This window comes from Psychrobacillus sp. FSL K6-4046 (assembly GCF_038624605.1).
Taxonomy (GTDB): Bacteria; Bacillota; Bacilli; order Bacillales_A; family Planococcaceae; genus Psychrobacillus.
The window spans coordinates 1,672,097-1,787,439 of the sequence record NZ_CP152020.1 but is presented as its reverse complement, the minus strand read 5'-3'; the positions used below and the strand labels follow the sequence as shown (position 1 = coordinate 1,787,439).

Genomic DNA, 115,343 nt, shown 5'->3' with positions numbered 1-115,343 from the left:
TTGCTGCTCCCTGTGGCCCCATAACCGCAATTTCGGCATTTGGCCAAGCAAAAACTAGATCTGCCCCGATAGATTTAGAGTTAAGCGCCACATATGCTCCACCATATGCTTTACGTAAAATAACAGTCATCTTTGGAACTGTAGCTTCCGAATAAGCGAATAAAATCTTTGCACCGTGTCGTATAATACCACCATGCTCTTGTTTTATCCCTGGGAAGAAGCCAGTCACATCTTCAAACGTGATTAAGGGAATATTGAAGGAATCACAGAAGCGAATGAACCTAGCTGCCTTATCAGACGAGTCGATATCGAGTCCACCAGCCATAACTTTCGGTTGGTTACAGATTAATCCTACAACCTCTCCTTTAATACGAGCCAAGCCTACTACTATATTCTTTGCAAACTCTTTATGAACCTCCATAAATGAATCCTTGTCAACGACCTGATCGATTACCTTACGAATATCATATGGACGAATTGCCTCAAAAGGTACGATGTCTGCTAAATCTGGGCGGTCATCATCTTCTTCTAATGGCTCTAGAACTGGTGGTTTTTCCTCAAAGCTTTGTGGAAGGTAGCTCAATAGCTGTCTTACACTTTGTAAAACTTCTTCTTCTGTTTTACCGCGGAAGTGTGCATTACCACTAATCGTATTATGTACTTTAGAACCTCCAAGATCTTCTGAAGATATCTTCTCTCCTGTAACTGTTTCAATTACCTTAGGTCCTGTAATAAACATTTGGCTTGTTTCATCTGTCATAAACACAAAGTCTGTAATAGCTGGGGAGTAAACCGCTCCACCCGCACAAGGTCCGAGAATTACAGATATTTGTGGAATAACACCGGAGTAGATAGCATTACGGTAGAAAATTTGTCCATATCCATCTAAAGAAACAACGCCTTCTTGAATACGTGCACCGCCTGAATCATTTAAACCTATAAACGGAGCACCGTTTTTAGCAGCCAAGTCCATCACGTTGGAAATTTTAAGTGCGTGCATCTCTCCTAGAGCCCCGCCGAAAACAGTAAAGTCTTGTGAAAATAGGTATATAGCTCGACCATTTACTTTTCCGTATCCTGTAACAACACCATCTCCTGGCCCCTCTTGCTTGTCCATGCCAAAGTCAACCGTACGATGTTTTATAAATGGATTCAACTCAACAAAAGATCCTTCATCTACTAGCAGTTCAATTCTTTCTCTAGCAGTCAGCTTCCCTTTTTCATGCTGTTTTTCTATTCTTTCGTCTCCTCCACCTAATTCCACTTTACGTTTACGGTCATATAGATCATTAATTTTTTCGTAGATATCCATTAGTTATTTCGCTCCCCTTGATTTATCGCATAGTTCATATAAAACTCCACCAGAAGATTTAGGGTGAATGAAAGCAACCTCAGCCCCTCCTGCCCCAATTTTAGGAGTCTCTTGTATTAAACGAACTCCCTTTTCCTTTAACTCATCTAGTCGCTCCTGAATGTTTTTCACTCCGAATGCGACATGATGAATTCCTTCACCCTTTTTTTCGATGAAGGCGTGAATGGTACTAGTCTCATCAATTGGTTCCAGTAACTCTAGTTTGACATTTCCGCTGTCGATAAAAGCTACTCTTACTTTTTCGGATTCTACTTCCTCAATATGTATAAGTTTCAAGCCTAAAATTTCAGTATAGTATGGTAAAGAGTTTTCTAAGCTTTTTACAGCAATTCCGATATGGTCTACCTTTTCCATTGTTTGCACATCCTCTATTGTTTGACTATTCACTATACTATTGTACATATATTACAAAAAAAAATCTCTACCTCTTGTGCATTTTTTCAATTTTGATAAAATAGGAGTACAAGCAAAAGGAGAGAATTTAATGCGCAATCAAACATTTCGTAAGATTATTGTATATCTCATGATATTTGTCATGGTAATGTCCACATTATTGTTCGGTCTAAGCTTCGTATTATAGGAAATAAATGAATGTAAAAACAGCGGGTAGCAATTTATGCTTCCGCTGTTTTTTTGTAGACTATACTTCCTCGCAATACTCTTCGAATAAACCTTGAAGATGTGTAATGACTGAGGTTGGGGCATGCCCTTCAATTTCATGACGACCTATTTCTGCTACTACTTGTCCATCTTTTAACATTACAAATGATGGGGATGAAGGCAAATGATCATCTCCGAACATATTACGGGCTTGTTGTGTAGCTAATTTGTCTTGACCAGCAAATACAGTGACTAAATGATCAGGACGTTTGTCATAATGCACAGCATTTGCAGCTGCAGGACGAGCGATGCCGCCAGCACATCCACAAACAGAGTTGATCATTACTAGAGTTGTACCTTTTCTAGCGAAAGCAGCTTCTACTTCTTCCGGAGTAGTTAATTGTTCATAGCCACTGTTTTCCATTTCACTACGCGCTTGTATAATCATATCGTTCATTAATAAGTTAAAATCCATATTCATTTGACAGCTCTCCTTTTTCAATTCAAACTAAGTTTATCAGATTATTTATATGAATTCGAGGAAAATAACTCCTGAATAGCATCAGAAACAGTGATTTTTTCTTCTCTTACTTGTTGTTCTAACTGTTTCATCGTCTGCTTTCTTTCAATTGAGGCAAAAAAGTCATCATACAATCGATCTACAATCATTGATTTAAACCAATCAATCGTTTGTTCTTTTCTTCTCTTTTGCCAAAAATGCTGGTAATTCATTTTTTCCTCGAAGCTCTTAATTGTCGCCCACACCTTATCTAGACCTCGGTCATGTAAGGAGGAAACCGCAAGCGCTGGGGTTGTCCAATTGGGAGCAGAGGGAGCCAGAAAATGTAATATTTGTTTATATTCAGCTACCGTTTTTTTGGCTAAGGCTTCATTAGCGCCATCTGCCTTGTTGACGACGATTGCGTCTGCTAGCTCCATAATACCTTTTTTCATTCCTTGTAATTCATCACCTGCACCCGTCAAGGCAAGAAGTAAGAAAAAGTCTACCATTCCCCTAACGATAGTCTCACTTTGACCGACTCCTACTGTTTCTACTAATATGACGTCATATCCAGCAGCCTCACATAGCAGCATGGTCTCCCTAGACTTTTTATGCACGCCTCCCAGTGTACCTGCAGAAGGTGACGGACGTATAAAAGCGTTTGGATGCTTTGCCAGCTCTTCCATCCTAGTCTTATCCCCTAATATGCTTCCGCCGGTTAGGGATGAACTTGGATCAATTGCCAGTACGGCTACTTTATGACCGGAATTACATAGCATTTTTCCAAAGGCCTCAATGAACGTACTTTTTCCTACTCCAGGCACCCCAGTTATGCCTATGCGAATACTATTACCAGTGTGAGGTAACAATCGTTTCAGAAGCTGTTGACCTATCGTTTGTTGCTCAGAGGTAGTGCTTTCAATAAAAGTAATCGCTTTGGCCAAATGAAGTCGAGAGCCCTGTTTAATCTCATCACTATACGCTTTAGTATCTATAGAAAGAGTAGTCTTCTTTGAAAACTTTTTAACCGAAGACCTACCCATACCGTCGTGCTGAGATGTTACACCGCTCTTGACATGTAAAGAAGAGGTTACCTTTTCCTCATCTGCCATTATCCTTCCACTTCCTCGTAGCCAAGTCGCTTATAAATTTCCTCGATAACTTTTTGAGCTGCGACCGGAATAACAGTACCAGGACCAAATATAGCAGAAGCTCCATTTTCGCGTAAGAAAGCATAATCCTGTGCTGGAATAACACCACCAACAACGATTAAAATATCCTCACGACCAAGTTTCGCAAGTTCTTCTTTCAATGCTGGTACAAGGGTCATGTGTCCCGCTGCAAGCGAGCTAACTCCAATTACATGGACATCATTTTCAACTGCCTGCTGAGCTGTTTCTGCAGGAGTTTGGAATAGTGGACTAATATCAACGTCAAAGCCTAAGTCAGCAAATGCAGTAGCAATTACTTTTGCGCCACGGTCATGTCCATCCTGGCCCATTTTTGCGATTAAAATTCGAGGTCGTCTACCCTCGTTTTCTTTAAAATCCTCTGCCATTTGCTTCACAGAATCAATTTCTTCTGCGTCACTAAAATTAGCACTATATACTCCACTCACTGAGCGAATCACCGCCTTATGTCTACCTGCCACAACCTCTATCGCATCTGATATTTCCCCAATAGTCGCTCTTTGGCGAGCGGCATTTACTGCTGCAGCTAGAAGATTTTCATTACCCGTTTTAGCAGCCTCAGTTAATGCTGATAAGGCTACTTGAACAGCTTTTTCATCTCTATTAGCCTTAACACGTTCCAAGCGTTCCATTTGTTTTTGACGAACAACTGTATTATCAATATTTAAGATGTCGATGGCATCCTCTTGCTCAAGACGGTATTTGTTCACCCCAATGATAATCTCTTTTGAAGAATCTATTTGGGCTTGTTTTTTAGCAGCGGCTTCCTCGATTTTCATCTTTGGTAACCCTGTTTCAATCGCTTTCGCCATTCCGCCTAATTCTTCAATTTCTTCTATTAAAGTCCAAGCCTTCTCCATCAATTCATTTGTTAACGTTTCTACATAATAAGAACCGCCCCATGGATCAATTACCTTTGTCATGTTTGTTTCTTCCTGTAAGAAAAGCTGTGTATTCCTTGCAATTCTAGCGGAAAAGTCTGTTGGAAGTGCAATCGCTTCATCTAAAGCGTTTGTATGCAGGGATTGAGTGTGTCCCATTGCTGCTGCATTTGCCTCTACAAGAGTACGAGTCACGTTGTTAAAAGGATCTTGCTCTGTTAAGCTCCACCCAGAAGTTTGCGAGTGAGTTCGTAGAGCTAGAGACTTAGGGTTTTTAGGGTCAAAGCTCTTCATCATCTGAGCCCAAATTCTTCGTGCCGCTCTCATTTTTGCTACTTCCATGAAATAGTTCATACCAATTGCCCAGAAGAACGACAGTCGAGGAGCAAATGAGTCTATTTCAATCCCTGCGTTTATGCCTGTACGTACGTATTCTAATCCATCAGCAAGTGTATAGGCCAACTCGATGTCAGCTGTTGCTCCTGCCTCCTGCATATGGTAGCCGGAAATAGAAATGGAATTAAACTTTGGCATGTGCTGCGCTGTATATGCAAAAATGTCAGCAATTATTTTCATAGACATTTCCGGTGTATAAATATACGTGTTACGTACCATATATTCTTTTAAAATATCATTTTGGATCGTTCCTGCAAGCTGTTCCGGTGTAACACCTTGCTCTTCTGCTGTAACAATGTAAAATGCCATAATAGGTAATACTGCGCCGTTCATGGTCATGGAAACAGACATTTGATCTAACGGTATACCATCAAAAAGGATTTTCATGTCCTCCACCGAGTCAATTGCAACACCTGCTTTGCCGACGTCGCCTGTTACTCGCTCATGATCAGAATCATATCCTCTATGAGTTGCCAAATCGAAAGCTACAGACAGACCTTTTTGACCCATTGCTAGATTTCTTCTATAAAATGCATTACTTTCTTCCGCTGTAGAAAACCCTGCATATTGTCGAACAGTCCAAGGCTTCGACACATACATCGTTGGATAAGGTCCACGTGTATTGGGAGCTATTCCTGGCAGATCATTTATATGGTTTACATTCTTTAAATCTTCCGTCATGTATTGTGATTTAAGTTCGATTCCCTCATTAGACATAAAGGAACCATGTTGACTGTCTACTTTATTTCCAGCTTTTTTTAATACTTCTTCTATAGAAACAGCTTCATAATTAGGCGTTGTCATGTGAACCCTCCTTCTGAGCTAGTGCCAGTAATTCTTTTCCTTTTATAAGAAGAGACTGTCCTGCATAAATAGAACCAGAGAGCCCTGCTTCTAACCAATCCTCATACTCCTCGAACTTCCCTGCTACATCTAATGGCACGGAAAGCTTTTCATTCAATAGAGCAGGTACTAGTCCAGCTGTTTGGTCATCATTACCTACAAAAACAGCATATTGAATATTGTCATTCTCGATCCACTGCTGTAAATCAAATGGCTTTAAATTGGCTTCTGCAAGGACGGGAGTAATTCCGATCGCATTCAAAAAGCCATTAACATAGTCCAGTCTAGGCTTATACTCCTTTAGAACACCATAAGGAAGTATGGCAGTCTTAAGTGGAGTCTGTTTAAAAGCTTTTCGTAGGTCTTCAAAAGGTTCTGCTAAACGTTTATAGTCCGTATGTTTAACCGGATTTTCTATTACATCAACGGGGTTAGCATAATTATTCGTACCGATTAGAGATTTTTTTCGAGATGACACTGCCTTTAACTGTAGCTCCCATTTCTCTTGAGCTCGTTGAAGTAGCATACTTTCTCTCGATTCTGGGGAGCTATCTTTCATAAGCTCAATAAAATATGCCCAAGCCTTCTCAACAAGCTGTTTAGTCAATGACTCAATATAGAAAGAGCCTCCAGCTGCATCGATTACACGTTGAATATGTGTTTCTTCCTTTAGTACAAGTTGCATATTGCGAGCAATACGGTTAGAAGTTGCAGTTGTGCCAGTTAAATAATTATATGGATATGCACTTACAAAATCTGCACCACCCAATACGCAAGACAATGTACTGTTACCAGCACGCAATAAGTTTACTGTTTCATCAAGTGCTGAGAAAGACCGGAGAGAGGTTTCTGCATATACCGGTATAGCCTTCGCATTTTCTTTACCAAATGCTTCTCCAAACGCCTTCCAAAGTATTCTAAAAGCTCTCAGCTTTGCAATTTCCATAAAGAAATTAGTGTCTACTGAAAATTGTACAAAAGCATTTTCTTCTACTTTCTCGATACCATGAAGATGCACAAATGTATCCGCTTGCACTAATACGCTCGCTAATTCGCTAATTGCATCCCCACCAGCCTTATGTAACTTGGAGCCATCTAAATGTAATGTACGAGCTCCTTTAAACTCTTCTTCTGCTCCTATTATAGAACCATTTAAATAATCAAAGTGCTTTAAGAAACTTGGATCATTTTTTACATCAAGTAACACCTCATAATGTTGGAAAAGCTCCTTCAACTCCTGAAGCTGTGAATCATTCCACTTGTGGTCAATCTTTACTTTATAATTAATGACATTATTTCCTTTGGAAAGGCTTTCGTTCAGATTAGATAGAATTTCCTCTGATGTTAACCCTACTGATTGCTGTGCAACCTTCCAGCTTGCTGATTCTTTACTTTCTCTTACAGTTTTAGTTTGTTCATCGGGGATATTTTCCAAATCCGCTAATGTGTAAAGCGGTTTCAATATAATATCTTCTAACGTCTTAGTTTCTAAAGATTCTAACGATTTACCTTTTAATGATTTTACTGCAGCCTGCTCCCATTCCGTAAAGCTTGCTTCATTAAATTTGGTTTGCTTCATGTCGTTTATAGTCATATGAACGCTTTCGCTTCCCCCTTATATAATTATTGTTATATATCTATTCTACATGAGTGATTCAAGGTAATAAAGTGATTTAATGACTTATCAGTATATTAAGGATAATTTCCTAAACAGTCCGATTCTCTTCTGTGTATCAGCGATCGAACATATAATTTGAAAATAAAACAATAATTGAATCCATTTTTCTCTATTCTTATAATTATTGGCAATGTTAAAGGCTAGGGTTGATTTATGATGTGTTCTAAATCGGCAAGTAGAATTGATTTTTCGCACCAGCCGGACGCTTTCCTCGGGGTGAGCGATAAGCCATCACCCATCGCTTTCGCGCGTGGTTGTGATGTCTTATCTGTCTCACTCATCCCGTAGGAGTCGCCGTCTGGTGCTCCAATCAATAAATGGAGAACGGCTTTAATTTCAAAAATTATTTATGAATAGTCATTTAAATTGTACAGTCGGAATAAAAGAAATGTTTAGTTAAAATCAACCAATAACTTTAACAAAGCGTTAATAAATTATATCTGTCTATGTAAAAAGGTATATCACATTTTTAATTATGGATTTAACTCAAATTAATGTAAAACTTTAAAACGAAAGAGGTCAAAAATGACAGTAATCTTTTTAGGCTTTATTTTATTTCTTAGCCTTTCAATAGGATTTATAGCTGCTTATATGGTGTATGGGATACTTCACCAAAAATATGAAAAAATATTCGGGTTGTTATGTGGATTATTATTAATTGGTTTACTGGTATTTGAAATTGTTCCAGAAGCTCTCGAGTCCTTTGAAAAGCTAGGGTTGTTTTTAGGATTCATTAGCGGTTACTACTTGTATAGCTTAATAATTCCACATCGACACGCTACAAACAATGAAACACGTACAATAAGTCCTCTGATTATTGGACTATTTTTACATACGATTCCCTTAAGTCTGACCATTGGCTCGTTACTTCATAATGATTCGTTCCCTTTATCCATCACTATTTCTACAGTACTGCATCATATTCCAGAAGGATTTGCTCTTACAACACTTTTTCTGCTTTATAAGAAGAAAATCATAGGCTTAATGATTTGTTTTATTTCTCTCTCCATTTGTTTTATTTCTTTCATTTGGATTGGGGAACACCTGATTGTCTCAACTAGAATCCAAGGGATTTTTATGGGGGTTTCTATTTACCTTATTGGTACAATCAGCTTAAAAGAATTTATTGTTCCTTTTTTTAGAGGCAACTGAAAATCATAATAAATTAAAAATACATGTGACTTTCGTCAAGTAACCATCGTAACTGGACTTGTATTAGTAGGGTGTAATCCAGTTAAAACAACTGATAATAACGAAAAAGATATACATGAAGTCTCAGATAGTACCAGCACACTTAGTGAATTTTCCTCTGTAATTACACCCGGCTCAGAACAGAATGTAGATGGCCCTCCTCATTATGAAGCAAAAAACAAAGGAGAGCTATCTATTCAGGATGCAAAAAATGCTTATGAAATGTGTGCAAGAGCGCTGACCGACTATTATAAGGCGATATGGAATGGTACGGATATTGAATTGAATGCTTTTATGAATAATGAAAACCTTGTACATTATACACAAAAGAAGATACAATCCCAATTTGACTTGTATTTCACGATTAAGCTTGCAGATGACTTTGTACAAAGTGTGGGTATTGCCACTCGTGATGTAGATTGGGAAGTGGAGTATACGAACAATGAGGATGGAGGTTTTCTCTATTTACACTTACCTGCAGAAATCAATTATAATCAAGGTAGCTTTGGTGAAGCCACTGAATTTCTAGTGCGTAATGAAAATGATCAGCTGGTCATTGTTGATTGGTATACAGGTGGGAAGGATACTTATGATTTTATGGTTCGAGGAGAAAACGAAACGATTGACAACCCAACTATTTGGAATAATAGTCAATGGGTGAAGGAGATAAATAGTAATCAGCTTAATTTCTCAGGCTCAACTCGATAATTACATACAGCTAACTTGTAATACACAATTAAATTTAATGCTGGCTGCTACTAATAAAATTTATGAACAGCTGTAAAAAAGAAAATAAGAGTTTACAGTTCAATTAGCTACTCATCTAAACTGTTCCTGTAGAAGGTAATAAGAAGGACTAGTACTGGTTCTGTGGCAACTTCCGATATTTATTTAGTGTGGGTCTTGCTCTTCGGGAATGGTACTAAATACTAAGCTTTTATCATTTCTGACTGTCACATAATTTTCAAGCTGATGGACCCATCCGTCTTCTCCTTTTACACCTCTTCCAGCTAATATAAAGCTATCTGGATTTATGCTCTTAACGGAGAATTCTAATCTATATACGTCTTCCGAAGCTTCATTTGTATAGCTTAACTCTAGATCGTCTAAAGTAAATTCGGTTACCATGTCATCATTTTTCAAATTCTCCGTTGCTGTATCCGTAATTCGTTCTCTTAGCTCATCTTCTGCTGAACCTCCCCTTAAAAAGAAAAACCAAAAAGGAACAGCCATAACTAAAAGAAAACAAAGAATCAAAAAAGATAATTTAAGCATTAAAATTTTTTGATATGGTGTAGTTGAGATTAGCTTCACGGCTAGCTCCCCCTTTCATAAAAGTAAACGTAATTTACATAAATAACATCGATAATCCTGGTGAGGCAATAACTCTAGTAGTCTGAATCTTAAACCCCAGAATCCCACTTTTCCTATTTTAATGACCCTCCATAGGTGTAGTACTGAATACTAGTGTCTCGTTATCCTTGACCGTTACATAATTCACTTTTTCATTGATCCAACCACTTTCGCCCTTAACCCCTCCTCCTGTCAGTATAAAATTTGTTGGATCTGTAGGTTTAATGGAGAAAGTTATTATATATACCTCTTCTGACTCTTTGTTTTTATGACTTAGCTTAATCTTGTCAATTGTGAACTCCGAAATAGTGGGATCTTCCTTCAGCAGAGAACTTGCAGCAATATGGATATTTTCAGTTAAATCTCCCGAGACATTAGTGCTGTTGCTACTTTTAAGTAACCAAACGATGCTAAGAACAATTGCAAAAATAAGTAGTATTAAAAATATATTTTTCCCATTCTTAGAGGAAGGTGATTTAGAAATTAGTTTCACCTTTAACACTTCCTTATCTACAAAAATCGTATACTTATCTTTATATATACGATTAACTTCTAGAAAACATTCGCCACCTCCCTCACTGTTAATACAAAGGAAAAATTATTAGAATTTCGGCATGTCGATTGCGGTATGACTAATTTTTCTACGTATAGAAAAGTATTAGTCTACATATGAAGACGCGATCTTTACTATAATCACCAAAAAACCCCGAGAGATGTGACTCACGAGGAAATTCAGTAATATGATGAAACTCTTTAGGAAACGTTTCCTATTGTTAGATTCACTATTATGAAAGAGAATCCCTTTTACCAAAAGCCATGCCATCTTACTTCTACATTCCTTGCCTGCCTTTTTAAATCTACGTCCCTCATTTTACAGCTCCTGCCGTTAGCCCTTCCATAAACTGCTTCGATGCAAGGAGAAAAAGAACCATCATAGGCAATGAAGCTAATGTTAGCCCTGCAAACAAAGACCCCCAGTCGGCTGAATGCTCCCCAAAAAGAGAAAGCATACCAACAGGAATCGTCATTTTTGCCTTTTCAGTTATAAATATGAGCGGGAAGAAAAAGTCATTCCAAGCAGCTATAAAGTTTATTATGACAACTGTTCCTATAGCAGGTCGCATAAGTGGAAGAAGCACATGCCAAAGGGTACGAAGATTCCCAGCCCCATCCATCCTTGCCGCCTCCTCAAGTTCCATCGGTAACGTCTTGAAAAAGCCTGTTAAAATAAGCATTGTAATAGGGGCACCAGTAGCTATATTCATAAGTATTAAAGACCATAAAGAATTGATGAGGCCTAGATCACGCATCAAGATAAATAACGGAACTATCCCAAGCTTTATCGGAATCATCATACCTAGCAAAAACACAAAGAAAATGGCACTATTCCAGCTAAAGTTAAATCGAGCAATATAAAATGCAGCCAAAGAACAAAATAACACGACTAGAACTACAGAAGTAACGCTCACCATGACACTATTATAAAAATATTGGTCAAATGGAATCTTATTTAATAACGTTCTGTACGTATCTAGACTAAAGCTTGTAGGTAATCCTAAGGGATCCTTGAATATCTCCGAACTAGATTTAAAAGAAGACATAAACATTAAAAAAATTGGATATAAGCTGACGGTAGCAACTCCGAACATGACAATATAATAAAATGGCCTGGTCCAAATAGTATTTTTCTCCATACTTTTCACCTCTTACATTTGTACTTCTTTTTTATTCATAAGCTTTAGGAAGATCATTGTACATATTAATATGAAGAAAAATAAAACAGTCGCAAGTGCGGAGCCAAGTCCAATTGCCGTTGAGCTAGAAGCAGTGGAGCTACCAAAGGCAAGTCGATAAAAAAATACTGCCATTGTATCTGTTGAGTAATATGGTTCTCCCATCGAGCCTTGCATAGCATAAACGAGCTCAAATGCTTCGAACGATTGAATAAAGGTCAAAACCGTCATAATCAATATAGATGGAATCATTAATGGGATGTATATCTTTCGTAACATGGAAACTCCCTTTGCTCCATCCAGTCTTGCAGCTTCGATGAGTTCACCTGGAATGCTTTGGAAACCAGCTAAAAATATTAGTACACCAAACCCCAAGCCGAACCAACAGTTCACAAGGATAATGGAAATTAGAGCTGTTTCTGGCTCACCCAACCATGCTCTTTGTAGATCTTCTAAACCAAGCTTTCCTAAAATAAGATTGAGTGTACCAAAGTTAGGATTTAAGATTAGCTTCCACAAGAAACCAACTACAATAACTGATAATAACCGCGGTAAGAAAAAAGCTACTTTGAAAAATTCAGCACCTTTTACTTTTTTATAGACTATAAAAGCTAAAAGAAAAGCAAGGCCATTTATGACAACCATTTGTATGCAAAAGTAAAGGACATTATGGGAAAAAGCATTCCTAAACATGGACCCATAAGGCTCTGTAGTAAAGAGAGTGACAAAATTATCCAAACCAACAAAGGCATCTCTTGTGAATCCTTTAAAGGAGAAGAAGCTATATGATAATGCTGCTAGTATAGGATAGAGTACAAACATCCCATAAATGATTAATATAGGGACGGGGAAAAGGTGGATCGTCCACCCCTTCCCCTTCTTTGAACGCTTTACTGGAGCTGTTTCTTCTGACATATTTCACAGCCTCCTTACTTATTTATTGAAAGGGGGAAAACCACGATTCAGCACTTTTTTGCACCTTATCGGCTACTTCCTCTGGTGTAACCTCGCCAAGATACATTCCTTGTAATTCTGTTTCTAGGACAGTTTTTGTAGTAGGATCTCCACCTGTAAAATTTATAACCCAATAATACGGGGTTGAACTTGTTTCCACCGCTTTACTTAGCTCACTAAGAAGCTCATCTTCTGAACTGATCCCAGGAATTGCACTAATCATATTAAATTCTTTCACAAAAAGCTCTCCAAATTCCTTTGTTGTTAAAAACTGAAGAAACACCTTAGCTGCTTCTTTGTTTTTAGAATTTGCATTTATCGCAAATGAACCGTCAACCCACGAAGTTACTGTTTGATTTCCTTGCTTAGACGGCATTGCGAAATACCCATAATCTAAGTCTCCGTTTAAATCGTTAACTACGGGAATTTCCCAGCTCCCAAGTGGGAACATCGCTGCCTGCTCCATAGCAAACATCGTGCGAATATCATCCATTCCTAGCCCCTCAGAGTTTTTCGGGAAGTATTTCTTTAAATCATTCATTACTTGAATGGACTCTTTAAATGCCGAATCAGTAAAATCCGTTTCCCCTTTGATCAGCTTTTCTGCAAAGGTATTTCCATCAACAACCCCTGCTCCAACTATTCCATGGGTTAACGACAATAGCCAACCTTCTTTAGTTCCCATTGCAATAGGCGTAACTCCGGCTTCTAATAGCTTCTCATTCACTTCTATAAACTCATCCCACGTTGTAGGGATTTCAATTCCATGGTCTGCGAATATCTTTTTATTGTAGAAGAATTGAGTGGAGCTAATATTCAGGGGAACCCCGTATTGCTCTCCGTCAGCTCCTCGAGATGCAGCTAGAAATTCATCGGAATACTGGCCTAACCCTTCTAAATCACTAATCGGCTCTACAAATCCAGCATCCACTAGCTTTAATCCTGCACCATAAGGTCTTAAATGAAAAATGTCAGGGCCCTCTCCTGCTTGTAGTGCAGTATTTAATACTGTATTGTATTCTGTATTTTTAGTCGGGTTAAATTCTACCTGTATTTCCGGGTGTGTTTCGTTAAAAAGTGCGATTACTTTTTCATATTTCGAAACATCCTCTGTTCTCCAGCTTCCAATGGTTAAGTTTACTGTTTCCTTATCTCCTGATGTGGCAACTTTGTCTCCATCTCCCTGTGAGCCAGTTGTGGACGAACTATTTTCCTTATCATCTGAACAAGCACCTATAATGAAGGTAACCAACATAATCAAAAAAATTGTAAGACCATTTTTAATCCAACTTTTCATAATTAGTACTCTCCTTTTTTATAAACGTCTCGTAAACGCTTTCATGGATCTCCAGTCTAAACTCTTTTTTTGGAACATCCCTCCCGTAATGTATTGCATTGGTTAACAGCACCACAAATAGTTTTTCTTTTGGATCTATCCATATAGATGTTCCAGTAAATCCTGTATGTCCAAATGAGCCAATGGACCAGTCTGTACTGATTGTAACTTCAGTATCTTTACCATTCCATACTTCAAAGCCTAGACCCCTGTGTTCAAAAAATTTTTGATGACAGTCTTGTAACCAGGCAGGATTAAATACAGTTTGATCAGATGGATGTAACCAGTAATGCACGTATTGAACAAGGTCATCCAAACACGAGAATAATCCTGCACTTCCTGATACCCCATTTAACATATATGCTTTTTCATCGTGTACTACTCCTTGGACATAGCTCCCATTCATATATTCAGTTGATGCTATAAGACTTCTAACCTCTTCTTTAGGATTAAATGTCGTATTTTTCATCCCCATTGGTATGAGAACTTCCCTCTCTACAAATTGATCGAAAGTCTCTCCCGACACTTCCTCAATAATTTTCCCTAACAAAATCATTCCTAAATCGCTATAAACTACAGTTTTTCCTGGCTCAAAAATTGGATTGACACTAAGTATCTCCTCTAAAACATCTCGATTCTCTCCTCTTTTTACTGGTGGGGATAAATCTGCAGGTAGACCACTATTATGATAAAGAAGGTGTTCAATATTAATATTTGGATATTGGAATTGTGGAATATACTTTTGAACAGAATCCTTTAGAGATACCTGTTTTTTATCTAGCAGAACGAGAGTGGCTGGTAATGTTGCAACTACTTTGGTTAATGATGCGATATCAAAAACAGTTTCCAAAGTGATTTCCTTTACTTCACCAGTATTTGTAACAAATGAGCCAAAGCTGTCCCTATATAGCACTACATTGCCTTGCTGAACATGAATGACGCCTCCAGGTATTTTCTTAGCTACCAAGTATTCATTTATAATATTCCTAAGCATAATTCCCTCCTCCATTAAATTTAATTTTCTGATAATTATTAATTACAGTATATAAAATATCATTCTAAGAAACAATCGAATTTTTAAAATACTATTTTAAGTTGCTTGCATTGCAGAACGCGTCAGCCAGATATAGAAATGAGCAGCTTTCAAATTTAAAAAAGCGAGCAACTGGACCAGTTAACGTCCGCTTACTCGCTTTAAATACTTTTAAGGACTCATAAACAAATTTCAAACGGGAGAAAAATAGATTAAACAACTACCGTTAGCTTCCTCATGAATAAACCAGTGTATAATAAACCGATCCCAATCATAAGGATAATTCCAATATATACAGACATCATGGTCGGTACTAAAAATGCCCCGATAATAATCGTGGAGCGAGCGATTAAGTCTGCTCCGCTAAATGAGAAGTTAGAAAATGCGGAGTAAGATCCCCTTTTGTCTGCGGGTATCATATTTGCTTGCTCGGCATTTCTTACAGGTGAATATATCAACTCACCAACCGTAGCAATTAAATTAAAGAATATAAGTATATACCATGTATTGGCAGATGTTATCGTTATGTATCCAATACTATATAATGCTAACCCCACTAGCAATACACGCTTATTGCTGAAACGATCCGTTATTTTGTTGATAAAAAAAGTCAAACAAACGACTAAAAGCATGTTTTCTATATTAAGTAAACTTAGCATTCTAACTCCGGCAAGCTCGAAATCTCCTATTTGGACCGACTGAAAAGTTTCCGCTAGCCTTACACCTATATAGCTGTTTAAAGAAAACTCGGCAGCAAAAATGAACATGGATCCAACGACTACCTGGACGAACGGTTTATCTTGAAAGGCAATTTTATAATTATGTATGAGATCAATAAAAACGTTTTTGTGCTGCTTTTCTAAAAGCTTATTATGTCCATCCACCAACCAAATTTTATATGCGATTGGAAGGCATAAAGAGGTAAAAGAGAGTAACATAAACAATTCAATCTGATGGTTTAAATATAGTAATCCCCCTAATGCAGCCCCTATAGCCATTGACAAATTGGTAAGCCAGTAATCCAGCGCATATACTTCTTTTCGATTATCAGGAGAAGTAGAATCGATGATGATTGCATGCATTGCAGGCCTCCCTAAACTGCTTGTAATAATATATAGCGTATAAGCGATTGCAAACATCCAAATGATATTAGATTTAGGTAGCAAGCTAAGGGTCATGCAAACGAACATACACCCACTTAAGAGAGATGTAATTACTAATAAACCCTTTCTTGGTAAGCGGTCAGAAATATATCCTCCAATTAGACTGATAAAAAAACTTACACATACTGTACCTATTAAAAATAAACCAGCCCAGACCTTACTCATCTCTTGAGCAAAGAACAATGCCATAAAAGGCATAACAGCAGATGAAACTGCCCTATTAAAAAAAGATGTAATCAATCGGACCTTAATATTTTGTGGGTAGTTTTTCCATTTCATGTTGTACTCCTCCTCTGTATTTAGTATATTAAACTAGACTTTTTAATATAAAAATGGACAAATAGGCAAAAGTTGTCCACTTATAGAGGTGTATGACATGGATCGCTCATTATTAACCCTTTGGAACACTGTTCCCTCTGGCAATATAAAGCAGGAAGAAATTGCAACTATAATAGGCTTCAGCACTAAGCAAACAAAGCGATATTTACAAAGATGGTCTTCAGAAGGATGGATAAAATTTATTTCTGGTAAAGGTAGAGGGAATTCCTCCCAGTTAACGTGGTTAAAAAATGTAGAGGCTTGTTTCGAGGAGCAAGTCATGCAGATTTTAGAACATGAAAGTGCAGAAATAAGTAGCAAATACTTAATGTTTGACTGGTCGACAGAATGTCGACAAAGACTAATGAAAAAATTCCAAAACAAACTTGGCTTTGAACAACAAATAAACGATAAGCTTATTGTTCCAAGGAAAAATCCTTTTCTCACACTTCATCCACTGAAAGCAGCAGACTCACATAGCGCTAATATTGTTGCTACAGTATACAATCGTCTAGTTTCTGTTGATGAAAGCGGAATAGTATCTCCAGAGCTTAGTCATAGCTGGGATATGACAGACTCGAAGCTTCGTCTTTACTTAAAAAAAGATATTGCTTTTCATGACGGATCCATTCTCACTGCAGAAGATGTTGTAAATTGCCTTCGGAAACTTAAAGATGATCCGCAATTTCGTTTGCTCTGCGAGCCAATTAAACAAATAGAGGCAATTACTCCCCTGATAGTTGATATTACATATCCTGCAGGTTGTAGCTACTGCTTGCAGCTTCTAGGAAGCATGAATGCCAGTATTTATAAGGAGCATTTAGACTTTGTTTATGGGACAGGCTGCTACTATGTAGAGGAAAATGGTCCATCCATTACTACATTAGTCGCATTTAAAGACTTTTACGGTGAAAGACCTCTTTTAGATACAATAGAGTTTGTTCAAGTTCCGGAGGATTTCGAAAATGTATATCGCACGTCCTCCAATCAGCAAACCTATTTTCCCATTGAAAGTGACTCAGGCTTTGGGGTAGTTTTGATTAGTCCTCAATTAGATATAGACCAAAGACACTATCTTCATTATATTATTTCGAAATACCGGCACGAGATAAATACGGCGGATGATAGACTTTTACCTAATGAAGAAGGATGCTTAATTGGAATAAGTACACCGTATGAATTACATAACATACCTCGACCGAAGTTCAAGAAACCTATTATATTAAAACTAGTAAAATACACTAACAAATCTTCACACTGGTTAAAAGAAATACTTACTAAGAATGGCATTCCCGTTGATATTATTACAGTTTCCTTTAAAGACAATCTATTAAATAGGGAATTAAACCCTAAAACTGACTTATATATACATGGAGAAATCTTTGAGATGAATCAAAATTATTCTTTTTTTCATTTTCTTATGAATGGCTATTCCCCATTAGCCACTGTATTAAAAGGACAAAAGAAATACCAAAACAAATTAAAGGAATACGCCATTACTCCATTTGAAGAATGGACAGCTCTTAATAAAGAAATAGACCGTATGCTAATAGAAGATTCGTTGGTTTGTCCTTTATATTATTCAAAACGGCATATCCCTTTTTCTGCTGACTTAATGAACATTAAGATCAAGCATTTTGGTTTTGTGGATTATTCTAAACTATGGGTAAAGCCTAATATTCCATTAGATTAAGGAATGATGTTTTATACTTTATAAAAAAAACTGAAGACAACTTTTAGTTTGTCTTCAGTCAATAATTAACGTCTTTTCATTAAACGAATCGCTTGTATGGATAGTCGCACTAATAACACGGCACACAGAAATAGTCCTACAAAGGCAGCAGCATTTAAATAGACTGCATAAACAGCATCAATGAATTGAGCAATAGCTAGTAGTGAGGAAGAGATAATTCCAAAAGTGATTCCAACTAGTAATAATATAAAACGAGAAAATAGATTGGTTACGAATTCAGCATTATTTTTGTCGGAAAAGATATCATGGTGTAATATTATTTTTCCACTTTCCACTTTTTGAACTAGCTTATCGACTCGTCTTGGAATTTTTCGTAAAGCAGGAATCATTAAGGCGAATTCTTCCTCTAGTCGCTCTTTTGTAGCACCTGGATCTCTGAAAGGTTTCTTAAAGAGAGAACTCAAGTAATGTGAAGAATATTCCTTAGCTTCTGTAAAAATATCAAAATTTGGTTGAACTAAATGTAAAGTGCCCTCTAGTGTAACAATAGAACGTAAAGCTATACCAACCGAAGGATAAAAAGATAGTCCAAAATCTCTAACAACTTTAAAGAAGGCTTGAATTAGTTCTTCTGTTGGTATTTGTTCCACATACGATATGCGAAGAAGGATTTGCGAAAGCGCCTGTTCCATTTTGACCCTATCGATATGCTCGTGATCTTCTACAAGTAAAGTAATCGCATCATAAAGCATGTCGGCATCATTATGTTGAATCCCCATTAAAAATATCTTCATACCTTCTTGTTGGGGCTCTGCCAATCTACCAACAGCACCAAAGTCTAGCAATATTGGCGTTCCATCTGCTTTATCGATGAATATGTTCCCTGGGTGAGGGTCGGCATGGAATATCCCTGAATTTAATATTTGATCAAAAAAGGAATATAAAACTGTGCGAGCAAATTGCTCTCGATCGATGTTCAGTGATTGAAACAAAGAATCTCCATTTGCAACACTTTGACCGTACGCATGGTCAAAAACGATGATACAGTCATTACTAAGCTCAGCATAAACATGAGGAATCTTAACTTCGTATTTACTCTCCTCTAGCGCTTTTTTAATTTGTAAAACATTTCTTTTTTCAATTTCGAAATTTACTTCTTCCTTCAAATTTTGTGCAAATCCTAAGGCTAGTTCACATAGGCCGAGTCGCGCAGCCCAAGATGATTTATCTGTTAGCCATCGAACAAACTCTAGCAATATATTTAAATCATCTCTTATCATACTTTTAACATCAGGTCGCAAAAGCTTAACAACAACCTGTTGGTTATTATCCTTTAAGATTGCTTTATGTACTTGACCAATTGATGCAGAAGCTACTGGAATCATGTCAAAATAAGAGAACATAACCTCCATTTTATACGGCAAAGACTTTTCAAGTATAGATTTTACTTCTGATTCCTTCAAAGGTTCTACGTTTTGCTGTAGCTTTTCTAACTCTTTAATAAATACCGGAGAAAATAGATCTCGACGAGTGGAAAGCACCTGACCAAATTTAATAAATATTCCACCAGCCTGCTCCAACGTATTCCGAAAAGCAATAGCCATTTCATGATCATTATTTCTGTACCTTGAGTATTTCATTGCTCTTGAAATACCATTTTTCACAGCAATTTGGATGACTTGTCGCATCCTTTTTTGCCCTCTCCATTGATTTCTTATCCTCAAAAGAAACGGCCTAGGTTTTATTCCACTTTCTTTTCGCTCTCCTGAATCCATTGGACTAAATAGCTCAAAGAACAAATATAACAGCATGGATATTAATAGCATGCTACCAATCCATATAATAGTACTCACATCCATAAATGAATAAGCAAAGTTCTCCGAAAAAACATCAACGCTCTGTAAATATGAATACCAGTAAACAAATAGCGTAAATACTAAGCTTATAAATACAGAAAGCACTCTTTTCATAAAATTTATTTGTGAACCCATTAATTTGCCACTCACATAATAAATAAATAAAGAAATTAAGATTATTTGTCCAATTAATTTTACATATATCAAAAAAGTCCCCCCTATTCTTTTCTTTCTATTTTAGTTATACATTCCCCTTTTCTACTTATTATTAATCTTATTATTGATTAAATTTTTAATAGAGAATAACAGTACAACTCAATTATTTATATGAATTCAATAAATAAAAGAGAAATTTTTTATCTTTTTTTTGAGTAAACCCTTAATTGACAATCAAAAAAACTCTCAATACATTTCCTATATATTTTCCACTAAAAATTTCGGTTGATATAAGCTGCATTAACTAAATATCGCATTTCTTCAATGGTATTTTTTTACTATTTTCAAAGATGGAAGTTTCACTTAAATTAGCGTGGGTAATTTTTAGAATGTAATCAGTAAAACTTAAGGAGGTTTTTATCTTATGTTTTTTAACAAAAAAGAATTAAGTTTCCATGCGGTACCAGATAAGCCAGATCCAGTATTGGCAAAACATTTACAAGAAATTATTGGTGGTCAATTTGGAGAAATGAGTGTTGCCATGCAATACCTCTTCCAAGGATGGAATACTAGAGGAAATGAAAGATATAAAGATTTGCTAATGGATACAGGTACGGAAGAGCTGGGGCATATTGAAATGATTGCTACAATGGTAGCTAGATTATTAGAAGGTGCACCAGTTACAGAGCAAGAAAAAGGCGCTGCAAATCCACTTATCGGTGCGATAATGGGTGGGATGAGCCCTAAGGATGTATTAGTAGAAGGTATGAATCCTCAGCACGCAATTGTATCAGGATTAGGTGCAATGCCAGTTAACTCAGTAGGAGTTCCTTGGAATGCAGGCTATATCGTTGCGAGTGGTAATTTGTTAGCAGATATGCGTCATAATGTAATGGCAGAGTCTCAAGGACGTTTACAAGTTGCTCGTCTTTACGGTATGACAGATGATAAGGGAGTTAAGGATATGCTTTCCTTCCTGTTAGCTCGAGACACAATGCACCAAAATCAATGGCTCGCAGCTATTAAAGATTTAGAAGCAACTGAAGGTGGAGTTATTTGTCCAACAACTGTACCACCAGAATGGGAAGCAACTGAATTCTCTCATACGCTTTATAATCATTCAGAAGGTGAAGACAGTGCAGAATTACCATGGTTAAAAGGAAATGCTCCGGATGGACATCCTTTCTCGTATGATCAAGGAAAGGCTTTCGGTGAAAAACCAGTCTTAAGTCCTGCTCCTCCTTCCTTACACAATACATTGCCAGCTGAAGACTTGAAATAATCATAAACAGACTATAAACAAACATGGTACATCCAAGCTTGTTTATAGTCTGTTTTTATTAGTTTATACTCGGCCTATTCTTTTCCACACTGGACACAGCGGTAGTCTGAGTCCCAATCGCCATACATAATTAGCTCTTTTTTCAAACCACAGGTTACACATTCATTAAAAAATATCTGTAGTAATATACCTGACTCTGCTAAGGGCACCCATTCGTTTACATACAGTTTTTTTGTCATTCCATAATCAATTAATATTAAATTGCCTTTATCATTTAATCCATAATTTCCGCTATCCAAAAAATCTAAACCATCTAACTTTGAGTCAATAAGAAGAATTTCATTCTTCAGGTCATCCGTTAAACGACTATCATGGATAAGATCAATTTCATACGAACACCCATTTTCCAATGGTAGAGATTTAAAATAAGGTTGTATAAGTATTTGTTTATCTAAATACGTTACCCTTGCTACGTGTTCTGCCAAGCCCTCTTTCTCCAAGAATTCATACATATATTGCTCGTTAACCCCTTGTTTATATCCTATTGGATGTAGAAATCTTTTAATCACTATATCATTATATTTATATACATTGCGAGTAGAACCAATACCGATAAAATTTTCTTCCACACAGAGCTCTATGTATATATCTTTAATTTTCATCTATTCTACCTGCCCTTAAGGATAGTAAAGTGTTTACTTCTTCTTTAATATACTCTTTAAATGCTCCTAATCTTTCCGTCTGAAATTGTAAATCAGAACTCTCCCCTATATACATATCTATCGCAAGATTCACTAGCAACCTATGCTTTTTAGGTAAATATGTTGCTCCCCACTTACCAGCCTCCATTTTAGAGAAAATAGTACCATCCGTTAAATAATGGTATACTCTTAACATATTTAGTATGCAATAAACTGGTTTTTTCTCTATGTTACTCAAACAGTCCTTATAGTCTCCCAAAATTGAATCGATATAATCGGTCATAGGAATATTCGGGAATACAACCTCTATAGATTCACCTCTAAGACATATACCTTTGTAGTTAATGATCGTGATATGAGAAGCCAAATCTGCATCCCTATTCTCATCTATAAGCCATTGCTTTCTATTTTCCTCGTATCTTTCTCTCCAGTACTCACTATAATGATAATCATAGGCTGATGGATACTCCCATTTTTCCAGCTGGCTTCTATTCATGAAACTAATTTCTATTGGGAAAGGTTTTTTTGACGATTTTAAGAAAAACTCGGTTAATGTTAATTTTTCGTGTAATAATAAGGCTTTTTCTGTTACTACCAATAAATCTATGTCACTACTTAACGGATTGAACCCTCCTAAAGCTAGAGATCCGTGTATATAAAAACCGACACTATTATCACCTATCACCGTTTGAATTTCGTCTATTACTTGTATGGTAAATTCTTTGACTTGATCTGTAGCATCATCCCACTTCATCGATTAGCTACCTCTTTCAATGGCATAAATTCCTCTGGTTTCAGTTCCTTTGCCTCTATTACTATGGCAGTTAAAAAAGTATCTGTCATCGTTTGGTGTCCCTCTCCCTTTTCCCAGAAAACCGCATCTCCAGCTCTTACTTGAATCTTCGTTTGTTCTTTACCGGTTACCCATCCTTCTCCATTAACAATTAATAATAGCTGGGGCCTAACGGCTTTATGAAATCCGATAACACCATTCTCCTCCAAATGCATACAGCCTATTACAGCCTCACTTCCTATTTTAGTTACTTTAGACATGATGAAATTCGAATTGTAATGATGGATTTTCTGTCCAACCTGTTGATCAAAACGGAATATTTTCATTTTGGCACTCCTCCATAACTACTTTTATTCCATTCTAAAGACAAATTTCCCTTCTTATTTAACATAATAAAACCCTTTGAAGTTTTGTAATACCTTCAAAGGGTTTATTAGACTTGATTCAATTCCATTTATTATAAACAAAATACATTAGTTCCTTTTAAGTAAATTCATTCAGGATATTTTTAAAAGTTCTTTGTCTCTTCTACCATGCAGTAGGTAATAAATAGGAATACAAACTAGTATCAAAAAGACCATGGAAAGAAAAATAGGACGATAACCGCTATAAGGTACTACGAAGCCTAATAGGAATGGACCTACTCCTAATCCAATATCATATAAAATGAAATAAGTGGATGTAGCAAGACCAAATCGATGTGGTGGAGTTACCTTCACTGCTACACTTTGAGCAATTGAATTAAAGTTACCATAACCGATCCCAATAAGTGCTGCTGCAAGTAAAAGCATCCACCCAGCAGTTGCCTGGCTGAATAAAAACATACCGATAGCAAACAAAACTAAACAAGGATACGTTACAATATTAGCTCCTCTAGTATCCATCAGCTTTCCTGTAAAAGGACGAGAAAAAATAACGACTATAGCATAAATTAAAAAGAAATAACTTGCTGCAGATACTAGATTTATCTCATCAGCATAGAAGGATAAAAAGGACATGACACCAGAATAGCTAAATCCGATTAATAATGCCACAAAAGAGATAGGCATAGCTCTAGGCTCTATAAATTTCGATATAAATGAGCTTTTTTCCATATCTTGATTTGGAAATTTAGGTAATGGCACTTCTATTTTTACAATCGCGTAGATGATTAAGCACACAACCGAAAGCACTACATTCATAGCAAAAATCCATTGGAACCCACCTTCCATTTTTAATAATAGAATACCTAGAAATGGCCCTATAGCTGTTGCTAATATGGCACTTAAACTGTAGTACCCTATTCCTTCTCCCTTACGAGTATTCGGTAAGATTTGAGCAATAATCGTGCCGGTGGCTGTTCCTGCAATACCAACAGCAATCCCTTGAAGTAGTCTATTAACAATAAGAAGTCCGATATTAAAAGTCGCAAAATATAAGGCAGATGTAATAGTAAAAAATAATAGTCCTATCCACAATGTTTTTTGGGTCCCAATATTCCCTATAACTCTACCTGCCCCTAATCTGCCTATTAAAGACCCTATTATGAAAATACTTGATACTAGACCTGCTGTGCTAGTAGTTGCTCCATATTCTGACTGAGCATAAGAAGCAATCGTAACGATTAATAAGTAAAACATTAAAGTAATTATAAAATTGATCAAGGAAATGAAAAGAAATTCCTTTGTCCATAATTTTTCTTTTATCACTGCCATCATCTTCCCTTTATATTAACAAGTAGCTTTTCTAATACTCGTTCTGTAATTTTTCTTTCTTCTTCCGTGATACCTTTTAATAAGTCCCTTTGAAAGGCTTCTACTATTAATTTAGCCTCCTTATATTTCAAAACACCTAGACTTGTTAAATGCATTACTTTTTGTCGCTTATCCTGACCTGTACCTATGTAGATTAGGTCTTGATCTACTAGCTTTTGAGCAATCGGAGTTACGGACGGCTTTTCTACTCTCCAATAAGCTGCTACATCCGTAAAGGTTGAAGGTCCCTCTTCTTGCAAAATACGTATCAGTCCCCACTGTATTTCTGTTAAGCCTAGAGGCATCAATAAATCATGCATTTTGCTACTATATGGTCGAGAAATCAATTTTAGAGTAGTAAAAAAAGGTTGCATTTCATTTCCTCCTTAATTAGTTAGTTAGGCTAACTAATTTTAAACGTTTAAAATTAGTTAGTTAGGCTAACTAATTTTAAACGTTTAAATTATGTTTGTAAAGAAAACATTTCTTGCCATTTACCATTCAAATAATTATATTTTTTATAAGGGGGGAGTATCTATGGAAATGAGGCTAGCAAACGAAAAAGATTGGGAGCAAATCAAGTATATTTATGAAGCAGGTATTTCTACTGGTAACGCAACCTTCGAGACGAGTGCCCCATCTTCATATGAACAATGGATTTCAAAAGCGGACAAGCTATGTACTTTCGTCATGCTACATAATAAAGCGGTAAAAGGCTGGTGCAGACTTAGCCCTGTTTCATACAGGGCTGTTTACGCAGGAGTTGGGGAAGTAGGTATTTACGTTCATCCAAAAGCAATCGGTCTAGGAATTGGAAATAAGTTACTTGGAAAATTGATCGCTAGTTCAGAAGAACAAGGCTATTGGATGCTACAGGCAAGTATATTTCCAGAAAACAAGGCTAGTATAGAACTTCACAAGAAAAACGGATTTAGAGTGGTGGGATATCGAGAGCGAATTGGAAAGCATAATGGAGAATGGAGAGATAACTTACTTTTAGAACGAAGAAGCAAGTTCACTGGTAACGATTAAACAGTTGCCCGAACAATATAGTAAGAGTTCGTTATAGGTAAGCCATTCGTCTCATGGAAACCAAAAATCTCCGTAATCTCTTTTAAGTTTTCATTTATAATTTTCTCTGTCACGATTGGATGCTGTCCAAAACATCTTTTATTTATGATATCCATAGGACTGTGTAGTATTTCTATATTGCTAACCGTTTCGATTTCCCATTTCTCAAAGTTCGCTGTCTTTAATCTTTCTTGTATAGCCTTCAATGTTGAATCTCTTGGTAACTTGGCTTGAAAGAGATTTGGAAATAAAATAGGCAGTTCCTTGTCCATATCATCACCAGGATGCAATCCGAGTACAGTTCCACCTTTTTTTATGGTTTTCGTCAAAGCAAGATATCCCGAAGTGGGCCCTTTCCGAATATATGCACAGTCAAATTCATCCTCTGAAAAGGGCAACTCTTTTTTCGTGCTACCTAGTACGAACGAGACATTCTCAGGCTTTTTTCTTTTTCCCTGTTCAATAAACAGGTTAGTTACATCAAATCCTACTATTTCTTTTGCAATAGGGCTACATTCGATAGCAAATTCTCCATGACCACAACCAACATCTAATACTATTTTAGACGCAATCATTTTTTTAACCTCCTCATCGAAAAGAATTTCTCCATTAGGTTTTAAAATAGTAGAATTCCATGAATAAGCATATTCTCCTTGTTGTTTCCCAAGCTGGTTGTACCATTCGAATGAATGAGGTTCGATCCATTCTGCTAACAGTGTTGGATTTAATAATGCCATAAAATACCCTCCCTATATTGTTCATTGTGCACATCTAAAACTCCAGGCTGCTTATAGTGATACTAAAAGTTGAGCTTACCTAAAGGGAAGTGACTCTATACTAAAAAAAGAAGCACTAATATTTAGCACTTCCTTTTAAACTGGTATAGTCAGAGTAAATGTCGTTCCTTTACCCTTCTTACTTTTTACTTCTACATTTCCTTTTAGCTTGGAGATTGTCCCATAAACCATCAGCATACCAAGACCAGTTCCTTCTTTTTTATTCGAGTAATAAGGCTTCCCTAACTGACTTATTTCTTCTGAAGACATCCCAATCCCTTGATCTTTAATGGTAATAACAAGGTGTTTTCCTAGTTGTACAGCTTGGACAAGAAGAATCCCCCCCTTGCCCTTCATCGCTTCAACACCATTCTTTATTAAGTTAATAATGCATTGTTTCATTTGATTGGAGTCAAATTTAATCTTCGCTGTGTTCTGAAACTCAAGAATGATTTCCACTTCGTTAAATTTAGCAAATGGCATCATAATATTTTTTACATATACGAGCTCCTCTTCCATAGTAGAGTGAACCATATGGACGGATTGTGGCTTAGCAAATGCTAAATAATCATTTAAAATACTTTCTGCTCTATTCAACTCTTTTAGAGAATATTCTATATAAACTTTGTCGTTTGGTGTAATATCCTTTGAAACACTTAACAATTGTAAAAAACCATTTGTTACGGTAAGTGGATTTCTTATTTCATGTGATACACATGCTGATAGCTCGCTCATCACATGCAATCGCTCAGAACGAAGAAAGTTATCTCGCTGTTTAATATTGGACAGAATCTTTTCAATCATAATCATATTAAATAGCATAATAACTGCATAAGTAATAATAACGTAACCAACAACATTCCAATATTCTAACGTCAGTGTTTCAAAATAGGTGGATAACGAAATTAAGTAAGTCAAACCGTTTACTAATACTACTATTATACCTGTAATTATTCTGTTTTTAGGAGCTAGGCTAATAAACTTTTTATGCACCAGTGGAATAATAATAAAAGCCAATGTTGAAAAAATAAACGACTGAAAAATTCCCTCTCCACCAACAAAGAAACGTACAATATTTAACGTAATGTATAAAGGGAACAGTTGCTTATAGCCGCCATATAAAGCCAGAGTAATAAACGGAATATATCTTAAATCTACTGTAAAACCTAATTCTAACCTTATTGGATAAATCATACACAAAAACATAGAAACAATAGAAGAAAATATATAATAAAATAAATTTTTTTTACCCTTATAGTTATCTATAAAGATAACAAATAGCAGAACAGGTAAAGTTATAAATAATATATTGATCAAAAATGTTTGCAGCAATGATGGTCCTCCTCGGAGCTTCTTCCATATACACAAATATAAATTATAGCATATATATTACCAAGTCTTTCATATTAAAATTTTGCTATTTTCAAATTGATTCAAGAATAAAGTTTAAAGTTAAAAATATGAGGTAGACATAAAGTAGGCCTAGAAAAAACTTTACCAACTATGAATGGAGGAATTTAAAATGAAGAAAAGAATATTCGCTTTACCAATAGTTTTAAGTTCAGCATTACTATTAGGAGCATGTGGTGATGGAGACGATGATATCAATGATATCGAAGTAGAGGATCCGACTTTTGAAGATGATGGACAAAATGATACAGGAATTGATTCTGAAAATGAAGGCGAAGTAGATACTCAAGATGATCAAGACAGTACTACAGGAACTGATGGTACTGATGACACTACCTCTACTGAAACTGAAGGTACTGAGACAGAAGATATTGAAAGTGATACAGAAGCTAACTAATACACATAAACCTCAAAGCATATATGCTTTGAGGTTTTTCAATTAGTCTACAGACTTAACCATCTTTGCTTCTTCGATAATAGAATGAATTATATCATGATCATCAATAACATAAGGAACTTCTTCAGGTTCCATCCAAATACGTGTGGTCGTTTCGTGTTTCCGCTGAAAGGTATGGCATTCTTCTATATCCAGCCGATAGAATAATTGATAACCAATTATAGGATACTTTCCATTTGGGTCAAAGTAAGGATTTTCTTCATGATTTACCTCAATAGCCCCTATATAAGTAGCTTTACCTTTTACAGAGCCCTCTTCGAAGACCTCTCGATGTAATGCTTCTTCTGGAGTTTCATTTCCTTCTATATGCCCTCCAGGTAGATTAAATCCCCTCTTTTTCACTTTAACTAATAATATTTTTCCTTCGTGAAAGCAGCATCCGTGTACACTTGTTACTGTGTCTTTGTTTCCTATTAATTTGGAACGCTGCCACTTTAACCTTACGGGATGTTGCCCCCATACGACTGTAGTTTGATGAGTCATCTATTTGCTCCTTTTTCCTTGCTGTCCCTGTGATTACTCTCTCTTGTACATAGCTTCATGTAAATTTTTCAATGTTTTTTTGATTTGATGCTGCGTATGTATATTTTGATCGAGATATGTTAAACGAAAATAAAGAGATTTTAAGAAGTTCATAACATTAGATCGATATTTGTAAAAGACTATGCGATTCTGTTCTTTTAATCTTGCTTCCAATAAACTCTCAAAGTTATGTACCCACTCTACAAGCATTTCCTCCGGTAAACCTTTTTCAATCATTGCTTCCACTGCAAAGATTAATCGTTCATCCTCATCGTCCTGGAGAACAGTATCCCTCCAAATACAAGCTTTTATAACGTTTAGCCATTCTTCAGCGTGTAATATGTCGTTGGAAGGATGACTAATAATAGATTCAAAGAGATCTGCGCCATGCGCAATACTATGAGCCCAGCCCTTCCCTTCTACATAACCTCTCACATCTTTTTCTGATTGTAAGTATGTTGTCGTTTTTTTATAGACTTCTTCTAATTGCTGCTTATCTAAAAATTCTTTTGTTTTATCCTTTTCTACAATCAAAGCAATGACTAGAGATGAGAAGGATCTAGTAAACACAGTATCCGTGTCCTGTTCACCTATGCCTTTAAATAAATATTCTTCTGATAAACAAATTTCTAGTATTTTTACCATAAGGGAATCTGACAATTTGTTATTTTCTATAAGCTGGTAAAAAGTAGAGTAAATTAAGCTATCTCTTAGCTCTCCATCCACTGAGCCTATATTAATAAGCATTTCTTTTATAACTTCCTCTAAATTATCCAAATCTCCTTTTTCATTTTGCCATTCTCTTAATATTGTTTTTAACTGCATTTTAATCCTCCTTAATTAACCATCTCTTTTTATTTCTAGATAAAGGAATTCATTTCCTTCTTTACTGCTATTTATTTTCCCAATTTAAAATAGTTGTATTTAAAATCTACAACTAAATAAAAGATTCAAAATTTTATGCGACTACTTAACAGCAATAGCTTTAGGTGGCATTAATTGCGCCCACACAGAAATGTGAGCGACAGGAGTCGAAATTTAATTAATGAGATAATCAGCACTTAATAGACTGAATATTTTATTAGTTTAGCGGAAATTTTGTTTTTGTGAATTTTTTTCCCAATTGTAAATTTGTACTAAATGATTAAAATTATAGATGTAGGAAAAATATGAAAAAGGAGTTGTACTATGAAAAAACCATTCGCTGCTCTATCGTTATCAGCTATGTTACTCGTCTCGACTTCCTTTACTAGTGCCTCTGCCAACAGCTACTCGTATCTTGATGAAATTTCATCCCTACAACCAGATGTCTCTACTGAAGAAATGATGGCCAGTGTTCAAGAAATTGCAAAAAACACTGGAGAAACGGAAGAACAGATTTTAGAACAAATCTATAAAGAGTTAAAAAACGATCAAGCTCAAGGATTGGCTGAAGCAAAGTCTAATCAAACTCAAGGCGCAAGTGGTGGAACAGTTAGTGTAGGAAACAGTACTAAAGGTAACTTCTACTACACCCCTTCTCAAACAGCCTATCTTGATCATGGTCATGTCGGACTTTATTATACTTCTACTACAATAGTAGAATCTGTTCCTTCTTCTGGTGTACGCACTATTTCTACCACTGCTAGAAAGGTAGATAGCTCGGGTGCTCTAGTTAAATCGGTGGGCACCACTTCAACTAATAGAAATAATGCTGCTAATTGGGCCTATTCACAAGTAGGCCAGAGTTATTCGTATAATTTTGCAACTAACAGATCTACTGGACATAACGGAGCCAAAAACTGTTCGAAGTTAATTTGGTCTGCATATAAATTAAACGGTAACTTAGATTTAGATGATGATGGTGGGCTTGGAGTATATCCTAGAGATGTGCGGGACGCGCCAGGTACAACCTTAGTAAGGAATATTTAACAGTCAAATGACAATAGGACAGTCGAAATACTGCCTATTGTCATTTTACTTTTAGGAGGGAATTTTATATGAAGAAAAATATAGTTTCTCTAATCGGAATCATTGGCCTAGGGGTTATTGTTTATTTCGCATACACATTCTTTTTCACACCTACACAAGCAAATAGCAGTTTACTTCTATCTAAAGCTGATATCGAAAAGGAAAATTTTCTACATAACAAGAAGGCAATTCTTTATCTGTCTACTACGGCTGATCAGGATATAGATGGGGAAGGATTTAGTTATGCTGTTTTCATTAATAAATCAGGTAAAGCTCAAGCATTAAAAATGGAGGGATTGGAGTTAGGCAGCACAGCAGTTTATGACAACAACGTTTTTTTAGAGGAAAAAGATATGGTTCGCCTAGTAGGAGAGGAATATAAGGAATTTCCAATGAAAACTGACCAGTACACAGGAGAACGCTCAGGTTATATTCAAGAGGAGGAAATATTCTTTAGCATTTATAACAGTGGATTTGCACAGGATGGAAAAGGATATCGTTCAGATGTTCGGTTTGGAAACGAGAAAAATTTTCAAACAGATAAAATTCCCTTTTACATCGCAGCCTCTGGTGTTGAAAGTGATAAAGTCAATATTCTTACTCAGGATGTAGATAAAAATGAGTTCCATTTAAAGGAAGTAACATTTGATACCTCCTTAGAGGTTGAAAATTTATCAAAAGTAGATACACCAAAGGATGAGTTTTTTAACGCATTAGCCCCTGTCTTATCAGATCAAACATATTATTATTTAATCTTGTCATCTGCCATAGATGACTTCAACGAGAAGACCAGTCTTTATCGAATCAATAAGGATACTCTTCAGCAGGAAACGTATGATTTCATCGAATATAAGGATATGAAGGATCTTGTGGCAACCATTCCATATAATTTTAAGAACTCTGCTTATATATATAATGACTTTCTGTACTTTATCAATGGCTTAGGGGAAGTTTACACCTTTGATACAAATACAGAAGATATCCAGCTAAAATTCTCTTTAGAAGATGCTAGTGAATCTAAAATAAGAAATAATGAAGAAATTTATTTTAAGGATGGTTCACTTTTTGTCCTAAGATATAGTGAAGATAAGAAAGAAAAATATTATTTAGAGGAATATGATTTAACCAATGGCAATCGTGTAAGTAGCCTTGATATAACTGGCTTATCCGAACTATTATCAAGCGTTCAAAGAAAAAGTATTTACTCTTATGATTTAAAGGTATTCGATACGGAATAAATTACAGCACTGTGCCAACACGCATCTTAGAAGTTCAAAAGCCCTGAAAATTTTACAAACAGTAAAATTTTCAGGGCTTTTTTACTACTTCATCATCGTTGTTCTCCGCTTCAGCGAACGCTTTCCTGGGGGCACGTTGCCTTAGCCTGTAGCCTCTCCCACGCGCTTATCACCTAGGAGTTACCGCTTTCCAAGTCTCACTCATCCCGTAGGAGTCGCCGTCTGGTGCTCCAATCAATAAATGGGAACAGCTTTAATGTATCGATAAGTGCTAATAAATTTATTTCCATAAACAAAGTTGAAAAGTGTCACCAACCCCAATTTCATCATCTATTTATGGTATTAATAGCGATTTGAACGTTCTTTTTTTATGTTTACAGTTACTATAAAAAAGAGTTGTTAGTCAAAATCAACCAATAACTTTAACAAAGCTTTTATAATAAAGTAGAGTTGATTTCCGCTTTCCGTGGGGTGATGGTTTTATTTGTCTCCACATTCATACTTAAATCGCCTCATGTAGCTACAATCCATGTAAAGAATTTTTTTGTGTTTGATTGGTAAATCGCTATTCAGCTAATGCCGTAATTGAAAATAGGATAATCGCTGAACATACACTTATTACAATTGTATTGACAGAAGTATCCTCGTTGTCTCTAACTTTATGCAAGATAGAAACTAGGTTTACACAAATAATTACAGCTAGTATTGGATTATATAAAACTCCTAATTGTGCAATTTGATACAAAATATCCTACTCCTTTCTTTTTGTTCTACTATTAAACTTAATTGAACTACATATGCCTATGATACGCTATTTATTAGAATTTATTTCCAAAAAATTCATTGATTGATGAAGCTTTATCAACTAAGAAAGCATCTTGATTACTAATGTAGCTTTCTAGCGCAAGTGACCCAGCGCTTGTATGCATAGAATCATTTGTTTCAATATTATCTTTAAGTAGAACAGGAATCCCATGTAATAACCCTCTCACGCCTTGTTTCTTTCTTTCTTTCATAGTGCAAAGCCTCTGCTATAAATAAAGCATGAGGATTTATCTCGATAATTACATTAAGATTAGGACCATTCTTATCAAACTTTGCAATTCTATCCATATAAAACATAACTAATTCTTATAAAGTTATGTCTTCTTTGAGTAAAGCAAAGTGCAGGTGTTCAACTGTTAACTCTTCTTTTAAAAAGGGGTTGAACTTTATACTCAATTTAAAAGTTCCCTTAGAAAGTAATGTTTGAGTAAATACTATAATTACGACATCATTTAGACTTCATAATTTACTCTAACTTTAACACTTATATTAACAGTACATTAAAAATTTTAGATATATAAAATATATTCCCCAAGAAGATTTAGCGGTTTCCTATAACACATTTTCATAACCAACCTTAAACTGGCTGGTTTCTGTTTTCTCTCTATATATTCTCTCAAAAAAACACCTTCATTTTTAAAATGAAGGTGGCTTCTTTACATCTGTTGTTCTTTTGTAGGTCCCATAACTCCGGGTACCTCTAATCCTGCTTGGCGAAGTAAAACGGTCATTTGACCACGATGATGTGTTTGATGATCTATGATTTTTCGTAATATTTGACCACGTGGAATAGAAGTGCCAAACGCAGGTACTTGCTCTACCAAATCTGCATCCGTTAGAGATGCTGCAGCCTCTTTAAAAGCATCTGCCATTGTTTCATAAGAAGAGACAATTGTGTCAACTGATCCAGGTACTTCCTTAGGGTTCCCAACAGATGGTAGGTCAATTTTTGCTAGCTTAGCTAGAAAAATGGGTGCTGTCGTTAAATGCCAAGCTAACCATCCTAGTGTATTATGGTTTTCTGCAATTGCTTGGTTCAGCTTATCATCTGTCATTGCTTTAAAAACGTTAACTGTACCATCAGCTGACATCGCCCATTCTTGTATAAAATCTTCTGTTTTACGATACATATGAATACCTCCTAGTTATATCTATTTTCATTTTAATTTATAAGCCGTCTTCTTCAAGTAAAAGGACTTACTAAAAATGAATTCAGATTCAAGATATAAATAAAGTATCATCATTTAACTTAGCTGGAATATGTATTTCCAACAGGTTATTTCTATTCTTCAAAAACCATTTTCCCATCTCGATACTTTGCATATGGGTCATCTTTTTCACCGATCAATAACTTTCCTTTAACAATGTAAGCAACTTCATTCCATTCACTTTTTTCTCCATCCTGCTCTACTTCAAGCTTGATATGGTGCCAGAATGAGTGCCCGTCTTCGTACTCGATCTCTACAATTTCAAAGTCTTTCAGTTTATACTTTTGTTCTTCCAAGAGATTGATTTTTTCTAAATATATAGCTTTTGCTTCCTGTTCGGATAAGTCAGTTTTACCAGCTAACTTACCCTCTTCTGTATCATATAAATGTAATTGTTTAAATGCTTTCTCATAATCCTCATCTATTATTGCTTGATAATAATTTTGAATAATATTTTCAGCTTTCTTTTCTTCTACGTAATTACACCCTGTTAACATCAGTATAAATAATAATAACAACAGAATTGAACCTGGTTTCTTCATATTAACCTCCCTATTTTAAGGAAATGGAAAAAACTACTATAAATTAATTATTTTTTTATTTAGCTATGTAAAAGTTATTGTTCTTTTGATTCCGACTTTACAATTGAAATGACTGCTCTAATAATTTTTAAAGTGTGTTGGAGTCATTTTACGGCTTTGTTTATAGGAGTGAATAAATAGAAATATGCAGCCGGTCTCCATTTATTGATTGGAGCGCCAGACGGCGACTCCAGTGGGATGAGTGAGACAGATAAGCCATCACAACCACGCGCGAAAGCGATGGGTGATGGCTTATCGCTCACCCCACGAAAAGCATCCGGTTGGCGCGAAAATCAAATCTACTTGCCGACTTAGAACACATCATAAATCAAACCTAGCCTTTAACATGGCCTTTTATTTTAACATAATATTCATATAAAAAAAGATGGAGACTGCCTTATATGAAATAAACCTTTCTTCTAGTGTATCTAAATTTTTTTAAACTTTGTTAAAATTAATGGTTGATTTTGACTAACAATTGTTTATTATAGTGACTTAGTGACTGTAAATATTATAAAAAGGACATTCAGATTACTATTAAAATTTTAAATAGATGACGAAATTGGGTTGGTGATAGTTTCGATGATAAAGCTGTTCCATTTATTGATTGGAGCGCCAGACGGCGACTCCTACGGGATGAGGGAGACAGATAAGACATCACAACCACGCGCGTAAGCGATGGGTGATGGCTTATCGCTCATCCCGAGGAAAGCGTCCGGCTGGCGCGGAAATCAATTCTACTCTCTGATTTAAGATTTCTTTGCACATAAATTAACCCAACCCTTTATCATATACATTTTTTAACTGTTTTTCCAGATAATCAATTTCCTCTTGAATTGTACTAGGATCTATTCTTGCAAATAGTGGTTGTATATTGCTTATGTTATCTACTTTTACTTTTATTGGCTTCCAATGAAATTCTTCTAATTTTAATATTTTTCGTACTTCCTCACTTGAGAAAGGAAGGAACGGTGATAATAGTTGAGCAACATTTCCAATGATATAAACGCAACTTGCCAGTGTATCCAGGCAGCTTTCCCTATCTTCCTTTACTTGTATCCACGGCTTTTGCACGTCAAAAAATCTATTCGCTTCACGAATATATGAAAAGATAGAATCTATTGCTAATTTAAAATGACCCCCTTCGATTAATTGACCAACCACACTGTATAAGTTTAAAGTGGATTCTTCTATTTCTGTATTTATTGCTCGATCAGGAATTGTTCCTTCAAAGGACTTTTCAATGAATTTTAATGTGCGATTGATAAAGTTTCCATATGCTCCGAGTAGCTCCCCATTATGGCTGTGAATAAATTCTCTCCACGAAAAATCAGAGTCTCTATTTTCGGGGGCATTGCTTGTTAGAAAGTATCTTAAGGAGTCAGGATGATATTTCTCTACAAAATAAGGAGCCCATACTGCCCATTTTTGACTAGTCGAAAATTTTCTCTTTTCCAACGTTAAATACTCGTTGGAAATGATATGAGTTGGAAGTGTTTCTTGACGAATACCTTTAAGTATCGCTGGCCATATAACAGTATGGAATGGGATGTTATCTTTACCATGTACATAATAGGAAATGGTTTGTTCATTCCAAAATTCTTTTTCATCCGTTTGGTTAAGAGTCGCCCATTCCTTACTCGCTGAGTAATAACCGGAAACAGCCTCTATCCATACATACACTTTCTTTTCCTCGTATCCTTCGATAGGTATACTTACCCCATTTGGCAGATCCCTTGAAGCCGCTCGATCTCGAAGGCCTTCATTTAAATATCGCTCGGTCAGGTGAACTGCATTTTCTCGCCACGCATGATTTGCTTTTGCAGACGTAAGATAATTCTCTAGCTGCTCCTGAAAGCTGCTTAGTTGAAAATATAAATGCTTTGTAGCTTTAACTGTCGGCTCATTTCCACATAGCTTGCAGCTTCTATTCGTTAAGTCCATAGGGTCTAAAATCAATGAGCAGGCATCACACTGGTCCCCTCTTGCGCGGCTTCCGCAATTTGGGCAACTCCCCTCCACATACCTGTCAGGTAAAAACTGATTATCTGACTCACAATAGATTTGCTCAATTTCCTTTTCGTAAATATAACCATTCTTCCATAGCTCTAAAAAGATTTGCCTAACCACTTTATGATGATGATCACTATCAGTTCGTGTATACATATCATAACTAAAGCCCAGACGATTAAAGGTTTCTTTAAACTCGTTATGATATCTATCCGCTATTTCTTTCGTTGTAACGCCTTCAGAATTAGCACGTATGGATATGGGAGTACCGTTACAGTCGCTACCAGAGACATACAATACTTCCTCTCCCTTTTGTCTATAATATCTCGCCAAAATGTCGCCTGGTAATAAGGCAGCAATGTGACCCAAATGTAAGGATCCATTAGCATATGGCCATGCCCCTCCGATAAAAATGTTCATTTTAATTCTCCCCTTTTCTTCATTAAGTTTTTTAGCCAATAAGTTTTAAATATCTTCAGCCAAAATAAAAAACCTCATCCATATCGAAATTTCGATAAGGACGAGGTTATCTCGTGGTACCACCTTAATACTCAAATGGTTCACACCATTTGACTCCATAAGTACATAGCAAAAAGCCTTTATACTTTGACATGGGTAACAAGTGCCAACTCTTGTCGTATCCTACTAGTTGTTTAACGTTCAGTACGAAGCTCCGAGATCATGTTCGAATGACTAGCTTGCCTCATTTCCACCACCAGAAGCTCTCTATATAACATCATCACTCTACTTTTCCTCTTCAACGCCTTTTTATATTATTAGAATTATACAAAATGTTCCACTCATAAATCAATATTTATTTTTTAGCAAGGAAAAATCTATCTATTTGAATAACTATAAATGGTACGAAAGCCAATCCATAGATCATCGCTAGTTGAGAGCGACTAATTGCGGCAACATCAAACAGCTCGAATATCAAAACTAGGTTCAAAAGAATGACACCAATTAGAAAAGCTATCCAAACAGTTATATTCGAAAACAATCCAATTTTAAATATGGACTCTTTTGATCGGCAATTGAAGCCATGAAATAATCGTGACAAGCATAAGGTTGCAAACGCCATAGTAGTCGCGACCATTGTATCGCCAGTCGCCAAACCTATTTGAAAGGCGATAATTGTTACTGCTGCGATGAGGAAGCCTTCCAATCCAACCTGTATAGCAAACTTCTTATTAAGAAGCGGTTCCTTAATGTCCCTTGGCTTTTCTTTCATTACTTTTTTATTGTGTGGCTCTAAACCAATTGCAATGGCAGGTAAACTATCCGTCAGCAAGTTTATAAATAATAGATGAACCGGTAAAAAGGGAGCAGGTAAAGCAAGAATGGTTGCATAAAGTACAACTAGGATAGCCCCAGTGTTACCAGATAGCAAAAACATAATGGAATTGGTAATGTTCGTGTAAATACTTCGCCCATTGGAAACTGCTTTGACTATGGTTGAAAAATTATCATCAGTCAAGATCATAGCAGAGGCATCCTTTGCAACTTCTGTACCTGTAATGCCCATTGCAACCCCTATGTCCGCTTGCTTCAATGCTGGACCATCATTTACACCGTCACCAGTCATCGCTACAACGTGACCTTTTTCTTGCCAAGCTTCTACTATACGAATTTTATGCTCAGGCGATACTCGTGCATATACAGAGACATTCTCGACTATGTCTTGTAATTCTATATCCGATAATTTTTCTATTTCCTTCCCTTCCATCACTTCATCAGGACCTTCTACTATCCCTATTTCTTTCGCTATAGCAGTGGCGGTAGTCTTATGATCTCCAGTAATCATAACAGGCTTAATACCTGCAGCAATACAATCTTCTACCGCTTGTTTAGTTTCTGGTCTTAAGGGATCCACCATAGCTACTAATCCAATGAACGTGAGATCCTGCTCCATTTCCATGTTTACTATCGGGGAATCTACTTCTTTATAAGCAAACGCAAGGATTCTTAGACCTTGGCTTGAAAAATGGTGGTTTGCTTGTTTTATCCTTTCGATTTGCCCAATGTTAATAGGTGAAATGCCTGTAGATGTTTCCATTCTTACTATTCGGGATAATAGCTCATCCACTGCTCCTTTTGTAATCATCATATATCGATTATTTATTCGATGAATCGTACTCATTAGCTTGCGATTAGAATCAAATGGCATTTCTCCTACACGGAAATATTGTTGGCGTACGTTCCCTTCATCAAAATTATACAGTTTACTCCAATTCAAAAGGGCAATTTCTGTTGGATCTCCAATTTCTTTTTCTTCAGTACTTATCGAATCATTACAAAGCAACGCCATGCTCATTAAATTTTTATGGAGTGCGTTGTTGATATTAGCTCTGTCAGCTTTTAGAGTTTGCTCATTTACGTACATATGCTGGACTGTCATTTTATTTTGTGTAAGCGTTCCAGTTTTGTCAGTGCAAATGACAGAGATACTCCCTAAACTTTCAGCTGCTCGTAATTTTCGAATAATAGCATTTTCTTTTGCCATTTTCTGTGTACCAAATGCAAGTACTATGGTGACGATTGAACTTAGTGCTTCCGGAATAGCAGCTACCGCTAAGGATACCGCAAACATGAAAGAATCTACTAGCTCTCGGCCTCTAAGAATGTCTAGTCCCAAAATAATTAGGCATATAATGATAATGCCAATAGCCAATCTCTTTCCAAAGTGATCCAAATTCATTTGTAAGGGGGTTTTCTTTTCTTTTGCATTTTGTAACAGATTAGCTATTTTGCCTATTTCAGTCGCCATACCAATGGACGTTACTATAGCTCGTCCTCTACCATTCGTAACAAAACTTCCTGAAAAGACCATATTACGCTTATCACCAATTGCTAGCTCCTCTTTATCAATTAAAGCTTCAATTTTGTCTATTGCTTCGGATTCACCTGTCAATGAACTCTCATTTACTTGTAATCTATAGCTTTCCATCATTCTTCCATCTGCACAAATATAATCTCCCACTTCTAAATAGAGAACGTCTCCCACCACTACCTCTCGGGATGGAATTTTTATAACTTCTCCATTCCTCAGCACCTTAGCTATAGGAGCGGCCATTTCTTTTAAGCTATCTAATGATTTTTCCGCTTTAATATGTTGTACCGTCCCTAAAACTGCATTTAATACAATTACTATTACAATAACTATTGAACTTTCTAATTCTCCTAAAAAAGCAGAAATAGCAGCAGCAACTATTAAAATGATGACTAGAAAATCATTAAACTGCTCTAAAAATACTTGTATGGCATTTTTCCTTTTACCTTCCTCTAATTCATTGAAGCCATTCTCTTTATGTCTTTGTCGTACTTCATAATCTGATAACCCTTGTTGAGTAACGTCAAACTCTTTCATCACTTCTTGAACTGATTTTTGGTAGTATGCTGTGATATTCATTAGATTCCCCCAAACTCATTAGTTAAAATAATTACATACCAATAAATCACTTAGATATGAATATATGTGTGAATTTAAGAGATTAGTACACAAAAAATTATAGATTTCAATTATGATGCGAGTTTACGAGATTTTAATGCATATAAAAACAGGAGAGGCTTTAGTAATTGCCGCTCCTGTCAAAGATTCTATCTTATTATTTTTGATTAGCCTGATTTGTAATTGGTATCTAGAAAACTATTCATAAATTCCTCTACAGATTTTTTAATATTCTCCTCCACAGGAACTTTTTCAAGTAATTCATCTTGCGTATATACAGTCCCTCCCTTAATAATACTATGAATTTCTTTTGTGCAACGTATGTCTTTTAAAGGATTTTTTTCTAGTACTACCATATCCGCAATTGTTCCTTCTTGAATGACTCCTATATCTTGTCTATTAAGAGCATCTGCTGCATTTATTGTAGCTGTCCTTATCGCATCTATTTCAGATAGACCATTTTTAACGAATAGCTCTAGCTCTCTGTGAAGCGCCATACCAGGAAATGTGAAAATACCAGCAGGAGTATCAGTACCAGCTACCACTAGGCCCCCTAAGTCAAAATAAGCTTTGGTAATAGCTTTGTTAAAGGTATGTTGCATTCCTAATATACTCAATGAACTTGTATTTTCAATAAAGCGTCTCCAATGCTGCATTAACACCGAATTCTCTTTAATTTTGTCCATTATCTTTTCTTCAGAATACCAGTAATTCCGCATTAAATTGGCTTGGTCATACAAAACCATTGTCGGACAAAGCACAACATTATATTCCACCAATACTTTACAAACATCTCTAATCTTTTTCTCATCAGGATTCTCCCAGTCAATATCCTTCCATACGTCTTCATTTGCTTGCATGGTCCATTCTGGGAAAAGATCTTTTAAAATACCTGAAGCATGCTCGTTCCATTTAATACCCATTTTAGCAGCATCCGTTGCAGTTACATCTACGGAATGTATTAAATCACAACTGACTTCTCTCTGATGTTTTTTTGCTTCATCGACGACTACTTCCATTATTTCTTTCGATAACCACCCATACACCTTAATGAAATCAGCACCAGCTTCAACCTGCCTTTTAACCTCTGCTCTAGCACTCTGTGCATCATTTACATTTATGTTCCATGGACTATTTTCACCCCACAACCCAGGTGGTCCATCGATAATTCTATCTGAGGAAATAACTCTTGGTGTTGGTGCACCGTCATTCGCATGTATTAGGTTTTCTAATTCACCAACATTTCCGCCCGTATTACGAACGGTTGTAACGCCCGCTGCAGTAAAAATAGGAGCATAATCCTTTTTCATATGTACGTGCATATCAATTAAACCTGGTATTACATACTTTCTTTTCAAATCATAAATAACCGCTTTTTTATGAATATTACCAATCTGCTTGTGGGCAGAAAAAATTCTAGTAATATAGCCATTTTGGATAAGAAGATGTGAATAAGTAATTTTCCCAGTAATTACATCTACTACATTAACATTTTTTAATAATAATACTGCATTCTCCATGGCGCTCTGTCCTTTTCTCCCAGGTATAGGTAAGATATAAAATAGTTGTGATAATTATCTTTGATTTTTTCTTATGTTTCAAAAGGTCTCATCTTTCTATTTCCCCGATTTCTCTCTTTTTCAAACACGGTGTTTGCTTCAGTTACAAAGACTCTTTTTTGTTTATAATCTCATTAATTTCATTAAATAGTTTGCTAATCAAATATTCTTTTTTAGAAGTTATGCATTAACTAACCTAGAAAGTTAATTGGATGAGCATAAGCTACTTTTATTATTCTATCTAGCTAGTTCTTATTCCTTTTAGATACAAAAATATAATTTTCTAGAAACTGATTCATTTCTATCATACGGAAAAAGTGTAAACAAAAATGCCTCTTGCAGTAACTATGCAAGAGGCACGCTCTATACTTTTAAATCCAGGTTACAGCTATTACACTTTTTGGGGAGGATCAGTACCATATTCCTCTACGTAAAACTTCCATTCCGTATAGAAATCTATTACTGATGCATAACGATTATTTCTATTCTTTTCCACTGCTTTCTTAGCGACCTGATATAATTCTCTCCCTGCTTCCCACGTATCATAGGAACGGTCAAGAGCTCCACCAACTAAAGCGAATGCCATGGCTCCCATATTGAAAACATTGGATTGACCATCAATTTCGGATGCAATGGTAAACTCTTCTGGTGACATAAACCTGGAAGAGCCCCAAAGCCTTCCTACTTGGTTATAAAACGGTTTTACTTGGTATAGATCCACGTCACATATTTTAGTTATATTTTGTTTAAAGTCATATAAGATGCTTCCATCGTAAAAGTCTATCGCTACATAATTATTTTTTTCTACATGAACGTGAAATTCAAAAATAGTTGAAAGAGATTGTAAGCGTAATTCAAGTGGAAGTTTTTTAAATCTCTGACAAGCAGAATTTAGTTCAACATTTTTTTGTATATTTAATCCATCAAACCATTCGAATACTAGTACAAACCCTTCCCGGAGCTCTAAATGATCCACTAGTTTAACTAGGTAAGGATGTTCTAACTCTTTATACACATCCTTTGCATTTTTGAGTTTTTTAATGGCTTCTTTAGGATCTCCCGCATAGTTTATAGTTTGAGCACCAGCATATTTTATAAACCTTTTCACATTCCCCTTCTGTACACCAAATGAGATATTACCTGAATCTTGCCGATCAAAGACACAAAAAACCTCTCCAAAATCGTTCAGCCATTTAAAATCATGATGTTCTTTTAACTGAAAGGACACACCGTCTAACACTAATGATTGTGCATATCTCATTTTCGTTCTCCTTCCATAAGAAATTCAAATTCACGTTTTTAAAAAGTTCTCGGATTTGTAAGTTGAGAAAGTAAATTCATGGTAATCTCCTACGCTCTCTTTAGTCCGTATATTGACTCTTAGCTAGTATGTCTTGTGCTGACATTTTGGTCCATTCCCCTATTGAAACGTCACGGTTTTCTTTCAAAAAGTTTTGCATAATCTCATAACCAATCTTGTAATTAGTCCATTTAGCTATCCCTTTAAAATGATTACCAATGAAAAGGAAATTCCATATTTCTGATTCCTCGGAGTTCAAGTTTTCCATGAAAACCTCCCACCCATGCTCCTTATAATAACCGGAAAGAGGCTGTAGCCAAGCTGGTTCCATTTCTGGATAAATGATTTTTGCAAACGTATCTGCCTTTCCCTCCAACACACTTCGCTCTAGCAAGGTCTTAGCACGGCCACTTTCCATTGCAACCGTATGATGATATTCATGTGCCACGGTATACTTTAGAGAGCGCTCTGTAAAAAGAGGATTTATCATTAAAATAAAACCTTCTTTATCTATCGCTAATCCACTCACATATTCTAATTCTTTTAAAGAAACTTCCTCACTAAAGGAAGGAAATATATAAACTTTCTTGTCTTCTCCTGGGAGCTTGTCTCCCGAATCCTCTAGAGCTTCTTTAATCCATCTGTCTATATCATCTTCTTGTTCTCTCAATTGCGTAAGATATTCCCTAACTTCATCTATCTTTGTGGGTTCTGATATTTCTTCATATAAAGAAACTGTATGGTTTGTGCTTTCACCGAAGGCTTTCATGACTTCTTGCTGAAATAATACTTTTATATTATCTGGTTCTTTTTCTGCCTTCTCGATAAAGTTCTCGTATTCATCATAAAATTTGTATAATTCAAATTGCTGACCGTTGTGCTCTAAAATCACAGGATTTTCATCCAGCAATATTTCTGGTTTTTCCAAATCTTCGTTACATCCAAACAAAAGAAGAGAGATAACTACAAATATAAACATTCTCCAATAGTTAATCATTAATTTCCCCCAGTAAAGTTGATGAAAATGAAATAGATCTTTAACACAATTTTATCGGGCCATCCATTAAACGCTATACATTGGATTCTTCTTGACGACTAGCCACGTACAAATCTACCCTCAGAATGAATAATTTGGCCAGTAATCCAAGCCGCTTCATCACTTGCCAGGAAGGCTACACTCTCTGCAACATCTTTTGGTTGACCGATTCGCCCCATTGGAAATTTCGGTAATAGATGTTCTCTTATTTCATCCGTCATCCAGGTAGAATCAGTCGGTCCTGGATTAACAGCATTTACTGTTATTCCTAATGGTGCAACTTCAGTCGATAATGATTTTGTAAAAGCTGTTATAGCAGCTTTGGTTGCTGCGTAGGCAAGCTCGCCGGGCATCGGGCCTAGCTCTTGACCTGATGTCATATTTATAATTCTTCCGCTTCTTAATTCACTGTTTTCGAAGCGCTTGGCAAATTCTACACTTAACAGAAATACTGTTCTCATGTTAACTGCATAATGATCATCTATCGTCTTGCTATCCAAATTCAAGTATCCATCGTTTGTGGAATGAGCCGCATTGTTAACTAGGATAGAAGGTGTACCTAGTTGTTTCTCTACTGCATCAAGGACAAGTGCGTAAGCCTCGGTTGCAGATAAATCAATATCCATACCTACACAACGGACACCTAAGTTGTTTATTTCTTGTTTAAATTGTTGGATCCATTCACTTTCCGCTTTCCAATAGGTAAAGAATATATCCATTCCTTTAGAGGCTAATTTTCGACAGATAGCAGTCCCAATGTCTCTATGATTACTTGCTCCTGTTACTATTGCTATTTTTTTAATCATCTGCATCCCCCTTGTGAATATAAAGCAAATAGATAGTTACTTATAAATAAAATAAGAGGTTCACAAATTTATAACCTCCCTCTTATAAAATGTCTCCTATCATTTTATATCAGAATAGTCAAAATTAATATGCATTTTATACTATTTACTGTAAGAACTTACTAATTTATTCTTATGCAAAATAAAAAAGGTTCCTGACAGCTGTCAAGAACCTCCACGTTTCTTACTTATTTTAGTTCCCCTACATAAATTGATTGTGGGCGGAAAATAGTATTGTCTCTAATTTGCTCAATTGCGTGTGCTGTCCATCCAACCATTCTTGCTGCACTAAATGTTGGTGTAAATAGTTCCGCTGGCATGTCAATAGAACGCATAATCGCTGCAGCATAGTATTCTACATTTGTGTATAATTTGCGCCCCGGCTTATGTTCTGCTAGTAACTCAATAATCTCCTTTTCAGCTATAGTCGCTATGTCTAGCCAAGGATCTTTCCCTTGTAGATTAAGGCATTTATCTCTCAGTAAAATAGATCGAGGGTCTTCAGTTTTATAGATGCGGTGACCAAAGCCCATAATTTTTTCACCGCTCGTAATCTTGTCTCTTACAATATCTCTAATCATTGTAGGATTTTTAAACTCATTGAGTAGTGAAATTACTCCAGAAGGCGCACCACCATGCAATGGTCCCTTCATTGTTCCTAATGCTGATGTTACTGCTGCAGTTAAGTCTGACTCGGTTGAAATAGTTACTCGAGCAGCAAATGTCGATGCATTCAAACCATGCTCCATCGTCAGCTTTAAATAAGTTTCAAGTGCTTCAACTTGCACATCTGTTGGCACTGCCCCATTTAACATCCATAAATAGTTTGCTGTATGGTTAAGCTCTTGTTTAGGTTCAACTATCGGTAATCCTTTTTGATTTCGGTAATGCCTTGCAATAATAACTGGCAATGCAGCCGTTAAAATTACTGCCTGCTCCTCTAGCGTTTTTTCCTTAAATTCTGTATGTGCAAAGGCAGATATTGCTGTTCTCATGGCATCCATTAAAGAAACATCGCTTGGAAGAGCATCAATAATGGCGATTATATCATTTGGTAACACTCTATATTCTTTTAATGATGCCAAACTTGTATTTGCTCTTTCCCCTGACCATAAAAAGCTTGCGATATCTTCAAATGTCCCTTCATTTATAAGCTCATCTACCTTCACACCTCGGTATCTAAGCTCACCCTTCTCCCCGTCAACTGATGCAATTTTTGTATGAACGGCAACTACATCCTTTAGTCCCTTTTGAAACATACGAAACGCCTCCTTTTTCTTTATTATATTTCAAAACATTGATAACAAAAATTAAATATATATAATTATATTAATTAAAAAAATTAATTGAGTGGGTGTATATATGGAATACCATTGGTTAAAAACATTTTGTGTAGCAGCAGAAACATTAAACTTTCGAAAAGCCTCTGAAAAATTAATGGTTTCTCAGCCTAGTGTAACTGTCCATATTAAATTGCTTGAAGAATATTTAGGTACCCCTCTTTTCGATCGAGTAAACAATCGTGTTTCTCTTTCAGACGCTGGTAAATTTTTTCTTCCAGAAGCTATGCGGCTTGTCCAACAAACAGATCATAGCGTCAACAATGTACGTGCATTCGCACAAGGGTATCGACGAAAATGGACTATTGCCATTTCTCCGCTTATGGCAGAGACAATCCTTCCTTACTTTTTAAAGACTTTCTTAAAGCGTCATCCAGACTTAGAGATAAATATTCGGGTAGAGGAATCCAATCTAATTGAGGATTTAGTAGATACAGGTGAAGTAAATATAGGAATATCAGCAATTGATTCTCAGAAAAAAAATATAGAATCTATTTCTATTTATGAGGATCCTATTCTATTTTTAATGCCATACGATGGTTTTGATGAAGAAAATGGACCCCCAATAGATATTAAGGATATTCTTCAAAAAAATTATCTTTTTACACACCATCATCCTGTGTTTTGGGATGAACTGTTATTAAAGCTGAATAAGCATGTAGTTGGATTAAGAACGATGAAGGTTACGCAGGCACACATAACTAAACGCTTTATACAAGAAGGACTCGGTATATCCTTTCTTCCTCACTCTATTGTGAGACGAGAATTAATCGAGGGAAAGATGATGCAACCACATTTTGATTTGTTTGAACTGCCTACAGTTTCTACATTTATAATTGTTAAAAAGAAGGGGGTGCTCGAAGAAGAGTTTATATCCCAAATTTCCAAATATTATTTTGGGTAAAATAAGCATATGTATGAGCAGGAACTTTCTTCATACTTTCACTTTCAAATCAAAACAAAAACGTAAAAAAGTTGCTGTTTTTTACGTTTTTGTTTTATTGATTACCTACATCAGCATCTTTTATCTACAATTACTCTAGAATAGTGACATCAACTATTTCATCAATCTTTATTTCATAAAAACGATAGGGATCGTCTAACTCAAGAACACGCCTATTTAAATCAATCCATTGAATCGTTCCACGATGATATAAAAATTCTCCATCCTTCCAACGTTTAACTTTTATATCTACATTTCTTTTCATAGCAATTTCTATTTGTTCCTGAATTGCCTCGTAGTCGAATTCGTTTAGATCTGGGCGTGGAACTTTTTTTATCTCCTCATGATAGTCTCTCAGCATTGTTACATGTTCTGGCAACATCATGGCCACCCATTTTTTTGAGCCTCTATCACGTATTTTAGATAAATCAAACTCCTCGAAATTAGTCATCTCCATCACCTTTCTTTTTTGACTATTATACAGAACACACGTTCTTAATACAACCGCCAATTTATACCTAGGCATGAAAACCCTTTACATAATAGTTATCCTTAAGAAAGTAATTGCTTAATAAAAAGTCGCCATTATTGCCAGCAATATTATTATTAATGTTTTTTAAAATGGATATTTATGTTAAATTTATAGTAGGTTCTATATTACAGAGAGGGAGATCAAGATGATTGCAACTAACAAAAATAGTAATACATTAAATAATTTTGTGTATGCATTTTACTTATGCTAACAGGATATGGAGTGAGTTATTTTAATAATCAACTTTTTAACGGATTTGGTACATTTATTTGGTTTACTATTTTCATTTTATTATCCATTAGTTTTAGTTCGGTTAGAAATTTAATTGTACCTTTAATAAACTTCAAGCCATTTAAAAGTTCTTGGACATATCTATATATGTTAGTAGGAATTATGATCCCCTACCTAATATTAAAGTTAAGCGTTCATTATGAAATTCTAATGGACCGAAGTCTTATCGTTAATTATAAAAATGGTTGGCTTGAGGGTCCCAACCAACTTTCCTTAATAGATGCTGTCATCTTAGCTCCAATTTGGGAGGAGCTTCTTTTTAGAGGGGTACTACTATTTGCTCTATTGAAAGTGGTGAAGCCTGTATGGGCTGTAGTTTTAACTTCAATACTTTTTTCTCTTTTCCATCCTGCCTACCTATTCCTTTCACTTATTGCAGGGATTTTATTAGCTTGTATTACTATAAAAACTAAGTCTGTCATACCCTCCACGGCTATTCATTCAACCTGGAACTTATATACTGGAAAGCTATTTCTTTTCTTTTAATTGATTGGCGCATTTTAATATAGCAATTCAAAAGGGAGTAAATTAAAAAAGGCCCTGCATATAGCAGAGCCTCGAATAAATACACTACATTAATTCTTTTGCTAGCAATCGGTAAACATCTAGTCGCTTTTGTTGAGAGTGTGGAATACTACAAATCATCACTTCATCAAAGCCATAATGTGCCTGCTCCTCTTGAAGAGTGTTAGCTACTTCTTTTGCAGATCCTACTAAGTGGATTTTGCGGTTTTCTTGAATCATCATCCGATCCATTTCGGTTAAAGGATAATTTTGTGCCTCTTCCGGTGTCATAAGCTGGCTAATCTGTCCTTTCATAAGTGAAAGTCTAGAAATATCTTGAGGTAGCGCCTCAAATTCCGCCTCTTCCTTAGTTTCTGCAACAGTTACTAAATAGGTTACATTGATTTCTGGCTTTTCCATAAAGGCTGAAGGTTTAAAATTCGAACGATAAGCATCTAAAATTGTTGGAGTCATCCCACCCTGGAAGAATTGAGCAAATGAATAACCTAGTCCCATTTGTCCAGCCTTAATCGCACTGTTCCCAGTAGATCCAAGTAGCCATGCTTCAGGAAGTACGACGTTCGATGGTGATGCAATAGTTCTATTATAGACACTGTCCTCAGGTATCTCATCATTTAAAAGCTCCAGTGCTGTCCCTAACTTTTCGTATAAATTATTCACCATAGGCGGACGTCCTTCTGAAAGAGCGTACATCGCATAGTTGTCCCCGCCCGGGGCACGTCCTACTCCAAAGTCAATTCTTCCTGGAGAAAAAGCACTTAATGTTTTAAATACCTCCGCCAGCTTCAGCGCTGAGTAATGCATCATCATTACTCCACCCGTTCCAATTCGAAGATTAGTCGTTTTCGCAGCAAGTTGAGCAGCAATAATTTCTGGAGCTGAGCTTGCAAAAGCACTTGTTCCGTGATGCTCCGCCATCCACATTCGGTGATAGCCGAGCTCATCAGCTAAAATTGCTAGTTCTTCTGCTTTTTTCAATGCATCTATTGCATTATTTCCTTTAGTGATCGGTGCTTGATCTAAGACACTTAATTTCATATATATATTCGCTCCTTCGTTTGCAATACATTCTCTACTTTCTATTTAAATGCTATAGAAATAGTAAGAAAAAGTAAACGAAAGGGTCTTGGAATTTCCTAAATAGATAATAAGGGGAGCCTCTTTAAAAGAGACTCCCCACACCTAAAGAGCGGACACGCACCTACAGGTAAGAAAGTGTCACCTAAACAGATAAAAAAGCCCACCTTGGCGGACTTTTTTATTGGAATCGGTCGGTTTTTACACATAATCGGTTGGTTCGAGCCGATAATCGGTCGGTCACCCTGAATAATCGGTCGGTCACCCCGAAAAATCGGTCGGTCAACACTCACTCGAGACCATCCCTCAATTTATATCTAATTTTTGGACACCTATTGCTAGCTCTAGGTGTATTTTAGTATACTGAAGTATTTTCTTTCGAAATGTTTTCTAATATTTCTTTTACACGAGCCAAGAAACGACCACAAACTAGGCCATCTAATACACGATGATCAAGAGATAAGCATAGATTCACCATATCTCTAGCTGCAATCATGCCGCCCTCCATAATTACTGGTCGTTTTACAATAGATTCTACCTGAAGAATTGCTGCTTGTGGATAGTTAATGATCCCCATCGACTGAACAGAGCCAAATGAACCTGTATTGTTTACAGTGAAGGTACCGCCTTGCATTTCATCAGATTTTAGCTTACCAGAGCGGACTTTTCCAGCTAGCTCCATTACTTCTCGAGCAATGCCTTTAATCGTCTTTTCGTCTGCATGCTTAATTACCGGAACAAATAAGGCATCATCTGTTGCAACTGCAATTGAAATATTGATGTCTTTCTTTTGGATAATTTTGTCGCCAGCCCACATAGAATTCATCATTGGAAATTCTTTTAATGCTTGTGCAACTGCTTTCACAAAGAATGCAAAATAAGTAACATTAAAGCCTTCTTTTTGTTTAAATTCATTTTTAATCGAATCACGGTACTGTACTAGGTTCGTCACATCTACTTCAATCATCGTCCAAGCGTGAGGTGCCTCATGCTTACTACGAAGCATATTTGCAGCAATTGCTTTACGGACACCAGTTACTGGAATTTCGATGTCACCTGCTCCGACTGGGACATTAATAGCAGCTGGCTTTGTTTGAGTGTTAGTAGGAGCAGAAGCTATAGCCGCTTTTTCCTCCACCTTAGCCTCGCTAGCTGGAGCTGCTTGTGGAATGTCTCCACTTTCTATTATTTTAAGTAAATCTTTACGAGTAATTCTACCTTCATTACCAGTACCTGTGACTAAAGAAAGGTCGATATCATGCTCCTGTGAAAGTTTAAGAACTGCAGGTGAGTAACGAGCTTTTGCTCCTTTTGCACGGTCTGCTGGCGCTGACTGTGCATGCTTATTCACCTCAGCAGGTTTAACCGTTTCAGCAGTTGGTTCTTCAGGCGCAGCTTCCTTTACCTCTACGATTTCTTCAGAAGAGCCTCCTTCTGTTTCAATCGTACAAACGATTTCTCCTACTGCAAGTGTATCTCCTTCATTGGCAATTAGTTCTTTAATAACTCCCGTGAAGGAAGAAGGTACTTCTGCAGTAACTTTATCTGTATTAACCTCAGCAAGTGCGTCATACTTATTGACATGATCGCCTGGTTTTACTAACCATTTTTCGATTGTCCCCTCGGTTACACTTTCCCCAAGCTGAGGCATTTTAATTTGTTCTAGTGCCATATGGGTTCCTCCTTTATAGATCAAATTTGCTTAGGCGTTTTTCCATTAGCTTAATATTCCGCCAGCTCACGCATTGCTTTTTCGACTTTGTCTGGATTAATCATAAAGAATTTTTCCATGGTAGGCGCATATGGCATAGCTGGAACATCAGGACCTGCAAGGCGCATAATCGGAGCATCTAAGTCAAACAAGCAATTTTCTGCAATAATCGCTGCTACCTCACTAATAATACTACCTTCTTTGTTATCCTCCGTTACAAGTAATACTTTACCTGTTTTAGAAGCAGCTTCTATAATTGAATCTTTGTCTAACGGGTAAATTGTACGTAAATCTAAAATATGAGCTGAAATACCGTCTTTTTCTAAGCGTTCTGCAGCTTGAAGTGCGAAATGGACAGCTAATCCATAAGTAATAACCGTAATATCTTCCCCTTCACGCTTTACGTCTGCCTTACCAATTTCAATCGTATAATCGTCGTCCGGAACTTCTCCTTTAATAAGGCGATAAGCACGCTTGTGTTCAAAAAACATAACCGGGTCCTCATCACGAATAGCTGCTTTTAACAATCCTTTCGCATCATACGGAGTAGAAGGAATAACTATTTTTAGACCTGGCTGGTTAGCAAAGATAGCCTCTACAGATTGAGAGTGATAGAGAGCACCATGAATACCCCCACCAAAAGGAGCACGAAATACGATTGGACAAGTCCAGTCATTGTTAGAGCGGTAGCGAATACGAGATGCCTCCGAGATAATTTGGTTAACTGCAGGCATGATAAAATCTGCAAATTGCATTTCTGCGATTGGACGAAGACCATACATGGCAGCTCCGATTCCTACACCCGCAATAGCTGATTCTGCAAGTGGTGTATCTAACACTCTATATTCACCGAATTCATCGTAAAGTCCGTTTGTTGCTTTGAACACGCCACCCTTACGACCAACATCTTCCCCAAGAACGAAAACGCGCTCATCGCGGGTCATTTCTTCCTTCATTGCAAGTGTTATTGCATCAATATAAGACATGATTGCCATTATGCGTTCCCCCCGTCTTTTTCAGCATAAACATGTTTTAATGCATCTTCTGGAGCAGCATATGGTGCAGCCTCTGCATAATCAGTTGCCTCATTTACTTCCTTCATAATGCGGTCATTGATCTCTTTTTCTAAATCGGTAGAAAGAATATCTAAATCTCTTAAATACTTTGCAAATGTAATAATAGGATCTAAAGCTTTTCCTTCTGCAATGTCTTCTGCCGTACGGTATTGTCTATCATCGTCATCTGATGAATGAGCTGTCAAACGGTAAGTAACGGCTTCTATAAGACTTGGTCCTTCTCCGTTTCTTGCGCGGTCAGCAGCTTCTTTTACTACTCTGTATACCTCGATTGGATCTTTACCATCCACCGTTACGCCTGGCATTCCGTAGCTACTCGCACGGTCTGCAACATTTTTACTAGCAACCTGACGCTCAAAAGGAACTGATATCGCATATTTATTGTTTTCCACCATTGTTATACAAGGTAATTGATGTACTCCTGCAAAATTTAAGCCTTCATGGAAATCTCCTTGGTTAGATGAACCTTCTCCTAATGTAACAAAGGTAATGAAGTCTTTCTTTTCAATCTTGGCAGCTAAAGCAACACCAACAGCATGAGGTAGCTGCGTTGTAACTGGTGATGAGCCTGTTAAAATACGATTTTTCTTTTGCCCAAAATGTCCTGGCATTTGACGACCGCCAGAGTTTGGATCCTCTGCTTTAGCAAATGCTGATAGCATTAAATCTTTTGGAGTCATACCGAAATGTAAAACTACCCCCATATCTCGATAGTAAGGAGCGATATAATCCTTTGTATTATCTAAAGCAAATGCCGCCCCTACCTGAGCTGCCTCTTGTCCCTGACAAGAGATAACGAATGGAATTTTACCTGCACGGTTTAACAGCCACATACGCTCATCAATACGGCGCGCCATTAACATCGTCTCGAACATTTTTAATACATCTTCATTTGATAACCCTAATTCCTCATGACGATTGTTTGTCATATAGAGATCCCCCTTTTTTTACATATGAATCGCTTTACCATCAACAGCTAACGCTGCTTCTCCCATTATTTCACTTAAGGTTGGATGTGGATGAATTGTATGTGCCATTTCCCAAGGAGTAGCATCTAGAACCATAGCCAAACCAGCCTCTGAAATCATATCTGTGACGTGAGGTCCAATCATATGAACTCCTAAAATATCATTGGTTGCTTTATCGGCCACAATTTTAACAAAGCCATCCGATTCACCGTATACAAGAGCCTTACCAATTGCTTTAAATGAAAACTTGCCTACCTTTACATCAAATCCCTTTTCTCTTGCCTGTTGCTCTGTAATTCCTACACTTGAGCTTTCAGGACTTGCATAAATACAGCGAGATACAAGATTGTAATCCATTGGAATAATGTCTTCTCCAGCAATATGCTCTATCGCTGTAATCCCCTCATGGCTTGCTACATGTGCCAATTGAAGACCACCAATTACATCGCCAATGGCATATATATGAGATTCTTTTGTTTGAAATGTGTCAGAAACCTGAATAAATCCATTTTCAATCACGATATCTGTATTTTCTATACCAATACCTTCTGTGTTTGCTTGTCTACCAACAGATACAAGCATTTTCTCAGCAGTAAATGATTGAGTTTCCCCATTAACTTCAGCAGATATTGTAACTACGTTGTCTGCTGTATCTAAAGTATCTGGAAGTACTTTTGCATTTGTTGCAAATGTGATCCCCTTTTTCCCTAGAAGCTTTTGCATTTCTTTAGAAATATCTTTGTCTTCCGTAGGAATAATTCGATCAGCGTATTCGATTACTGTTACTTCTACTCCAAAGTCGTTTAGCATGGAAGCCCATTCTATACCGATTACTCCTCCACCAACTATGAGAATAGACTTAGGTAGCTCTGTCATTACTAACGCTTCATCCGAAGTCATCACTAGAGATCCATCTATTGACAAACCTGGCAAAGAGCGAGGGCGTGAACCAGTGGCAATGACTACATTTTTCGGGATAAGCATTTCATTTTCTTCACCATTGTTCATCTCAACCGAGACGGTCCCCCCAGGAGACGGAGAGAAAATAGATGGCCCGAGCATTCTGCCTGTTCCTTCATACACATCAATCTTGCCTTTTTTCATCAACCCCTGAACTCCTTGGAATAATTGGTCCACAATGGATTCCTTTCGGGCTTGCACTCTACTAAAATCTAATGTTACTTCACTTGTATTTACACCAAAGTCGGCTGCATGATTTTTAGTAGTAGAAAAAACCTCGGCACTTCGAAGTAATGCTTTACTTGGGATACAGCCTTTATGTAAACATGTACCACCTAGTTTGCCTTTTTCAACAATTGCTGTTTTTAAACCTAGTTGAGCTGAGCGAATGGCAGCTACATACCCACCAGTTCCTCCACCAATAATTACTACGTCGTATTCTTTTGCCAAATGAATCGTCTCCTTCCAAATAAGAAGGCCGGCTTTACAAGGAATCTATAAAGTCGGCCAATTTGCTGCTAGGATATAATTATTGATTAACGGCCATTTAAAATATGTTTTCCGTTTTGTAGAAATTGACTACGAGATTTGCTTACACGCGCGATACGCTCTTCAGCTAAACGGTCAGCAGCAACATAAGTTGGAATCCCGTCACGTTTTGAAATTTCAAAAATACGTTCAATTTTGTCATAGATACCTGCCACGCGTTTCATCGCACGGTCATGGTTGTAACCATATAATTCATCTGCTACATTGATCACTCCACCAGAGTTAATAACATAATCTGGTGCATAAACGATACCCATTTCATGAATCATGTCGCCATGTGTTGTATCTTTCAATTGGTTGTTAGCTGAACCAGCAATTACTTTAGCTTTCAACTGTGGAATCGTAGCGTCGTTAATAATTGCTCCAAGTGCACAAGGAGCAAAGATATCTACGTCCTGTGAGTAAATTTCATCTGTACCGACTTGTACTGCACCGAATGCTTCTACTGCACGATCCACTGATTTTTGGTTAATATCAGCAACGATTAACTTTGCGCCTTCTTCATGTAGGTATTCACATAGCGTATAAGCCACATTCCCAACACCTTGTACGGCAATTGTTTTTCCTTCTAATGAATCAGAACCAAATGCTTCTTTAGCTGCAGCTTTCATCCCAACGTATACGCCATAAGCTGTTACAGGAGATGGGTTACCTGAAGAACCAAACGCCTCTGAAATACCAGTTACGTAGTTTGTTTCTTCATGGATAAGGTCCATATCTGCAACTGTTGTGCCTACATCTTCCGCTGTAATATAACGTCCATTTAACCCCTGGATGAAACGTCCAAATGCACGGAACATTTCTTCATTTTTATCTTTTAATGGATCACCAATAATTACAGTTTTTCCTCCACCAAGATTAAGTCCTGCTGCCGCATTTTTATAAGTCATACCTTTAGCAAGACGAAGAGCATCCTCAATTGCTTCTTCTTCCGAAGCATAATTCCACATACGAGTACCACCAAGAGCCGGTCCTAATGTAGTGTCATGAATAGCAATAATCGCTTTAAGTCCTGAAGTTTTGTCTTGGCAAAATACTAATTGTTCATAATCATAAGTTTCCATATATTTAAAGATTTCCATTTGTAGTTCCTCCTAGTAGTTAAATTGGTGCTTGTATAAATGATTTATAGTAAATACCCCTATTTACGTGAACACTTTCCTTTTACACCAGATTGTGTTTTTCTAGCTTGTAATATAATGAGCGAAGAGAAATACTTAACTTTTTAGCTGCTTGTGACTTATTGCCATCGCAAATTTTAAGCGCTTGGGCGAGTACTCTTTTCTCCATTTCATCCATTTGGTCCGCAAGTGGAGCAATCGAATCTTCATCCTCCCCTTGTGACAACTGGAGCATCGATTTTGGTAAATGCTGTTCATCTACTAATCGTTCATTCGATTGAAGAAAAATCATGGAGCGGCTAATAATATTCTCTAACTCTCTGACATTACCTGGCCAATCGTAAAGACATAAGGTTTCGAGAGCTTCCTCTGAAAATCCTTCAATGTTTCTCCCAAACTCTTGGTTAAGTTTAACGAGCAATCGTTCTGCAAGAAGCGGAATATCCTTTTTTCTTTGTCGTAAAGAAGGTATATAAATCGGCATTCTATTTAACTGAAAATAGAAATCCTCCCTAAAGGTGCCATCTCTCATTGCCTTTTCCAAGTTAAGACTACTTGCAGCAATGATACGAACATCAACCTGCTTCGGGGTTGTGGCCCCGATAGGTATGATAATATTATCTCGCAAAACCTGTAGGAGCTTAGCTTGAGTTTTCTTAGTCAACTCACCAACTTCATCTAAGAAAACCGTGCCTTTATATGCTTCTTCTAATTTACCAGGATATTTGATGCCATCTTCCTCATATCCAAATAATTCACGTTCTAAAAGATGTTCCTCTAAAGAACTGCAATTAACTCGGATAAAAGGATAGCTTGAACGCCCACTTTCTCCATGAATGGCATGAGCAAACAAATCCTTTCCTGCACCGACCTCTCCCCTTAAAAGGACGGTAATTGGAACGTTAGCTGCTAGTTTAGCTTGTTCTATTGCTAAATTAATCTCATCTGAAGTCCCGACTATGTCTTCAAATGAATAAGTTGATTCTAGTGTTCTGATAATAGTTCTTGCGCGATCTAATTCCTTCATTAAACCTCGCATTTCAGTCATATCGTGAATAACACCGACACTACCCTTTAACTGGTTATTCACAATAATTGGAGCTACATTAACAATAACGTCCTTTTCTTGTTTTCCAACTCGAAGATTGACACCTCTAATAGGTTTTTTAGATTGAAGGACCTTTAAATGTATACTTTCGCCCTCCGAAATGTCGGCAGTAGCCGGCTTTCCTATTACCTCTTCTTCACTAAATCCAGTGATACGAGTGTATGCGGGATTTATCAATATACCTTTTCCTTCTTCATCCACTACCGAAATGGCATCATCACTTGAGTAAATGATAGCCTCGAGCATTTTTTGAATTTCCGTAAGGTTAGTAACTTCCTCTGCAAGACGAACGACCTCAGAGATATCCTTAAAAACCGCAAAAGCACCAATTCTTTTTCCTTCTTCGTTTACCATCGGGTATCGAGAAGTGACTATTTTGGTACCGCTTTCAAGAGTAAGTTCTTTGTGAAGCTCAATCTTGCCAGTTTCAAATATTCTCGGTAATTCACTTAAAGAGATTACATCTGCTACATGCTTACCTAGAGCATCCTCAACAAGAATTGAGGTCATTCTTTCGGCACTCTTATTGAAAAAGTTAACAATACCTTGGCTATTAATGCCAATCATTCCTTCTTCAATAGAATTAAAAATGAGTTCCTGTAATGCTTTTTTCTGATCAATAATTTGAATATATTTGTTTTTCTCTTCTATTAATGTAACAATTAAGTTGGCTATCTCGCCAGGAATCAGTACAGCTGTAGCCGGCCTATTTTGAAGTAATTCATAGAAAACTTCCTTTCGACCAGTCACATCAATAATGATTTGAATATCATTGCTTAACAAGCTTTTCCATTCCGAATAGGTTGGTATATTTTGTTGTTTAGCGTAGATCATTCCAGGAGCCTCTTCATTAATATCAACAATAGCAGTAACCTGAAGGTAATCTGCCTGCTCTATTAACTTGAGAAGTGCATATCCACCGTTACCAGCACCTACAATGAGTATGTTTTGCAAAAATATGCACACCCCCACTTTTTTTCTGCAACTTATTGCATTTCTTCTATATCATACCGTAACTTTCTGACATTGACAATCCTAAACTTGGATGTAAAATTAAAATAGTAGAGAACAGGAGTGAAAAAAGTGGCTCGTTTATTGGCTTTAATCGTATTATTAATACCTGGAATTTTAGCAGCATTTGGAATCAAACTGATGAGAGATACATTTTTTGGTCTACAAATACTTCCACTTGGTGGATTAGCGGTACAGTTTATTTGTGGTCTTCTATTTACAGTTTTAGGTTTAGGATTTTTCGCAGGATTTCTACTCAATAGAGATAGAAAAAATGGAAAAGTTGCTCCACGATTTCAAAAGAAAAAGGACAATGACTTATAATTAACGCACTCAAATAGCCTGATTAGTGTCCACAGTTAGTCTTTATCTATTGATGAAGTATCAAATAAAAAAATAACGTTAAAAAAAGACACTCTCTGTCCAAAATGAACAGAGAGTGTCTCAGAGTGTAGACAAAAGGGTTGGAAATCGAAACGATTTCCAACCCTTTTGCTATTATCACAGTTTACATTCTGGAAAAAGAGCTAATTCAACTCTCGATTTTTTTGTTTTACGCCATTTTTGGCATTTTCCAGGTCCAGCTGGCCAACTTCTTAAGATTTAAGGCAGCAAAAGTTAGCATCGCCTGCATGGACAATTTTTTAAGACCCTTTAAGGTTGTCCATCGCATACCATGCTTTTCTTTGGCATCGGCAAAGACACGCTCGATCGTCTCTTTACGCTTCCCATAAATTTCTTTCATTTCATAGTTATGACGTAAGTCCTCAGCTACATCCAAATAATCTTGCCAGATATGACGTTGAATCATCTTTTGTTTATTCTTACTCTGCGTGCATTGGTCAATCACTGGACACGTGGCACAAATAGAAGGAGTTGAGGCATACTGGCGATAACCTTCCTTCGTTGTTGTTCGGTAGTTAAGAACCTGTCCTTCGGGACAGAGATAGCAGTCATAATGTTCGTCATAAACATACTCGTGTTTTTTAAAGAAGTCTTCTTTTGTCATTGGTCGTTTGTACGGAAGTGCAGGAAGGACATGATTCTCTAAAAGGAAATTCGCAATAGCTGGTGTCTTGTAGGCTGCATCAGCGGCAACAACGACTGGGCGTCCCACCCGGTCGATGACCTTCTGAACCAGTGGTTCAAGCATATGGCTGTCGTGAACATTTCCAGGTGTGACAATGTTTGCAAGCACAAAACCCTTCTCGTCTGTTGCAGCATGAAAAGAATAGGCGAACTGCTTTGTCCGTTCATCTTTTACGTAGTAACCACTTTCAGGATCTGTTGTCGATTCCTTAATCTCCTTGTACTCTTCCTTTTCAAACTTTTCAGGTGGGAATGGTTTCTTCCCATGCTTTTCCCGGTCGAGGTTGAGCTCCTCCTGGAGCCTCTTTTCATAAGCCCGCGTCTCTTTACGAACAACCTTCTTCTCAAACTTTCTCTTATTCGCACTAGCTTTCACATGGGTCGAATCAATAAAGACATGATCCGGGCTTAGGAGCCCACGATCTGCGACCTCCTTTAATACTCTGTAGAAAATCTGCTCAAATAGATCTGTGTCTGCAAAACGACGGACATAGTTTTTCCCGAAAGTTGAGAAATGGGGAACCTCGGTATGGAAACCAAAGCCTAGAAACCATCGGTATGCCATGTTGGTTTCAATCTCTTTAATGGTTTGGCGCATGGACCGTATACCAAAGGTATATTGGATAAAAGTCATCTTGATAAGTACCACTGGGTCGATACTAGGTCTCCCTATTGTCGAATAAAGATTTTCAACCAATGGATAGATAAAGGAAAAATCAATTGCCTCATCTAACTTACGAACAAGGTGGTCTTGTGGTACCAACTGTTCAATAGTCAAGATTTCTAATTGTTCGCGTTCATTGGTTTGATTTTTCGTCATCATATCCATCACCTCATTCATTTTTTAGAAGGCCCCGTTGATTGGAGCGAAGAACGGCGACTCCAGCGGGAACAGCGCGAGCTGAAGACCCTGGACTGAGCGCAGCGAGGGAAGCGGCTGAAGCCGTGCCCGCGGAAAGCGTCCGTTCGTAGCGGAAATCAACTCTTCCTCGCGTTACTTCTATTTTAAAAGAAAAAAGACTGTAGGCAAACTCCAAAATTTTTGGAGTTTGTCTACAGTCTGAGACACTCTCTGTCCAAAATGAACAGAGAGTGTCTTTTTTTGCTTAAAGAGCTCATATTTGGGGCATTCACCCTTATTCGACATAGTATAACGAGCTTCAATACTCATTTTAGCAAAGTTATTTATCTTTTGGTCCGATTTTGCTGTTCGATTACTTTCCTTGGATAATCCGTGATCCAGCCAATAACCGCCTCATGAGGATTTATCAAATATTTCTCGGTACCCTTAATGTTATAAAAACGCATGGGAAATCCGGCATCCCAAATCTTGTTCATCAGGTCAGTCCCGTAAAACTTTTTGTTAAGATGTATTGCCTCATAGTTCCGGTTAGACAATATCTGATCCCAACTAGAACTCTTTTTACCAATGAAAGCTGTTTTTGTTTTTATAGGCATTCTTTGAATAACTTCTAGAATGCTTTCTTCAAAGGAAGAATAATGCACATCCTTAATAGCCTCGGTCTTATAGACAACCTCTTCAATTTTTTCGGTTTTGCCAAGAAAGGATTCCTTGAATTCCACGTTTAACTTCATATTTGTTTGCTTAAAAAATGTAAGAAAATCCTCTAAGCTCAACACTCGTGAATATAAAAATCTGCGCACAATTGTTTTCCCGAGCTTTAGCTTAAGAATTTCCTCCGCTGCCATATCAGTGATTCTTTTATTGATACCAGCTAGTCTAAAAAAGTCTATATCATGGGTCACGAAAGCAATTCCATCTGCTGAAAGCTGTAGGTCCATTTCAATACCATCTACACCTATTTTACTTGCAGCTTCAAAAGACTTTAAAGAATTCTCTACATACTTTGTCGCTCCACCTCTATGAGCGTATACAGGTATATTAGACATTTAACTCCCCATTTTCTAACTTAAATTTTCCTTTTGTAGTACTTGCTACGAAGGTAGATTTATTACCTATTTGTATATAGGTACCCGGATTAGCTTCTTTTGTAACATTCACATAGTATTCCGCTTTACTTCTTAACATCCTTAAAATTCGTTGGATTTCCTTATCAGCTTCTTTCATTTCTTGCTGTAGCAGATTATATTTTTGTTTAACCTGTTCATACATTCCATTTTGTTGCGTTGTCATTTTGCCTTTGAACTGACCTAGCTGACTGATTTGATAGTTTAATTTAGTCGATTCTTCTTGATACTGTACTATTTTTTCTGCTAGCATCTTTGCATTTTCAGTTAAAATTTTTCGATCGATTCCCTGTACAATTAACTCTGTCTTCCTTTCCATACTATTACTACTATATGCCGTAGTAATCGAATGAACTGCCACAGCTTTTCCACCAATAATCTTCCCTTTACGTTCGTCCAATATAATTTCATTGGCAAACATAGAAACACCTAGGGCATAGAAACCGATATGTATATTTTCCTTTGCGTCTAATGTACATTCATTTGCATGTTTAAGATATATATTATTATGAGCTTCCACCTTTGTTACTCCCCGTCCGAAAATGCCTCCTTTTATAAAGACATCTCCTTCAGCAGACTTGATCAGTTCAGCTGAATTAACGCCATCTTTCCCTTCAATAGATACATCTCCAGAAGCAATTACTGAATAGCCAGCCATTACAGTGCCCTTCACTTGAATTGACCCATCGAATTTCAAATTTCCTGTTTCTATACCGACATCTCCGTCAACTACCAAATGCTTTAATACAGAGAGAACCCCATTTACTTCTCCAATTACACCTTTTGTTTTCGAGCGAAGTACAATTTTTCCTCCCTCTTCTATTTCGTAGGCTGTCTTGGGATCGTATTTAAGGGTGATGTCGTCTCCAGGAGCAGCTTTAACAGTTTCCCCATATAGATTCGTTCCATCCACCCCTTCTTTAGCGGGTATTTTCTCTCCTAACCATGAGCCCTCATGGATCTCTTTTAAAAAATTCATATCAAAATAATCTGCTTTACCATCTTCATTAATAACCGGTTTTTTTTCAGCCTGCGCTAAATAGCTTACTTGTGCATCTAAACCTTTCTGAGGTGGTGTACCTTGAGCTATAATAAACGGTTTTCCGGGCTTTAAAGACAATATATCTATGTTTTTTTTGCCATATGTAATATTATTTTTTTCTAATGCAATATGTATTTGAGATTGTACTTCTATTATATTTTCTTCAATATAGCTTGTTGATTCATTAACAGTTATAAGTGCCTGCATATAGTCTAAGCTAACATCTAACTCAACCAAATCAATCCAATTTCCAATTTCGATTGGTTCCGTAGACTTACCCGATAGAGCTTTTTTTAATGTCATAAAGCTTGTAATTTTAAAGCGAGGATTTTTTCGAGGATATTCTTCAAATTTTTTCAAACTGTATCCTTCTCTTTTGGTAAAAAGAAAAACCTTACCATCCTTTACAGACAAGGTTATGTGATCATTATCTTCTATTATCAAGTTTCTCACCCATTCCATATTATCTTAACTACTTACTTCATGTATTTTGAAATGACTCCTTTATATTTGAAATCTAAATTCACACATAAAAATACTTACTTCCAAAACTTCTAAGTCTTAATGACTATTCGAAGAACAAATCATTGTACTTATTTAATATATATGATTAAGTCGGATAATACCATGAATTTTCTGGAAATTAGTTAGTTAATCTCATTTTATCATAGTAATAAAATTCATTCATAAATCTTTTTCATTTTGGGAAAACAAAAAGCACCTTTTTCTACGGAAATATCCATAAAATAAAGGCACTATTTACTGGTAATCAGTATCAGTTATAAGAGTATTCTAACCCTTTCAGCTAGCCATGTTCTCCATGCGAATTTTATCTGCGATCATCACGATGAATTCATTATTAGTAGATTTAGATAAGAGACTTGAACTCCTACGGATATTTTCATATTTTTGATTACATGAGATATACAGAGGGAAAGATTAAAAACACAACTGCAGGGAAATTTCAATCTACTTATGCTATGTAACCAAATGATTTAATGGAAAAAAATACAGGTTATATATAAGAAATCTTTCCAATGGGGTGGCACCAAGTATGATTATGTTATCCTAACAATGTACCCTAGATTTTAATTTACCTAAATATTGAAGATGAGAGGAAGAAACCCAATGTCACTAACTCCAATTGAAAAAGCTAAAAAGATATTACGAGGTATTGAAGAAGGCGACTTTTTATTTGATATGCACGGCCAATGGAGACACGAATATTATGACGATTACTTTAAATATTTTAATCATCCTGATCCCGAATTACGTAAGTGTTCTCTTATTATCTTTTGGTCTGGTCTTGGAAAAACGTGGCAGGGAACGGGTACTGTCTTCGCACCACTTAAAGAAAGAGAAGAATATGGATATGCTGATTCAAATAAAATTTATCTTTTCGAAGATTACATTAAATCATTCTTAGAAAATAAAGAAAGTATAAAAAAAGATTATCCGTTACTATATGAGGACTTGATAAGGTTTTTAATAAAGTTGGATATTCAAAAACGATTTGAAGATTCATTTGTTGAAGTTGATAAGGAACTTTTTGTAGAACTTAGAAAAGTCCTAGATGAATATAAAGATCTAGATGAATTTGGTGAATATTGTTTTGCTGATTACAATGAAATATATAAAGAGTGTGGATTTCCACCATTCTATTGGAAATGATGAATTGACACTGCAAGGGTTTTACCTTTGTAGTGTTTTTTTAAAATGGAAGGTATTATCAGAGGTATGATTTTTTAAACTTCACCTTTTAGGGAGAATCAAATAAAAACTCCTCCTTCAAATAAATCAAAAATAATTTAATGGATTTTTCATAAGATGAAAGTGTTTTTTTAGATTAGATCTTTACTTACAATACGTCAGAAAATCTTCCAAATAAAATTCTAATTCTGTGATTTTCATATTTTTCATCCTTTTTGTAAAAACACAAAAAAACCAGCGAATCAAATAATTCGTTGGCTTTGTTGATATTAGTTTATAGGCTTTGAAATACAGATTAAGTCAAAAAATTCAGAAGTTGGTTGGTTTGTACTTCCCGGCAAACCGCGATTCTATCCCTCTCAGCTAGCCATGTTCTCCATGCGAATTTTATCTGCGATCATCGCGATGAATTCTGAATTAGTAGGTTTAGATTTTAAGTGATGGACGGTATATCCAAACATTTTAGAAATAGTTTCATAGTTACCTCGGTTCCATGCTACTTCAATGGCATGACGAATAGCGCGTTCTACACGGGAAGGTGTTGTTTGGAATTTCTTTGCTATTTCAGGATATAAAACTTTTGTAATTGATCCAAGCAGCTCAATGTCTGAATACACCATTTGAATTGCTTCTCGAAGATAAGAATACCCTTTAATATGCGCGGGAACACCCATTTCTTTAATAACATTTGTAATGGTGTTATCGATCATCCGCTTGTTTTGTAGTGCTTCTTTTTCTGGGTTTAACTTAACTGGCGCTTCCTGCATGGATCCCTGTCTTCCAGCGACTTGAATAATCTGTGTTACAAGACGGTCAAATTCAAAAGGCTTTAGCATAAAGTAAGAGGCACCTAAATCCACTGCTTGTTTCATCACATCTTCCTGGCCAAAAGCAGTTAACATAATAACCTGTAATCCCTTTAGCTTATCATTTTTTTGGAGTGAGTCTAATACAGCAATTCCATCAAGATGTGGCATGATTATATCTAACAATAAAACATCTGGTTTAATATTTTCTAACATTTCCAAACATAATTTCCCATTATAAGCGGTACCAATAACTTCAATTTCAGGGTGTTGTTCAAAATATGAGTCCATTGTCCGTATTAGATCTTTGTTATCATCGACTATTGCTACTTTTATTTTCTCCATTAAAATTCATCCACCTTTTGTAAGTTTTTACATAATTACTATTCGCTAATTTTTCCCTACTTCCTTTATTAATTTTCAAAATGATTCTTTCCTATTACGATTCCGAGGTATTATGACAAATTGTAAATCTTTTCTTCTCATTTGTCGAATTATAGTTATTTACATTTTAAGCTTTTATACAAGAAAAGCGCAAGCGCCTATTTCTGCCCCGACAGGCAAATGGGAAAAAGCGAGGAGGCAGTCCCTCAGCCACCACAAACGCTCTTGTTTGCGACAAGCTTGCGCAGGAGCACCTTTTATCCATTTGACCCCGAGGGGCAAGGCTGCTTGCGCTAGACAAAATAGAAAAGCGCAAGCCGCCTATGTTTTTTTATCCATAGGTTTTCAGAATTTATTTTATAATTTGCTAAGCAATTACAAAAGGCTACACCCAAATGGATGTAGCCTTCATAAAATCATGGATTTTTCTTCATCATCTCTGTTATAGCTAAAGCAGCCCCGTTTTTTGGTTTATCCACGTACATATGAGTAACAACCCCAATTATTTTGTCAGCTTGAAGAATTGGGCTTCCACTCATGCCTTGAAGAATACCACCAGTCCTTTTAATGAGCTGGGAATCAGTTACCGTAAACTGAAATAGATGTCCTTCCACAGATGAGATATTTATTGTAAAGTCCTGCACTTTCTCACCATCGATTGATGTTCGCATAATTGCTTTACCTGTCGTTATTTCTTCTTTTTCTGCAACTGACATTTGTTGCATCGGTATATTTGCTAATGCTTTGTTTTCTAGCTTGCCAAAAACCCCATAAACATTATTTTCATTTACTCCCCCTATAGGTGGAGTGTTGTTTTCATGCGAAGTAATCTTATACCCAGGTTTTCCTGGAATACTTTTTTTGATTTGTTGAATGGAAGACAAATAAATAGAGCCTTCTGAGAATTTTGGAGTAACGCCAGAAGAATGGTCTACTATTTGATGCCCAAGTGCACCAAATTCATTTGTTTCTGGGTCATAATAAGTGAGCGTTCCTATTCCTTCAGTTGCATCTCGCAAGAAAGGGAATAATTTCATCATTTGATCTGGCGTAATATCTTTCGTATACATTTTTTTATCTCGCTCATACTGGATAATAATTTGTTTCTTATTTTTTAATTGCCTTTTTAAATCATCAATGTTAGATACCGTTTGGTCATTTATTTGATGAATTGCATCACCAGATTTTAGCCAATAGTCATCTTCTAACAACACATCGTGATTAAGAAACACAGATCCATACTGGAGGTCGATCTGAATAGATTGCCCAAGTGGAACAACTGTTATTTTTGAAGCGAATGCAGTGGTGCTTAGAAAGAACAAAGTAAAGAAAAGTATTGGCAAAAGCGACCAAATTCGATAGCTTTTTTTCATATTTCACCTCCCATACATCTTACTATGTCCTTTGCTGTGAACTCTATGTGAGGTAAATAATTGATAAAAAAAGAAGACCCAAAAGTTACAGGTCTTCAGGAGTTTCTTAATATTTTTTTACGTTCATTTGCAATTTTTAATAATTCTTTGGAGTGTTTTAATGTGGTCGTAGTTATTTCGGTACCTGACATCATTCGGCTCAATTCCTCAGCTCGTTTATTGTCTGTTATTTCCTCCAATAATGTATATGTTCTGTTTCCAGTCACTTCTTTTCGGATTAACAAATGCTGATCTGCCATTGCTGCAACCTGAGAAAGATGAGAAATGCACAAAACCTGAGAATTCGTAGCAATGCCAGCTATTTTCTCCGCTATGGCCTGAGCAACACGTCCGCTAACTCCTGTATCTACTTCATCGAAAATGATGGAAGTAATCCCTTGATGTTTTGAAAAAATGCTTTTTAGGGCCAACATCATACGAGAAAGTTCTCCTCCGGACGCTATTTTCGTTAATGCTTTTAATGGCTCTCCCACATTTGTAGAAATGTAAAATGACAAGTCATCTAAGCCATCTTCATTATACGTTTGGTTAGACTGCTCGTGAAACATAACTGAAAAAGTAGCTTTTTCCATATATAACTCTTTAAGCTGCTCCATAATTGCTTTACTTAACTTTTCAGCAGCAATTTTACGTTTTACGGTCAATTCATTTGCTTCTAGCTGGAGATCAATTTCAATTTGCTTTATTTTTTCACCCATTTTTTGAATCTGTTCATCTCGATTGACTAATTGGCTTAGGCTATGCTGAATTTGATCTTTGTATTCTAAAATTTCTTCAATGGATGAGCCATATTTTCTCTTTAACGTTTGAATAGTTGCAAGTCTCTCTTCCACCTCAAGCAACTGATTGCTATCATATTCCATCTCATCCAGCTCATTTTTAAGCTGGTGGGCGGCATCCTGTAATATATAAAAAGCAGAAGATACGCTTTCGCTTAACTCCTTCATATTATCATCAACATCGGATATATCCATTAAATCTGACATTGCAGTTCCTATATAATCTAATCCTTTAGATTCTCCTAAAATAGCTTCATAGGAATTACTCATCTTGTCGAACACCTTATGAAAGTTTAATAATTTCTTTTTTTCATTTTGGAGCAATTCTTCTTCTCCACTTTTCAACTGTGCTTCCGCTATTTCCTCTACTTGAAAAGTGTACAAATCTATTTTGTGCGCTATTTGTTGTTCGTTTTCCGTTAATGTCGCAAGTTCTTTTTTCCATTTTTTATATTTATGGAACAATTCTTTATAATTTTCTTTTACTACCTTTAAGTCTTCGCCAGCAAACTGGTCTAGTAAATGAATATGAGCTTTGTCGTCCATAAGTTCTTGGCTTTCATGTTGGCCATGAATATCTATTAAACTAGCACCAATCTCTCTTAGAATGCCTATAGTAACTAATTTTCCATTAACTCTACAGACACTTTTTCCAGAATCATTTAAATCTCTACGGAGAATAATAGTTTCGTCGTCGACATCTATACCAACGTCAAACATTTTCTTAAAAACACTATGTTGTGGATCTGTTATGATGAATAATCCTTCCAGTTCAGCTTTCCGTGCTCCATGTCGAATAAATTCCTGTGAGCCTCTACCTCCACAGAGTAAATGAACTGCATCTATAATAATGGATTTACCAGCACCAGTCTCACCAGTTAATACAGTTAGTCCTTCGTCGAAGCCAACTGATAGCTCGTCTATAATAGCAAAGTTTTTAATGGAAAGTTCTTTTAACAAATTATCACCTCTGTTTAAAAAATCTGTATCGTTATAGGTAATTCACTTTCTTTGTATACACATTTTAGTTGAACACCTTTTAAGATGGTAGCACGCAGACCCCGAATCCATGACTAGTAAGACATCACACCTATGCTCTTAAGACTTCTTACACCACGGAAAGAGGCCGTGCTGATCAATGATTACACTTTTGATAGCTGTTCATTTTTGACAAAACAATCGGAATTACAGAATTACACATGAAGCCATTGGATATTACAGCATTTCCAGTAAACGATTTTTTAAAGTTTGACTATCTTCTTCTGTCCTACAAATGATTAAGCACGTGTCGTCACCACAAATAGTCCCCAATATCTCTTCCCAATCCAAATAATCGATCAGCGAGCCAATAGCATGAGCATTACCTGGTAAAGTTTTCATAACTAAAAAATGACTTGCTCCATCGATACTAACAAAGGCATCTGTTAATGCTCTATGCAGCTTTTGCATAGGATTAAATCGTTGGTCTGCAGGCAAACTGTACTTATAGTTACCATTTGGTAAGGGCACCTTTACTAAATGTAGTTCCTTAATATCTCTGGATACCGTAGCCTGAGTAACGTTAACCCCAGCATTTTTTAAATGATCGACTAAATCATCCTGTGTTTCAATTTCAAAATTCGCTATTATATCCCTAATACGAATATGCCGTTGTCCTTTATTCATAATGAGCTCCTTGCTGTATAAATATACTGTTTTAATTATACCTTAGCATTACATTGCAAAAGTAACAAGAAAAAACGCGACTCTTGGGGAGTCGCGAATTATTTTAATAAATTATGAGCCTCATTGACAAGTTTTTCAAAGTCGAACGTATGAGGGAGAACCTCTTCAGGATTCACACTAACTAAATGGAATAGAAATTCTATATTTCCTTCACCACCCGTAATAGGTGAATAAGAAACATTTTTCAATTGGAAGCCTTGGCTTTCGGCAAAAGTTGCTATATCGTTGAGCACATCTATATGCACTGCCTTATCTCTCACTACACCCTTTTTACCAACTCTATCTTTTCCAGCTTCAAACTGAGGCTTAACTAAAGCAATCACATCTCCGTTTGGAACGATGATTGTCTTTAAAGTTGGGAAGATAAGCTTAAGGGATATAAAAGAAACATCGATAGAAGCAAACGACGGTAGGCCTTCTTGGAAATCAGCAGGCGTAGAATAACGGAAATTTGTTTTTTCCATTACCGTTACACGTGGGTCCTGCCTGATTTTCCAAGCCAATTGATTACTACCGACATCTAATGCGTAAGCATGTGTCACTCCATTTTGAAGTCCACAGTCTGTGAATCCACCAGTAGAAGAGCCAATGTCTAACATAATTTTATCCTTAATCTCTAGATCAAACTGTTCGATTGCTTTTTCTAGCTTTAAACCACCACGGCTTACATATTTTAAAACCTGTCCCTTTACCGTTAATACAGAAGAGACCTCTATTTTTTCTCCTGGCTTATCTATTCTTTCTTCATTCTTGTAGATAAGCCCAGCCATAATAGCACGTTTAGCTTTTTCTCTCGTTTCAAACAACCCTTGTTCTACTAAGAGTATATCTACTCTCTCTTTTGGTATCTTACTCATGAGGAGATATACCTTGGGCTTTCTTTTAAAGTAGATTTTACTAAATCGATTATGCTATCGCTTGTAATATTAATTTCTTCGAGCAATTGATTAACATCTCCATGTTCAATAAACATATCAGGAATACCAATTCTTTTAACATTTGCTTGTAAATTTTGTTCGTTATAATATTCCAATACAGCACTTCCAAATCCACCTTGCAAGGCGCTTTCTTCAACTGTAATAATAGGCATATTACGCGAGTGAATATCTTTGAGCATTGCTTCATCAAGTGGTTTGATAAAACGAGCATTTACTACTTCTACAGAGATATTTAATTTACTTAGCTCGTCTGCTGCCTTTAATGCCATTGGAATAGTAGTTCCAAATGTTAGAATCACGGCTTGACTACCTTCTTTTAGTACTTCCCAAGACCCGATTGGAATAGGAGTTAGCTCTTCGTCCATTGGGACGCCAAGTCCGTTACCACGAGGGTAGCGTAGGGCAATTGGGCCATCAGAATAGTCAAACGCAGTTTTTACCATATGTTGTCCTTCATTTTCATCTTTTGGCATCATGATGACCATATTAGGCATATGTCGAAGGAAGGAAATATCAAATACGCCTTGATGCGTTTCTCCATCTGCTCCTACTAGACCTGAACGGTCAATACCAATTACTACATTTAACTTTTGACGGCAAATATCGTGTAAAACTTGATCATATGCTCGTTGAAGGAATGTAGAATAGATGACTAATAACGGTTTCATCCCTTCAGCTGCCATTCCAGCTGCCATTGTAGTGGCGTGCTGCTCTGCTATCCCTACATCGAACATTCGATCAGGGAATTCTGATGCAAACCCTTCCAATTTAGAACCAACCGGCATAGCTGGAGTAATTGCTACAATACGATTATCTTCACGAGCTAATTTTCTTGCAGTTTCGGCTACTAGTGCACTCCAAGAAGGTGCTTTAGAGGCAGACTTCACAAAGTCACCAGTCTCCATTTTATAAGGACCTGTACCATGCCAAGTACCTATTTTATCTTGTTCAGCCGGTTTGAAGCCTTTTCCTTTTTTCGTAATCACATGAATAAGGACTGGGCCCTTCATTTTTTTCGCATTTTTCAAGTTTTCTTCTAGGTCTTCAAAGCTATGCCCATCAATTGGTCCAAGGTAAGTGAAGCCTAGTTCTTCAAAAAATGCTCCAGAAACTAGTAGATACTTTAACGAATCTTTTAAGCGTTCTGCAGTACCTGCTAGTTTACCGCCAACAGCTGGAATTTTTTTCAGCAAGGATTCAATTTCATCCTTAGCCTTGTTATACGTTCCATGAGTACGTAATTTACCCAATACATTATGCAATGCTCCTACGTTTGGAGCAATCGACATCTCATTATCGTTTAGAATGACAATCATGTCTGTTTTTTCATGACCGATATGATTCAATGCTTCAAGAGCCATACCACCTGTGAGAGCCCCATCACCAATAATAGGTATCACAAAGTTTTTCTTCTTTTGAATATCACGAGCTTTTGCCATTCCCATTGCGGCAGAAAGAGAAGTAGAGCTATGCCCTGCCTCCCATACATCGTGCTCGCTTTCAATCATTTTAGGAAATCCACATAGTCCTTTAAATTGGCGTAGCGTATCGAATTGATCTGCACGGCCAGTTAAGATTTTGTGAACGTATGCCTGGTGTCCAACATCCCAAAGAAATTTATCATCTGGGCTATTAAAAGCTTTATGCAGTGCCACAGTTAATTCAACTACACCTAAGTTAGGTCCAATATGTCCACCTGTAACTGATAACTTTTCTATTAAAAACGATCGAATATCTTCACTTAAGTCCTTTAATTGTTCATTGTCTAAACGTTTTAAAAAGGATGGACTAGAAATTGAAGTTAAATCCATTGCCATCACTCACCTTCTTTTAGATTTCCTTTAATAAAGCTAGGTATAATCATATCAATATTTGCTTATAAAACAAAATTATACGCTATTTATTTTGATCTTTTTGTTATGTAGTCGGCTAATTCTACTAAAAGTCCCTTGTTTAGTGTTACAGGATGTAACGCCTCAATGGCCAAATTATACTGCTTCTGTAATTGTTCCTTAGCACCAGCCAAAGTTAAAATAGAAGGATAAGTATTTTTTTCACTCAAAATATCTTTTCCAGCAGTTTTACCTAATTGCTCAGAAGTACCTTCAACGTCTAAAATATCATCTTGAATTTGAAAAGCTAGTCCAATATGGATGGAATATTGATGGAGAGCTTTCATAATATCTTCGTTTGCATTGGCAATTATTCCGCCAGCTAAAATACTATAAGATAATAATGCTCCAGTTTTGTTCAGATGTACCTCTTCTAACTCTTCTAAAGAAAGTCTCTTACCTTCTCCAAGCATATCTAAAACTTGACCGCCTACCATACCTTCCGCTCCTGATGCCATACTTAATTGATCAATCAAGCGAACTTTTTGGCTCGGCTCCAAGTCTTTGAGTCTAGCTATAATGCCGAATGCTAGTGTTACTAAGGCATCCCCTGCAAGAATTGCTAAAGCTTCACCAAAAACCTTATGGTTAGTAGGCTTACCTCTGCGTAAATCATCATTGTCCATGCTAGGTAAGTCATCATGTATTAAAGAATAGGTATGAATCATCTCTATAGTACTGGCAACTTTTATAGCTTCTACATTTTCCACTCCAAGTTCTTGCAACACAGCAAGAGTGTATAACGGTCTAATTCTCTTACCGCCTGCTCTAAGAGAGTAAAGCATAGCTTCTTTTAATTCATGTGGAGCTTTAATGTTATTTATAATTGACTCGAGCTGGAGTTCAATATGTGGAAGGTTGGTTTCAATAAATGTTTGTAAGTTACTCATCATTTTGCCCTACCTCTTCTTTATTTTCCCCCATAAAGGAAACTAATTGTTTTTCAGCGCTTTGTAATTTATCACTGCAAAGTTTAGATAGCTCCATCCCTTTTTGGTAGAGCTCGATTGCATTTTCAAGCGGGACATCCCCTTGCTCTAGCTGACGAACAATTTGTTCTAATTGGAGCATTGCTTCATCAAATGGAATCTCTTTTTTTGCCATGTTATTTTACCCCCTCTTTACTCACTGCTTGTTGAACTATGGCATCTATTTGACCATCAGGTAAAGTGACAGCGATTGTATCACCTTTTTGAACTTCATCTATCGACTTGATTACTTGGCCATCCTTATAAGTAATGCTGTAGCCGCGGTCCATGATTTTTAGAGGATTTAGAGCCTCCAAGGTTCTTAACGACCCAATAAATTGTTGACGATTTTTTTCAAAAGCCGCAATCATTGCTTGGTTCAGTTGATTTGTACTAGTTACCAAATGTTTAGATTGTAATGTAATCAATCTTTGCGGTGAAAGCTGTTTGAACCGATTGTCTAACTGAGAAAAGTTGCGCACTTTGTCACCAAATAATCGATTAACCTCTCGATTCAGTTGCTGTTCCGTTCGAATATATCTCTCTATAAAGGGACGATATAATTTTTCAGGAGTTGCCATGACTGGTGAGGTGATTGCTCTTTCGTATCTGTTTTTTTCATCCGTCAGTCTTTTAGTAATAAAGTGAAGACTTGCAGACTGATAAGATAGAATGTTCTTCATAAGATTTTCTTTGCTTGGGACAGCCATTTCTGCAGCTGCTGTCGGTGTTGGTGCCCTTAAATCAGATACAAAGTCAGCAATAGTTGTATCTGTTTCATGTCCCACCGCACTAATGATAGGAACACTGCTTTCTGCTATTGCCCGAGCAACAATTTCCTCGTTAAATGCCCATAAGTCCTCTATGGATCCTCCACCTCTACCAACGATTAATACATCAATACTTCCTAGGGTATTAGCTTGTTTAATGGATTTTACGATAGAAGGGGCTGCTTGAGGGCCTTGGACGATACTAGGGAAAACGATAACCTCACTAATTGGGTAACGTCTTTCGAGCGTAGTCAAAATATCTCGAATCGCTGCACCTGTCTTCGATGTGACGACTCCAATTTTTTTAGGAAATGCAGGCAGTCGTTTTTTCCTATTTGGATGAAAAAGTCCTTCTTGTTCTAGCTTTTTCTTTAGCTGTTCGAAGGCTAAAAAAAGCTCGCCAATACCATCTGGCTGTATAGAAGAGGCATACAACTGATATTGTCCTGCTGCCTCAAATACATTAATGTCCCCTCGAACTAGCACATTCATACCACTCTCAGGTCTGAATTTAAGGCTACGAGCGTTCATAGCAAACATAACTGAGGTCAGACGAGCAGATTCGTCTTTTAAAGTGAAATAAATGTGACCACTAGAGTGAACCTTTACATTTGAAAGTTCTCCTTTTACGTAAACATCTCGCAAATGAGTATCCGCATCAAATTTTCTTTTTATGTATTTAGTTAAGGCTTTTACAGTTAAATATGTTTGAGACATCCAATCAACTCCCAAGACTGTTGACAAGGTAAAAGCTGTTCTCTTGTAGAACAGCTTTCAGCTTATTTATCTAGTGTATTCTCTGCTGCAAGGCATGTATTTTCCATTAACATTGCAATAGTCATTGGACCTACACCACCAGGAACAGGGGTGATTTTAGAAGCAATTTCTTTAGCAGAAGCAAAGTCTACGTCGCCGCATAGTTTATTGTCTTCATTACGGTGAATCCCAACATCTATTACAACCGCACCTTCTTTTAAGTGACTAGCATTGATCATTTTCGGCTGACCAGTTGCTACTACTAAAATATCTGCTTGTTTTGTAAAGCTATGTAAGTCTTTTGTTTTCGAGTGGCAGTAGGTTACTGTAGCGTTCTTTTGTAAAAGGAGCTGACCCATTGGTTTGCCAACGATGTTACTTCTCCCAATAACTACAGCGTGCTTCCCTTCTAATGCTATATCGCTATATTCTAAAAGTTTCATTACACCAAAGGGCGTACAGGATAAGAAAGTAGGTTGCCCAATGAGCATCTTACCGACATTTACTGGATGAAAACCATCTACATCTTTTAATGGAGATATAGCTGCAATTACTCTATCCTCATTTATTTGCTTTGGTAGTGGTAATTGAACTAGAATACCGTGTATCTTATCATCGTCGTTTAGCTTGTTAACGTGAGTTAATAGTTCTTCTTCGGATATGTTTTCTTCTAGTTCTATCATAACAGAATACATACCGAGTCTTTCGCACGTTCGTGTTTTACTATTCACATAGGTTTGAGAAGCTGGATCACTTCCAACTAATACAACCGCTAATCCTGGTGTAATACCCTTTGATTTTAGATGTTCCACACGTTCTTTCACTTTTTCAGTTACTTTTCCAGCTATTTCTTTCCCATTAATAAGATTATCTGCCACTATAAACGCCCCTTAATGTCGAAATTTATTGATCTGTATATTTAGATAAAACTCCATTTACAAATCGGCTAGATTTTTCATCGCCATAGATTTTACATATTTCCAATGCTTCATTTATAACTACTTTTGCTGGTGCTTCGTTTGCATATAGTAGTTCATAAACTGCGATTCGAAGAACTGTTCTTTCGATTTTAGGTAATCTGGAAAGAGACCAGTTTTCTAGCTTGTCTGTCAAAGAGGTATCAATTTCATCTTTATGCTCAATTGTCCCTTTCACTAAATCAGTTAAAAAAGGGTCATTTTCTTCTGTAACATGACCTATCGCTTCTTGTATTGTTATCTCATGATTGTCTAGCTGAAATAGTGCTTGTAATGCTAGCTCTCTTGCTTGTCTACGTTTCATTATTAGTTCTCCTTTAAATGTAGCTATCTTACCCATAATATCATATTTTTTTGTAGAGTGCTTATTAGAAAGTAGAAAATAAGAAAAAGAGCCCCAAATGGAGCTCTTTTCTCATGATTCAACCGTTTCAAATTGTACGCCTGTAATATGAACGTTTACTTCAGTTGGAACTAAGCTAGTCATATTTTCAATAGCCTGACGAATTTGAGACTGCACTTCTCTTGCTACATTAGGAACGGATATACCGTATTTCACAAGGCAATATACATCAATATACAGACCATCATTTGTGATTTCAGTCTTAATGCCCTTACCATGCACTTTTTTTCCTAATCGCTCTACTACGCCTGCTGCAAAGTTACCACGTGTACCCGCAATACCTTCTACTTCAGTTGTAGCAATTCCAGCAATTACCGTTATAACCTCTGGAGCAATTTCAATTGTCCCTAGGTTTTCTTTGCCATCAGGAGTCATTTGAACAAATTTTTGTTCGGTTGTTTCTGTCATATGGATCACTCCTTTTATGAATTCATCACGTCGTATCTCTCTAAAAACTTAGTATCGAAATCTCCAGAGACAAATACCTCATGATTCATGAGTTTTTCATGGAAGCCAATAGTGGTATCGACACCTTCAATGGCGAATTCACTAAGTGCACGCTTCATCTTAGCAATCGCCTCTTCTCTTGTCTCACCAAAAGTAATAAGTTTAGCAACCATAGAATCATAAAATGGAGGAATTGTATAACCAGGATATACTGCTGAATCTACTCGAACTCCTAGTCCGCCTGGTGGTAAATAGAATTCAACAAGTCCCGGAGAAGGCATGAAGTTTTTATCTGGGTTTTCCGCATTAATACGACATTCTATTGCCCATCCATTAAGTTTAATATCTTTTTGCTCAAATGGCAATTTTTCTCCGGCTGCGACTTTCAACATTTGTTTAATTAAGTCAATACCAGTAATCATTTCTGTCACTGGATGCTCCACTTGAATACGAGTATTCATCTCCATAAAGTAGAACTTTTGGTTAATATGATCAAAAATAAACTCTACTGTTCCAGCACTTTCATAACCTACAGCTAATGCTGCCTTTACTGCCGCGGCGCCCATTTCGGCACGCATAGCTTCTGATAAAGCTGGTGATGGAGCTTCTTCCACTAGCTTTTGCATACGTCTTTGGATGGAGCAATCTCTTTCACCCAAATGTACTGCATTACCATGAGAGTCAGCTAATACTTGAATTTCTACATGACGAAATACTTCAATATATTTTTCGAGATAAACGCCAGGATTACCAAATGCTGCAGCAGCTTCTTTTTGGGTAACTTTTATCCCTTTGATTAAATCAGCTTCGTCTTTTGCTACGCGGATACCTTTACCACCACCGCCAGCAGTTGCTTTGATGATAACCGGATATCCTATTTCATTTGCTACCTTAAGTGCATCCTCTTCCGTTTTAACGATACCCTTTGAACCAGGAACTGTAGGAACTCCAGCTTTTTGCATAGTTTCCTTTGCTACATCCTTTATACCCATGCTTTTGATCGCCTGTGATGTAGGACCGATAAACTTAATATCACATTCCTCACATAGCTCAGCGAATTCAGCATTTTCCGCTAGAAAACCATAGCCAGGATGTATGCCTTCACAGCCCGTTAGCTTGGCAACGCTGATAATATTTGAAAAGTTTAAATAGGAATCTTTCGATAACCTAGGCCCTATACAATAAGCTTCATCTGCCAGTTGCACATGTAAAGCCTCTCGATCCGCTTCAGAATATACAGCAACAGTTTCAATATTTAGCTCCTTGCATGCTCTAATAATACGAACAGCTATTTCACCACGATTGGCAATTAACACTTTTTTCATGATGCTTACCCCTTTCCTTATTTAATTCATATTTTTAAGCTTTAACTAAGAATAGAGGTTGACCGTATTCTACTAATTGACCGTCTTTAACTAGAATTTCAACGATTTCTCCAGTTACTTCTGCTTCAATTTCATTGAATAGTTTCATCGCTTCTACTATACAAACAATTGAATCTGCAGTAACCTTGCTGCCGACCTCAACGTATGCAGGAGAATCTGGTGATGAAGATTGATAGAATGTCCCAACCATTGGAGAAGTAATTTTATGTAAAGAGCTATTTTCCTCTTCAACTGGAGCTTGTTTTGTTACAGAGCTTTCTACAGCCGCTGCTTTTGGAGATTCCTGTACAGCTGGTGTCTGAACTTCTTGTACTTTAGGAAGTTCTCCAACCGAAGAGCTTTCTATCGTTTGAACAGTAGATTTATGAGAGTTTTTATCCCCTCTTTTAATTTTAATTTTTGTACCCTCTGTTTCGTATGAAAATTCATCTAGTGTAGATTGATCGATCAGTTTAATAATTTCTCTGATTTCTTGGATTTTCAATTATCCCATCTCCTTTTAGTTGCATTTTAATACTTCCTTATTCATTTTAGTCGTTTTTAAGGTAATTGAAAATAGAAACGTGCAAATGTTCTTAACTTTTAGGGAATAAAAAGCTTAGATCATCCATTAATTGTATTTTATACAGTAGCTTTAAGATAGTAAAATGTACCATTCTTTTACTATTTTATTTTAAAATAAGCTTTGTTAAAGTGAATGGTTGGTTTTGACTAACAATTCTTTTTATTGTGACTGTAAACATAAAAAAAGAATATTCAAGTGGCTATTTAGAACATAAATAGATGATGAAATTTAAGTTGGTTACAGTTTTTCAGCTTTATTTATGCGAGTAAATTGATTAGCGCTTTATCGATCCTAAAGCTGTTCCCATTTATTGATTGGAGCGCCAGACGGCGACTCCTACGGGATGAGTGAGACAAATAAGACATCACAACCACGCGCGTAAGCGATGGGTGATGGCTTATCGCTCACCCCGAGGAAAGCGTCCGGCTGGTGCGGAAATCAATTCTACTCTCTGATTTAGGATTTCTTTGCATTAAAAAATACTATTCACATACAACAATTCCGCGTTATAAATAATTGAAAACAAAAGAAAAAGTGCCCTTTAAAGGCACTTTTGTTATAGTCCGTCAAATTTCACTTCAACATTGTATGCTTGAGGGTATTCTCGCTTAACTGCGTATATAATAGCATCAGCCTTTTTTGAAGATTGTTCATTTGAAACTACATCGATTAGCACTTTGTTTTGGTCAATACGAACAAGTGCATCGTCATATCCTAATGATTTTATAATTAGCTCCAACATCGCTTCTGTAGAGTTTATCTTTACTAATTGTTCAATTTCGTTGTATGCTTCATTTTTTTCTTCTGGAGAGAAATCATTTGAAGCGACCTTAGATTCTAATTGCTCATGTAACTGTGAACGTTTTTCCTGCACTTCCATACGTAATTCTTCATATTGATTACTGTGAGAAACAAATGATTCTTCATTCGTTGAGGATGTTTCTACCAATTTCACATCATCAACTGAGTCATTAGAAAATAGGGCTATTCCATCAAAAGGGGATGGCTTTTCTGTTGCATAATACACCGTCACTACTGCCACTAAGCTTAGTAAAGTTAAAAACCATACGGATCTTTTTTTAATGTTCATATCATTTATCCTCCAATTCCATTTCTTCTATTACTATTCGATGTGGAGATATTTGCAATACAGATGAAAGGGTTTTAATAAGATTATTTTTTATACGTTTATCGCTCGCTCCTTCCGCAACTACCAGTATTCCAATCAGTTCTTCTTTTTCCATCTTGCTGTCACTTGTCCATTGGAAAAATGATAAATCACTTTCCGTTTTATTTTCAGCTCGTTCTGCGTAATGAAAGTAAATAGATACTTTTCCAACCCCATGGATTTTTTCCAATATAGCGGAAAGCTCATCTTTTGTGTGAACCTCTGGTGGGCTAGTGTTTTTATTTACATCATCCGTCAGTCCGAAAATCTCTGAAAATAAGAGACTAATAACCAAAACCGCTAAACTTATTACTACAAAACGAAAAGTGGGTTTTTTTTTTAATGAGATAGTGTTCACCCTTCTTTTCATATTGGATAACATACTTTATGCAGGACAATCTATTTATATGAAGAAAAAGGAGATAATCCATGAGATTATAGAAAGTTTTATAAGAAAGCCCGTCTTCTCCTTGTCCAAATGCTCAATTAGAATAGATAGAATCTCTCCGATTATGACAATCATTAAAATCCCATATAGCAATGTAGAGAAGTTAAACATTATCCCTTCACACCTATCAATAATTTGGCGAAAAGCATGATTAATATCACTGTAAAGAAAAAGGCAAAGGCTATTAATACGGAAATGATAGAAAGTACAAATAGCGTTTTTCCAATATCGTCTAATAGTCCACTAATTTGTCCATCTACAAAAGGCTCAAGAATAGCACTTAGAAATCGATAGAGAAAAGCAATCAGGATCGTTTGAATAGTTGGAATAGAAATAAGAACTAGAATTGATATCAAAACAGAATTCCCAGTGACAGCAGCAGCAGTAGATGAGTAGCTTTTCATCGTACTAATACTCTCTGTAAGCAAGGAACCGACAAAGGGAATATTATTGGAGATTAATCTCTTTACAGTTTCGTTTACAGCACCACTTACTGACCAGGTTACTACACCGTTTACGGTTATAAACAGACTATATAATACGAGAATAATCGAGGTAGCCCCAACTAAAGTCATTCGTATTAGGTCAGACATTCGAGAAAAAGATATAGAAGGTTGAATTCTAGTCATAAGATCGAATATAAAGGCTGACAATAAGGCTGGAATCATAATCTTGTCTGCCACAATACTAGTAAAAGAGGCAAAGAGCATTACAACTGGATTCCATAAAGTAATAAGAAAAGCGCCACCCGACAGTGCTATTCCAGCAGTTAATACTGGATATACTCCTATAAACACATTAACGAGTTCACCTGTTACTACTTGAATCATCTTTACTGAGCGAAAAGCTGGCTCTAAGCAATAAAAACAAATAATAAGAATAAACAATAACTTAAATAATCGCTTGCTACTGGGAATAAGCCATTCTAAACACATAAATACAAAACCGAACAGGAGAATATAAACAAACGTTTGCAGTACTTCTTTCGCGGGTTGCAAGATTGTTGCAATTAATTCTTCCATTACTGCTCATTCCTTCAAGAGAGTAGTCCCATAAATGAAAAAAATTTTTGATAAAATGGTTCCATATGCTGAATCCATACAACGAGTAATATTGCCTTGGTCGTAATTGTAATTAGTGAGGCTAAACTAGTATATTCATAGTCTTCGAGCAGCTCTTCTATTATTTGTGAGATAAATAATAGGATTACTGAAAATAATAGCAATTTCACAATAGGTAGAATGGCGACAGGTACGCTTGAAATATACTGGTTTATAAAAGGAATAATGACCGATGTGGAGAGGTAAGTTAAAAAAAGAAAAATATAAATAGTATAAATTAGGGAATGAAATTTGGGGTAGGTTTCTTTAACTAACTGCAACAAGCAAAATGCAACAATGATAGTAATATAGACAATCATTTGTTAACTCGTCATAACAAGCCATTCTAAAAATGAGGAAATTTCATAAAAGAATAGCCTAAGCAAACGCAGTAACTCAATAGTCATGTAAATATACCCCACAAAAAACAAGAAGAATGCAAACTCTTTTTTTCCAGTCGATTCAAAAAACAAGTGAAGAATTGCTATCAATAAGCCTATCCCCGCAACTCGAAGTACATCGTGAAGTTCCACAATGCCTCCCCCTTCCCTATTACGTACTATATGTTGGACAGGTGGAGAATATGAACATACTGTTTGAAATTTACGAGTACTAGACCGGCTATTTTCACTAGAAATATTGACTGATCTAAATCATTCAACGGTGGTGTTTGGTGAGTTTCAACACATTTGTTCTGGTTAATGACTACTCTCCTTATTTAGGTTTACAAAAATTCGAGCTCGTGTCATTTTCGATTTTCTTTGTATGCCCATAAAAAAAGACATCAAGAGGTTTCCCCTCTTGATGTCTTTTAAAAAGTCTCTTAAGCTCTTGAAACGTATGAACCTTCATCTGTATTAATAATTAGTTTGTCACCAACATTAATAAATAAAGGTACTGTTACAACTAAACCAGTTTCTAATTTAGCAGTTTTAGATCCACCACCAGAAGTATCTCCTTTGATCCCTGGCTCCGTTTCAATAACTTCTAGCTCTACAGATTTAGGTAATTCTACTCCAAGTGTTTCTCCTTGGTATTGAATTACTTGTAATTCCATGTTTTCACGTAGGAATTTCAACTCATATTCGATTTGGTTTTCATTAAGCTCTAATTGCTCGTATGAATCCGTATCCATGAATACATGTTGATCTCCACTTGCATAAAGATATTGCATTTTTTTGTTATCAATTTGTGCTTTTTCTACTTTTTCACCAGCACGGAATGTTTTTTCGTTCACAGAGCCGTTACGTAAGTTTCTAAGTTTTGAACGAACGAACGCTGCTCCTTTACCAGGCTTTACGTGTTGAAAATCAAGAACACGGTAAAGAACGCCATCTACTAAAATTGTTAAACCTGTTTTAAAATCATTTACTGAAATCATTTATTTCCCTCCAAATTACGATAATATAAGTAGCTCTTTCGTCGAATGTGTTAACTTCTCTAATCCATTCTCCGTAACTAGTGCGTCATCCTCTATACGCACCCCACCGATGTTCGGTAGATAAATTCCCGGTTCAATTGTAATAACCATTCCTGGTTCTAAAACAATGTCTGATCGGAAGGATAAACCAGGTCCTTCATGTACCTCAAGACCAATACCATGACCAAGTGAATGACCAAATGCCTCACCATATCCTTTTGACGCAATATAGTCTCGTGCAATAGCATCCGCTTCTTTACCTGTCATTCCTGGTTGAACTTTTTCAAGAGCTAATAATTGAGCATCTAAAACTACTTGATAAATTTCTTTTAGTTTTTCACTCGGCTCTCCTACTGCAACTGTACGAGTAGTATCAGAAATATAACTATTGTAAAGTGCTCCGAAATCTAATGTTACAAAATCGCCAACTTCAATTACTTTATCTGTTGCTACGCCATGCGGCAATGCAGAACGCGTACCTGAAGCTACTATTGTATCAAAAGAAGAGGAAGTAGCGCCACGTTTACGCATAAAGAATTCTAGTTCATTCGAGACTTGAAGTTCTGTCATGCCGGGTTTTATGTAAGTCACGATATGCTCATATGCCTCATCTGCAATACGACAAGCTGCCTTTATTATACTAATCTCTTCGTCCGTCTTTATCAAGCGAATTTTTTCTACCACACCTGATAAAGGTACTAAATCTGCTGAAACAGCTTGCTTGTATAATTCATATACTCCGTATGTTACGTCATCTTTTTCAAAGCCAAGTGATTTAATACCCATTTCGTTTACTTGGTGGGAAATTTCCTCGATCAACGTTTTAGCATGTTGAACTATACGGAAATCCTTTATTTGACTAGCAGCTTGTTCTGTATATCTGAAGTCTGTAATAAAAACTGCATCATTTTTAGAAACTATTGCTACACCCGCTGTCCCAGTGAATCCGGTGATATATCGACGGCTGTAATCATTTGTTATCAATAATGCGTCAACGCCTCTTTCTTCTAATGCTAAACGCAGCTTTTCTAATTTCATCAATTTCCCTCTCCCCATTTTCAAAATAAACACTATAGTCTATTTTATCATAGTAAAGAGGGGTGGTAAATTTTCATTTTGCGATGGGCTGATCCTTAGAATGAAAAATAGCTGACTCCATTAGAAAACGCATTCCAATAACTACAATACAAATAAATGGTATGGACAGTTTCTTCATCGTTTTAAGCATTGTTCCAGCATCGCTAATTAACCACTCTACAACAAATGCGAGAAGTATCCCAAAAATAAGGCTAGATATAGCAACGGGTACTTTAGAAGTTAAAAGACTTATATAATAAATCACTATACTAATAACCCAAATAACTAAAAATAAAACCAGCCAGCGTAAGTATACATTCGTATCTTCAAACATCTCAAAGGATTTTGAAAAACCTACTGGATTCCATTTAACAAAACTGAATAAGTGTAAAAATTTAAGTAACGCAGTAATTCCAATAGCCGCAGCCAAACTGGTCAATACCGATAAGCTTTTCATTTCTGCTCTCCTCCTTTTAAAGACAGTTTGTACCTTTTCTTGTTTTACTAAACAAATAGCTAGAACATTTCTTCAAAAGAGGTTACGTAACATTAAACGTCATGAAAGCGCGTCATCGATTGAAAAAAAGGAAGCGGGTAGAAGGCTCTCATCCGAAAAAACATCTCGGAGATTTGTTATAAAAAATATAGTGTCGCTGGTTAAGAAAGCCTAAGATGTGGATAATATACTCATTGAACTGCCCTCTATATGCTATCTTTCGGTTTCCAATTATTTAGGTTTTTTGGAAATATTAAAACCCCTTTGGATAAAATAATCCAAAGGGGTGTAATTTTATTTGAAATTGTACAATCTTAATTCAAATCCATATCAAATGCTCTCTATAAAATTTACAGTCCACATTTCAACTGGGCATTACAATTTGTACAAGTGTTGCATCCGCCCATTTCCTCTACCGTTCCTTTACGGCAGACAGGACAGGTATTACCAACCTCTGAACCGATTGTAACGTTAGTAGAACGTATATCTTGAATCGTATCAATCAATACGATTGGACGTTTTTCCATCACTTTTTCTTCCTTCACCGTATCATCGTTTACAGTGTTTTCTTCCGCCTTAAGCGTAAGAACTTGGGAGTCACGACTTCCATCTACATATACTGTTCCGCCTTTTGCTCCACCATTATATAGACGTTCGTAAACACCTTCTACTTGTTCTACTGTATATCCTCGAGGAGCATTTACAGTCTTCGAAATAGAGCTATCAATCCAACGTTGAATGATACATTGTACATCTGCATGGGCTTCTGGTGGCAATTCCATTGCGGTAACAAACCAATTAGGTAATTCATCTTCTTTAGTATCTGGATTTGCATCTAAGTATTCTTGTACAATATCCGCTTTTACCTCGATAAATTTACCTAAACGACCACTACGATAATACGTAAATGAATAATAAGGTTCTAAACCAGTAGAAACTCCAACCATAGTACCCGTAGATCCAGTAGGTGCAACAGTTAATAAGTGAGAATTGCGAATACCTTTTTCAAGTACTGCTTCACGAATCTCCTGTGGCATTGTTTGCATAAATCCAGTTTCCGTAAATGCCTTACGAAGTCTGTTCGTTTCCTCTTCTGTTTCTCCAGTCAAGAACGGGAAGCTACCTCTTTCGCTTGCTAGGTCTGCAGATGTTTCGTAAGCAGCTATAGCAATCGTCTTGAAGATTTCATCAACAAGAAGATTTCCTTCCTCAGAGCCGTATTCTTTTTGGCAATAGATTAAAAGGTCAGCTAATCCCATGACACCTAGACCTACACGTCTTTCACCAAGTGCTTGAACTTTATTTTCCTCTAAGAAATAAGGCGTAGCATCGATTACGTTATCTTGCATACGAACTCCCACACGAACAGTTTCTTTTAATGCTTCAAAATCAACTGTTTTTGTATCTTTGTTAGCAAACTGAGCTAGGTTGACTGCTGCAAGGTTACAAACGGAATACGGAGCAAGCGGCTGCTCTCCACATGGATTTGTTGCAACAACCTTTTGACCATATGCAGTTGCATTTGTTTTTTCGTTAGCATTATCGATAAAGAATACGCCTGGCTCAGCAGAATAAGTTGCACAAATATTGATTAAGTTCCACAATTCTTTCGCTTTCACTGTGCGATAGGTACGAACCATGTAGCCCATACGCTCCCACTCACGAACATCACCAATTTTGTGCCAATTTTCGTTATAAAAAGCCATCTCTTCTTCTGTATAAGTTTCTGTTGCAGGGAAGCGAAGAGCGAAGTCTTCATCTTTTTCTACAGCTTTCATGAAATCCTCAGTTAAAGTTACAGAAATATTCGCTCCTGTTAAAAACTCCGGATTGTGAACAGAAAAAGTTCCGCCATCTCTTAGTTTCGTTTGAGCGTCGCGTATGATTTCATCGCTAAAACCACCTAAGCCAGGGATGTGTTGATAGTTTACAATTCCTTGATACATTGCTTCTTCTTGTGCAGTTAGCGGCTTAAACTTAAGCTTGTCCTTTGCAAGTTGTTTGATTGTTTCATCATTTGTGTTCTCAATCAAGAAGCGAAGGATACGTGGGTTTTGCATTTTAGAAATGATAAACTCTGCGATGTCTGGATGCCAATCTGCAAGCATAATCATTTGCGCACCGCGTCTTGAACCGCCTTGTTCCACTAGGTGTGTCAGTTTAGCAATGTCATCTAACCAAGAAACAGACCCTGAAGACTTACCATTAACTCCTCGAGCTAAAGTATTACGAGGACGTAATGTAGATCCGTTTGTTCCAACTCCACCGCCACGACTCATGATCTCCATCACTTGTTTTCGATGATCACTGATGCCTTCACGTGAGTCAGCAACAAAAGGCATAACGTAACAATTAAAGTAAGTTACATCTGTACCTGTACCTGCTCCATATAGAACTCGTCCAGCAGGGATAAATTTTAGTGATACTAATTGCTGATAGAACTTTTCGAACCATTCTGCTCTTTTTTCTTCTGTCACTTCAACAGAAGCAAGTCCAGTCGCATTACGCTTAGCAATTTGCTCATAGAAAACCTCCAAAGGTTTTTCAATAACACTTAAAGGACGGCGTACAATTCCTGATTTAACTTTAGTACTATCATCGATTGCACTACGATAATCTTCTTCGATCAAAACTTCTGCCGTTTTATCTTCCTGGTTAATGGAAACAATATAACCAAGACCTCGTGCAGGAAATTTAGGGTCTTCTTTCACCGTTAAAACGACAAAATCCCCTACTTTTAGTGTTTTCTTTTCGGTATCCTTGAATGAATATCGATCAATCATCACCAAACGTGACACACCTTTGTGTGTTAGATTCATATCTTCTGTTATTGGATGTACTTGAGGAAATAATTCGATATCGTGATTTAATTCTTTTACATTTAATTTTATTTGAGATTCATTTGTAGTAGTTACCAATTCTTTTCCTCCTTTCTACAACTCGTATTGACACAAGATGTAGTAGTTTCATTTATCATACGGCACTACATATAGAGGTGTAAAGCAATTTAGTTGTTCAAATTAATTTTTAAGTATTAATTCCTATACCTCATATTCTCCATATGTCTTTCATACTTTTATTTTTTAAAATTCCAGGCGTCATTATCATAACGCCGTCTTTCCAGCATTTTCACGTATTCATTTTGTTCATTATTTAAATGAAATGGTACCAATTCAATGTTTAAGGCTTCAGAAAATCCCTTTTTAAAAGCATCCTTACATATGTCTATTGGTATCGATTTTTGTAATAATTTGTTTATAGCAACAGCTTTTTGATTAATGCTATTTTTCACTTTTTCCCGGACTTCATCGGAAGAAAATTTAAAGGTTTGCACAAGTTTTTCATCATCTAAGTCTAAAAGAATTGCACCATGCTGAAGTATAACACCTTTTTGTCTAGTTTGAGCACTTCCAGCTACTTTCCTGCCTTCTACTACGAGCTCATACCAGCTTGGTGTGTCAAAGCAAACAGCAGTTTTCGGACTTTTTAAGGCTTGCAGTTTATCTGGAGTATTAGGAATAGAAAAATATGCCTCTAATCCCAGACTTTGAAATCCCTTTAATAGCCCTTCACTGATCACTCGATAAGCTTCAGTCACTGTTGCTGGCATATCTGGATAGTTTTCCGAAACAATCACGCTATATGTAAGTTCATGCTCATGAAGAACTCCTCGTCCTCCCGTCGGTCTGCGGACAAATCCTAAACCGAGTCCTCTAACTGTTTCCATATCTATCTCTTTTTCTACCGATTGAAAATAACCAATCGATAGAGTTGCTGGATTCCATTCATAGAATCGAATCACTGGTGGAATCAACCCTTCACTATGCCAATCTAAAAGGGCCTCGTCAAGCGCCATATTATAGGACGGGGCGCACGGACCTGAATCAATAAAATACCATTTTGTCTTTTTCAAACTTTCTCCCCCCTAACAACGCTATTCATTTTACCAAAATGATTGAATTGTATCTAGCAAATCTTTTATAATAGATAATGGAAGTATAGAAAGGGGAAAGACCGTGTTAGAGACTCTTTATATTATTATAGCAATATTGGTCGTATTATTAGTTTATGCAGGAATTTCAGCATACCGACTAAAGAAAACAGTTACAAACCTTACGCAGGAGCAATTCATCGAGGGCTATCGTAAAGCTCAATTAATCGATGTACGCGAGCCTAAAGAATTTGATGGTGGCCATATCCTTGGAGCAAGAAATATTCCTTCCTCCCAGTTAAGACAACGCCACAAAGAAATTCGCCCAGACAAACCAGTATATCTGTATTGTCAAAATGGTGCAAGAAGTGGACGTGCAGCTATGTTCTTAAAGAAAAAAGGGCATACGCAACTTAACCAGTTACAAGGCGGCTTTAAGGGCTGGACCGGCAAAATCAAATCTAAATAGTATAACATAAGGTTCTTCTTAACAAGAGGAACCTTTTTTGTTTAGAGCTTACACTAAGGGGGCATGAACTACTATGAAAGTAATATTTTCCCACGAAGAACAATTTCGGGAGATTCATCCAAGTTATGAGGATTTTGCTATTCTGACAAGGCGAATCACTAATGTTTTAAATGAAGAACAGTCAGGCAACTGGCAATTAGTAAACATTGACAATCAATTTAATCAGTTAGATACTAATTTAATTGAAATGATGGAGCATCAATTGATTCCTTATAAAATTTTAGCAAATATTTACGAAGCTAAGCCTTTAAGTAAAATAACAAGCAAATCCCTACTTTCTATGGAAAATCAACTGGGAATGGTTAGTACATTTGAGAATACACTCATAATGTTTCCGGATTATCAGGTAGCAGTAACTATGGCATTTAACTATTCTCAAGGTAACTCTTGGCCGGATTACTTTTTCTTTTCCACCTCCCCTCAAGCGGCCCTTTTCTTTTTAGAGGAGATCAATGAAAAGCTTCGTGAGCTTCTAATGCAGTCGGTCACCTATTTAGTTGACACGGATCAAGGGGTTCAGCGAAGAAAATATAGTGAGCAAGCAGTCGTTCCTCGAGAAGAGGTTCTACTAGAGAATCAAATTAAACAAGATATTTTTCGATCCATCGATGAATTTTTTAAAGAGGACGGTTTGTTTTTTAAGGAATATGGTCTTCCTTATAAAAGAGGTATATTACTATATGGTTCCCCTGGAAACGGGAAAACGACACTAGTAAAATCGATTACCGGCTCTACGAAAGCTCCTGTAGTCTATTGGCAAATCACTGAGTTCACAGGAAGTCACTCCATCCAAGAGGTTTTTGGAATTGTTTCTAGATTAGCCCCAGCTATTCTGGTGATTGAGGACATTGACTCGATGCCCGAGTATACAAGATCTGTCTTTTTAAACACATTAGACGGAACACAATCTAGAGAGGGTCTATTTATCATTGGAACAACTAACTACCCACAGAAGATTGATCCAGCATTAATTAACCGTGCCGGAAGATTCGATCGTGCATATGAGATTCCTTCACCACCCCAACAAGTGAGAGAAAATTATTTACGTAAGCTTGATATTAAGAAGATTCTTCTTGACCACGTCTTAGTAGATATAGCTAAACGATCAAAAGGCTTATCCGTTTCTCAACTAAACGAGCTGTACATGTCCATTGCACTTAACTGGCATTATGATGGCAAGCTGGAATACGAAACACGGATCGACGAGCTGATTAAACAAAATAAACGAACCATAAAAAATGACTGGGAAGAAGACAATCATTCTATTGGTTTTTAAAAAAGTAAAACACTCCCAACACTAAAAAGGGAGTGTTTTATTTTTTTTAGATAACATTTAAGGTAAAAAGCATACGACAATTAAATTTTAACTTCAATAAATATTGAGTTTCTTCTATATATTAGAAGAATTTTGCGTTCATAAGAATTCTGAATAGTAGTTGGGATGCAATGAAGCATGCTAACAGCCATTCTTCTTACTAGACTACGTAATTTCTGGTTAAAGAAGCTCCATTATTAGTTCAACATTTCGGAATTACTTTAGTGTTCAGAAGTAGTCCTGCACCTTCTAACCAGTTTTCTAATATATCATTAAAAAACTCTGGAGCAGCTATTGGAATACCATGACCAATACCAGTGATCGTAATTGCCTGAGCTCTGTCTCGCTTACTTAAAAGGTCAATTGCTGAACTTTTCATCACTTTTCTTTCTTTCTCGCCTACTGTTATTAAAAGGCTTGCTTTTACGTCAGCATAGGAATCTGGTACTTGAAAAGACATATTCTCTTCTAGAACCATTGTTAATGTATCTAAAGACATTCGATTGCTATCTTTAAAGTACTTTTCAAAAAGGTTTGGGCCAATATACAATTGTTTAGCTTGTAGCTTGGAAAAGAATCTATATTTTATCAAAGGATATGTTAACCTTATAGTAGGTTTAACCATTTCCTTTCCAAATGGTACTTTTCTTACGAGAGCACTGTTAATCATTGCATAATCGATTAAATCGGGAGACTGACTAAGCATCTGAATAGCAATTTGAGCACCAAGTGAAAATCCCACGACTATTATCTTTTTATCTTCTTTTTTTCCTCAAGTAAGTGTATGAGTTGAAATGCGCAATCTTTAATAGAGACAAAATCAGTCTCCCTACTACGACCATGACCTGGGAGATCAGGTACTATACAATGATATTTTCCTTTAAAGTACTGTACCTGTTCGTCCCACATCCAGCCTCCGACTCCTCCGCCATGTAGAAAGAGTATTATTTGTTCATTTTGTTCCCCATCTTCCTTGTAATATAAAGCCATTTAAACTCCCGCCGTTTCTTTTGTATACCTAACTGCATTTCTTTTTCTGTGAAGCCCTCTGCTATCTTCTGAAAGCAAAAGATAAGCAGCATAAATATAGCTAATGGTGGTAGAATCAGCCATAGTTGTCTCGTTAAAAATACTTCCTTTGCAATAGATATCATTCCAGATAATTCGTAAATGACTGGAGAAAGTCTCGCACTATCTGGAAAGCTTATCGCTCCTCCGACAAAAATAGATAAAACACCTAAATGCACTAGTGTTTGAAGTACTTGTACTACATGCTGAGACCAATATAACCAAAGCTTTCTTCCTATTTGTGGGTTGATATGCTTCAGAATAACCCATATTAATGACCCGCCCATTACAGCAGAACTTTGCACATATTCTTTTTTTATTGCCTCATTCATTTCATTCCCTATAAGACTAGTAGTTATGGGGAGGACTAACACGGACATGATCAAAGCTTGGATGAAAAGCCTTTCTCCTAAGCTTGTTTCTAATCCACTTGTTGAAATAGTTAAAATTGGTAAAAGTAAAATAAACATTAATAATGTTAATGGTAAAAAGTGCATACCATCGGCGATACTATTTATTACCTTTCTCCATCTTTCGTTCAAAAAGAATGCATATAGAATTCCTAGTAAATATCCTCCGCCTACTCTGATCGTAGCAACTAATACAGTCATACCAATTGTATATTTTGTTCCAACAAGCAGTTGCTGAAGAATAGAATATCCATATGGATCTGTACCAAAAATAATACTAGTAGATGGAGGCAGTGGTGGCCTTCCGATAAGGTTACCGTTATCGTCATATAAAAAATTTACCTGCTCTACATCGTCATGAAAGATAAAATAATAGGCGACGGACACACTGAATAGTCCAACAATTATTAATGCAGGAATTGTGATATTCAGACGTTGTCTGGAGAATATATTGAATCTCCGTGTATGTGCCTTAGTTTTGTATCGAAAAATTGCTTTCCACTGCAGTCGATCTAAGAGCGGAACTCGCAACCCTTCAAACATAACGCTTTTTTCCAGTCGACCCCGTTTAACCAGATTCTCAACAACCGAATAGAATAGAAAAAATGGTATGAATATCGATAGTAAGATGAAAGTAATACCCTTTGGACTAAAATCATTCGTTAAATAGTGTAGAATCCCTTCTATCCCAAAAAGATACTCTACTATGAACAAGGAGGACAATGTGAGCCAGACGATTGATTTTGATTGAAAGAAGACACTCTGCAGAACATTACGGGTACAGTGCTTAATCAGCACCTCGACATTAGAAAGCCCCTTAGATCTAGCAAGCTCTACATATGGCTGGTCCAGCTCTTGTTTAAATAAAAGCACCAATAATTTATAAAACAAAATGGCTGGTATCACCGATAGGCAAATGACAGGAGCCGCATAAACCCTCTCTCCCCCTAAGCTATAAAAAGAAAGAATTCGTAAACCTGTCATCGTATACAGTTGTACTACGGCTAGTTGGATAAGAAATATGTATGCAAAATCAGGAATCGCAGTTAGTATATTTGCAAATTGTAGTAAAAGCTTTTGGACCGGACCATTTGAAATAGTCGTAAAAATAGCCAATATAAATGAAATAAACAAGGAAAACAACAAAGAGACTATCAATATAGTCATCGAATACAAATAAGGACCCTTCAGATATTCCGATATGCTAATCGGAATAATCTCCATTGTTTGCATTACTAGATAGCTAAGATGCCATTCAGACGGTAAAAACAAACTTTTACATACCTCAAAAATTGTTCGTAAATAGAAAGAAAAGTCAAAGAGGCTACCTACTTGAAACAAGACGATGGGAACGCAGCTAATTAAAACAATCCCAATAATACCCAAAAGAAATTTACCTAACAAATTAATCCATCTGTACATATTGTTCCCCCTAGGTAGACCTCTTCTATCGCTCTATAAGGGTATACGAACCTATTTAGGTAAAAGTTTCAAAATTGTTAAATATTAGTTTTTATTCATAAATTATCTTTTTCCTCTTTAATTTTAGAGGATGCAATTCCGGTGGTTAATTGATAAAATACCACCAGTCGCTGTCGCTCGTAAGGCTGTAGCACTTAACATTCTCATCCCACTGGAATCCTCTCTTACCTCTAAAGAAATTTAATGGTAAATTACTACTTTTATAGTTGACTGGGTATATCAAATATACGACTTAGTTCTTTTCATATCAGTAATGAAGTAAGGGTTATCTTTTTTCATTCTCTCCGAAAGAAGCACGACGTTACTTGGATCCTCTATTAATAATTCTAATTCACTTTGGGTGATTCCAACCACTTGAAGAAAGTCAACTCTACCATGAACACTATCTATCCCTGTAAGCTCTGGATCATCTATAACAAGCAACGCTGTAATCGCAGAGTCTACTCCAATATGGATGGAACCCCCATTACCAGCAACATACTGAAATGGCTCAAAAGGTTTTTTCTGCGTATATGTATAACTGGCAAGATTAGAAAGCATGGATACTGCCCATAAACAATCCTCTACATTTTCCTCTGCCAATTTAATCGTCATTTCATATCCCCAGCCACTCCATTTACCCCCGAACGATTGATCATTCACATACAAGTCGGTCATCCCATAAGTCACCATATGCTTGTACCCATTAGGTGACTGATAAATACTATATCCATCAATATATTGGTCCCCACCTAACCAAGCCCGAGCATGTAGGTCTGTCCCAAAATGAGCAGGTTCTTGGTTCGGATAAAGCTCCTCAAAAACTCTATCGATTGCATCCCATCCTGGTGACCAATCCTCTTGCGTTGCCGCTCGCTTTTTATACTCTTCTAGGTTCATGATTATATCTTCCTTTCGACTTTAACTTTTATTATTGCTACGAAAAAATAGCTAATTAGTTTCAAATTTAGAAGAAATCCAAAAATGGTGTTATGATTTTTATTTAACTGAATATAGTGTTTCTTAAATAAAAGCTACTTTAAAGCGGAAGATTGATTAAAAATATAAATAAAATGAGTTGGAAAATGAATCTCCAAGCTCATTTTTGATATCAATTTTTCTAATGCATATGTAGAGCTACCTCAAAACACTCTACCGGTGATAAAATCTTCGTGAACGGTGATAAAGCCCCACCGAACGGTGATAAATTACATTTGCCGAGGAGAATGTTTAACATCGCTAATACCCGTTTTCGTTCTTTGTTTCCGTTGGTTATTAATGGAACTAATTCTTCTGATTTAAACATAAAAAAAGTGCGACCCTTAAGGATCGCACTTTTCATTATGCTTTAGTGTATCGTAGTACTGGCTTACGTGCAGCTTTTGTTTCGTCTAAACGATTGATCACGGTTGTATGTGGTGCATTTTGAACGATTTCTGGGTTTTCTTCAACCTCTTTAGCAATTTGAATCATTGCATCACAGAATGCATCTAACGTTTCTTTCGATTCTGTTTCAGTTGGCTCAATCATCATGCCTTCTTCTACATTCAATGGGAAGTAGATTGTTGGCGGATGATAACCAAAGTCTAACAGACGCTTAGCCATATCTAATGTACGAACGCCTAATTTCTTCTGACGACGTCCACTTAATACGAATTCATGCTTACAATGACGATTGTATGGAAGGTCGTAATAAGCTTCCAAGCGTCTCATCATATAGTTAGCATTTAACACCGCGTATTCTGTCACTGCCTTTAAACCATCTGGTCCCATAGAACGAATATATGTGTACGCACGAACATTGATACCAAAGTTACCGTAGAACGGTTTTACTCGGCCAATAGTTTGTGGACGATTATAGTCGAATGTATACTTGTTATCTTCTTTAACTAATACTGGGCTTGGCAGGAATGGAATAAGATCAGCCTTCACTCCAACCGGTCCAGAACCCGGGCCTCCCCCACCATGTGGTCCTGTGAATGTCTTGTGCAGATTTAAATGTACACAGTCAAAGCCCATGTCTCCTGGACGTGCTTTCGACATTACCGCATTTAAGTTGGCACCATCATAGTAAAGCTTGCCGCCTACCCCGTGAATAATCTCTGCTAGCTCTAAAATATGCTCCTCAAATAAACCTAATGTGTTAGGGTTTGTAAGCATCAAGGCAGCTGTATCAGGACCAGCTACACGACGTAGATCCTCTAAATCTACTAAGCCGTCCTCATTAGACTTAACAGTAATCGTTTCGAACCCTGCTACCGTTGCAGATGCTGGATTTGTTCCATGCGCAGAGTCAGGTACGATTACCTTCGTACGCTGTGTGTCCCCATTCGATTCATGGAAAGCACGAATCATCATCAGCGCTGTCCACTCACCGTGGGCACCAGCTGCAGGTTGAAGAGTAACCTCATCCATACCAGTTATTTCAACTAGAGATGTTTGTAATTCATATAACAGTTCCATTGCACCTTGAACAGTTGACTCTTCTTGAAGTGGGTGAATATTTGCAAATCCAGGGAATCTTGCAACAGATTCATTGATTTTCGGGTTGTATTTCATCGTACAAGAACCTAGTGGATAGAATCCTGTATCCACACCATGGTTTCGGTTAGATAAAGCTGTATAGTGACGCATGATGTCTAGCTCAGATACTTCTGGTAGCTCTGCCTCTTCTTCACGTAACATCCCTGCAGGCAAGATGGATGACAAATCTACTTCTGGAACATCTAGCTCAGGTAGGCTATATCCTACTCGACCTTCTTTTGTTATTTCAAAAATTAGTGGTTGATTGTCCTTATGCATAAAGAGCCCCCATTTCTTGCACGAGTGCATCTATTTCTTCTTTTGTACGTTGTTCCGTTACTGCAATCAATACGTGGTTTTTCAGATCCAAGTTGATACGACCCAAATCAAATCCACCGATTATACCTTTTTCTAAAAGTTTACTATTTGCATCAGCTACTGAACCATTCACCTTCACGACGATTTCATTAAAATGAGCTCCTTGGAAAGGTACTTCAAATCCAGCTTTTTCAAATGCCAGCTTTGCATAGTGAGTCTTAGTTATATTTTGAACAGCCATTTCTTTTACACCTTTTTTACCAAGAGCTGTCATCGCTACAGATGCAGCAAGTGCATTTAAAGCTTGGTTAGAACAGATATTAGAAGTAGCTTTGTCACGACGAATGTGCTGTTCGCGTGCTTGTAGTGTTAACACAAAACCACGGCGACCTTCCTCATCTGTTGTTTCTCCAACAAGACGACCAGGTACCTTACGCATCAGCTTAGAAGTTACCGCGAAGTAGCCACAATGTGGTCCACCAAATGCTTCCGCAATACCAAAAGGCTGTGCATCCCCTACTGTAATATCGGCACCAAACTTACCAGGTGGTGTTAAAGCACCCAATGCAAGAGGGTTAGCTGAAACAACAAACAACGCTTTTTTCTCATGTGTTACTTGCTCAATTTTTGCTAGGTCTTCAATTTGACCGAAGAAGTTAGGATATTGAACCATAACTGCTGCTGTATCCTCATCGACTGCTTCTTCTAGCTTAATTACGTCTGTAACCCCATCTTTCATCGGTACAGTAACTACATCTACATTTTGACCCTTTGCATAAACCTTCACTACATCAATATACTCCGGATGGATTGCCTCAGAAACTACTAACTTCTTACGCTTTGTGTGTCCTGCTGCAAGGTTACCTGCTTCTGCAAGCGCAGTACCTCCGTCATACATAGAGGAGTTTGCAAGATCCATTCCAGTCAATTCGCAAATCATCGTTTGGAATTCAAAAATAGCTTGAAGCTCCCCTTGAGAAATCTCGGGTTGATATGGTGTATAAGCTGTATAAAATTCAGAACGTGAAATAACATGATCCACAACGATAGGCTTGAAATGATCATATACTCCAGCACCTAAGAAAGACGCATATTGTCTACTATCTGCATTTTTAGCAGCTAGCTGGCTTAATTCCTTAAGAAGAGCAGATTCTGCTTTAGCAGGTTTAATATTATATTCCCCTTTAAAACGAACCTTTTCTGGGATATCTGCAAACAATTCATCAATAGAAGAAATGCCGATTACGTCTAACATTTCTTTTTGATCTTGTTCAGTCATTGGTAAATAACGATGCTGCTTCATCAATGGACAACCTCTTTCTTTGTCTTATTTTTCTCTTTTATAAAACGGAGTAGCTACAGTTACTGCTTTTAATCGTTTGTTACGTATTTCAATTTCAAGTTCCTGTCCGATTTCAGCAAATGTTGCGTCAATTAAAGCTAGACCGATATTCTTTTTAGATGTAGGTGATTGCGTACCGGTAGTAACAAAACCAATTTGAACTCCATCTTTGTATACTGGATAACCAGTACGTGGAATTCCTTTATCAATCATTTCGATTCCAATACTCTTTCTCGGAACACCATTTTCTTTTTGTTCTACCAATACTGACTTCCCATTAAAATCTTGCTCTTTATTCAGTTTCACTACGAATCCAAGCCCTGCTTCTAATGGAGTAATATCTTTAGATAATTCTTGGCCATATAATGGTAGGCAAGCTTCAAAGCGTAATGTGTCTCGAGCTCCAAGCCCACATGGAAGTAATCCTTCATCTTTACCTGCCTCTAGTATGCTGCTCCATAAATCTGTTAGATCATTACTAGATGCATAGATTTCAAAACCATCTTCTCCCGTATAACCAGTTCTTGATACGATTACTTCTTTGCCAGCGACTTCTACTTTGTCTTTAAAGCGGAAAAATTTAATTTCTGCTAAATCCTGTGTCGTTAACTTTTGAAGAATTTCTTGTGCTTTTGGACCTTGCAAAGCTAATAGTCCATAGTCATTAGAGCTATTATTTAACTCAACATCATCTATAAGATTTTCTTTCATCCACTCAAAATCTTTTTCTATATTACCAGCATTCACAACCAATAAATAATGCTGATCCTCTAGCTTATAAACCAATAGGTCGTCAACAATTCCGCCGTCTTTATAACACATGACATTATACTGTGCTTGACCATTAACTAATTTAGAAATGTCATTGGTAACTAAACCTTGTATGTAGTTTTCACTTTGTGGCCCACTTACGAAAATTTCTCCCATATGGGAAACATCAAACAATCCAGCCTTCGTACGAACAGCTTCGTGCTCTTCCTTAATACTTGAAAACTGAACAGGTAATTCCCAGCCACCAAAATCGATTGTTTTTCCTCCATACGATGAATAGACATCATACAACGGCGTTCGTTTTAACTGTTCTGACAATTTAAATTCCTCCTTTAAATAGGTAGAAAAAGCATAGGGCATTAAAGGTACATGGTTTAAAAATCACAAAAAGGACAGAAAACCCCCTTTAACTTAACAAGGGTTCTCTGTCCTGGCACCTGAAAGTTTACCATAAGATGGCTTTCCCCTTTGGTGGCTTTCCACTTAACTTTGAAAGCACTCTCCAGAGTTGCGTCCTATACGAGTCCATTTGCCTGAGAGATTCATAAATAATTACTTGCTCCTTCGGCGACGCAGTGATGCGTTCTCTCCCCGTATAATCATCCGCTAAATATAGAAATATCACTAGCTTTGTCTATATCCTAACATTGAACATAAGAGAGCGCAATCATTTTTACAAAAACTATCTAAAGACGAACGAATATTTAAAGAAATTGATAAATCATTCGCCTTTGAGTCGATTTACTTGAAATCCTGCGTATTCTGTTATTTGTCGAATATGCCTGTTTTCGGTTCTAATAGTAATATGAGCAGCCTTTTTGTAGCTTCTTCTCCGCGTATTATAAAGTTGCTGTAATTCTTCCTTCGTACTCCTTTGAACGATTGGCCTATTTTTATCCGTTTTTATACGCATCCAAATATCTTCGAATGTTGCGTCTAAAAATAAAACTAGTCCATTATTTCTCATAATTTTAATATTCCGTTCAAGTGTGGCTACACCACCACCCGTAGAAATAATACAAGATTCATTTCGAAAGGTTTGCAAAAACTCCGTCTCTAATTTCCTAAAATATGCCTCACCGTGCTGCTCAAATATTTCAGGTATCGACATTTTCTGTTTTTTGACAATTTCTTTATCCATATCATAGTAAGGCATTTTTAAATGGTAGCTCAGCCTTCTTCCGACAGCGCTCTTACCGCTCCCCATAAAGCCTACTAAATAGATCTTGTACATTTTTCATCAACTCACTACATACCAGGATTATTTTCTTGATCAATAAAAATACTCATTTTATTGATAGTATCACTAATATGACGGATTTCCAACAAATCATACGTTCGATATTTAGATTGGTATGCGGCAGTAATGGTGAGAATGGAAAAACAGACAATGGAAAGTAGTATGGCGGAAGCTAGTAGCAAAGCACCTTTTTGCTCATTTAGAATACGTAACATACATGGTGTGCTCCTTCTGTTGACCATTAAAAAAAGTGACGAAGAATGTAATATTTTGTCCTTCCATACTAACTTTAAGTGCTTGTACATTTAAGAGGAGAGGCTCGTTCCCCAATCTATTCTTTTGTTTTCGAATTACGTTTGATGCGAATTCCACATCAAACTCTTCCCCTTCTTTTATAAAGCGGATTCCTGGCTGGCTTTTTTGGACCATGATACTATCTACATTATTTAGGTAAGCTTCCACGTATTGTATGAATAAACCCCATTCCACTTCTTGTGGATCCGTCACCTTTTTTTCTGTCGTATATAACGACCACATTATTAGTACCAGTATTTGAGCAAAGATAATAAATACCGATAGTTGTAAAATACCATCGATAAAAGTATAACCATTTTGCTTTTTTAATTTACCGATGAGATCTCTATACAGTTAATCATCTCTCCTCTCGCACCTTCATATTCTACACAAACCTGTTGTTCATCTATTTGAAAGTTAAATGTTACACTTTCTATAGTAAGAGATCCGTTTTTTATATTTTCTGTCACGAATAATTTAGCTGCTTCATTCATGACAATCGCCGAGTGATATTTTCTCTTTTTGTCTTCAAGCTTCACATTCATATTTGTGAGTAAAGGTAGAAGTATTGTAGCAATCATAAAAGTAATAAATAAAGTTAATATGGTTTCTGCCCATGAGAATCCCTTATTGTTCATACGCTAATTTACCAGTACCAATATGCACAGTAACTAGTTTCGTTTCTTTTGAAGTCAAGAAAGCAAAGCTCCCAAAATTCCTAACCATACCACTCGGCAGAAAAATAAGTTCCTTTAATTTACTGTCCTCCGATAAACTAATATGTGAAGGCAGCCTATTTTCAAATAAAGTTATATTGGAGTTTGTCGTGGAATAGCTTGTTCCTTTGTTTCCAAATTTTAAAACGATATATTGCTCCTGACTTAAAGCCAGAGCTTGCGCTCGTTGCACATCTAACTGAAATTGGCGAAAAAATCTTTTTTCCTCTAGCTCGATTACCTTATTAGACGTTCCATAAATAACCGCAGAGCTAATTACCATAACAATCATTAGAATTAATGTAGTCTCGATCAAAGTAAATCCAGCTTGTTTTTTAATTTCCTCCATTAGCTACTTCCTTAATAATCACTTTTCCATTTTCAATATCAATTTCATCCCCGTTAGGACAGCTTTTATTATTTGCTCCCAAATATTCATCTACAGTTAAATCTGAGAGTAAAGGAGTTTTATTATTATCTATTTTATAGGCTTGCACTTGTCCTTCGACCATTTTAATGTAGGCTGCACAGCCCTTCTTATCAATATTTGCTGAATGCTTTGTGACATTTGGAATCGAGATTAATATTAGTACAGATATAATTAGCAGTACAATCATCATTTCAATTAAAGTAAAACCTCTATTAGATTTTAATAAGTTTTTCATTTGATTAGCTCCTTTAAATTATATTAATCATTTCATATACTGGTAGTAAGATTGCCAAATAAGCACCCACTATAAAAACTGCAAGTATTAAGAACATCAAGGGTTGAATAATACTTAAGTAACGGGATAGTTTTTCCTCTACGCGCTTGTTTATAAAGTCACTATAAAGTGTAAGTTCTTTGCCTAGGTAGCCATTATTTTCTCCATGAACAATAAATTGATGAAAATCATCAGTAAAACAATCCACTAGTATGACACCTTCTGAAAATGAGGAGCCATAAATTACTTTTTCGTTCATTTGAAATACAATGTACTGCAGTATTTTATTTTCTTTTTGGTGGATTAAAGCAGTAAAGGATTCTTGAAGAGACATACCACTCTCTAGAAGTACCCCTATCTCCCTAGAGAATATTCTGGTCACTAGTAAACGAAACCAACTATTCAAAATGGGAGTTCGTTTAAAGAATATAATTTTAATCTCCATACTTTTCTTTCTAAGCAGGAGCCATAGAACTAGACAGAGTAATATCATAGAGAAGAGAGAAACTATAAAGATGTTAGGAAGGTTTAGTAGGGTATTGGTTAATGCTAGGGAACTGTCAGATTGGGCGGAGTTTTTAGAAAGCAAGGTTTCCATATTGGGAATAAAGTAAATTCGAAAAACAGAAAACAACAAAAATATTATGACAAACAAAAATAAGGGATATAACAAGAGGTTCTTCAAACGTTTTCTTGCTTGCTCATTGAAAGCAGAGTTAACAGCTAAAACTTCTGTTGTCTCTGCTAAATGTCCATGCTGGGAAGCCAAATAAATGGGAAGAAGTAAACGATTAGGAAAACCTAGCACCCTAAATACTTCTATTACGCCAAGCCCTCTTTTTTGTATGTCCGTCACTTTCGTTTGTACCACATGTATGTTCTTCACATGAAATGGTAATAACATAGTAATCGCTTCATGAAATGTATATCCCTCATTAAGCAACTCACTTAACCTTTTCAAAAAAGAGGCATGCATAGAAGCGTGTATGGTTTCATCCTTCTTACGGAGATAATCTTTAATTGATTTTAATAACACCTTCCCTGATCCCCCTTTCTATTTGGTACGAAAGAGTTAAGGGAACTGGAACCTTGAAAGTATTTCCTTCACTTATCGAGAGTAAGGCACCCTTTAAAACATCATCTGCAATAATTTCATATATGGCAGATAGTTCTGGACTTTTTGTTTTTACTACACTTACCAATCTTTGAGTGACAACACCGGTTACCGTTTGTTTTAATTCATCAATACTAATACCAAGATCCATTAGTCTATATAAAGCACCTAATCCGTCCTTGGCATGAATCGTGGATACTACTAAGTGGCCCGTTAAGGAAGCCTGTATTGCCGCTTTAGCCGTATCCTCATCTCTTATCTCTCCGATCATAATAACGTCTGGCGAGTGCCTTAAGATGGCTTTTAGCCCTTTGGCATACGTAACACCTGAGCGCTCATTCACTTGAATTTGAAGTAGATATGATTGGCTATTTTCAACAGGGTCCTCTAAAGAGATGACATGCCGGTTCATATTTTCTGCACAGTATTTTGTCAATGAATACATAGATGTAGACTTACCTGAGCCAGTTGGTCCAACAAATAGAATCATTCCTTGTCGTTGGTTAGCAAGCTCTACGATTTTGTCTGATGCTCCTCTAAATAAGGAAAGTGAGTGGATAATTTTTGCATTGTCGTGCTGTTGAAGTCGAATGACTAAGCTCTCCTTTCCATACACAGATGGTAAGGTAGAAACTCGAAACGAAAATTTTTGTGAGTTAAACATATGTTGGAAGGAACCGCTTTGTGGTTTTCGTTTTTCGCTGATATCAAGAGAGGATAAAAACTTGAAGTATGATATGATTCTAATCCCGAGATTTAATGGCAGCTGACCTGCCTCGAACATTTGGGATGTCTTCTTGAAATAATAGATGTAATTTTCTTCATTGGGAATCATGTGAAGATCAGAAGCTCCAAATTGATGTGCCTTCTTTAATAGTTGGAAGCATCTTTGTTCCACTACATTTTCTTCTTGCTGCATTTAGTCGTCCTTTCCCCAGTCACAAGCTTGGCCGCACGAAGCTTATAAAACATAGTATACTTCCTATTTCTAAATAAATAAAGTGATTTTTCACAATTTTTATTTATTAGATGATATCGTTTGTCATTCTTAAATTCTCCCTTATAATAAAATTAATGGAAGGTGGGATATACTTGTCCGATACATTAAAACTAACAGGTACCCTGGCAGATGAGACTAGATACTCAATCTATCAATATATTATAAAAGAAAATAAGGAAGTAAATGTACAGCAAATTGCCCAACATTTTGGTATTCATCCAAATGTGGCTAGACTACATCTTACAAAACTAAACGAAGCGAAGCTACTGACTTCGAAATTCGTTAAAAACGAAAAAGGTGGTCGGCCAGCAAGAGTTTATGTTGTTGCTGAAGAACCAATACATTTAAGTTTTCCTAAACAAGAAAATCATTTACTGCTTGAATGGCTATTGGAATTAGTGGATACAATGGGTGAGGAAGCGCTTGAAAAAGCTAAGGATATCGCTTATCAAAATGGACAAAAAGTGGTTAATCATACACTAATGGATAGCATGTCCTTTGAAGAGAGACTGGATATTTTAAAGGAAACTGCCCACTCTATAGGTTATATCCCTACTATCATGGAAAAGAACAATAAAAAAGTTATCACTTTTTCTATATTCAATTGTCCTTATAAAGATTTTTTAAATAAATACCCACAATTTATATGCTTATTACATGAATCCTTTCTAAAAGGACAGTTTGACAAGTTATTCCCAGAGAATTCATTCATCCAGTTAGAGAGTAAGCAAAATCACTGTATTAATTGCGTATATCACGTCGAAGTTCTATAATGAATTGAAGATGTATCTTAATTGTGACAAACTTATGTTATTCATATGTAGATATCTAATAATCAGTTTACATGTAAGAACACTTTCATTTATAATGAATAGGAGAATTATTTGTATTCTTTGCAAAAGGAGGGACTACAATTGGGCAATATGTATAAAGTAATGGCATTCTGGACAGGGATTTTTGCAGTTATGTTTTATTTAGGTGATATGACAGAAGCGTCTTTACTATTTTTAGCAAATACGGGGTTATTCCTTCTTTTAGGGTTCTTAAACCTATCTGAGCGTATGTATATGTACATCTTCGGGGCTTACTTAATGTTCTTCTTCGCTGGTTTTACATACTACACTACATTCATACATGTACCAGGTGGACATTAATAAAGTCCAAAGCAGCTTCCACATATAATGGAGGCTGCTTTTTATTTGGTCTTTATTAAAACCCATTCAAAAATGGATTGCTGTCCATTTCTGCTTGAACAGTTGATGCTGGGCCATGCCCAGGATATATTACAGTTTCTACAGGAAGTGTTAATAGCTTTGTGTGTATCGACTTTAACAGCTGCTTCTCGTTACCACCAGGTAGATCTGTACGACCTATACTGTTTTGGAATAACGTATCTCCAACTATTGCAAAGCCATCTGATTCAAAGTAATAGGTTATGCTGCCTGGAGAATGTCCTGGTGTGTGAGAGATGGTAAATTCAAAATCACCAATACTCATCTTTTCTTCATGGTTTAACATTACGTCGGCTTCTTTAGCAATAATATTTGGGATTTCTGCATATTTGGCAGAACCATTCTTCTCCGCATTAGTTAACCATGACTTTTCTGTAGGATGTATATAGACTGGAATATGATATGTATCTCTTACGTCATCTACAGCCCCAATATGATCAAAGTGAGCATGGGTCAGCAGTATGGCAATTGGTTTTAAATGCAGCCTGTTTAGCTCCTTAATTAACTGCTCTCCGTTGCCTCCTGGATCAAAAATTAGGCATTCTTTTTTAGCATTGGAAATGACGTAGCAATTCGTTTGTATAAAACCTAATGGGTATGTACGTATATTTAACATAATTTCACCTCTTCTCTATATTAAACGATTTGTTTACCTTTGTTCAATCTTTCGCCACTTTTATTACTCGACAAAAGAACAGATAACAATTACAATAGAAGAGGAATATGCAATCGCGACATTTATTTTATATGTCGGAAGGAGTGTCTTTCATGAACTTATTAATAGTTATTTTTGGTCTTGTTACAGTGCTAGCTATTATAGGCACTTACCAAGCAATCAAAGAAAAAAATTTACTAAGTGTTTTATTTAACTTTGGTACATTTGCAGTTTTTGGTTTCTTTACAGTTATGACAGTAATCAACCAAGGCTTTCCACCAAGCTTACACTAAAACATACAGAAAAAGCTGCTATACAAATGTATAGCAGCTTTTTCTATTCCAATATATTTAACCATTTACCTTCTTTTAAGGTATTTAAGTTAATCCATTGTTCTTTCTCATATCCACCAAGACAAATCATACCGTTTGGCGAGCAGTCAATAGGACGTTCTATTATTTCCCCATATTGTTTTTCCCCTTCTATGGAATACATACCTATTATACTTTTTTCATTTGTTTCATCCTTATTTCCCTTTTCTTTCGCTTGGAAGGCAATAAAGCTATTTGGAGAGATTATGGATATGGTAGGTATAACCCACTCGGAGTAATTACTTACGGCTGGAGATACCCAGTCAAAGCTCTTTCCATTACTTTTGTTCACTAAGTGATACTTAAATTGCATGTTTTCTTCATCTATTTGAATATAGACTAGAGAATCCCCTAAGTTTTGTACATCTATAATATTACTCCACTCCGTAGCCTTAATGGAATGATCAGCTATAGAATACTGTTTTAGATTACTTCCATCTAAACTAGTTTCACTCCAATCGAATACCATTAAATTCTCGCTGTCCAACCACTTTACAAATGGATTCTCTACATCAATCGCTTCCATTTCTTGCGTATGTCCATTGTAAACTACGCTGTTATAACTCCAATCTTCATAAAAAGCAGTGAAAGCAATTAAATTTGGATCTGTTGGATGCCAATCCATGTACAGTTCAGCAGATTCAAAATACAAGCTTTGCTCCACTACACCGTTCATATGTATTAATTGCACTTCAGCTGAGGAGGAATTGTTAGAAGTATGTAAAACTATCATTTCTTTGCTCGGATGAATCATTCCTTGAATCACTGGTGTTTTAGTTCTATAAATCTCTTTCCATTCTTCTTTAGTGACCGAGTAAGATTTTAAAATCCACTCTCCTTTGTCGACCAATATAAGTAAGATTTCATCATCAGATAACCAACCAATAACACTATGAAATTTGTTACGTTCTAAATGAATGGATGGGATATTATTTGTGATATCATTTTCATTTGCAGATGTGGGCTGCTCGGAGATATCGTCAGGGGGAACTTCTGGTGACTTCTCTGTTTCTGTGCAGGCCTGTAAAAACATTATACAAAATATAAATAATAAAGCTTTTTTCAACATTCTCCCCCCTTCATCCTATACACATTAGACGATTCAAACTACATTTTGTTTCAAAAAAAGTAAACATCTTATATTTTATTCTCTAACTTTTTCTAATGAGCTAATTCAATAAAATAATAATCGTTATTTTATAGGATAACACAAAAAGTCACACCACTTTACATTATCTACATATTTTTTAGCTTAAAATTTTGAAAAGGGCATAATAAAATTAAGACTTTTCTAACTGCTTAAGATTTAACTAAAAGACGCCAGTAATTTTTACGAATTTTATTTATCAGCTAAAAAAGCACAGACTTTTTAGTCTGTGCTTTTAAGAAATTATTCAGTTGAATCCTTCGTTTCATCAATTAAAAGATTACCTGTCTTTAAATCATAGAATCGTAGCAAATCTCCATTGATAATTTTATCGGAATAGCCTAGTGCCTGTGTTGCTCGATCAACATATGGCTGACAGTTTTCCATCTCGACCTCTAGACCTGTTCCATTCTCATAACATGTGTTTGCAGTGTATAAATAATCTTCTGTAACAAAACCACCATTACGGAAAATAACAAATTCCTCGTGATCCTCAGAGAAAATATCTGCACCTAATTGCATATCCTTATTCGTTTCTAAACCTAATAAGTGTAAAATTGTTGGACGTAAGTCAATTTGACCGGAAATATCCGTAATTTCTTTCCCAGCATCACTATTTGGTATATGAACGAACATAGGAACGCTTTGTAACTTAGCAGATTCATAAGGCGTGATTTCTTTACCTAAATACTTAGACATTGCAGCATTATGATTTTCAGAAATACCATAATGGTCTCCATACATTACAATAATAGAATTATCATATAATCCTTTTTCTTTTAATTCATCAAAGAATACTTTTAATGATTCATCCATGTAACGAACGGATTGGAAGTATCTATTTAATGTTCCAGAATTAGAATCATATTCAGGTATTAACATATCTTCTTCATCCAATGTAAATGGATGGTGATTCGTCAACGTGATTAAACGTGAATAAAAAGGCTCAGGCATTTCTGTCATTAAATCTACAGATTGCTCTAGGAATGGAATATCCTTTAGTCCCCAGTTTACTGAGTTTTCATCATTTACATCATAACTCATTACATCATAAAACTTTTGAATATTAAGCGACTGGTACATCATATCTCGGTTCCAAAAGCTTTTCTTGTTAGAGTGCATGACGTTCGTAAAGTAACCTTCCTCATTTAAACGTTCTGCCATTGAGTGGTATGTGTTTTCTCCGTGTGTAAAGAATACCGCGCCGCCACCTAAAGGATAAAGAGAATTTTCTATAAGAAACTCTGAATCAGATGTTTTCCCTAATCCTGTTTGATGATAGAAATTTGAAAAATAGAATGTATCTTTATCGTTCGTTAGACTGTTTAAGAATGGGGTTACTTCATGCCCGTTCATTTCGTTATTTAAAACAAACGACTGTAAAGATTCCATAGAAACAACAATTAGGTTTCTGTCTTTAGCTAAGCCAAACATTTCCTCATTCGGATCTGCTTGATTTGAGCGTACATAGTTATTTACTTCGACTAACTCACTTCCATCTGCAAGTGCACGTTGAGCATGGGACTTGGATTGAATATAAATGTCGTATAAATGGTAATTGTATGAGCCAAGATTTTTAACAAGCATCTCTCTGTCAAAACTTCTTGTTAGAAGCTGAGGTCTCTCAATTTCAGAAAGTCCTAAATTTAAAAATAATATAGCAGCAGAAAGCACAAAATATGCTCTTCTTGTTGCTGGTTTAATACTCGTACCTTTTTCTCTAGTTTTTAACCATTTCATCGCGATTAAAATAATCGCAATATCGGTGAAATAGAAAATATCAGTAAGGAAGATACTTGCTGCTGCAGAAGAACCTAAATCTCCAAAATTACTTGTTTGAAACAAGACTGGAATGGTTATGAAATCCGTGAAAAAGCGATAAAATACAGCATTTGCATAAAGCACGATGGAAAGTATCACACTAGTAATTACTATATGTCTATTTCGAGCCTTATTGGTTTTATAAAATAAAGAAATTCCATAGATCAGGAGCAAAAAGCTCAATGGGTTAATAAATAAAATAAATTGTTGCATTATATTCTCGATTTTCATATCAAAGCTCGTGTGGTACACAATATACGTTTTTATCCAAGTTGCCACAATTGCAATTACAAGAATAGAATGTTTGGGCCAGTTATTTTTCAATGCCTACATCCTCCTTATTTACTCCTTATGCGAGTAAAGTAACAGTGTATATATTAATCCTTTATTGACAATAAATCAATATCAATGAATTGGGATATTTATATAAAATTTTACAATCCCTTTTTTATATACCCTTTATTAGACGTTCTCAAACCCGAAAAGTTTCATTTCTTTCGTAATATAGCTTTTTAGTCTTATGCCAGCTTATTAGTTACTAGTCATAAAGTTTTAATGATTCTACTTTTTTCTTGTCTAAGTAATAATACAGCCTGTTGAAAATCTTGAGGCTGGATCATCTGCAAAGCATATAATTCTTTTATTTCCTCTTCCATTATTTCAAGATCTGCTACTCGATCCTTCGTGTATACATAAATTCCAAAACGTTTTAATAACTGCATCACATCATATACAGACTTCAATTACAATCATCCTTTTTTCGATATTCATAACATGGTATGGTTGCACTCTCAGTTATTATGCGGTCAACCGGTAGATCGAACTGTTCTCGTACTACTTCATCATTAACCTGCATATCAAAAGCCAAGGACATTGTTAAGCCAAGGTAAGTAGATAAGAATCGATCATAATATCCACCACCGTACCCGATCCGATAACCTGACTTATTATACACAATACCAGGGACTATTAACAACTCAATTGCATCCGAACTAATAGCCCTCGTAATATTTGGATTTGGCTCCCTTAGATTCATATAGACCGTTTCAAGCTGATCGTAGCTTTCTATGTGATAAAAAGTCATCGCTCGACTTTTGGGAGAACATTTTGGTACAACTACTGTCTTCCCCATACTCCAAAGTTCCTTAATGAGTCCCTCCGTATCTACCTCTGGAAAAGAAGATATCGTAAGGCCAATCGTTTGAAAATTTAAGGTAGAAATTTCTTGTAAAAAATTTATTTTTATTTGCTCGGAATATAATATGTATGAATCATAATCTAATCTAGATAAATTCTCCTGCATTTTTTTTCTTATTAATTGTTTGGACATATTTTTACCCCCAATATTAGAATAGCTAAAGAAAAAAACCAAAACCATTAAAGGTTTTGGTTTAGGTTATTATTTAGTTTCTCTATGAAGAGTCATTTTCTTTTCACGAGAGCAATATTTTTTAAGTTCAAGACGTTCTGGATTGTTACGCTTGTTTTTCTTAGAAATATAGTTGCGCTCTCCGCAATCTGTACAAGCTAATGTAATATTAACGCGCATGGTTGTCCCTCCCACTCTTTGCCAGGATTAAATATAAAACTTGAGCATGATTTATACGACTAACCAATTATAGCACACAATTGAAGAAAATCTACAATATTATAGAAGAATTTGTTTAAAGTTTTTTCCATTATGGTAGTATAGATAGAAGATATTTAAATTTTGAGGTGAAAAAAAGTGGACTTATCATTTATAATTATGGCTCTCGGGGTACTTTTAATCGCAATTTCTTTCTTTGTTAAGGACACTTCTAAAAAAGTGGAAGCAGAAGTAGAGGACCTTTCTTTTACCGTCTACCAAGAAACAAGTGCACTTAAACGGCGAATGAAGGTAATTGAAGAAGAATTATTGATCGAACCTATCCATGCTGCCCCTAAAAAAAATCAAACGGTGGTAAAACCAATTGTACATGAAATAATAAAAAATCAAGTACTGGAATTACATAAGCAAGGATACTCCTTAAAGGAAATTAGCACTCGCTCCTCCCTTTCTGTAGAGGAAGTTAAATCAGTAATAGGTGGTTCTCAGGGATGAAAAAAACATCTATTCTTTTCTTAGGCATTGGCTTATTCCTTGCCGGCACCATGATTCAAATAGATCAACGGTTTTTCCAAGAAGATATAACTTCGACTGGTGTTGTTACGAACCAAGCATATGAGCAATCTCAAAAAGAGTTATCGAGTGTCAAAGAGCAGCTTGCTCAACTCCAACTAAACTTGGAAAATGCACAAAAAGAGCAACCAAATGAACCACATAAAGAAGAAAACAAACAACAAGCATCTTCTCCGCCTGTTCAGGGCTTTACTTTATCCATTACTTCTGGCATGACATCCTCTGATATTAGTTCTTTATTAGAGGAAGCTGGAATCATTCAAAACCAAATGGATTTACACGATTATATAGTAGATCAAAATTTGGCAGGACGAATCCAAATAGGGAATTATGAAGTTAACTCTTCCATGACTATCAAACAAATTACAGAGTTGATCACTAACTAAAGGGCAAGAATAAATACATCTAGAAAAGCTCCCTCCATTTTATCATTCAGTAAAATGGAGGGAGCTTTTTACACTTTATAACATATAGTTTCTGCTATATTCGTATGCTTTAATTGTTTAGCTCATAATGTCTTCCTTTAAGTAAGTATAAAAGACGCTCTGCCATGTTAGTTGCATGATCGGCAGACCTTTCGAGATATCGACAGACAAAGGATAGTTGTGTTACCTGACTCAATTGAGTGGGATCACTTACCCCTACTCCTAATAAAGTTTTAATTGTGTAGCCGTACATTTCATCGACCTCATCATCTAGCTTAGCGATTGCTTTAGCTTCTTCCATATCTTCTTTTATAAATGCTGTTAACGTTTGTTTTAACATAGCAATTGTTTTTACACGCATTTCATCTAACAAGTAAATGGGTGCAATATGTTCGTCTTTACCTATACGAATAGTTTCTTTTGCAATATTTACGGCATAGTCCCCTATACGCTCCATATCTGCAGCAATTTTCACTAAAACCATTAGCCTTCTTAAGTCTGTAGCCACTGGTTGCTGCTTTGCAATAAGTAAAATAACCCGATCATTAATTTCCTCTTCCATTCGGTTAATATGAACATCATTATTAATAATGGTTAATGCACCTTCAATATCATTTGCCAATAAATAATCCATTGCATGGTCAATTGTTTGTATAGCTGTGTTACTCATTTCAACCAATAGCTGCTGTACTTGTTTAAGCTCTTCATTAAATTTCTCTCTTCCTACCATAATGTTTTTCCCCTTTCGTTATCCAAAGCGGCCCGAAATATAATCCTCTGTACGTATATCCTCCGGGGTTGAAAAAATAACATTTGTTTGGTCAAATTCAATTATTTCGCCATTTAAGAAAAAAGCAGTTTTATCTGAAATCCTTGCTGCCTGCTGCATATTGTGTGTAACAATTATAATGGAATAATCCTTCTTTAGCTCGGCCATTAACTCTTCTACTTTTAAAGTAGAGATTGGGTCAAGCGCTGAAGTCGGTTCATCCATCAGAATTACATCAGGTTCAATTGCCAGACAACGTGCTATACAAATCCTTTGCTGTTGCCCACCAGAAAGGCTATAGGCATTTGCATTTAAACGATCTTTTACCTCATCCCAAATAGCTGCTCCGCGTAAGCTATTCTCCACAATTTCATCTAGTATTTTCTTGTTCCTAATCCCATGTATCCTAGGACCATACGCTATATTGTCATATATCGATTTTGGAAAAGGGTTTGGTTTCTGAAACACCATACCTACCTTTGTTCTTAATTCCTCTAAGGTATAGTCTGCTTTAAAAATACTTCTATTACGATAAGTTATTTCTCCAGAAATTTTTACTGTTGAGACTAATTCTACCATTCTGTTTAAAGTTTTAATATATGTAGATTTACCACAGCCTGATGGACCAATGATTGCGGTGACTTCGTTTTCATTTATTTGCAAATTTATATTTTTTAAAGCATGGTGTGCACCGTACCACAAATTTAAATCCTTTGTATCGTATACGATGTTAGTTGAGGTGGAATCTTGGGCAGTTCTTTTCTGTTTAGCATATACCATTGATGGGTCCTCCCTAGTATCGTTTTTGGAATTTGTTACGGATGAAAACTGCTATTGCATTCATAAACAGTAAGAAAATCATCAAAACTAATATTCCCGCTGCTGCAACATATTGAAAATCCACTTGTGGTCTTTTTGCCCAATCGTAAATTTGCATAGGAAGAGCTGTAAATTGGCTTAACGGTCCATCGGGTAAAAAATGTAAAATAACTGGTACACCTATAACAACTAACGGAGCTGTTTCACCGACAGCTCGAGACAATGCTAAAATTGTGCCAGTCAACACTCCGGGAATAGCTGAAGGAAGCACTATTTTAATAATTGTTTGCCATTTGGTTGCTCCCATTCCATAGGAAGCTTCCCGAACCTCCGATGGAACAGAGCGTATAGCTTCTTGAGATGCCACAATAATTACCGGTAAGATTAACAAGCTCATAGTAAAGCCTGCTGCTAATACACTATTCCCTAATGCCAATGCACGCACAAAAATAGTTAATCCTAACAATCCAAAAACAACGGATGGAACTCCCGCTAGATTAGATATATTCATCCTTATAAAATCATTCCATCTATTTTTCTTTGCATATTCCTCTAGATATATTGCTGTTCCAACTCCTAATATTAAGGAAACTGGAGCGACAACTCCCATCAACCAAATAGATCCCACCAATGCCGCTTTAATACCTGCTTTTTCTGGAAATCTGGAACCATAGTTTTGAAAAAATTCAGGTGTAATGTAACCCGCACCTTGCGAAATAATTCGGTAGAATAAAATACCCAAAGCTAATAAAGCAAATAATGTAGTTAATAGAAAAATAAATTTAAACACCATATTTATCGTCAGCCTACTAGTCATCCTTTTCACTACCGTCTCATGTTCTACGTATCTCATTTAATATTCCTCCCGAAATCTTTTCGATATAACATGAGCAAGATAGTTCATGAACAACGTAAATAAGAATAATGTAAAACCTACTGCATAGATCGAATAGTAAATGGTGGTTCCATAACCGGCATCACCAGAAGACACTTGGACAATGTAGGCCGTCATTGTTTGAATAGATTCTGTTACATCCCAGTCAAACTTTGGTGTTGAACCCCCTGCCAAAGAAACGATCATAGTTTCGCCGATTGCTCTAGACATGGCAAGCACAATAGAAGCAATAACTCCCGAAACTGCAGCAGGTAAGACGATCTTTAAAGCTACTTCTAATTTCGTTGAGCCAATTGCTACTGCGCCTTCTCTAATGGAGTTTGGTACGGATGACATGGCATCCTCCGACAATGAAACAATCATTGGTAAAATCATTATGCCAACGACAATTCCTGGACTCAAGGCATTAAATATTTTTAAATCAGGTATGATCTGTTGCAATAAAGGAGTGACAAAAGTTAATGCAAAAAAACCGTACACAATAGTAGGAATACCTGCTAATACTTCTAAAATAGGCTTAATAATTCTTCTTGTTTTATCACTTGCATATTCACTTAAATAAATTGCTGAACCAATACCAAATGGGACTGCAACAATCCCAGCTATAAAAGCCACCTTCAATGTTCCTACTATTAATGGCAGAATCCCAAACAGCTGCTCTGTATTTGCAAATGGATACCATTCCGTTCCAAATAAGAATTCTGTAATCGAAATACGGGAAAAGAAAATAATTGTTTCTACTACTAACGTTATTATTATTCCAAAAGTCGTAAGGACAGAGACAGATGCAATAAGCATGAGGATATATGGAATAATCTTTTCAATTTTTTTAGAGTTACCTGCGCGAGATTTTACGATTAGTTCTTGAATGGAAGTGCTCTCGGTTAGTCTTTTTACCACAGTAAATCCCCCTTTTCCAACGAAAGAAATGAGCAGCAGCAAGCTACTCATAAATCTTCCACATATAAATCTCTATTACTTAAGTGCCTCTAAGTCTGCAAGCCCTTTATTATAGTTTTCTTCAGGTAAACTAACATATCCAACCGCCTCTGCCATATCACCGGCATGTTCAATGGTAAATTTCATGAAATCATAGAAAGCTGGATTTTCTTTAATGGCACGATTGTTAGCGTAAACGAATAAGGGGCGTGACAACGGCGAATAATCTCCAGATTCGATTGTTTCGTTTGTAGGTTCAACACCGTTTACTTTAACTACCTTTAATGTCTCTTGGTTAGCTAGATAGTATGCATACCCAAAGAAACCAATCGCATTTTTGTCACCTTGTACTCCTTGCACAAGAACATTGTCATCTTCAGATAACGTTGCACTTTTAACCAAATCCGCTTCATCTAATATCACTTCATCAAAGTAGTCATATGTGCCAGAATCCGTGCCTGGGGAGTAGTATACAATCTCTTCCTCTGGCCACTCAGGGTTAATATCTGACCATTTTTTCTTTGTCCCATCTTCTATCCACATCTTTTGTAATTCTTCTATAGTTAAAGAATCTACCCAGTCATTTTCTTTATTTACTACTAGGGATAATCCGTCGTACGCAATTTGAAATTCTGAGAAGTCAATATTTGATTCTGCTAGCTTTTGCTTTTCTTCTTCTTTAATAGGGCGTGATGCATTAGAAAAATCAGTGTCACCAGCTATAAACTTTTCAAAACCTCCACCTGTTCCTGACACTCCCACGGTAACCTGTACTTCGGATTGTTCAGCTGCATACTCCTCTACCACTGCTTCTAAGATAGGCGCCACCGTGCTTGAGCCATCTCCAGAAACTTTCCCTTCCAAGACACCTTCTGCTTGGGGTTCACCCGCTTCTGATGAGCTAATATCGGATTCTGCCTCTGCTCCTTCTGTAGAATCTGATCCGCAAGCTCCCAGAACAAATGTCAATCCTGCCATAGTTGTTAATAAAAAGTATTTCCAGCTTTTCATCAGGTATTTCCCCCTAAAGTATATTTTCTGTCTTACAAGACTTACTTTAAAGTTTGTATATTGAGTGGGTATAAAGGAGATGTAAATAGTTTGTAAATTCAAATATTATAATGTTTACATCTATATTTTGGAGAGTCTATTGTTTGTAGATTTACTTTCTAACAATTCACAGATGAAAGGTTTCCTTCTTATAAAAAGTCACTGACGCAAAATACCACTTTGCTATTCTACAGCCTTCTGCTGAGCTTAGAGACTTCCTAGATCATGTTTTGTAAATGTTTAAATAAAAAAAGTGAAATTGCAAAGTCGCAATTTCACTTTTAATGCGGCAAGAGATTGAACTCTAGCCTCTTATTTATTGTTCATCGGTTGTATTTGTTTCTTCACCTT

General features: G+C 36.4%; 114 protein-coding genes, 1 pseudogene, 1 riboswitch and 1 other annotated feature (2 of these 117 running past the window's edge). Of the genes and pseudogenes, 20 read left to right on the top strand and 95 right to left on the bottom strand.

Annotated features, from left to right (window positions below; translation table 11 throughout):
* A protein-coding gene (locus MKY09_RS08740; protein WP_169358198.1) for an acyl-CoA carboxylase subunit beta crosses the window boundary here: on the bottom strand, positions 1-1,312 show its 5' portion. The gene continues 236 nt to the left of window position 1, outside the view; only the first 1,312 of its 1,548 coding nucleotides appear in the window; its start codon is at positions 1,310-1,312; the stop codon falls past the left edge of the window.
* A gap of 3 nt (positions 1,313-1,315) precedes the next feature.
* Entirely contained in the window at positions 1,316-1,726 is a 411-nt protein-coding gene (gene mce / locus MKY09_RS08735) for a methylmalonyl-CoA epimerase (RefSeq protein WP_169358197.1), read from the bottom strand.
* Between the two features lie 130 nt (positions 1,727-1,856).
* On the opposite strand from mce, the gene prli42 reads away from it, so the two are divergent.
* Complete coding sequence (prli42, locus tag MKY09_RS08730; protein ID WP_151109618.1) at positions 1,857-1,952, top strand: stressosome-associated protein Prli42; 96 nt, start codon at positions 1,857-1,859, stop codon at positions 1,950-1,952.
* A 60-nt stretch (positions 1,953-2,012) separates the two neighbouring features.
* Here the strand turns inward: prli42 and MKY09_RS08725 are convergent, their stop codons facing one another.
* The 4 genes from MKY09_RS08725 to MKY09_RS08710 are packed head-to-tail and all read right to left on the bottom strand — an operon-like array spanning position 2,013 to position 7,378.
* The gene (locus MKY09_RS08725) at positions 2,013-2,453 is read right to left on the bottom strand and encodes a BrxA/BrxB family bacilliredoxin (protein ID WP_169358196.1); all 441 of its coding nucleotides are present in this window, start codon (positions 2,451-2,453) and stop codon (positions 2,013-2,015) included.
* Between the two features lie 41 nt (positions 2,454-2,494).
* Positions 2,495-3,586 (bottom strand): methylmalonyl Co-A mutase-associated GTPase MeaB, encoded by a 1,092-nt coding sequence (meaB, locus tag MKY09_RS08720; protein ID WP_169358195.1) that lies wholly within the window; start codon positions 3,584-3,586, stop codon positions 2,495-2,497.
* Positions 3,586-5,745, bottom strand: coding sequence for a methylmalonyl-CoA mutase (gene scpA / locus MKY09_RS08715; protein WP_342568085.1), 2,160 nt, complete (start codon positions 5,743-5,745; stop codon positions 3,586-3,588). Before scpA ends, meaB begins: the two co-directional genes overlap by 1 nt.
* Positions 5,732-7,378, bottom strand: a complete 1,647-nt coding sequence (locus tag MKY09_RS08710; protein WP_342568084.1) for a methylmalonyl-CoA mutase family protein — start codon at positions 7,376-7,378, stop codon at positions 5,732-5,734. Before MKY09_RS08710 ends, scpA begins: the two co-directional genes overlap by 14 nt.
* Before the next feature lie 609 nt (positions 7,379-7,987).
* On the opposite strand from MKY09_RS08710, the gene MKY09_RS08705 reads away from it, so the two are divergent.
* Positions 7,988-8,614 carry a hypothetical protein gene (locus MKY09_RS08705; RefSeq protein ID WP_342568083.1) on the top strand — a complete coding sequence of 209 codons (627 nt, stop codon included), beginning with the start codon at positions 7,988-7,990 and terminating at the stop codon, positions 8,612-8,614.
* 261 nt (positions 8,615-8,875) lie between these two features.
* Positions 8,876-9,361 (top strand): hypothetical protein, encoded by a 486-nt coding sequence (locus tag MKY09_RS08700; protein WP_342568082.1) that lies wholly within the window; start codon positions 8,876-8,878, stop codon positions 9,359-9,361.
* Between the two features lie 183 nt (positions 9,362-9,544).
* Here the strand turns inward: MKY09_RS08700 and MKY09_RS08695 are convergent, their stop codons facing one another.
* From MKY09_RS08695 to MKY09_RS08665, 7 genes are all read right to left on the bottom strand, one after another.
* The gene (locus tag MKY09_RS08695) at positions 9,545-9,967 is read right to left on the bottom strand and encodes a hypothetical protein (protein WP_169358190.1); all 423 of its coding nucleotides are present in this window, start codon (positions 9,965-9,967) and stop codon (positions 9,545-9,547) included.
* A 118-nt stretch (positions 9,968-10,085) separates the two neighbouring features.
* Positions 10,086-10,499 (bottom strand): hypothetical protein, encoded by a 414-nt coding sequence (locus tag MKY09_RS08690; RefSeq protein WP_342568081.1) that lies wholly within the window; start codon positions 10,497-10,499, stop codon positions 10,086-10,088.
* Between the two features lie 373 nt (positions 10,500-10,872).
* Positions 10,873-11,700, bottom strand: a complete 828-nt coding sequence (locus MKY09_RS08685; protein WP_251552980.1) for a carbohydrate ABC transporter permease — start codon at positions 11,698-11,700, stop codon at positions 10,873-10,875.
* 12 nt (positions 11,701-11,712) lie between these two features.
* The gene (locus MKY09_RS08680; RefSeq protein ID WP_298466603.1) at positions 11,713-12,654 is read right to left on the bottom strand and encodes a sugar ABC transporter permease; all 942 of its coding nucleotides are present in this window, start codon (positions 12,652-12,654) and stop codon (positions 11,713-11,715) included.
* Positions 12,655-12,676: 22 nt separating this feature from the next.
* Positions 12,677-13,990 carry an extracellular solute-binding protein gene (locus MKY09_RS08675; protein ID WP_169358186.1) on the bottom strand — a complete coding sequence of 438 codons (1,314 nt, stop codon included), beginning with the start codon at positions 13,988-13,990 and terminating at the stop codon, positions 12,677-12,679.
* Positions 13,974-15,023: a serine hydrolase domain-containing protein gene (locus tag MKY09_RS08670; protein WP_298466600.1), complete on the bottom strand. Its 1,050-nt coding sequence runs from the start codon at positions 15,021-15,023 to the stop codon at positions 13,974-13,976. The genes MKY09_RS08675 and MKY09_RS08670 overlap by 17 nt, the downstream gene beginning before the upstream one ends.
* 251 nt (positions 15,024-15,274) lie before the next feature.
* Positions 15,275-16,504 carry an MFS transporter gene (locus MKY09_RS08665; RefSeq protein WP_251552977.1) on the bottom strand — a complete coding sequence of 410 codons (1,230 nt, stop codon included), beginning with the start codon at positions 16,502-16,504 and terminating at the stop codon, positions 15,275-15,277.
* A gap of 97 nt (positions 16,505-16,601) precedes the next feature.
* On the opposite strand from MKY09_RS08665, the gene MKY09_RS08660 reads away from it, so the two are divergent.
* The gene (locus MKY09_RS08660; RefSeq protein WP_298466595.1) at positions 16,602-18,236 is read left to right on the top strand and encodes an ABC transporter substrate-binding protein; all 1,635 of its coding nucleotides are present in this window, start codon (positions 16,602-16,604) and stop codon (positions 18,234-18,236) included.
* A 65-nt stretch (positions 18,237-18,301) separates the two neighbouring features.
* On the opposite strand, the gene MKY09_RS08655 is transcribed toward MKY09_RS08660, so the two are convergent.
* Positions 18,302-20,299: an AarF/UbiB family protein gene (locus MKY09_RS08655; RefSeq protein WP_298466592.1), complete on the bottom strand. Its 1,998-nt coding sequence runs from the start codon at positions 20,297-20,299 to the stop codon at positions 18,302-18,304.
* Between the two features lie 373 nt (positions 20,300-20,672).
* On the opposite strand from MKY09_RS08655, the gene MKY09_RS08650 reads away from it, so the two are divergent.
* Positions 20,673-21,530, top strand: coding sequence for a manganese catalase family protein (locus tag MKY09_RS08650; protein ID WP_251552974.1), 858 nt, complete (start codon positions 20,673-20,675; stop codon positions 21,528-21,530).
* Positions 21,531-21,604: 74 nt separating this feature from the next.
* Here the strand turns inward: MKY09_RS08650 and MKY09_RS08645 are convergent, their stop codons facing one another.
* The 5 genes from MKY09_RS08645 to MKY09_RS08625 all read right to left on the bottom strand — a co-directional run bounded on the left by MKY09_RS08645 (position 21,605) and on the right by MKY09_RS08625 (position 25,131).
* On the bottom strand, positions 21,605-22,192 hold the full coding sequence (locus MKY09_RS08645) for a protein kinase (RefSeq protein ID WP_342568080.1): 588 nt from the start codon (positions 22,190-22,192) through the stop codon (positions 21,605-21,607).
* Positions 22,182-22,985, bottom strand: coding sequence for an aminoglycoside adenylyltransferase domain-containing protein (locus tag MKY09_RS08640; RefSeq protein ID WP_342568079.1), 804 nt, complete (start codon positions 22,983-22,985; stop codon positions 22,182-22,184). Before MKY09_RS08640 ends, MKY09_RS08645 begins: the two co-directional genes overlap by 11 nt.
* Positions 22,982-23,350 carry a cupin gene (locus MKY09_RS08635; protein ID WP_342568078.1) on the bottom strand — a complete coding sequence of 123 codons (369 nt, stop codon included), beginning with the start codon at positions 23,348-23,350 and terminating at the stop codon, positions 22,982-22,984. The genes MKY09_RS08640 and MKY09_RS08635 overlap by 4 nt, the downstream gene beginning before the upstream one ends.
* A gap of 171 nt (positions 23,351-23,521) precedes the next feature.
* Entirely contained in the window at positions 23,522-24,718 is a 1,197-nt protein-coding gene (locus tag MKY09_RS08630; RefSeq protein WP_342568226.1) for an MFS transporter, read from the bottom strand.
* Positions 24,718-25,131 carry a MarR family transcriptional regulator gene (locus tag MKY09_RS08625; RefSeq protein WP_342568077.1) on the bottom strand — a complete coding sequence of 138 codons (414 nt, stop codon included), beginning with the start codon at positions 25,129-25,131 and terminating at the stop codon, positions 24,718-24,720. The genes MKY09_RS08630 and MKY09_RS08625 overlap by 1 nt, the downstream gene beginning before the upstream one ends.
* Before the next feature lie 163 nt (positions 25,132-25,294).
* Between MKY09_RS08625 and MKY09_RS08620 the strand changes: the two genes are divergently transcribed.
* Positions 25,295-25,789 (top strand): N-acetyltransferase family protein, encoded by a 495-nt coding sequence (locus tag MKY09_RS08620; RefSeq protein ID WP_342568076.1) that lies wholly within the window; start codon positions 25,295-25,297, stop codon positions 25,787-25,789.
* Here MKY09_RS08620 and MKY09_RS08615 read toward each other — a convergent pair.
* Positions 25,786-26,565, bottom strand: a complete 780-nt coding sequence (locus MKY09_RS08615; protein ID WP_342568075.1) for a class I SAM-dependent methyltransferase — start codon at positions 26,563-26,565, stop codon at positions 25,786-25,788. The two genes, MKY09_RS08620 and MKY09_RS08615, sit on opposite strands and share 4 nt — an antisense overlap.
* Positions 26,566-26,700: 135 nt before the next feature.
* Positions 26,701-27,936: a HAMP domain-containing sensor histidine kinase gene (locus MKY09_RS08610; RefSeq protein ID WP_169358173.1), complete on the bottom strand. Its 1,236-nt coding sequence runs from the start codon at positions 27,934-27,936 to the stop codon at positions 26,701-26,703.
* Between the two features lie 190 nt (positions 27,937-28,126).
* On the opposite strand from MKY09_RS08610, the gene MKY09_RS08605 reads away from it, so the two are divergent.
* The gene (locus tag MKY09_RS08605) at positions 28,127-28,411 is read left to right on the top strand and encodes a hypothetical protein (RefSeq protein WP_169357994.1); all 285 of its coding nucleotides are present in this window, start codon (positions 28,127-28,129) and stop codon (positions 28,409-28,411) included.
* A gap of 42 nt (positions 28,412-28,453) precedes the next feature.
* Here the strand turns inward: MKY09_RS08605 and MKY09_RS08600 are convergent, their stop codons facing one another.
* The gene (locus MKY09_RS08600; protein WP_342568074.1) at positions 28,454-28,954 is read right to left on the bottom strand and encodes an NUDIX domain-containing protein; all 501 of its coding nucleotides are present in this window, start codon (positions 28,952-28,954) and stop codon (positions 28,454-28,456) included.
* Between the two features lie 33 nt (positions 28,955-28,987).
* Complete coding sequence (locus MKY09_RS08595) at positions 28,988-29,818, bottom strand: DUF2785 domain-containing protein (protein ID WP_342568073.1); 831 nt, start codon at positions 29,816-29,818, stop codon at positions 28,988-28,990.
* 363 nt (positions 29,819-30,181) lie between these two features.
* On the opposite strand from MKY09_RS08595, the gene MKY09_RS08590 reads away from it, so the two are divergent.
* Positions 30,182-30,904 carry a hypothetical protein gene (locus tag MKY09_RS08590; RefSeq protein WP_169358170.1) on the top strand — a complete coding sequence of 241 codons (723 nt, stop codon included), beginning with the start codon at positions 30,182-30,184 and terminating at the stop codon, positions 30,902-30,904.
* Positions 30,905-30,972: 68 nt separating this feature from the next.
* Complete coding sequence (locus MKY09_RS08585; protein WP_342568072.1) at positions 30,973-32,181, top strand: hypothetical protein; 1,209 nt, start codon at positions 30,973-30,975, stop codon at positions 32,179-32,181.
* Between the two features lie 565 nt (positions 32,182-32,746).
* On the opposite strand, the gene MKY09_RS08580 is transcribed toward MKY09_RS08585, so the two are convergent.
* From MKY09_RS08580 to MKY09_RS08530, 11 genes and pseudogenes are all read right to left on the bottom strand, one after another.
* The gene (locus MKY09_RS08580) at positions 32,747-32,926 is read right to left on the bottom strand and encodes a hypothetical protein (protein ID WP_169358168.1); all 180 of its coding nucleotides are present in this window, start codon (positions 32,924-32,926) and stop codon (positions 32,747-32,749) included.
* 118 nt (positions 32,927-33,044) lie between these two features.
* A pseudogene (locus MKY09_RS08575) lies at positions 33,045-33,303 on the bottom strand (amidase family protein); the annotation flags it as partial.
* Between the two features lie 359 nt (positions 33,304-33,662).
* The gene (locus MKY09_RS08570) at positions 33,663-34,136 is read right to left on the bottom strand and encodes a DinB family protein (protein ID WP_298466548.1); all 474 of its coding nucleotides are present in this window, start codon (positions 34,134-34,136) and stop codon (positions 33,663-33,665) included.
* Between the two features lie 152 nt (positions 34,137-34,288).
* Positions 34,289-34,756 (bottom strand): hypothetical protein, encoded by a 468-nt coding sequence (locus tag MKY09_RS08565; RefSeq protein ID WP_298466545.1) that lies wholly within the window; start codon positions 34,754-34,756, stop codon positions 34,289-34,291.
* A gap of 810 nt (positions 34,757-35,566) precedes the next feature.
* Complete coding sequence (gene metG / locus MKY09_RS08560; RefSeq protein WP_298472620.1) at positions 35,567-37,264, bottom strand: methionine--tRNA ligase; 1,698 nt, start codon at positions 37,262-37,264, stop codon at positions 35,567-35,569.
* 54 nt (positions 37,265-37,318) lie between these two features.
* Positions 37,319-37,575: a binding site (T-box leader), on the bottom strand.
* A 44-nt stretch (positions 37,576-37,619) separates the two neighbouring features.
* Positions 37,620-40,214 (bottom strand): cation-translocating P-type ATPase, encoded by a 2,595-nt coding sequence (locus tag MKY09_RS08555; RefSeq protein ID WP_298472623.1) that lies wholly within the window; start codon positions 40,212-40,214, stop codon positions 37,620-37,622.
* 206 nt (positions 40,215-40,420) lie between these two features.
* Entirely contained in the window at positions 40,421-41,773 is a 1,353-nt protein-coding gene (locus MKY09_RS08550) for an amidohydrolase family protein (RefSeq protein WP_342568071.1), read from the bottom strand.
* Positions 41,774-42,203: 430 nt separating this feature from the next.
* Positions 42,204-43,073 (bottom strand): serine/threonine protein kinase, encoded by an 870-nt coding sequence (locus MKY09_RS08545; protein WP_298472627.1) that lies wholly within the window; start codon positions 43,071-43,073, stop codon positions 42,204-42,206.
* Positions 43,074-43,173: 100 nt separating this feature from the next.
* Entirely contained in the window at positions 43,174-44,109 is a 936-nt protein-coding gene (locus MKY09_RS08540; RefSeq protein ID WP_298472630.1) for a DUF2268 domain-containing putative Zn-dependent protease, read from the bottom strand.
* A gap of 98 nt (positions 44,110-44,207) precedes the next feature.
* Positions 44,208-44,960 (bottom strand): SDR family oxidoreductase, encoded by a 753-nt coding sequence (locus MKY09_RS08535; RefSeq protein WP_342568070.1) that lies wholly within the window; start codon positions 44,958-44,960, stop codon positions 44,208-44,210.
* 221 nt (positions 44,961-45,181) lie between these two features.
* The gene (locus MKY09_RS08530; protein ID WP_342568069.1) at positions 45,182-46,252 is read right to left on the bottom strand and encodes a citrate/2-methylcitrate synthase; all 1,071 of its coding nucleotides are present in this window, start codon (positions 46,250-46,252) and stop codon (positions 45,182-45,184) included.
* Between the two features lie 103 nt (positions 46,253-46,355).
* Here MKY09_RS08530 and MKY09_RS08525 point away from each other — a divergent pair, with 103 nt between their 5' ends.
* Positions 46,356-47,237 carry a LysR family transcriptional regulator gene (locus tag MKY09_RS08525; protein ID WP_251556920.1) on the top strand — a complete coding sequence of 294 codons (882 nt, stop codon included), beginning with the start codon at positions 46,356-46,358 and terminating at the stop codon, positions 47,235-47,237.
* Positions 47,238-47,367: 130 nt separating this feature from the next.
* Here the strand turns inward: MKY09_RS08525 and MKY09_RS08520 are convergent, their stop codons facing one another.
* Positions 47,368-47,727 carry a YolD-like family protein gene (locus MKY09_RS08520; protein ID WP_298472639.1) on the bottom strand — a complete coding sequence of 120 codons (360 nt, stop codon included), beginning with the start codon at positions 47,725-47,727 and terminating at the stop codon, positions 47,368-47,370.
* Between the two features lie 459 nt (positions 47,728-48,186).
* Between MKY09_RS08520 and MKY09_RS08515 the strand changes: the two genes are divergently transcribed.
* Positions 48,187-48,585, top strand: a complete 399-nt coding sequence (locus MKY09_RS08515; RefSeq protein WP_298472641.1) for a CPBP family intramembrane glutamic endopeptidase — start codon at positions 48,187-48,189, stop codon at positions 48,583-48,585.
* An 84-nt stretch (positions 48,586-48,669) separates the two neighbouring features.
* On the opposite strand, the gene MKY09_RS08510 is transcribed toward MKY09_RS08515, so the two are convergent.
* The 7 genes from MKY09_RS08510 to MKY09_RS08480 form a co-directional block, all read right to left on the bottom strand.
* Positions 48,670-49,662 carry an LLM class flavin-dependent oxidoreductase gene (locus MKY09_RS08510; RefSeq protein WP_298472644.1) on the bottom strand — a complete coding sequence of 331 codons (993 nt, stop codon included), beginning with the start codon at positions 49,660-49,662 and terminating at the stop codon, positions 48,670-48,672.
* 394 nt (positions 49,663-50,056) lie between these two features.
* Positions 50,057-51,373, bottom strand: a complete 1,317-nt coding sequence (locus MKY09_RS08505; RefSeq protein WP_298472647.1) for a dihydrolipoamide acetyltransferase family protein — start codon at positions 51,371-51,373, stop codon at positions 50,057-50,059.
* Positions 51,374-51,423: 50 nt separating this feature from the next.
* Complete coding sequence (locus MKY09_RS08500; protein WP_169358154.1) at positions 51,424-52,407, bottom strand: alpha-ketoacid dehydrogenase subunit beta; 984 nt, start codon at positions 52,405-52,407, stop codon at positions 51,424-51,426.
* Positions 52,407-53,417: a thiamine pyrophosphate-dependent dehydrogenase E1 component subunit alpha gene (locus MKY09_RS08495; protein WP_342568068.1), complete on the bottom strand. Its 1,011-nt coding sequence runs from the start codon at positions 53,415-53,417 to the stop codon at positions 52,407-52,409. Before MKY09_RS08495 ends, MKY09_RS08500 begins: the two co-directional genes overlap by 1 nt.
* An 18-nt stretch (positions 53,418-53,435) precedes the next feature.
* Positions 53,436-54,866, bottom strand: a complete 1,431-nt coding sequence (gene lpdA / locus MKY09_RS08490) for a dihydrolipoyl dehydrogenase (protein ID WP_342568067.1) — start codon at positions 54,864-54,866, stop codon at positions 53,436-53,438.
* 86 nt (positions 54,867-54,952) lie between these two features.
* Positions 54,953-56,047: a branched-chain amino acid dehydrogenase gene (gene bcd / locus MKY09_RS08485; RefSeq protein ID WP_169358151.1), complete on the bottom strand. Its 1,095-nt coding sequence runs from the start codon at positions 56,045-56,047 to the stop codon at positions 54,953-54,955.
* Positions 56,048-56,129: 82 nt separating this feature from the next.
* Entirely contained in the window at positions 56,130-58,148 is a 2,019-nt protein-coding gene (locus MKY09_RS08480) for a sigma 54-interacting transcriptional regulator (protein WP_342568066.1), read from the bottom strand.
* A gap of 129 nt (positions 58,149-58,277) precedes the next feature.
* Between MKY09_RS08480 and MKY09_RS08475 the strand changes: the two genes are divergently transcribed.
* Positions 58,278-58,529 (top strand): DUF2627 domain-containing protein, encoded by a 252-nt coding sequence (locus MKY09_RS08475; protein WP_169358149.1) that lies wholly within the window; start codon positions 58,278-58,280, stop codon positions 58,527-58,529.
* Positions 58,530-58,758: 229 nt separating this feature from the next.
* Here the strand turns inward: MKY09_RS08475 and MKY09_RS08470 are convergent, their stop codons facing one another.
* The 3 genes from MKY09_RS08470 to MKY09_RS08460 form a co-directional block, all read right to left on the bottom strand.
* Positions 58,759-60,117: an IS1182 family transposase gene (locus tag MKY09_RS08470; protein WP_342568221.1), complete on the bottom strand. Its 1,359-nt coding sequence runs from the start codon at positions 60,115-60,117 to the stop codon at positions 58,759-58,761.
* Between the two features lie 362 nt (positions 60,118-60,479).
* A complete protein-coding gene (locus MKY09_RS08465; protein ID WP_251556909.1) occupies positions 60,480-61,205 on the bottom strand; it encodes a glycerophosphodiester phosphodiesterase family protein in 726 nt (241 codons plus the stop codon).
* Complete coding sequence (locus MKY09_RS08460) at positions 61,198-62,685, bottom strand: FapA family protein (protein WP_342568065.1); 1,488 nt, start codon at positions 62,683-62,685, stop codon at positions 61,198-61,200. Before MKY09_RS08460 ends, MKY09_RS08465 begins: the two co-directional genes overlap by 8 nt.
* A gap of 768 nt (positions 62,686-63,453) precedes the next feature.
* Between MKY09_RS08460 and MKY09_RS08455 the strand changes: the two genes are divergently transcribed.
* Complete coding sequence (locus MKY09_RS08455) at positions 63,454-63,996, top strand: hypothetical protein (RefSeq protein ID WP_251556903.1); 543 nt, start codon at positions 63,454-63,456, stop codon at positions 63,994-63,996.
* Between the two features lie 398 nt (positions 63,997-64,394).
* Here MKY09_RS08455 and spo0A read toward each other — a convergent pair whose 3' ends face one another.
* The 23 genes from spo0A to MKY09_RS08340 form a co-directional block, all read right to left on the bottom strand.
* On the bottom strand, positions 64,395-65,186 hold the full coding sequence (spo0A, locus tag MKY09_RS08450) for a sporulation transcription factor Spo0A (protein ID WP_342568064.1): 792 nt from the start codon (positions 65,184-65,186) through the stop codon (positions 64,395-64,397).
* A gap of 455 nt (positions 65,187-65,641) precedes the next feature.
* Positions 65,642-66,598, bottom strand: a complete 957-nt coding sequence (locus MKY09_RS08445; protein WP_169358144.1) for a SpoIVB peptidase S55 domain-containing protein — start codon at positions 66,596-66,598, stop codon at positions 65,642-65,644.
* A gap of 95 nt (positions 66,599-66,693) precedes the next feature.
* Positions 66,694-68,397, bottom strand: a complete 1,704-nt coding sequence (gene recN, locus MKY09_RS08440; RefSeq protein ID WP_298472669.1) for a DNA repair protein RecN — start codon at positions 68,395-68,397, stop codon at positions 66,694-66,696.
* A 255-nt stretch (positions 68,398-68,652) separates the two neighbouring features.
* Entirely contained in the window at positions 68,653-69,102 is a 450-nt protein-coding gene (gene argR / locus MKY09_RS08435) for a transcriptional regulator ArgR (protein ID WP_342568063.1), read from the bottom strand.
* Between the two features lie 98 nt (positions 69,103-69,200).
* Positions 69,201-70,019 (bottom strand): TlyA family RNA methyltransferase, encoded by an 819-nt coding sequence (locus tag MKY09_RS08430; RefSeq protein WP_342568062.1) that lies wholly within the window; start codon positions 70,017-70,019, stop codon positions 69,201-69,203.
* On the bottom strand, positions 70,016-71,911 hold the full coding sequence (dxs, locus tag MKY09_RS08425) for a 1-deoxy-D-xylulose-5-phosphate synthase (RefSeq protein ID WP_251556901.1): 1,896 nt from the start codon (positions 71,909-71,911) through the stop codon (positions 70,016-70,018). Before dxs ends, MKY09_RS08430 begins: the two co-directional genes overlap by 4 nt.
* A gap of 89 nt (positions 71,912-72,000) precedes the next feature.
* On the bottom strand, positions 72,001-72,885 hold the full coding sequence (locus MKY09_RS08420) for a polyprenyl synthetase family protein (protein ID WP_342568061.1): 885 nt from the start codon (positions 72,883-72,885) through the stop codon (positions 72,001-72,003).
* Positions 72,875-73,096: an exodeoxyribonuclease VII small subunit gene (gene xseB / locus MKY09_RS08415; RefSeq protein WP_169358139.1), complete on the bottom strand. Its 222-nt coding sequence runs from the start codon at positions 73,094-73,096 to the stop codon at positions 72,875-72,877. The genes MKY09_RS08420 and xseB overlap by 11 nt, the downstream gene beginning before the upstream one ends.
* Before the next feature lies 1 nt (position 73,097).
* Positions 73,098-74,447: an exodeoxyribonuclease VII large subunit gene (xseA, locus tag MKY09_RS08410; protein ID WP_342568060.1), complete on the bottom strand. Its 1,350-nt coding sequence runs from the start codon at positions 74,445-74,447 to the stop codon at positions 73,098-73,100.
* Between the two features lie 62 nt (positions 74,448-74,509).
* On the bottom strand, positions 74,510-75,364 hold the full coding sequence (gene folD / locus MKY09_RS08405; RefSeq protein WP_251556895.1) for a bifunctional methylenetetrahydrofolate dehydrogenase/methenyltetrahydrofolate cyclohydrolase FolD: 855 nt from the start codon (positions 75,362-75,364) through the stop codon (positions 74,510-74,512).
* A gap of 25 nt (positions 75,365-75,389) precedes the next feature.
* Positions 75,390-75,767, bottom strand: coding sequence for a transcription antitermination factor NusB (gene nusB / locus MKY09_RS08400; protein ID WP_169358136.1), 378 nt, complete (start codon positions 75,765-75,767; stop codon positions 75,390-75,392).
* A gap of 111 nt (positions 75,768-75,878) precedes the next feature.
* Positions 75,879-76,274: an Asp23/Gls24 family envelope stress response protein gene (locus MKY09_RS08395; protein ID WP_169358135.1), complete on the bottom strand. Its 396-nt coding sequence runs from the start codon at positions 76,272-76,274 to the stop codon at positions 75,879-75,881.
* Positions 76,275-76,288: 14 nt separating this feature from the next.
* Complete coding sequence (gene accC, locus MKY09_RS08390; protein WP_169358315.1) at positions 76,289-77,641, bottom strand: acetyl-CoA carboxylase biotin carboxylase subunit; 1,353 nt, start codon at positions 77,639-77,641, stop codon at positions 76,289-76,291.
* 31 nt (positions 77,642-77,672) lie between these two features.
* Complete coding sequence (gene accB, locus MKY09_RS08385; RefSeq protein WP_169358134.1) at positions 77,673-78,182, bottom strand: acetyl-CoA carboxylase biotin carboxyl carrier protein; 510 nt, start codon at positions 78,180-78,182, stop codon at positions 77,673-77,675.
* 637 nt (positions 78,183-78,819) lie between these two features.
* Positions 78,820-79,353 carry a SpoIIIAH-like family protein gene (locus MKY09_RS08380; protein ID WP_169358133.1) on the bottom strand — a complete coding sequence of 178 codons (534 nt, stop codon included), beginning with the start codon at positions 79,351-79,353 and terminating at the stop codon, positions 78,820-78,822.
* A gap of 1 nt (position 79,354) precedes the next feature.
* On the bottom strand, positions 79,355-79,789 hold the full coding sequence (locus MKY09_RS08375) for a hypothetical protein (protein WP_169358132.1): 435 nt from the start codon (positions 79,787-79,789) through the stop codon (positions 79,355-79,357).
* Positions 79,790-79,989: 200 nt separating this feature from the next.
* Entirely contained in the window at positions 79,990-80,901 is a 912-nt protein-coding gene (locus MKY09_RS08370) for a stage III sporulation protein AE (RefSeq protein ID WP_169358131.1), read from the bottom strand.
* A 401-nt stretch (positions 80,902-81,302) separates the two neighbouring features.
* Entirely contained in the window at positions 81,303-81,512 is a 210-nt protein-coding gene (locus MKY09_RS08365) for a SpoIIIAC/SpoIIIAD family protein (RefSeq protein ID WP_144536004.1), read from the bottom strand.
* Positions 81,513-81,802: 290 nt separating this feature from the next.
* A complete protein-coding gene (gene efp, locus MKY09_RS08360; protein ID WP_169358130.1) occupies positions 81,803-82,360 on the bottom strand; it encodes an elongation factor P in 558 nt (185 codons plus the stop codon).
* Positions 82,361-82,375: 15 nt separating this feature from the next.
* Positions 82,376-83,440 carry an aminopeptidase P family protein gene (locus tag MKY09_RS08355; RefSeq protein ID WP_342568059.1) on the bottom strand — a complete coding sequence of 355 codons (1,065 nt, stop codon included), beginning with the start codon at positions 83,438-83,440 and terminating at the stop codon, positions 82,376-82,378.
* Positions 83,441-83,510: 70 nt separating this feature from the next.
* On the bottom strand, positions 83,511-83,933 hold the full coding sequence (locus MKY09_RS08350; RefSeq protein WP_169358129.1) for a DNA helicase: 423 nt from the start codon (positions 83,931-83,933) through the stop codon (positions 83,511-83,513).
* Between the two features lie 389 nt (positions 83,934-84,322).
* Entirely contained in the window at positions 84,323-86,890 is a 2,568-nt protein-coding gene (locus MKY09_RS08345) for a vitamin B12-dependent ribonucleotide reductase (RefSeq protein WP_342568058.1), read from the bottom strand.
* Between the two features lie 158 nt (positions 86,891-87,048).
* A complete protein-coding gene (locus MKY09_RS08340) occupies positions 87,049-87,885 on the bottom strand; it encodes a biotin/lipoate A/B protein ligase family protein (protein ID WP_342568057.1) in 837 nt (278 codons plus the stop codon).
* A 103-nt stretch (positions 87,886-87,988) separates the two neighbouring features.
* Between MKY09_RS08340 and MKY09_RS08335 the strand changes: the two genes are divergently transcribed.
* Both MKY09_RS08335 and MKY09_RS08330 read left to right on the top strand, forming a co-directional pair.
* On the top strand, positions 87,989-88,372 hold the full coding sequence (locus tag MKY09_RS08335) for a rhodanese-like domain-containing protein (protein ID WP_169358126.1): 384 nt from the start codon (positions 87,989-87,991) through the stop codon (positions 88,370-88,372).
* A 73-nt stretch (positions 88,373-88,445) separates the two neighbouring features.
* Complete coding sequence (locus tag MKY09_RS08330) at positions 88,446-89,708, top strand: ATP-binding protein (protein WP_342568056.1); 1,263 nt, start codon at positions 88,446-88,448, stop codon at positions 89,706-89,708.
* Between the two features lie 241 nt (positions 89,709-89,949).
* Here MKY09_RS08330 and MKY09_RS08325 read toward each other — a convergent pair whose 3' ends face one another.
* From MKY09_RS08325 to comGA, 15 genes are all read right to left on the bottom strand, one after another.
* The gene (locus tag MKY09_RS08325; RefSeq protein WP_342568055.1) at positions 89,950-90,489 is read right to left on the bottom strand and encodes an alpha/beta hydrolase; all 540 of its coding nucleotides are present in this window, start codon (positions 90,487-90,489) and stop codon (positions 89,950-89,952) included.
* A gap of 5 nt (positions 90,490-90,494) precedes the next feature.
* Positions 90,495-90,656, bottom strand: a complete 162-nt coding sequence (locus tag MKY09_RS08320; protein WP_342568225.1) for a hypothetical protein — start codon at positions 90,654-90,656, stop codon at positions 90,495-90,497.
* A 35-nt stretch (positions 90,657-90,691) separates the two neighbouring features.
* On the bottom strand, positions 90,692-92,647 hold the full coding sequence (locus tag MKY09_RS08315) for an ABC transporter permease subunit (protein ID WP_342568054.1): 1,956 nt from the start codon (positions 92,645-92,647) through the stop codon (positions 90,692-90,694).
* 279 nt (positions 92,648-92,926) lie between these two features.
* On the bottom strand, positions 92,927-93,586 hold the full coding sequence (locus tag MKY09_RS08310) for a suppressor of fused domain protein (RefSeq protein ID WP_342568053.1): 660 nt from the start codon (positions 93,584-93,586) through the stop codon (positions 92,927-92,929).
* A gap of 441 nt (positions 93,587-94,027) precedes the next feature.
* Positions 94,028-95,488, bottom strand: a complete 1,461-nt coding sequence (gene gcvPB / locus MKY09_RS08305) for an aminomethyl-transferring glycine dehydrogenase subunit GcvPB (protein WP_342568052.1) — start codon at positions 95,486-95,488, stop codon at positions 94,028-94,030.
* Positions 95,481-96,830: an aminomethyl-transferring glycine dehydrogenase subunit GcvPA gene (gene gcvPA / locus MKY09_RS08300; RefSeq protein ID WP_298472916.1), complete on the bottom strand. Its 1,350-nt coding sequence runs from the start codon at positions 96,828-96,830 to the stop codon at positions 95,481-95,483. Before gcvPA ends, gcvPB begins: the two co-directional genes overlap by 8 nt.
* Positions 96,831-96,854: 24 nt before the next feature.
* Complete coding sequence (gene gcvT / locus MKY09_RS08295) at positions 96,855-98,000, bottom strand: glycine cleavage system aminomethyltransferase GcvT (RefSeq protein ID WP_342568051.1); 1,146 nt, start codon at positions 97,998-98,000, stop codon at positions 96,855-96,857.
* Positions 98,001-98,151: 151 nt separating this feature from the next.
* A riboswitch (glycine riboswitch) is annotated at positions 98,152-98,243 on the bottom strand.
* 118 nt (positions 98,244-98,361) lie between these two features.
* Positions 98,362-98,874, bottom strand: a complete 513-nt coding sequence (locus tag MKY09_RS08290) for a shikimate kinase (RefSeq protein ID WP_169358119.1) — start codon at positions 98,872-98,874, stop codon at positions 98,362-98,364.
* A gap of 14 nt (positions 98,875-98,888) precedes the next feature.
* The gene (locus MKY09_RS08285) at positions 98,889-99,095 is read right to left on the bottom strand and encodes a hypothetical protein (RefSeq protein ID WP_298472720.1); all 207 of its coding nucleotides are present in this window, start codon (positions 99,093-99,095) and stop codon (positions 98,889-98,891) included.
* Positions 99,076-99,444 (bottom strand): ComGF family competence protein, encoded by a 369-nt coding sequence (locus tag MKY09_RS08280; RefSeq protein WP_342568224.1) that lies wholly within the window; start codon positions 99,442-99,444, stop codon positions 99,076-99,078. The genes MKY09_RS08285 and MKY09_RS08280 overlap by 20 nt, the downstream gene beginning before the upstream one ends.
* Positions 99,445-99,500: 56 nt before the next feature.
* Positions 99,501-99,812 (bottom strand): hypothetical protein, encoded by a 312-nt coding sequence (locus MKY09_RS08275; RefSeq protein WP_298472722.1) that lies wholly within the window; start codon positions 99,810-99,812, stop codon positions 99,501-99,503.
* Positions 99,802-100,239: a competence type IV pilus minor pilin ComGD gene (gene comGD, locus MKY09_RS08270; RefSeq protein WP_298472725.1), complete on the bottom strand. Its 438-nt coding sequence runs from the start codon at positions 100,237-100,239 to the stop codon at positions 99,802-99,804. The genes MKY09_RS08275 and comGD overlap by 11 nt, the downstream gene beginning before the upstream one ends.
* Positions 100,226-100,555 (bottom strand): competence type IV pilus major pilin ComGC, encoded by a 330-nt coding sequence (gene comGC, locus MKY09_RS08265; protein WP_169358114.1) that lies wholly within the window; start codon positions 100,553-100,555, stop codon positions 100,226-100,228. The genes comGD and comGC overlap by 14 nt, the downstream gene beginning before the upstream one ends.
* A gap of 13 nt (positions 100,556-100,568) precedes the next feature.
* Complete coding sequence (comGB, locus tag MKY09_RS08260; protein ID WP_342568050.1) at positions 100,569-101,630, bottom strand: competence type IV pilus assembly protein ComGB; 1,062 nt, start codon at positions 101,628-101,630, stop codon at positions 100,569-100,571.
* Positions 101,611-102,627 carry a competence type IV pilus ATPase ComGA gene (comGA, locus tag MKY09_RS08255; RefSeq protein WP_342568049.1) on the bottom strand — a complete coding sequence of 339 codons (1,017 nt, stop codon included), beginning with the start codon at positions 102,625-102,627 and terminating at the stop codon, positions 101,611-101,613. Before comGA ends, comGB begins: the two co-directional genes overlap by 20 nt.
* A gap of 173 nt (positions 102,628-102,800) precedes the next feature.
* Between comGA and MKY09_RS08250 the strand changes: the two genes are divergently transcribed.
* Both MKY09_RS08250 and MKY09_RS08245 read left to right on the top strand, forming a co-directional pair.
* Positions 102,801-103,481 (top strand): helix-turn-helix domain-containing protein, encoded by a 681-nt coding sequence (locus MKY09_RS08250; protein WP_342568048.1) that lies wholly within the window; start codon positions 102,801-102,803, stop codon positions 103,479-103,481.
* Positions 103,482-103,622: 141 nt separating this feature from the next.
* Positions 103,623-103,862, top strand: a complete 240-nt coding sequence (locus MKY09_RS08245) for a DUF2626 family protein (RefSeq protein ID WP_169358110.1) — start codon at positions 103,623-103,625, stop codon at positions 103,860-103,862.
* 55 nt (positions 103,863-103,917) lie between these two features.
* Here the strand turns inward: MKY09_RS08245 and MKY09_RS08240 are convergent, their stop codons facing one another.
* Entirely contained in the window at positions 103,918-104,556 is a 639-nt protein-coding gene (locus MKY09_RS08240) for an MBL fold metallo-hydrolase (protein ID WP_342568047.1), read from the bottom strand.
* Positions 104,557-104,708: 152 nt separating this feature from the next.
* On the opposite strand from MKY09_RS08240, the gene MKY09_RS08235 reads away from it, so the two are divergent.
* Positions 104,709-104,888 carry a DUF2759 domain-containing protein gene (locus tag MKY09_RS08235; protein WP_169358108.1) on the top strand — a complete coding sequence of 60 codons (180 nt, stop codon included), beginning with the start codon at positions 104,709-104,711 and terminating at the stop codon, positions 104,886-104,888.
* Positions 104,889-104,931: 43 nt separating this feature from the next.
* On the opposite strand, the gene MKY09_RS08230 is transcribed toward MKY09_RS08235, so the two are convergent.
* From MKY09_RS08230 to rpmG, 5 genes are all read right to left on the bottom strand, one after another.
* A complete protein-coding gene (locus tag MKY09_RS08230; RefSeq protein WP_342568046.1) occupies positions 104,932-106,035 on the bottom strand; it encodes a hypothetical protein in 1,104 nt (367 codons plus the stop codon).
* Between the two features lie 321 nt (positions 106,036-106,356).
* Positions 106,357-108,258, bottom strand: coding sequence for an LTA synthase family protein (locus tag MKY09_RS08225; RefSeq protein ID WP_298472789.1), 1,902 nt, complete (start codon positions 108,256-108,258; stop codon positions 106,357-106,359).
* A gap of 218 nt (positions 108,259-108,476) precedes the next feature.
* A complete protein-coding gene (locus tag MKY09_RS08220; RefSeq protein WP_298472791.1) occupies positions 108,477-108,677 on the bottom strand; it encodes a YqgQ family protein in 201 nt (66 codons plus the stop codon).
* On the bottom strand, positions 108,674-109,264 hold the full coding sequence (locus MKY09_RS08215) for a 5-formyltetrahydrofolate cyclo-ligase (protein WP_342568045.1): 591 nt from the start codon (positions 109,262-109,264) through the stop codon (positions 108,674-108,676). The genes MKY09_RS08220 and MKY09_RS08215 overlap by 4 nt, the downstream gene beginning before the upstream one ends.
* A 69-nt stretch (positions 109,265-109,333) precedes the next feature.
* A complete protein-coding gene (gene rpmG / locus MKY09_RS08210) occupies positions 109,334-109,483 on the bottom strand; it encodes a 50S ribosomal protein L33 (protein WP_053588882.1) in 150 nt (49 codons plus the stop codon).
* A 177-nt stretch (positions 109,484-109,660) separates the two neighbouring features.
* On the opposite strand from rpmG, the gene MKY09_RS08205 reads away from it, so the two are divergent.
* Positions 109,661-110,017, top strand: coding sequence for a hypothetical protein (locus MKY09_RS08205; protein WP_342568044.1), 357 nt, complete (start codon positions 109,661-109,663; stop codon positions 110,015-110,017).
* Entirely contained in the window at positions 110,014-110,481 is a 468-nt protein-coding gene (locus MKY09_RS08200) for a hypothetical protein (RefSeq protein ID WP_342568043.1), read from the top strand. Before MKY09_RS08205 ends, MKY09_RS08200 begins: the two co-directional genes overlap by 4 nt.
* Before the next feature lie 109 nt (positions 110,482-110,590).
* On the opposite strand, the gene phoU is transcribed toward MKY09_RS08200, so the two are convergent.
* From phoU to MKY09_RS08170, 6 genes are all read right to left on the bottom strand, one after another.
* Entirely contained in the window at positions 110,591-111,250 is a 660-nt protein-coding gene (gene phoU, locus MKY09_RS08195) for a phosphate signaling complex protein PhoU (protein WP_251555551.1), read from the bottom strand.
* A gap of 18 nt (positions 111,251-111,268) precedes the next feature.
* A complete protein-coding gene (gene pstB / locus MKY09_RS08190; protein ID WP_342568042.1) occupies positions 111,269-112,069 on the bottom strand; it encodes a phosphate ABC transporter ATP-binding protein PstB in 801 nt (266 codons plus the stop codon).
* A 13-nt stretch (positions 112,070-112,082) separates the two neighbouring features.
* Entirely contained in the window at positions 112,083-112,961 is an 879-nt protein-coding gene (gene pstA / locus MKY09_RS08185) for a phosphate ABC transporter permease PstA (protein ID WP_342568041.1), read from the bottom strand.
* Complete coding sequence (pstC, locus tag MKY09_RS08180; RefSeq protein WP_342568040.1) at positions 112,962-113,954, bottom strand: phosphate ABC transporter permease subunit PstC; 993 nt, start codon at positions 113,952-113,954, stop codon at positions 112,962-112,964.
* Between the two features lie 24 nt (positions 113,955-113,978).
* A complete protein-coding gene (locus MKY09_RS08175; protein WP_342568039.1) occupies positions 113,979-114,953 on the bottom strand; it encodes a PstS family phosphate ABC transporter substrate-binding protein in 975 nt (324 codons plus the stop codon).
* Between the two features lie 355 nt (positions 114,954-115,308).
* Positions 115,309-115,343, bottom strand: partial view of a penicillin-binding protein 2 gene (locus tag MKY09_RS08170; protein ID WP_342568038.1) — the 3' portion only. It continues 2,206 nt past the right edge of the window; 35 of the gene's 2,241 nt are visible here — the last part of the coding sequence; its start codon lies off the right edge, out of view — the gene reads right to left on this strand; its stop codon occupies positions 115,309-115,311.

What these genes read in the sequence shown, in the direction of transcription:
- MKY09_RS08600 (WP_342568074.1), bottom strand. Translation starts at nt 28,954, where the DNA reads ATGACTCATCAAACTACAGTCGTATGGGGGCAACATCCCGTAAGGTTA.
- MKY09_RS08285 (WP_298472720.1), bottom strand. Translation starts at nt 99,095, where the DNA reads ATGTTACGTATTCTAAATGAGCAAAAAGGTGCTTTGCTACTAGCTTCC.
- MKY09_RS08275 (WP_298472722.1), bottom strand. Translation starts at nt 99,812, where the DNA reads ATGAACAATAAGGGATTCTCATGGGCAGAAACCATATTAACTTTATTT.
- xseA (WP_342568060.1), bottom strand. Translation starts at nt 74,447, where the DNA reads ATGTCTCAAACATATTTAACTGTAAAAGCCTTAACTAAATACATAAAA.
- MKY09_RS08465 (WP_251556909.1), bottom strand. Translation starts at nt 61,205, where the DNA reads ATGTCTAATATACCTGTATACGCTCATAGAGGTGGAGCGACAAAGTAT.
- rpmG (WP_053588882.1), bottom strand. Translation starts at nt 109,483, where the DNA reads ATGCGCGTTAATATTACATTAGCTTGTACAGATTGCGGAGAGCGCAAC.
- MKY09_RS08240 (WP_342568047.1), bottom strand. Translation starts at nt 104,556, where the DNA reads ATGTTAAATATACGTACATACCCATTAGGTTTTATACAAACGAATTGC.
- MKY09_RS08330 (WP_342568056.1), top strand. Translation starts at nt 88,446, where the DNA reads ATGAAAGTAATATTTTCCCACGAAGAACAATTTCGGGAGATTCATCCA.
- gcvPA (WP_298472916.1), bottom strand. Translation starts at nt 96,830, where the DNA reads ATGAAGCAGCATCGTTATTTACCAATGACTGAACAAGATCAAAAAGAA.
- MKY09_RS08710 (WP_342568084.1), bottom strand. Translation starts at nt 7,378, where the DNA reads ATGACTATAAACGACATGAAGCAAACCAAATTTAATGAAGCAAGCTTT.
- comGD (WP_298472725.1), bottom strand. Translation starts at nt 100,239, where the DNA reads ATGGAGGAAATTAAAAAACAAGCTGGATTTACTTTGATCGAGACTACA.
- bcd (WP_169358151.1), bottom strand. Translation starts at nt 56,047, where the DNA reads ATGGAAATCTTTAAATATATGGAAACTTATGATTATGAACAATTAGTA.
- MKY09_RS08665 (WP_251552977.1), bottom strand. Translation starts at nt 16,504, where the DNA reads ATGAAATGGAAAAACTACCCACAAAATATTAAGGTCCGATTGATTACA.
- MKY09_RS08175 (WP_342568039.1), bottom strand. Translation starts at nt 114,953, where the DNA reads ATGAAAAGCTGGAAATACTTTTTATTAACAACTATGGCAGGATTGACA.
- meaB (WP_169358195.1), bottom strand. Translation starts at nt 3,586, where the DNA reads ATGGCAGATGAGGAAAAGGTAACCTCTTCTTTACATGTCAAGAGCGGT.
- MKY09_RS08650 (WP_251552974.1), top strand. Translation starts at nt 20,673, where the DNA reads ATGTTTTTTAACAAAAAAGAATTAAGTTTCCATGCGGTACCAGATAAG.
- MKY09_RS08550 (WP_342568071.1), bottom strand. Translation starts at nt 41,773, where the DNA reads ATGGAGAATGCAGTATTATTATTAAAAAATGTTAATGTAGTAGATGTA.
- phoU (WP_251555551.1), bottom strand. Translation starts at nt 111,250, where the DNA reads ATGGTAGGAAGAGAGAAATTTAATGAAGAGCTTAAACAAGTACAGCAG.
- spo0A (WP_342568064.1), bottom strand. Translation starts at nt 65,186, where the DNA reads ATGGAGAAAATAAAAGTAGCAATAGTCGATGATAACAAAGATCTAATA.
- MKY09_RS08635 (WP_342568078.1), bottom strand. Translation starts at nt 23,350, where the DNA reads ATGAAAATATTCCGTTTTGATCAACAGGTTGGACAGAAAATCCATCAT.
- efp (WP_169358130.1), bottom strand. Translation starts at nt 82,360, where the DNA reads ATGATTTCAGTAAATGATTTTAAAACAGGTTTAACAATTTTAGTAGAT.
- MKY09_RS08595 (WP_342568073.1), bottom strand. Translation starts at nt 29,818, where the DNA reads ATGCAGTTAAAAACAATATTAAGAGAATGGCAAAATGAAAAAGGAGAT.
- MKY09_RS08215 (WP_342568045.1), bottom strand. Translation starts at nt 109,264, where the DNA reads ATGTCCAAACAATTAATAAGAAAAAAAATGCAGGAGAATTTATCTAGA.
- MKY09_RS08615 (WP_342568075.1), bottom strand. Translation starts at nt 26,565, where the DNA reads ATGGCATTATTAAATCCAACACTGTTAGCAGAATGGATCGAACCTCAT.
- MKY09_RS08430 (WP_342568062.1), bottom strand. Translation starts at nt 70,019, where the DNA reads ATGAGTAAGATACCAAAAGAGAGAGTAGATATACTCTTAGTAGAACAA.
- MKY09_RS08630 (WP_342568226.1), bottom strand. Translation starts at nt 24,718, where the DNA reads ATGGCAGTGATAAAAGAAAAATTATGGACAAAGGAATTTCTTTTCATT.
- argR (WP_342568063.1), bottom strand. Translation starts at nt 69,102, where the DNA reads ATGAATAAAGGACAACGGCATATTCGTATTAGGGATATAATAGCGAAT.
- MKY09_RS08645 (WP_342568080.1), bottom strand. Translation starts at nt 22,192, where the DNA reads ATGAAAATTAAAGATATATACATAGAGCTCTGTGTGGAAGAAAATTTT.
- MKY09_RS08470 (WP_342568221.1), bottom strand. Translation starts at nt 60,117, where the DNA reads ATGATGACGAAAAATCAAACCAATGAACGCGAACAATTAGAAATCTTG.
- MKY09_RS08540 (WP_298472630.1), bottom strand. Translation starts at nt 44,109, where the DNA reads ATGATTAACTATTGGAGAATGTTTATATTTGTAGTTATCTCTCTTCTT.
- MKY09_RS08680 (WP_298466603.1), bottom strand. Translation starts at nt 12,654, where the DNA reads ATGTCAGAAGAAACAGCTCCAGTAAAGCGTTCAAAGAAGGGGAAGGGG.
- MKY09_RS08565 (WP_298466545.1), bottom strand. Translation starts at nt 34,756, where the DNA reads ATGAAGAAACCAGGTTCAATTCTGTTGTTATTATTATTTATACTGATG.
- MKY09_RS08455 (WP_251556903.1), top strand. Translation starts at nt 63,454, where the DNA reads ATGTCACTAACTCCAATTGAAAAAGCTAAAAAGATATTACGAGGTATT.
- mce (WP_169358197.1), bottom strand. Translation starts at nt 1,726, where the DNA reads ATGGAAAAGGTAGACCATATCGGAATTGCTGTAAAAAGCTTAGAAAAC.
- MKY09_RS08370 (WP_169358131.1), bottom strand. Translation starts at nt 80,901, where the DNA reads ATGGAAGAATTAATTGCAACAATCTTGCAACCCGCGAAAGAAGTACTG.
- MKY09_RS08315 (WP_342568054.1), bottom strand. Translation starts at nt 92,647, where the DNA reads ATGTACAGATGGATTAATTTGTTAGGTAAATTTCTTTTGGGTATTATT.
- MKY09_RS08590 (WP_169358170.1), top strand. Translation starts at nt 30,182, where the DNA reads ATGAAAAAACCATTCGCTGCTCTATCGTTATCAGCTATGTTACTCGTC.
- MKY09_RS08445 (WP_169358144.1), bottom strand. Translation starts at nt 66,598, where the DNA reads ATGAAAAAAAGCTATCGAATTTGGTCGCTTTTGCCAATACTTTTCTTT.
- MKY09_RS08500 (WP_169358154.1), bottom strand. Translation starts at nt 52,407, where the DNA reads ATGGCAATCATGTCTTATATTGATGCAATAACACTTGCAATGAAGGAA.
- dxs (WP_251556901.1), bottom strand. Translation starts at nt 71,911, where the DNA reads ATGGATTTAACTTCAATTTCTAGTCCATCCTTTTTAAAACGTTTAGAC.
- MKY09_RS08685 (WP_251552980.1), bottom strand. Translation starts at nt 11,700, where the DNA reads ATGGAGAAAAATACTATTTGGACCAGGCCATTTTATTATATTGTCATG.
- MKY09_RS08725 (WP_169358196.1), bottom strand. Translation starts at nt 2,453, where the DNA reads ATGAATATGGATTTTAACTTATTAATGAACGATATGATTATACAAGCG.
- MKY09_RS08700 (WP_342568082.1), top strand. Translation starts at nt 8,876, where the DNA reads ATGTGTGCAAGAGCGCTGACCGACTATTATAAGGCGATATGGAATGGT.
- MKY09_RS08620 (WP_342568076.1), top strand. Translation starts at nt 25,295, where the DNA reads ATGGAAATGAGGCTAGCAAACGAAAAAGATTGGGAGCAAATCAAGTAT.
- MKY09_RS08310 (WP_342568053.1), bottom strand. Translation starts at nt 93,586, where the DNA reads ATGAACCTAGAAGAGTATAAAAAGCGAGCGGCAACGCAAGAGGATTGG.
- nusB (WP_169358136.1), bottom strand. Translation starts at nt 75,767, where the DNA reads ATGAAACGTAGACAAGCAAGAGAGCTAGCATTACAAGCACTATTTCAG.
- MKY09_RS08235 (WP_169358108.1), top strand. Translation starts at nt 104,709, where the DNA reads ATGAACTTATTAATAGTTATTTTTGGTCTTGTTACAGTGCTAGCTATT.
- gcvT (WP_342568051.1), bottom strand. Translation starts at nt 98,000, where the DNA reads ATGCCCTATGCTTTTTCTACCTATTTAAAGGAGGAATTTAAATTGTCA.
- comGC (WP_169358114.1), bottom strand. Translation starts at nt 100,555, where the DNA reads ATGAAAAACTTATTAAAATCTAATAGAGGTTTTACTTTAATTGAAATG.
- scpA (WP_342568085.1), bottom strand. Translation starts at nt 5,745, where the DNA reads ATGACAACGCCTAATTATGAAGCTGTTTCTATAGAAGAAGTATTAAAA.
- MKY09_RS08395 (WP_169358135.1), bottom strand. Translation starts at nt 76,274, where the DNA reads ATGACAGAAACAACCGAACAAAAATTTGTTCAAATGACTCCTGATGGC.
- MKY09_RS08555 (WP_298472623.1), bottom strand. Translation starts at nt 40,214, where the DNA reads ATGAATATCACAGCATACTACCAAAAATCAGTTCAAGAAGTGATGAAA.
- pstC (WP_342568040.1), bottom strand. Translation starts at nt 113,954, where the DNA reads ATGAGTAGCTTGCTGCTGCTCATTTCTTTCGTTGGAAAAGGGGGATTT.
- MKY09_RS08290 (WP_169358119.1), bottom strand. Translation starts at nt 98,874, where the DNA reads ATGTACAAGATCTATTTAGTAGGCTTTATGGGGAGCGGTAAGAGCGCT.
- MKY09_RS08625 (WP_342568077.1), bottom strand. Translation starts at nt 25,131, where the DNA reads ATGCAACCTTTTTTTACTACTCTAAAATTGATTTCTCGACCATATAGT.
- MKY09_RS08520 (WP_298472639.1), bottom strand. Translation starts at nt 47,727, where the DNA reads ATGACTAATTTCGAGGAGTTTGATTTATCTAAAATACGTGATAGAGGC.
- MKY09_RS08505 (WP_298472647.1), bottom strand. Translation starts at nt 51,373, where the DNA reads ATGGCACTAGAACAAATTAAAATGCCTCAGCTTGGGGAAAGTGTAACC.
- MKY09_RS08670 (WP_298466600.1), bottom strand. Translation starts at nt 15,023, where the DNA reads ATGCTTAGGAATATTATAAATGAATACTTGGTAGCTAAGAAAATACCT.
- MKY09_RS08660 (WP_298466595.1), top strand. Translation starts at nt 16,602, where the DNA reads ATGGATCGCTCATTATTAACCCTTTGGAACACTGTTCCCTCTGGCAAT.
- MKY09_RS08585 (WP_342568072.1), top strand. Translation starts at nt 30,973, where the DNA reads ATGAAGAAAAATATAGTTTCTCTAATCGGAATCATTGGCCTAGGGGTT.
- MKY09_RS08640 (WP_342568079.1), bottom strand. Translation starts at nt 22,985, where the DNA reads ATGAAGTGGGATGATGCTACAGATCAAGTCAAAGAATTTACCATACAA.
- MKY09_RS08525 (WP_251556920.1), top strand. Translation starts at nt 46,356, where the DNA reads ATGGAATACCATTGGTTAAAAACATTTTGTGTAGCAGCAGAAACATTA.
- MKY09_RS08320 (WP_342568225.1), bottom strand. Translation starts at nt 90,656, where the DNA reads ATGTGGGACGAACAGGTACAGTACTTTAAAGGAAAATATCATTGTATA.
- MKY09_RS08545 (WP_298472627.1), bottom strand. Translation starts at nt 43,073, where the DNA reads ATGAGATATGCACAATCATTAGTGTTAGACGGTGTGTCCTTTCAGTTA.
- MKY09_RS08605 (WP_169357994.1), top strand. Translation starts at nt 28,127, where the DNA reads ATGAAGAAAAGAATATTCGCTTTACCAATAGTTTTAAGTTCAGCATTA.
- xseB (WP_169358139.1), bottom strand. Translation starts at nt 73,096, where the DNA reads ATGGCAAAAAAAGAGATTCCATTTGATGAAGCAATGCTCCAATTAGAA.
- prli42 (WP_151109618.1), top strand. Translation starts at nt 1,857, where the DNA reads ATGCGCAATCAAACATTTCGTAAGATTATTGTATATCTCATGATATTT.
- gcvPB (WP_342568052.1), bottom strand. Translation starts at nt 95,488, where the DNA reads ATGCATAAGGACAATCAACCACTAATTTTTGAAATAACAAAAGAAGGT.
- MKY09_RS08380 (WP_169358133.1), bottom strand. Translation starts at nt 79,353, where the DNA reads ATGAACATTAAAAAAAGATCCGTATGGTTTTTAACTTTACTAAGCTTA.
- MKY09_RS08230 (WP_342568046.1), bottom strand. Translation starts at nt 106,035, where the DNA reads ATGTTGAAAAAAGCTTTATTATTTATATTTTGTATAATGTTTTTACAG.
- MKY09_RS08570 (WP_298466548.1), bottom strand. Translation starts at nt 34,136, where the DNA reads ATGTATCGTAAAACAGAAGATTTTATACAAGAATGGGCGATGTCAGCT.
- comGA (WP_342568049.1), bottom strand. Translation starts at nt 102,627, where the DNA reads ATGCAGCAAGAAGAAAATGTAGTGGAACAAAGATGCTTCCAACTATTA.
- MKY09_RS08675 (WP_169358186.1), bottom strand. Translation starts at nt 13,990, where the DNA reads ATGAAAAGTTGGATTAAAAATGGTCTTACAATTTTTTTGATTATGTTG.
- MKY09_RS08515 (WP_298472641.1), top strand. Translation starts at nt 48,187, where the DNA reads ATGTTAGTAGGAATTATGATCCCCTACCTAATATTAAAGTTAAGCGTT.
- MKY09_RS08420 (WP_342568061.1), bottom strand. Translation starts at nt 72,885, where the DNA reads ATGATGAGTAACTTACAAACATTTATTGAAACCAACCTTCCACATATT.
- MKY09_RS08495 (WP_342568068.1), bottom strand. Translation starts at nt 53,417, where the DNA reads ATGACAAACAATCGTCATGAGGAATTAGGGTTATCAAATGAAGATGTA.
- MKY09_RS08530 (WP_342568069.1), bottom strand. Translation starts at nt 46,252, where the DNA reads ATGTTTCAAAAGGGACTAAAGGATGTAGTTGCCGTTCATACAAAAATT.
- pstB (WP_342568042.1), bottom strand. Translation starts at nt 112,069, where the DNA reads ATGGTATATGCTAAACAGAAAAGAACTGCCCAAGATTCCACCTCAACT.
- MKY09_RS08200 (WP_342568043.1), top strand. Translation starts at nt 110,014, where the DNA reads ATGAAAAAAACATCTATTCTTTTCTTAGGCATTGGCTTATTCCTTGCC.
- MKY09_RS08510 (WP_298472644.1), bottom strand. Translation starts at nt 49,662, where the DNA reads ATGAAATTAAGTGTCTTAGATCAAGCACCGATCACTAAAGGAAATAAT.
- MKY09_RS08705 (WP_342568083.1), top strand. Translation starts at nt 7,988, where the DNA reads ATGACAGTAATCTTTTTAGGCTTTATTTTATTTCTTAGCCTTTCAATA.
- MKY09_RS08535 (WP_342568070.1), bottom strand. Translation starts at nt 44,960, where the DNA reads ATGCAGATGATTAAAAAAATAGCAATAGTAACAGGAGCAAGTAATCAT.
- pstA (WP_342568041.1), bottom strand. Translation starts at nt 112,961, where the DNA reads ATGAGATACGTAGAACATGAGACGGTAGTGAAAAGGATGACTAGTAGG.
- MKY09_RS08350 (WP_169358129.1), bottom strand. Translation starts at nt 83,933, where the DNA reads ATGAAAAGCTTATCGGTATTGACCAGTTTGGCTGCGGCTATTGGAATT.